Origin of the sequence: Enterobacter sp. BNK-14 (genome assembly GCF_047456095.1) — a bacterium.
Lineage (GTDB): Bacteria > Pseudomonadota > Gammaproteobacteria > Enterobacterales > Enterobacteriaceae > Enterobacter > Enterobacter kobei.
Genome location: NZ_CP179897.1, coordinates 976,741 through 1,084,754, shown reverse-complemented (window position 1 = coordinate 1,084,754; position 108,014 = coordinate 976,741). Strand labels below are relative to the sequence as shown.

Here is a 108,014-nt window from a genome sequence, read left to right as displayed (position 1 = left end):
AAGGCAGCGGGTCTGCTTCGCCGTACGGCGCAGCGCGACCAGCGCGTCACGCACGCGCGCCATCAGGCGCTCTTCACTGTCGAAACCGGCGGCGGCAAGGGCGGCAGTCACCGCAAGGGTGGAGTTCAGCAGCAGGTAGTAAGGGAAATAGCGCAGCAGCTGGCTCTCACCGAAGCGGTTTTCCACGTCAGTTTCACCCGCCTCTTTCAGCCACCCGTCGGCTCCTTCGGTCCAGGCGCTGCCCTGGCAGTCACGGTAGATAAGCCCGACGGGGAAATCCTGCTGCATCTCAACGAGGATATTTTGCTGGTGGGCGAGCAGCACCAGGCCGTAGTCCGCCTCGGCGCTGAACAGGGGGAGTAACACGCGGTCGCAATAGGCGTCCAGCCAGCAGCGTGCGGCCTGAGCGAGGGGTAAATCCAGACGCTGGCTCAGACGACGCACTGCCGCAGCCAGCAGGCTGTCACCGCCATCCGGGGCGGCCTGCGTCAGGCTGACCAGCACGTTGGTCTGCGTGTCCGGCGTGTCAAACAGCAGATTGACGCGCAGGGCCATCAGGCTCTCTTCCTGCACCACGCCGTTTTCGTCACGCAGCCCCGCCCAGCCGTCTTCCTGCATCACGCGCATCGTCGGGTAGCGTGCCTGAAGCGTTTGCCAGCGTTCCGTTTTCGCCAGGCGCGCCAGGCGCATCCCGCGCTTAACTTCTTTCACCGACAGCGTGCGCACGGAATTGGTCAGGCGCACGCTGAGGGAGAATTTAATCATGTCGCTGTTGGTTTCGCTGTACAGCGAGCGGGACGAGCTGGTGGGCAGCCACTGTGCGCCCGCTTCGCCCAGATCCTGCAATGAACCGTTTTCCACCAGACGCTGGCACCAGGCCTGACCCAGCAGATGCTCTGCCTGCCATGGGTGCATAGGCAACAGCCAGCGCGTGTCGGTGAAGTGGCCGAGCAGCTCAGGCGCGCTCTGGGCGGCGAAGCGCAGCAGACGTTCGCGCAGGGAGACGTTCAGGCTGTCACCAGCAATGCGCGTGCTCTCAACGGCAAACCAGCGCAGCGGGAAACGGGAGGCAAAATCAGGCAGATAGCGTCGCGCTTCGGTTTCGTTGAATGGCTCGTGCGACTTCGGTGCCGGGTGAAATGCGTGGCCGACCAGCAGCGCCTGTTCTGCTTCAGCAAACGTCAGCGGTTTATCACGCAGCGTGGACCAGCTGTGGCGTAGGTCGATCGCCTGCCAGGTATGCGCATGACTTTCCAGCACGCGTTGCTTAAAACGCGCCAGCGTATCGGCATCAAGAACGCCTTTTACTGATGGTTTTTCAAGAAGTAAATCAACCAGTTGGGTATATGTGACGGCGTCACCGCAGTCGCTATCGCTCTGGATAAGCGTTGCCGGGAAACAGTACTGATGGTGCTGGGTGGGGGAGAAATAGCGTACCGGAACCCGCAGGGCCTGAGCGGGAGAAAGCGGGATATGAATATGCGCCAGCTCATCCGCAGCGGCTGCGGGGAGATAGCGCCAGTCCGTCGTTTCGCGCAGCAGGGCGTTTAAAAAACACTGGGCCGCAACGTCTGTACCGGCGGAGCGGGGCAGAGTACGCATAGATGTACCTCATTCCATGATTGATAATAATTCTCGTTATGATATTCATTCTATTTACACTCGCAACCATTTTTGCAATATTTGTTTTCATAAACTTCATAATTTCCACACATTTATTGACACTATGTTCACATTCTCATGCGCGCTAATTCAGAAACGCTGACTGAAAACGTCACCTCTAAAGCCAACTGGCCGCTGGCACTCTGTGCAGGTTTATTGGGCATCGGGCAGAACGGTTTGCTGGTCATGCTCCCGCAGCTGGTGAACCTGACCGGGCTGTCGCTCTCGGTCTGGGCCGGGCTGTTAATGTTCGGCTCCATGCTTTTTTTACCGGCATCGCCCTGGTGGGGGCGTCAGAGCGAGCGACGCGGCTGTAAGGTCGTGATGGTGGCCTCGCTCAGCGGCTATCTTGCCAGCTTCGCCGTGATGGCCGTGGTGGTCTGGGCAATGGCGGCCGGGTTGCTCCAGAGCACCTGGGGGCTGGCGGGGCTGATCTTTTCGCGCCTGCTCTACGGTTTAACCGTGTCGGGGATGGTGCCTGCCGCCCAGACCTGGGCTATTCAGCGTGCGGGGCTGGACAAACGCATGGCGGCGCTGGCCACCATCAGCTCCGGCCTGAGCTGCGGCCGTCTGCTGGGGCCACCGCTGGCAGCAATGATGCTCAGCATTAACCCGGTGGCACCGCTCTGGCTCATGGCGATTGCGCCGTTTATCGCTCTGCTGCTGGTGCTGCGAGAAGTGGCCGACCCTCCGCTGCCGCCGGTGGCGCATCAGGCGACCCGTCTGCAGGTCTCTATGCTGCCGTTCCTGCTGCTGGCGATGCTGCTGGCGGCGCTGGTGAGCCTGATGCAGCTTGGCCTCACGCCGCATCTCAGCCCCTTGCTGGAGGGCAACGCCCGTGAGATCAGCCACCATGTTGCGCTCCTGCTGAGCCTGGCCGCGCTGGCCACGCTCGCGGCGCAATTTTTGATTGTTCGCCCGCAGCACTTCAGCCCGCTGACGTTGCTCTGTATGGCGGCGGTATTGATGGTGGCAGGACTTGGGTTGATGTGTATTGCCGGGCTGGCGCTGTTTTACGTGGGAATTGCTGTCACCTCGCTCGGCGCGGCGATGGCTACACCGGGCTATCAGCTACTGTTGAACGATCGGCTGACCACGGGGAAAGGCGCGGGCGCGATCGCCACCAGCCATACGTTAGGCTACGGCATCAGCGCGCTGCTGGTGCCCGTAGTCACGCGCTTTTTCGGTGAGCAGTATTTAACGATGGCGGCAGGGGGAATGGCGGTGCTGTTTTTCGTACTGAGCATCGGGGTACGGTTAACCGGGCGCACCCCTGTCGAAAAAAATTAATGTACCTGGTGAGGGGAAGGGCCGACCGCCTCATTTTGACGCAGACGCTTAAGCGGATCCTGCTGATAAAACTGGGTAAAACGCTGCCATAGCGCCGGGAAACGCGGGGCGAAGAGTTCGGGGGCGCTGAAGAAGTACTCTGAAAGCACCGCGAAGCACTCTGCGGGGTCGGTCGCCGCGTAGGCATCAATGCTGGCGGCACTTTCGCCCACGAGATCGATCTCGTCCTGGATGTTATCCATCGCCGCATGCAGATCGTGCTCCCATCCTGCGACTTCACGCAGCGGGATCAGCGGAACACCGCTGGCGCGGTCGCCGTTGCGGGTATCCAGCTTATGCGCGACTTCATGAATGATCAGATTAAAGCCTGACGCGTCGAATGAGTCCTGAATGTCGAGCCAGTTCAGGATAATCGGCCCTTGCTGCCAGCTTTGTCCGGACTGTACCACCCGCTGGTTGTGTACCAGGCCGATGTCATCCTCCCACTCATCGTCGACGATGAAGGGCGCCGGGTAGATCAGCACTTCGTGGAAGCCGTCCAGCCACTCGATACCCAGTTCAAGCACCGGCAGGCAGAAAAGCAGGGCGATACGCGCGTTTTTCAGGGGATCCAGCTCGAACCCCTGCAGAGGAACCAGGCGTTTTTGCTGCAAAAAACGATCCGCCAGCTGAACCAGTTTTGACTGTTCGTCCGGCTGGAGATTCGCCAGAACAGGGATCGCCAGCGCGTCATCCCACGGCAGCGCCATATCCCGGCCAGCCTCATTCGTTTTCCAGGGCCACTTAATCATCGCTTTGCTCGCAAACTCGTCACTTGAACAAAAATGGGAAAGTCAGGTTCAGTTAAGATGCCAGAAAATGGCTTATTTCTACACTTCCAGCCTGAATAAACTATCATTTCGTACAGAGCAGTGGGTAGCGCTTTGCAGGCATCACCTTCATTTTGTGATGTCTGTCGTAGCCTTTATCTGCAGCCCGAGTGAATAAATCAGTCCGGTATTGAAAAGATGAGTGATTTCAAAGGTAACAAGCAGAACCTGCCCAGTCGGGCGTGCGCGCACTGCCAGCGGCCTATGACGTGGCGCAAGAAGTGGGCGAAATGCTGGGATGAGGTCAAATACTGTTCTGAGCGCTGTCGCAGGAGCCACCGTTGACCGAACTACGCCTGATTCTGGGCGATCAGCTCAATCCACATCACAGCTGGTTTGATACCTGTAGCCCGAATGTCATTTACGTGATGCTGGAACTGCGGGCGGAAACCGCGTATGTCCTTCATCACGCTCAGAAAATCATCGCTATCTTCGCGGCCATGCGCGCGTTTGCCGCTGAGTTAAAAGAGAAGGGGCATCGGGTAAGGTTTGTCCGGCTCTCTGAGGGTTCAAACCGCGGCACGCTGGAAGATAATCTCAACGCGCTTATCGCACATTACCATGCTGGCAGGGTGATGTGGCAGGAGCCTGATGAATGGCGTCTTGATGCGCAGTTGCAGGCGTGGGCGAAAACGGCGACCGTCGAAACGACCTGCGTCAGCAGCGAGCATTTTTTCACCTCCCGGGAGCAGGTGAGCGCGTTCTTTGCATCGCGTAAAAGCTGGCGAATGGAATATTTTTATCGGGAAATGCGTCGTCAGCATGGCGTGCTGTTGACCCCGGAAGGCGAGCCCGAAGGGGGGAAATGGAATTTCGATGCTGAAAACCGCAAGCGCTGGTCCGGTGAACCGCCTGCTCCGGATGACTCTCGCATCTGCCACGATCGCTCAGCATTATGGGAAGAGATCCAACGCTGCGGCGTACGCACCTTTGGCGAACCGCAGGCCAACACTTTTCGCTGGCCAGTCGACCGTGCTGAAGCTAAAGCCCGGCTGGATGCGTTTATTTCGCACGTCCTGCCCCAGTTTGGTAACTGGCAGGATGCAATGCACACGGAAGAACCTTTTCTTTTCCACTCCTTAATTTCATTTGCGCTGAACACCAAAATGCTCAATCCCCGTGAAGTGGTTGCCGCCGCCGAGCAGGCATGGCGCTCGGGTGATGCGCCGTTGCCTGCTGTCGAAGGGTTCATCCGGCAAATTCTTGGCTGGCGGGAGTATGTGCGCGGGATCTACTGGTCGCAAATGCCGGGCTATCGGGAGCTGAATGCGTTAGAGCAGCACACCCCGCTGCCGGAGTGGTTCTGGACGGGCGAGACGCAAATGCGCTGCCTGGCGCACGCCATTGGACAGTCGCTCACGGAGGCTTACGCTCACCATATCCAGCGCCTGATGATTATCGGGAATTTTAGCCTGCTCGGTGGTCTCTCGCCGCAGGCGGTACATGAATGGTATCTGGGCGTGTATATTGATGCGTTTGAGTGGGTGGAATTGCCCAATACTCTCGGCATGAGCCAGTTTGGCGATGGCGGTTTACTGGCCAGTAAGCCTTATGTTTCAAGCGCGTCTTACATCCATAAGATGAGTAACTACTGTCAGGGATGTCGGTATCAACACAATCAACGCACCGGTGAGGTGGCGTGTCCCTTCAATGCGCTTTACTGGGATTTCTTTTTGCGTAACCAGGCGCGTCTGGGTCACAATCCCCGGCTGGGCATTGTTTTTAAACAGCTTGCGGACATGAAGGACGAGGAGCGGCAGGCCATTGCCGAACGCGCTGAGTACATCCGCCTTAATCTCAACGAACTCTGACCCCTGACAGGACATCCAGACACTATGCCCGTGAATTTCGACCTCAACGATCTCTATGCCTTCAGAGCGTTAGTGGAATACGGTAACTTCCGTGTCGCCGCTGAATCTATCTGCCTGTCCCAGTCAGCGCTGAGCCGCAGGATTGAAAAGCTGGAAGCCGCGCTGGGGAACCGACTCTTTGACCGAACCACACGCCGCGTCTCGCTGACGTTATACGGGCAAAACTTTGCGGAACGCTCCGCGCAGCTGCTCGATAACGTAGAGTCAATGCTGGCTGATGTCGATAAAGCCAGCGAAGAGCGGACGGGGCTGATCACGGTGGCCACGGTACCTTCCGCAGCCTGTTACTTTATGCCCGATGTGATCCGTCGCTTTCAGTCTCGCTATCCGCGCGTTCGCATTAAGCTCATCGACAGCAGCGCGGGCAACGTGATGGACGCCGTGGCCCGAAGCCAGGCGGATTTTGGTATTTGCTTCGCAGGAAACTTGTCGTCTGAAATCGAATTTTTCCCGCTGGTGGAGGATGTGTATGTTGCAGCATGCAGAAAGGATCACCCGCTGGCGCAGAAGAGCCAGCTGACGTGGCAGGCATTTTTTCAGCAGGATTACATCTCTCTCGATAAAACGTCCGGCAATCGCAACCTGCTCGATCGCCTGCTGGGGGATATCATTCCCGAGCGTCCCAGCGTCTGCGAAACGCGTCATGTCACCACGATGCTCGGTATGGTAGAGGCGGGGATCGGCATTGCTGCCGTTCCCGCCATGTCGATGCCGACGTCAGAGCACACGCTGCTGACCCCTTTGCCGCTGGTGGCGCCGGAGGTGAAGCGTACCGTGGGGCTTATCCGGCGCCGGGGGCGCATCCAGTCCTATATTGCGGCTGAGCTTGAAAAACAGATCACCGAACAGTATCGCCGGACGTAACGGGGATCATCCCCGTTACGCGGATGACTTCCCTTGAGGGCGGTGAGGCGAGATAGTTCAGCAGCGCTTTTCCCTCCGCGGGATGTTCCGCGTCACGGGTGACCGCGCCAGCGAAGCGCGTGATGTATTGCAAATTATCCGGGATTTTACCGATAAAGGTGACGCCCTGAATCGGCAGCAGCTCGCTGACCTGCTGGAACCCGACGGCGTATTTTCCTTTCGCCACTTCTGATGCGACCGGAATGCGCTCGACTTTTGTCGCTTTGCTCGTCACCTCCTTTTCAATCCCCAGCTTTTTAAACAATTCTTCGCTGACATACCTGCCGCTGGCGCTGTCTGAGTAGGCGATGGAGCGAGCCTGCAGCAGGGTATTACGCAGCGTCGTCTCGCTGCTGATATCAGGGATATCCGCACCTTTTTTCACGACCATGCCGATGGGAGAGTCCGCGAGTTCAGTCCGCGTACCCGGCCGGGTCAGACGGGCCTGTTCAAGCTTCGCCAGTGCATTGCCCACCATAATCACCACGTCGGCTTTCTCTCCGCGCGCGAGCCGGTTTGGGATTGCCTGCGGCGTAGTGCCCATTGAGGGACCGGGGATGATCACAATGTTATCCCCGGTCCGGCGTTCATACTCCGGGGCCAGCTTTTCCAGGGCGGCCTTGAATCCGCCCGAAATCATGACCTTCACGTCCTCTGCGCAGGCATTGACGCTCAGGAACATCGCCGTTAGCGCGATGGCGGTAGAGCGAGACGTACGTTTCATGCGGCCCCCTGTGACTTAACGGTGTTTTGCAGTGATGCCGCGCGGCGACGGTAGAGGTAGAGCGTTGCGAGCAACGCGCAGACCGCCGCAAAGCTCATCCAGTATCCCGGTGAGGCTTTGTCACCCGTGTATTCAATCAGCGCGGTGGACATCACCGGGGTGAAACCGCCAAAGACGGCGGTAGCCAGGCTATAAGCCAGCGAGAACCCCGCCACGCGGACTTCAGCAGGCATGATTTCCGTCAGCGCCGGGATCATCGCGCCGTTATACAGGCCGTAGAGGAAAGAGAGCCACAGCAGGACGCTCAGCATCATGGAGAAGCTGGGGGCCGCCGCCAGCATCGTCAGTGCCGGGTAGCTGGTGGCGAGCGCCAGCAGCGTCATGACAACCAGCACCGGTTTACGCCCGAAGCGGTCCGAGAGGGCTCCACCTATCGGCAGCCAGATGAAGTTAGAGACGGCCACCAGCAGCGTGACAAGCAGGCTGTCCGACGCGCTCAGCATCAGCACTTTTTTGCCGAAGGTTGGCGCGTAAACGGTGATCAGGTAGAACGCGGTAGTGGTCATCGCCACCATCAGCATACCTGCGACCACAACCTGCCAGTTTGTCAGCAGCGTTTTGAAAACCTGGCGCATCGCCAGATGATTGCGCCGTGCGTTGAACGCTTCGGTCTCCTCCAGCTTACGACGCAGGAAAAAGATGAACGGCACGATTAAACAGCCAAACAGAAACGGGATGCGCCAGCCCCACTCGCGAATGGCGCTCTCCTCCATCAGGGCATTCAGGGCAAAGCCCATCGCCGCGGCGACCATAATGGCAACCTGCTGGCTGCCGGACTGCCAGCTGGTGTAAAAACCTTTGCGGCCCGGCGTGGCGATTTCTGCCAGATAGACCGAGACGCCGCCAAGCTCCGCACCGGCGGAAAAGCCCTGCAGCAAACGGCCCGTCAGCACCAGCAGCGGTGCCCACAGCCCAATGCTCTGATACGACGGAATAAGCACAATCAGGAATGTTCCGGCAGCCATGATCGACAAGGTGACAATCAGCCCTTTACGACGACCCACTTTATCGATGTAAGCGCCGAGCACAATAGCGCCGATCGGACGCATCAAAAAGCCCGCGCCAAAGACGGCAAAGGTCATCATCAGCGAGGCAAATTCACTGCTCGCCGGGAAGAACGTATGCGCGATGTAGGTGGCATAAAAGCCGAACAGAAAGAAGTCGAATTGCTCAAGAAAGTTGCCCGAGGTGACGCGAAAAATCGCGCCCGCTTTCGCACGGACCGTTGCAGGTGAGGTTGAGGAAACCATGATTATCTCCAGTTTTTATCGTGACGTTATGCTCGTCTGTTTTTGAAAACTGGATCAGGAAACGGAAATTAATAAGCGCAAAGAGTGAATGAACTGATGCGCGTTGTGCATCAATGACAGGATGTTGACCAGGATTTACATACCTAACAATAACTTAACAATCGTGTGATTTTTTATTCACGCTAATTCGCTAAGTTGCTGATATCGCTGTTTTGTGACATCGCGCAGAGGAGACGCCAGGCAGCGCCTGGCTCTAAAAATCAGCGTAGCGCGTTCGCGATTGCGCTAAACATTAACGATGCTTCCAGCGGCTGAGCGCTGAAGGACGGTTCCGCCTGTGGCCAGGTGGACCACTGGACGATAACCAGGTTCTCTTTCTGATTCACCATAATCATCTGTCCAAAGATCCCCAGCGCCCAGAGCGACCCTTTAAGTGAATTGTCGACCTTTGGCGCGACGTGGGTGGCATTAACCGGCACTTCGTTGTTCCACCACTGATAGCCATACAACCCGTTCGGATGCGCGGCGGACACCGAACCTTTTGCCTGCGTCCAGTCTGAGGACTGTTTTACCCAGCCTTCGGGCAGGATCTGCTTCCCGCCGGGCAATGTGCCGTTATGAAGGATGAACTGACCGAAGCGGCCCCAGTCTTCCAGCGTGGCGTTAAAGCCGTGGGCGCCGACATCATGCTGGCCTTTGCTGTAGGCATGCCACACGCCGTCGCTGGCCATGCCGTAGGGTTGCCAGATGCTTTTCTCCAGATACGCCGCGAGCGTCATGCCGGTTGCGCGTTCAAGCACGTCACCCAGCAGCCACGCGCCGCCCGAGGAATAGGACCAGTTTTCGCCCGCAGGGTGCGCGCGGTGTAACCCTTTTACTAATGTCCGCACGCAGTCATAGGTGCCCGGTTTGGCTTCGCACTCTGTCAGCTTTGCGAAATCGGATCCCGGATTCGTGTAGTCCTCATTCCACGCCACGCCGGAGGTGTGGGTAATAAGCTGTCTCAGCGTCACACCGTCCCAGGCGGTGCCTTTCAAATCAGGTTCATATTGGGTAATAAGATCGTCGAGGGAGTGGATTTTTCCCTCTTTAATCGCTACCCCAACCAGCGCAGAGACCACCGATTTACCGACAGAGCGTGAGGTCCAGAGCGTGCTGTCGGTATTTCCTTCACCCAGATACTTATAGGCAACGTGGCCGTTTTTTAATACCAGCATGCCGCTGACGTTCTGGCGTTTCAGGTAATCATGGAGATCGTAGGTCTTGCCATTCACCTGATAGCGGGCATCGGTCAGCGGTTTTTCTGCGGCCAGCAACGGCGAGGCGTTGCCGTGATGGAATACGTCGCCCGCATAGTTGCGGTAGTCATTGCGGAAACCCACGACGCGGTCGGCCTGGCTCCAGGTGAGCATCGTATGTGCGTCCGGCAGTTTTGTATCAAAAGGGGCAGGACAGGTGTCGAGAACGGTACCGTTGCAGGCAGCCATGGCGGCAGGAGAGAGCAGGCTGCTGACAATCAGCGCCGCGAGCAGAGTGCGGTTTGTTTTGTTTTTCATGTTTTTCTCGTATGGCTCAGGAAGGACTTCAGTTTACGAACCCGCGGCCTATAATAAAAAACGCGTTATGGGGGAAAATCCCCCGAAAAGGTACTATGGAGGATCGCGTGGCGTCATTGATCTATTCGTTTGCCCAGCTTGAGGCGTTCACCGCCGTGGCTGAACATGGCAGCCTGGTGAAGGCGGCCACTAAACTGGGTAAAGACCGCACGACCCTGCGCGATCTGATTGATTTTCTGGAAGATGGTCTGGGTTACGCGTTGTTCCTGCGCGAGGGGCGAACCCTGCGGTTAACGCTGGAGGGGGAGCAGTTACAGCGGCAGGCGCATCTGTTGATGCGTCAGGTAAAAGCCTTTGAGGCGTTCGCCAGAGCCGTTCCGCAAAGCGCGACGCAGGATATTGCGCTCGTCTACGATCCGTTCACCCCGCGCGCTTTTTTGCAGGCGCTGATAGCAAAAATGGCGAGCCAGAATATTCGGCTGAGCCTGACCAGCACCTCGCGTGATGAAGCGGAAGCGATGCTCGCCAGCGGTGAGGCCGATGTGGGGATCTGTCAGGCACGTAATCGCAGCGTAGGCAATGAGATGGAATGGCGGGCGTTAGGGTCCATTGAGATGGATTTTTACGCCTCGAAAGCGCTGTTCCGGAATAACGCCTCTCCGGTTTCGCTACTCGATCTCTCTCTGGTGCCGCAGGTCATTATGCATGCGGCGTCTGACGAGCCGGTCGCGCGCCGTCTGCAAATCTCCGGACATACCCTTTTTACCAACGAACTTGAGATGCTGCGCGGTCTGCTGGAAAAGGGGTGCGGCTGGGGATTTTTGCCGACGCATCTTCATGCGGCGCAGTGGAAGGATGTAAAAAGGCTGCCCACCGAGGTGGGCAGCCAGGGAATAGCTCAGACGATGGTGACCATCTGGAAACCGGGTAGCGACAAGCGCGGGCTTATCAACGAAACGCTGTCGCTGTTACCGGCGTTGTGGAAGGCCTCAGCGCTGTGAGCAGCCTTTGCACTGTTGATTCTGGATCTGCTGGAAGAAATCGTTGCCTTTGTCATCCACCAGGATAAACGCCGGGAAATTTTCCACTTCAATTTTCCAGATGGCTTCCATACCCAGTTCAGGATACGCCACGCACTCCAGGCTCTTAATGCTGTTTTGCGCCAGCACCGCCGCCGGACCGCCAATGCTGCCGAGGTAGAAGCCGCCGTGCTTATGGCAGGCGTCGGTTACCTGCTGGCTGCGGTTGCCCTTCGCCAGCATGATCATGCTCGCACCGTGGGATTGCAGTAAGTCTACGTACGAGTCCATACGTCCCGCGGTGGTCGGACCGAGTGAGCCAGAGGCGTAACCTTCCGGCGTTTTTGCCGGACCTGCGTAGTAAATCGGATGATCTTTAACGTACTGCGGCAGTTCCTCGCCGTTATCCAGCAGCTCTTTCAGCTTCGCATGGGCAATATCGCGCGCCACGATGATGGTCCCGTTCAGCGACAGACGGGTAGAGACCGGGTGCGCGGAGAGCTGGGCCAGGATCTCGTTCATTGGTTTGTTCAGGTTGATGCTCACCACGTCGCCTTCACCCTGCTGACGCAGTGATTCAGGAATATACTGGCCCGGGTTGTGTTCCAGTTTTTCAATCCAGATCCCGTCGCGGTTGATTTTCGCTTTGATGTTGCGGTCTGCGGAGCAGGAAACCCCCATGCCGATCGGGCAGGACGCGCCGTGGCGCGGCAGGCGAATCACGCGGATGTCGTGGGCAAAATATTTACCGCCAAACTGTGCGCCCAGGCCGAGGTTCTGCGCTTCCTCGAGCAGTTCCTGTTCCAGCTTAACGTCGCGGAACGCCTGGCCATGTTCGTTGCCTTCGGTTGGCAGCGCGTCATAGTAGCGGGTAGAGGCCAGCTTCACGGTTTTCAGCGTGGCTTCTGCGGAGGTACCGCCGATCACAAACGCGATATGGTAAGGCGGGCAGGCGGCGGTGCCGAGCGTGCGCATCTTCTCAACCAGGTAGTTTTTCAGCTTCGCAGGGGTAATCAGCGCTTTGGTTTCCTGATAGAGATAGGTTTTATTCGCGGAACCGCCGCCTTTTGCCATGCACAGGAATTTGTACTCATCACCGTCCACGCTGTAGAGGTCAATCTGCGCGGGCAGGTTGGTGCCGGTATTCACCTCTTTATACATATCCAGCGCGGCGTTCTGGGAATAACGCAGGTTGTCTTCAATGTAGGTGTTATACACGCCCTGGCTCAGGGCGGCTTCGTCACCGCCGCCGGTCCAGACGCGCTGGCCTTTCTTGCCCATGATGATCGCGGTGCCGGTATCCTGACAGGTCGGCAGGACGCCTTTTGCGGCAATTTCAGAGTTGCGCAGGAACTGCAGGGCGACGTACTTATCGTTCTGGCTGGCTTCCGGGTCGTTAAGAATGGCGGCAACCTGTTTCTGATGAGAAGGACGCAGCATAAAGGCGGCATCGTGGAAGGCCTGCTGCGCCAGCAGCGTCAGGGCTTGCGGCTCGACTTTCAGGATTTCCTGCCCCTCGAACTCGGCAACGGAAACGTGCTCTTTGGTGAGCAGATAATATTCGGTGTCGTCATGGGAAAGAGGGAAGGGGTTCTGGTAGATAAACGGTTTGTTTGACATAGCTTGCTCCACAAAAATAAAACCGCCGGAGGAAGACCCCGGCGGTCAGAAATCAGAACATCATCGACATCCACGGATAACCAATCAGCAGCAGGGCCGCCAGGAAGATTGCACCGAAGATAGTGCCCAGGCGCCAGTAGTCTTTGGTTGGCAGGTAGCCGCTACCGTAGTAAATCGGGCTTGGGCCGGTACCGTATGGGGTGATGATCCCCATTACACCCAGCGAGGTCACCATCAGCAGGACGAACACTTCCATATTCATGCCCGGAATGGTGGAGGCGATGGTCAGCATCGCGGGCAGCAGCGCGGTGGTGTGTGCGGTGGTGCTGGCAAACAGGTAGTGCAGCAGGTAGAACGCCAGCAGCAGGACGATAGTCGCCACGCCCGGAGAGATACCGCTCATCAGCAGACCGCCTTCTTTACCTAACCAGCTGATAAAGCCGGTAGAGGAGAGGCCATCCGCCAGCGCCACCAGGGTGGCGAACCAGACGAAGGTGTTCCACGCGGCTTTGTTACCGGTGATATCGTTCCACTCCAGCACACCGGTCCACAGCATCAGACCGACAATTAACAGGGCAGCCATGGCCGGTTCAATCCACGCGGCGGCGAAGATCCACATCAGCAACGCACAGCACACGAAGACCAGCAGCAGGATCTCATTGCGCGACAGTTTGCCAAGTTTTTCCAGCTCGCGGGTCGCCCACAGCGGTACTTCGTTATTCACTTTCACTTCAGGCGGGTAGAACCAGTAGGCCAGCAGCGGCATGGTCAGAATCAACAGGATGCCCAGCGGCAGGAACGCGAGGAACCAGGTGCCCCAGGAGATATCAATCCCAACGGTGCTTTTCACCAGCGCCAGCGCCAGCAGGTTCGGCGCCAGAGCGGAGAGGAACATAGAACTGGTGATACAGGCCGCGGTGATAGCCACCCACATCAGATAAGAACCAATTTTGCGCGCGCTTGGGTCGTTGGGTTTTGAGCCGTACAGCGGCGGCAGGTTAGCGATAATCGGGTAGATGGTCCCGCCGCTGCGCGCCGTGTTGGACGGGGTAAACGGTGCCAGCAGCAGGTCTGCAAAGGTAATAGCATACCCGAGCGTCAGGCTGCGACGGCCGAGATATTTTACCAGAATCAGCGCCAGACGGCGGCCGAAGCGGGTTTTGTCATAGCCTGCGGCAAACATAAAGGCACCGAAAATCAACCAGACCGTTGAGTTACCGAACCCGCTCACCGCCCATTTGAAGGAGGCGCCTGCCAGCTTGAATTTTGGATCTGCCAGCTGGTCCGGGCTGAAGAGCACCCACTGGCTACACAGCGCAATGGCGACCACGCCGGTCAGGCCAATCACCGCGCCAGGCAGTGGTTCGAAGATCAGCCCGACGATCACGCCAACGAAGATAGCGAAGTAGTGCCACGCGTAAGGCGGTAAACCTTCCGGTACCGGAACAAACAGCAGCAGTACGGCGACGATGACGGGCAACGCCATCATCAGCAGTCGTTTCGCTTTTCCATTTGATGCCTGGTTCGCCACTGGGGGCGTTACAGCTGTTTTTGTATTCATAGTTTCACGTCTTAAGTTGTCAAAAATTCGGTAGTGCAGAAAAAACCAAATGTGTTTTTTAAGTTTCTTTGCTTTTTTTAGTTATTAAAGGTGCGGTTTGGTTTTTTCATTAATAACGATTTAACGCCTTTCTGTGTGCGTTAAATTAAAAATTGATGATGTTTTTATATTGCGCTTTTGGATGCTGCAACTATTGATCAGGATCAAAAAAACAGAAGTGCGGCGTTATTTTCGTGCTTTTATTAATAACCACTCTGGCGTATGGGGTTATTATTTATTTTTATCGTTTTCTTTATCATTCTTGTAACAATCCAAAATCTGGTATTCTTTTTATTTTTTGATTTTATTGAAGTTTTTATGGTTAAAGGAAATTGGTATGACCAATATTTATTTAACGTATTTTAAATTATTGTAAACGGGTAAATTATTATCACTAACACCATTGTGTTATTTCTGTTATCTCAGGGATTAAATAGTTTTTTAACTAACGTAATGGCTTTAGAAACTAAAAAAATCATTATATTAGTATCATGACATCGGCAAATAACAACCAATTTAAAAATTAAACCCGATAACGAATTCTTAATTTTAAAAGTTTGGAGTTTCTATTATGAGCACTAACGAACGCATTCTTAGCCCCTTCACATTACCGAATGGCACTGAACTGAAAAACCGTTTGTTAATGGCCCCGATGACCACCTGTACCGGCTACTATGACGGTACTGTCACCAGTGAGCTGGTGGAGTACTACCGGGCTCGCTCCGGCAGCATCGGTACCATCATCGTGGAGTGCTGCTTCGTTGACGATCTCGGTCTCGCCTTCCCGGGCGCCATCGGTATTGATAACGACGAGAAAATTGCCGGGCTGGCGAAAATCGCAGAGGCGATTAAATCCAAAGGTTCGAAAGCGCTGCTGCAGATCTACCACGGCGGCCGTATGGTTGACCCAAAACTGATTGGTGGCCGTACCCCGGTTGGCCCAAGCGCGGTGGCCGCACCGCGTGACGGTGCCGCAACGCCGGTTGCACTGACCGCCGAAGAAGTAGAAGGAATGATCGGCAAGTTTGGGGAAGCTGTGCGTCGCGCCATTCAGGCCGGTTTCGACGGCGTGGAAATCCACGGGGCCAACACCTACCTGATTCAGCAGTTCTACTCACCGAACTCTAACCAGCGCGATGACGAGTGGGGCGGCAGCCGCGACAACCGCGCGAAGTTCCCGCTGGCCGTGCTGGACATTACGCACAAAATGGTGCGCCAGTACGCGGATGATGCCTTCATCATTGGTTACCGCTTCTCCCCTGAAGAGCTGGAAGTCCCGGGCATCCGTTTTGAAGACACCATGTACCTGCTGGAGAAACTGGCCGCGCGCGGCGTGGATTACCTGCACTTCTCCGTCGGTGCAACCCTGCGTCCTTCGATTGTTGACACCCAGGACCCGACCCCGCTCATCGAAAAATACTGCGCGATGCGTTCAGAAACGCTGGCGCAGGTTCCGGTCATGGGCGTGGGCGGCGTGGTGAATGCTTCAGACGTGAATGACGCGCTGGACCACGGTTACGACCTGATTGCCGTTGGCCGCGCCACCATCGCTTATCCGGACTGGACAGACCGCATCGCGGCTGGCGAAAGCCTTGAGCTGTTTATGGACAGCACCAAACGCGAGGAACTGAACATCCCGGAACCGCTGTGGCGCTTCTCGCTGGTGGAAGCGATGATCCGCGACATGAGCATGGGCGAGTCTAAATTCAAACCGGGCACCTTCGTTGAGAAAGTGCAGGACGACGCTAATGAGCTGGTGATTAACGTCAGCCTGGAAACCGACCGCATTGCGGACATCGCGCTGGCCTCCGGCCCAAGCGAAGACGTTGAGTTTGTGACCAGCTTCGAAGAGATCCGTACCCGCATTCTGGATGCCAACACCCCGCACGTAGATGCCATCACCGGCGCAACCAGCCAGAGTGAAGCGGTGAAAAAAGCGGTTTCTAAAGCGATGCTGAAATCCAGTAAAGCGCTGGCGGCAGAGGAGGGCGTTGACCCGAACGAAACCCGCAGCGTTGACGTGGTTGTCGTGGGCAGCGGCGGTGCCGGTCTGGCGGCGGCGATTCAGGCGCACGACGAAGGCGCAAGCGTGCTGATTGTCGAGAAAATGCCAACCATCGGCGGTAACACCATCAAAGCGTCTGCCGGGATGAACGCCGCTGAAACTCGCTTCCAGCGCGTGAAGGGTATTCAGGACAGCAAAGAGCTGTTCTACCAGGAAAGCCTGAAAGGCGGCGGTAACAAGAACAACCCGGAACTGCTGCGTCGCTTTGTCGAGAACGCACCGGAAGCAATTGAGTGGCTGGCAACCCGCGGCATTATGCTCAACGACATCACCACCACCGGCGGGATGAGCATCGACCGTACTCACCGTCCAAAAGACGGTTCTGCAGTAGGCGGCTATCTGATCAGCGGTCTGGTGCGTAACGTCAACAAACGCAACATCGAGGTGATGCTGGATACCTCCGTCAGTGACATTATTTTCGAAAACGGCGAAGTGACCGGCGTGCGCCTGACGACCGAAGAAAATGAAACCGTCATCGTGGCAACCAAAAGCGTGATTGTGGCGACCGGCGGCTTCAGCGCCAACAGCCAGATGGTGGTGAAATACCGTCCGGACCTGGAAGGATTCGTCACCACCAACCATAAAGGGGCCACCGGCGGCGGTATCGCACTGCTGGAGCGCATCGGGGCGGGCACCGTGGATATGGGCGAAATTCAGATTCACCCCACCGTGGAGCAGAAAACCTCGTACCTGATTTCCGAATCCATCCGCGGCGGCGGGGCTATTCTGGTCAATCAGAAAGGGGAGCGCTTCTACAACGAAATGTCGACCCGCGACAAAGTCTCCGCGCAGATCATCGCGCTGCCAGAGAAATACGCTTACATCGTCTTTGATGAACACGTACGCGCCAAAAACAAAGCTGCGGATGAGTACATCGCCAAAGGGTTCGTGACCAGCGCCAGCTCACCAAAAGCCCTGGCCGAAGCGCTGGGCATGGATCATCACGCTTTCCTGGCAACGCTGGAACGCTACAACGGCTTTGTCGAGAAACAGCACGACGATGATTTTGGCCGTACCACCGCGCTGCGTGCGCCAATCAATGAAGGGCCGTTCTACGCCATTCAGATTGCGCCGGGCGTGCACCACACCATGGGCGGTGTGACCATCAACACTGAAACCTGCGTGCTGGACAGCAACCACAACGTGCTGCCAGGGGCATTTGCTGCGGGTGAAGTGGTCGGCGGGATCCACGGCGGTAACCGTATCGGCGGTAACGCGGTGGCAGACATCATTATTTTTGGTACCCTTGCCGGACATCAGGCGGCGATGCGCGCAAAAATGGCATAAAGCACCTGTGTTGTAGGCCGGATAAACGCAACGTTATCCGGCGATTTCCCCGGCGGCGCGGTGCTTGCCGGGGCTACATCTGAGGAAACATGCATGTCAGATAACCGTGTTTACAGTTACTCCGCCGTCCTGATGGGTTCCCCCATCCTCCTGAAACTCTTCTCCCATGACGAAGCCCTCGCCTCCCGCGTGTTTCGACTCATCAAACAGTATGAAGATCTGCTTACCGTCAACCGTGCCCACTCGCAGGTGATGGACATCAACCACGCGGCTGGGCAGCATCCGGTCATCGTCAGCCGACCGGTGTTCGAGCTGATCCGCTGTGCAAAAGCGGCAAGCCTGCTCAAGGACAGCGCTTTTAACCTGGCGATAGGCCCGCTGGTGAAGCGCTGGAAAATTGGTTTCCGGGGTGACAGCGTTCCGCCTGCTGATGACATTGCGGCGCTGCTGGCGATTACCCGTCCTGAGGATGTCATCCTTGATGAGGCGCAGAGCAGCGTGTTTCTGGCGAGAGCAGGCATGGAGATCGACCTGGGCGCCATCGCCAAAGGCTATATCGCTGACCGGGTGCGGGATTACCTGCACAAAGAGGGGACCGAGCGGGGACTCATCAACCTGGGGGGAAATATCCAGACGTTGGGCTCACCGGAAGGGGGCTGGAGCGTCGGGCTGAAAAAACCGTTCGTCAGCGACGCGCTGATTGGCGCGATGACGGTGGAAAACCGCTCCGTGGTGACGTCAGGAACCTACGAGCGCTTCTTTGAGCAAAACGGCAAGCGCTATCACCATATTCTCGATCCGCGCACCGGATACCCGCTGGACAACGCGCTGGACAGCGTCACCATCGTGTCAAAAGAGTCTATCGACGGCGATATCTGGACCACGCTGATGTACGGCATGGGCATAGAGAAGGGCTGTGCGGTGCTGCGCTCTCGCCCGGATATTGAAGCCATTTTTGTGACCAAAACAAAAGAAGTGGTGATCTCATCGATGCACCACTTCCGCTTTACGTTGCTGGATAATACCTACCGCGTTACTGACAGTACTGCTTAAGCAGCCCCGTCTGTTCCGGCTGGAGACGGTAACGATACACTGGCCTCCCGGTGGCACCGTAGTGAATGCTGGTGAACAGAATGTTGATTTGCGCCAGCCAGATCAGGTATTTGCGGCACGACACGCGGGAGATATTCACCGCGCTCGCCAGGTCATCGGTGGAAAACTCCATCTCCGGGTGGGCGTCAATCCACTGGCAGATCGTGCGCAGCGTCTGCGGCGTTAACCCTTTCGGCAGCTTTTTGCTGTCCGCCAGCTCCGGCGCTCCGCCGTGGATCAGGCGGTCAACGTCGGCCTGTTCATAATACGGGTGCGATTCCATCAGGTTATGCTTCGCTTTCCAGCCGTTGAGCGCCTCTTCAAAGCGCGGGAACTGGAAAGGTTTGATCAGGTAATCCACCACGCCGTAGTGGATAGAGGTCTGGATCGTGGCGGCATCGGCGGCCGAGGAGATCATAATGACATCGATCGGGCGGCCGGACGCGCGAATCACGGGCAGCAGATCCAGCCCGTTATCCTGCTGCATATAGACATCCAGTAGCACCAGATCGACCGGCTGACCGGAGTCGTTAATCATGGCCTTCGCCTGGTTGAGCGTGGAGGCGACACCGCAGCAGCTAAAGCCTTCAACACGGTTGACATACAGACGGTTGAGGTCGGCCACCATGGCGTCATCATCGACAATTAATACATTTATCACGCGATATTCCTCTCGCTATCCCAGGGGATGTGAACAAAAAATTGGGTAAAGACGCCAGGCTCAGACTCCACGGAGATCTCTCCGCCCAGGTTCTGAATCTGCTGGCGAGCAAGGAACAGCCCAACGCCGCGGTTTTCACCTTTCGTTGAGAAGCCCTTAGTAAAAATAGCCTCCAGCTGAGTGGGATCAATGCCGGGGCCATCGTCGCTGACTTCGCAACTGAGCCAGCCATTCTGATAATGCAGCAGCAGGCCGATCTCGCCTTCCTGCTGTCCTTCCATCGCGTCGAGCGCGTTTTCAATCAGGTTACCCAGCGCGGTGATCAACACCGCGACCTGCTCTTCGCTGGCGGTATCCGGTATCTGGCTTTCGTCCGCCAGCGTCAGGGTGACGCCCGCCTCTTTTGCCCGGTTGATTTTACCCAGCAGGAACCCGGCAATGACCGGCGATTTTACCTTGCTCTGGATCGTACCGATATCCGTCTGGTAATTATGCGCCGTCTGGATGATGTACTCCTCCAGCTTGTCATAGCGCTTCATATGCAGCAGGCCAAGGATCACATGCAGTTTATTCATAAACTCGTGCGTGTGGCTGCGCAGGGCGTCGACGTAGTTGACCATGCCATCAATGCGCTGCATCAGCTGGCTGATTTCCGTTTTATCGCGGAAGGTGGCGATCGCCCCGATGACCTGCTCCTGGCTTTTGACCGGCACCATGTTGCACAGCAACAGCCGACCGTTACAGCTGATCTCCTGATCCTGGCGCGCGACGCCGGTTTTTGAAATCTCACGCAGGCTGGCTAAAAGTGGTGCGCTGGCGTTTTCCGTTTGCTTGCCGGAGGGCAGGAGTAAAATTTCTCTGGCGGTGTGGTTGATCATCGTCACGCGCCCGTGAATATCGACGGCCAGTACGCCTTCGCGAAGCGACTGCAGCATTGCCTGACGTTGTTCGAAAAGGGCGGATATCTCGTAGGGTTCGAGGCCGAACAGAATGCGCTTCAGCACCCGCACCAGGCCCCAAATCGCCATCGAACTCATAAAGATACTGAATAATATCGTCCAGAGCGCATTCAGCCGCCCGCGGGCAATCTGGTCTTCCACCTTTTTGAGGGAGATACCGACCACCACCACCCCGATCTGATCGTGCTGGCTGTCATAAACCGGGGTAAAGACGCGAAGCGCTTCGGCGAGGGCGCCCCGGTTAACCGAGACGTTCTCTTTACCTTCCAGGGCGGGTTCCAGATCGTTACCAATAAAATGCAGGCCAATCAGTGCTTCGTTTGGGTGCGAGTAGCGAATACCGCGCATGTCGGTCACCACGGTGAGCAGCAGATCGTTACGTTGGGTGACCGCTTTGGCGATGGGCTGAATAATGTCGGCCTGCGGGGACTGCATCAGACCTCGCTGGATCTCCGGGCTGTCGGCCAGCGTGCGGGCGATACCCAGTGCGGTGTCTTTGACATCATCGCGGGTGGCCCGGGTGATCTGAACGGAGTAGAGCGCAAAGACCAGAAGCAGCACAGAGGCAATAATCGCGCATACCATCAACGTGACCAGCGTGTTCAGTTTCATGGGGCGCTTGCGCGTCAGAAGGAAAGGCTGCAAATCGCTCATCAATACTCCGCGATGATTAACAAAGGGGTAATTATCGCTGATGACGCGCGTTTCTTAAAGCCATGTAAAGGCGTGGATTTGGTCCTCTTTTCGTGACCCTCCTCGCAGGTCATCCATATAAAACACTTTATAGTGTGTGGGTACTCATAATAAGGAGGCTGTTTATGAGCATTATGCTTACCGGTTCGGTCAAGGAAAGACGGCACGCCAGCACGATGAATATTGATAGATTGTCCACGCTGGACATGCTGAAGGTCATTCACCAGGAAGATGCACTCATTTCCGCTGCAATATCCCCCTGTTTAACGACGATCGCCCGCGTGGTGGATAACGCCGCGGCAACTCTTAGTCACGGGGGCCGTCTGGTTATTGTTGGGGCGGGGCCGTCTGGCCGTGTCGCACAACAGGCTGCCGATGAATATGCGCCGGGCAAAACCCCTGTGATTGCCGTGACGGCACAGGAAGGGGAAGGGAGCTACGAGCGTGGCGTTGCCGATCTGCAGGCCATTAAGTTTGGTGAACACGATATGATGCTGGCGGTCACCGTTAGCGGAAAAACGCCGTGGGTCTGGGGTGCAATGCGCCATGCATGGTCGCTGGGCTCTATGGTCGCCATCATTACCGGTGATGCACAAAGTGAAGCGGCGCAGCTGGCAAGCATGGTGATTGCCCCGGTGCTGGGGGCTGATGTGGTGGCAGGCTTTAGCAATACCAAAGCGGGTATTGCGCAAAAAATGATCCTCTCGATGGTCACCACCGGGCTGTCCGTGCGGACCGGGCGCGTTTACAGCAACCTGCGGGTGGATCTGGAGGCACGCAATACCAAATGGGCCGAACGACAAATTGCCATTGTGATGGAGGCGGGGGGCTGCACCCGGGCGCAGGCAAAAGCCGCGCTTGAGAGCTGTAACCATAACTGTAAAACGGCAGTCCTGATGGTACTGACCGGGCTGGATGCATGGAAAGCCCACGAACTGCTGGCGCAGAATAACGGGTTTATTCGCGTGGCGTTGCAGGAAGCGCCGTAAATTCGGCTCTTATAAATGAAAAAAAGCCCGCGAGTGCGGGCTTTAGTATTTTTGGGGATTAGAACTGGTAAACAATACCCATCGCGAACTGATCGTCCGTCACATTACCCGTAATGGCTCCGTCTTCTTCATCCAACAAGTTAAATTTATATGCAGTATAAACATTCATGTTTTTATTGAAGTAGTACCAGGTACCAAGTTCGATGTAATTCACGCGGTCAGCGTTGACACCTTCATAACCATTAGTTGCACCGAAATCCTTGGCCTGAGAATAAACATAGCCAAGGGATGGACGCAAACCAAAGTCGAATTGATACTGAACGACTGCTTCTACGTTCTGAGTCTTATTAGCAAAACCGCGATTAGAACCTGCTTTGGTCATGTTACGCGTTTCGCCGTACATAACTGCGGCGTAAACGCTATTTGCATCATACTTAGCAGACAGTGCCCATACTTCAGCGTTGTCGCCATAGCCGTCAAGCGTTTGTAAGTCAGTACGGTCAGATTTACCGTAGACGCCGACAAAGCCAAAGCCGTCTACATTATAATTCACAGACATGCTGTAGCCATCGCCATTTGCTTTGAAGCGATCCCGGTCGTCGTTCTTACCCTGATACTGAACAGCGAAGTTCAGACCATCAACCATACCAAAGAAATCGGTATTGCGGTAAGTTGCGACACCGTTGGTACGTTGTGTCATAAAGTTATCGGTAGCGGCCCAGGAGTCTCCACCCCATTCAACCAACATATCGGTGTAAGCTGCGCCGTCATAAGCCACGCCATAGTTACGGCCATAATCGAATGAGCCGTAGTCAGACATTTTCAGACCTGAAAATGCCAGACGGGTACTTTCGTCCTGGTCACCTTCAGGTGCGCTGGCATCGATGTTGTATTCAAACTGGCCGTAACCGGTCAGTTGGTTATTGATCTGTGTTTCGCCTTTCACACCAAAACGAGCATATGACGTATCTTTGTTTTCACTGTTGCTTGTGTCAGTGTCAGACCAGATGCGTTCACCAACCATCTTGCCGTAGAAATCAACTTTGTTGCCGTTTTTATTATAAATTTCAGCCGCATTTGCTGCGCCAGCCATTAATAATGCGGGTACCAGGATTGCCAGAACTTTTCTTTTCATTATATATTCCCTTTAAAGATAATTTATATGAATATATGTAATCACCCTCCGTAATTACGATTTTGATACTATTCTATGGATTGTTATTTTGGTTCAAAAATAAATGTAATTAAATCGGTAAAAATATTGCAAAATATTTCTAAAGCTCTCATTATTTTTCATGTGAATTAATGAACTGAATACATTGCGCATAATTATTATTAAGTATTTCTCATTTCTATTTTTTAAATCATTTAATTCGGCTGTGTTATAATCCACAGCCTGTTTTCGTCACAGGAAAGAATGATGGAACTCGTACAGTGGCAGCAGCGTTTTGAATCCTGGCTTGATGAACATCACGCCAGCGATGACAGTGCGCATGATATTTCGCACTTCCGCCGCGTCTGGATGACGGCCCGAAAAATAATGATTCATCATCAGGCCGATCCGCTGGTGGTCCTGACCGCCTGCTATTTTCACGACATCGTTAGCCTGCCGAAAAATCATCCTGAACGCAGTCAGTCATCGCGTCTGGCGGCGCGCAAAACGCGGGACATTCTGCACCGCGATTTCCCGGACTTTCCGCCGGATCGCTTTGCCGCCGTGGAGCACGCCATCGAGGCGCACAGTTTCAGCGCGGGTATTGCGCCGCAAAGTATCGAGGCCAAAATTGTCCAGGATGCCGATCGTCTCGAAGCGCTGGGCGCGATTGGCCTGGCGCGCGTGTTTGCCGTCTCGGGTGGGCTGGGCGTGGCACTGTTTGACGCGGAAGATCCCTTTGCCGATGCGCGCTCGCTGGATGACCGGGCATTTGCCCTCGATCATTTTCAGACTAAGCTGCTGCGCTTGCCTGATACAATGCAAACCGACGTCGGGCGCGAGCTCGCGCAACATAACGCCGATTTTCTCGTTCACTTTATGGCGAAACTCAGTGCCGAATTACAGGGCGACTGCATCGGGCTGGATAGCCAGATTCAGCACCGCTTCTGTCGCAGTTTGCCCAACTGAACTGTGGTAATCTGTTCCCAGTCTTTATTCTCCGGTTAAAAGAATGCAGGAAAATCGATCAGTGACAGGGCCCGCGCCAGAGCAGGCTGAGAAATCAACGGCAACGGTGCAGGCATTACTGCGCCAGCTGCTGGATATTTATGATGTCAAAACGCTGGCGAACCAGCTGATAGCGCACGGTGAGAGCCACTGGAGCCCGGCCATCCTTAAGCGACTGCTGACCAGCGAGCGGGCAGGGCGCCGCCTGAGCGACGGTGAGTTTCGTTATCTGCAAAACCTGCTTCCGCGTCCGTCTGCCGCGCACCCGGACTATGCATTCCGCTTTATCGATCTGTTCGCCGGTATCGGTGGGATCCGGCACGGTTTTGAAGCCATCGGCGGTCAGTGTGTGTTTACCAGCGAGTGGAACAAACATGCGGTACGCACCTATAAAGCGAACTGGTACTGCGATCCGCACGAGCATCACTTCAACGCCGATATACGTGATGTCACCCTGAGCCATAAAAGCGGCGTCACGGATGAGCAGGCCGCCGGGCATATTCGTCAGACGATCCCGGCGCACGACGTGCTGCTGGCTGGCTTCCCCTGCCAGCCTTTCTCGCTGGCCGGCGTATCGAAAAAGAATGCCCTCGGTCGCGCCCACGGTTTCGCCTGCGATACGCAGGGAACGCTGTTTTTTGATGTGGCCCGCATCATTGACGCCCGCCGCCCGGCCATCTTTGTGCTGGAAAACGTCAAAAACTTAAAGAGCCATGACGGCGGAAAAACCTTCCGCATTATTATGCAAACCCTGGATGAGCTGGGTTACGACGTGGCCGATTCTGAGGATATGGGCGCGGATGACCCAAAAATCATTGACGGGAAACATTTCCTGCCCCAGCATCGCGAGCGCATTGTGCTGGTCGGCTTCCGCCGCGATCTCAATCTGAAGGGAGATTTTACCCTGCGGGATATCCCGTCTCTGTATCCCGAGCGTCGTCCAACCGTCGCCGACCTGCTGGAGCCTGTGGTCGACGCGAAATTTATCCTTACGCCCGTTCTGTGGAAATACCTCTACCGCTATGCCAAAAAGCATCAGGCAAAAGGCAACGGCTTCGGATTTGGCATGGTTAATCCTCACGATCCGCACAGCGTGACCCGCACCTTGTCCGCCCGTTATTATAAAGACGGCGCGGAAATCCTGATCGACAGAGGCTGGGATAAAGCGCTGGGCGAGAGGGATTTCGACGATCCGCAAAACCAGCTCCACCGTCCACGACGCCTCACGCCACGGGAATGTGCCCGGCTGATGGGCTTTGAAACGCCGCAGGGCTACAGTTTCCGTATTCCGGTGTCGGACACTCAGGCATACCGTCAGTTTGGTAACTCGGTGGTGGTGCCCGCATTTGCGGCGGTGGCAAAACTGCTGGCCTCACGTATCCGGCAGGCGGTGGCGCTCCGCCAGAGTGAGGCCGTCAATGACGGACGTTCACGATAAGGCAACGCGCAGCAAAAACATGCGTGCTATCGGCACGCGTGATACCGCCATTGAAAAGCGTCTGGCCGGGTTGTTGACGCAGGCGGGGTTTGATTTCCGCGTGCAGGATGCCGCGCTGGCGGGGCGACCGGATTTCGTCATCGACGCGTATCAGTGCATTATCTTTACCCACGGCTGTTTCTGGCATCATCACGACTGTTACCTGTTTAAAGTTCCGGCAACGCGCACCGATTTCTGGCTGGAGAAGATTGGCAAGAACGTTGCGCGCGACGCGCGTGATCTCACCACGCTTATCGCGCAGGGCTGGCGCGTGCTGATCGTCTGGGAGTGTGCGCTGAGAGGGCGGCGAAAACTGAACGATGCCGATCTGCGCGAACGGCTGGAAGAGTGGATCTGCGGCGGCGGACACACCGCGCAGATCGACACACAGGGGATCCACGCGCTTACGGTTTCTCCACCCCGCAAGGCGTAATCACGGGCTTCGCCGGCAGTAAATATTTGCCCAGCGTGACCAGCACGACGGCAAAAACAATCACCCCTAATGCTAACCACTCAACCGGAGAGAGTGTTTCCCCGCCGAGCCCGGTACCGAGCAGCACGGCCACGACCGGGTTGACGTAGGCATAGCTGGTGGCAACCGCCGGAGACACATTGCGGATCAGGAACATGTAGGCATTGATTGCAATGAGCGAACCAAACAGCGCCAGATACCCGACCGCCAGGAAGCCCGACAGATCCGGCATGGTCGTCAGCCTTTCCCCCGTCAGCATGGAGGCAATCAGAAGCACGATCCCCGCGGCAAGCATCTCAATCGCCCCCGCCATCATGCCGGTTGGCAGTTCGATACGCGAACCGTATACCGAACCAAACGCCCAGCTCATTGAGCCGATAAGAATAATGACCGCGCCCCACGGATTGCCGCTCAGGTTACCGCCGCTGTTGAGCAGAATAATGCCCGCCAGGCCGATGCCAATCCCAATCCCTAGCCATTCCAGCTTGCGGGTACGGATGCCAAAAAGACGGCTGAAGCAGAGGGTAAACAGCGGTACGGTGGCAACGACCACGGCGGCGATCCCCGACGGTACGTTCTGGTGCTCGGCAATGGTCACAAACCCATTCCCTACCGCCAATAGCAGCAGGCCAATCAGGGCGGCGTTGAGCATCGGGCGCAGCGGCGGTAGCTTATGACCGCGCAGCAGCAGAAAGGCCAGCAGCAACACGCCCGCCGAGAGGAAACGAATGCCCGCCATCATCAGCGGCGGCCAGCTTTCCACGCCGATGCGAATGACAAAGTAGGTCGAACCCCAGATGATATAAAGCGAAAAAAGTGCCCCGATGAGCGGTAGCAGTTGCCGGAAACGCATAATCCCTCACGACGAAATAAAAAGGTCGCTGATAGTAAACGCGAAAACTATCGTGCTGGCGAGCCCTTTAATTGTGTAGTTGATGTGAATTTTTTGTTGACGTGAGGTGCCTGTTTCCGCGTTTGCGCTTTTGCTCCATACTATTCACTTAATTACCAAAAAAAGAAGGATCACGATTTTGGCAGGAAGTAGCTTATTAACATTGCTGGATGATATTGCCACCTTACTGGATGATATTTCCGTGATGGGGAAACTGGCGGCGAAGAAAACCGCGGGTGTGCTGGGGGATGATTTATCGCTTAACGCTCAACAGGTGAGCGGTGTACGGGCTAACCGCGAACTGCCGGTGGTGTGGGGCGTGGCAAAAGGCTCGTTTCTGAATAAAGTGATCCTGGTGCCGCTGGCGCTGCTGATCAGTGCATTTATTCCCTGGGCTATCACGCCGTTGCTGATGATTGGCGGGGCATTTTTATGCTTTGAAGGCGTGGAGAAAGTCCTGCACTCCTTCAGCGCACGCAAGCATAACGACACGCCGGAGATGCGCCAGCAGCGTCTGGACGCGCTGGCCGCGCAGGATCCGAAAACCTTCGAGCGCGATAAAGTCAAAGGCGCCATTCGGACCGACTTTATTCTCTCGGCAGAGATCGTCGCCATTACGTTGGGTATTGTCTCCGATGCGCCGCTGCTCAATCAGGTGTTGATCCTCTCCGGCATCGCCATTCTGGTCACCGTCGGCGTGTACGGTCTGGTCGGATTGATCGTGAAGCTGGATGATATCGGCTACTGGCTGGAGGAGAAATCAAGCGCGGTGGCAAAAGGCATCGGTAAAAGCTTACTGACGCTGGCACCGTGGTTGATGAAGAGCTTGTCGGTGGTTGGCACCCTGGCGATGTTCCTGGTGGGGGGCGGTATTGTGGTCCACGGCATTGCTCCGCTGCACCATGCGATCGAACAGTTCTCCTCGGCGCAGGGGAGCGTGGTGGCCGCTATTCTGCCGACGCTGCTTAATCTTGTGCTGGGCTTTATCGTTGGCGCTATCGTGGTGGCGGCGGTGAAACTGGTCGAAAAAATGCGCGGTTCTGCGCACTAATTGTTACCTGTTGTGGTATGCAAAAAGACTATTCCTCGTCTAAATTGAAACAGTTTCACCCTGATACAGGAGGCAGGTATGGTCTTTTTGGTCAGTGATGAAGTTAAGCCTAAGAAAGGTGGCCCACGTATGATTGTCACAGGCTATTCTAGCGGAATGGTGGAGTGTCGGTGGCACGATGGCTATAGCATCAAGCGGGAAGCATTTCGTGAAGATGAGCTTCAGCCGGGCGACGGGCAGCACAAGCGGGACAAGGCTTAATCACATAACGCCCGGCTTTGCCGGGCGTTTTTATCTCATGTACCGGGTGTAAGGCAGTAATCAGGGAGTGTGTGTGCAGCGCGATACCTTTGTTGTAAAACAATATTTTCTGCAATGGCTGCATAAGCGTAGCAATCCGGGGTTAATCGTTAATCTCTGTTTTCTTGTCGTCCTTGCCTTTTCCACCCTCCTGACATGGCGTGAGGTGGTGGTCCTGGAGGAGGCGTATATCTCCAGCCAGCGTAACCATCTCGAAACGGTCGCCACGTCGCTGGACCGTCAGCTGCAGTACAGCGTGGACAAAATGCTGTTTTTTCGCACCAGCATGCATGATGCCTTACAGACCCCCCTGGGGTTTGATGTCCTGCGCGATGCGGTGTCTCGTTTTAGCGCCGTGCGGACGGATGAAACCTGGCAGCTGGCCGTTGATAAAAAACGCACCCTTCCCCTGAACGGCGTGTCAGATGCCTTCGTTGCAAAGTCCACGCTCCTTAACCGTGATAGTGAGCGTATCAGTAATGAGATTTCTGCCGCGCTGGAAGTGGGGTATTTACTGCGCCTGGCCTCGTCGGGTGTGCAAAGTGAAGAGCGGATAATCTACGTTTCCCGCGCGGGGTTTTATCTTTCGACAGACACGCCTGATATGGCTGACGATATCAACGCCCGCTATTACTTTCTGGTGACTCAACCTTGGTTTACCTTACACTCAGAACGCCACAATCGCGCGCGCGCGGTGCGCTGGTTTATTTCGGCGCCGTCGCCCTGGAGCAATGGGGAGCGCACGATAACGGCGAGCGTGCCCATCTATTTTGAGCATTACTGGTATGGCGTGGTAGCGATGGATTTCTCCATACACACCATGAAACGCCTGCTGACTGAGGCGACGCAGGACCGGACGGAGGGCGAGTATCAACTGTATGACACGCGTCTGAACATGATTGCCACGTCAGAAGTGGACGGCAGTCAGGTGAACCGCTTTGATGAGGTTGAAACGGCGCAAATTGCGCACGGGATTGAACACGACACCCGAGGCGGAATTCGCCTTGGAAGCCGTTTTATTAGCTGGGAGCGACTCGATCATTTTGACGGGGTGATCTTACGCGTTCATACGTTGCACGAAGGCGTACAGGGTGACTTTGGCAGCATCAGTATTGTGCTGGCCCTGCTGTGGGCGCTCTTTACCGCCATGCTGCTTGTTTCATGGCTGGTCATCCGCAGGATGGTCAGCAATATGTACACCCTCCAGCACTCCCTGCAGTGGCAGGCCTGGCACGATCCCCTCACGCGTCTGAATAACCGCGGCGCGCTGTTTGAGCGCGCAAAAGTGATTGCGGAGAACTGTCGACAACAGGGTCAGCCGTTTACGGTGATACAGATCGATCTTGACCATTTCAAATGCATTAATGACCAGTACGGGCATCAGGCGGGTGACAAAGTGCTGTCCCATGCCGCAGGGTTGATTGCCAGCGTGCTGCGCAAAAATGACGTTGCCGGGCGCGTGGGCGGGGAAGAGTTTTGCGTCGTCCTGCCGGGGAGCAGCCTGGAAGAGGGGAGAAGGGTCGCGGAGCGCATCCGGTCACGCATCAACAGCAGGGAGATCCTGGTGAAAAAGAGCACGACCGTTCGCATTAGCGCCTCCCTGGGCGTCGCCAGCGCGCAGGAAAAAGAGAACTATGTTTTTGAACAGCTGCAGTCTGCCGCGGACGACAGGCTGTATCAGGCCAAGCAGAGCGGGCGTAACCGGGTGTGCTGGAGCGATCAGGAGAAAAAGTGATCCATCCCTTCCCGCCAGCCTAAGGGACCGCTCTGCTGCGTGTGATAAGCCCGTTCAGGGCTATCATTCTGTAGCGTAATGCCCTGGCGGTTTATGCTTTTAATCACCACGGCGAAGTCGACGCTGTCCAGCAGCGGCGCATCGTTTGGGCCATCCCCCAGCCCCAGGGTGGTGGGGACACAATCTTCCTGCTCGCGGTACTGCGCAATCAGCCAGTTAACCGCCACGTCTTTACCGCAGCGTGCATCCAGAATGTGCCAGAAACGAGCCCCCTGTAGACATTTCAGACCCCTTTGCGCCAGCGCCTCTTCAAAGCGGACCATTGCGTCGTCGGTATCACGCCAGATGAGCGTGACAGAGGCGTCGTGTTTGCGTGCGAGCGCCGCACGGTAGCGCGTCAGCCCGGTCCATTCGCTGATGACGCGTTCGTTCACGTCATCAAACGTGACGAATTTAAAGCCTGCCTGCTGGCGGATTTGCTCAATAAGCGGATGAATTTCCCGATGCGTCATCCCTGTGATCTGGCTCTGCCCCATCTCCCAGCGCACATCAGGCTGAATGACCGCGCCGTTCTCAGCAATAAAAGGTAACCCCTCCAGGCCCAGATCCTGTTGGATATCCAGCATCTCTGCGGCACTCTTGCTGCTGCACAGAATCACCGGCACCTGATAATCCTGCAGTTTGTCCAGCCATGGCATCGCGGGTTGCCACTCGTAGGTATGAAAGTCCAGAAGCGATCCATCCAGATCGGAAAAAACCAGCAGGGGACCCTGAAGTGAAAGCATGATGACTCCTGAAAGCGCACGCGCCTCTACCTAAGAATATTCTTAAAAAAATACTGAAGGGAAAACCGTCTTTATAAGACGCGATTCAGCCAAAGCCGCATTCACCGTGCGTTATTGCTCATAACAAAAATGATTATGTTAAAAATATTATATTCGCCGTAAGAATATATGCTTGTCAGACAAAATCGTTGGGGATAGTGTGGTTTGTACATCAGATTTCCTGGTGTAACGAATTTTCAAGTGCTTCTTGCATAAGCAAGTTTTGATCCCGGCCATCCCCATGACCGGGATTTTTTTCGCGCTATCGATTGGCTTCAGACACGCTAAAGTCGTGTATATCAAGCTCGAAGGCCTCCGCCAGTTCGCGGTAGGTATGGTAATCCCTCCCGTTCACCATCACCCTCTCGGAATCATCCTCTGCACGACGTACTTCGGATTCACTGATCTCATTGATGGCGGCCAGCAGGGCATCGACATCCACTTCGACTTCGCGCTTGATGGTGTCGCTATACGCTTTGTTGGTCTTCATTACGGGGTACCTCATATAAACGTGTCCACGGTTAAGTATAGACCGCACACAAAAACGGCATTCGCATCCGTCAGCGATGTCAGCGCATGCGTTTTGTTCTACACTGGCTCAAAACCAGAGGAGGAATGTATGAAGGTCAACGATCGGGTTACCGTTAAAACGGACGGTGGGCCGCGCCGCCCGGGGGTGGTACTGGCAATTGAAGAGTTCAGTGAGGGGACAATGTACCTGGTATCACTGGAAGACTACCCGCTCGGCATCTGGTTTTTTAATGAACTGGGGCATCCGGACGGCATTTTTGTCGAAAAAGCGGAGTAACACAGCGTCGGGTGGCATTGCGGTTGCCCGACAACGCCCACATAAGCAAAAATCTCTGGCCTGGCCAGAGATCAAAGGTAGGGTGCAAAGGGGTTTAAGCCACTAACGCATGTTGACGAAAATCCCGTTCGTCACATTATCGGTCAAACGTACCACGTGATAGATCACTTGCTTATTATGCGTTTTAATTTTCCTTTTAATATTTCCTTTATGTGATGAAACGGTTTTTGCTTTAATATTCATCTGGTCAGAGATCTGAATAGTTCCTTGTCCTGCCATCCACATTCGCAGCATACTTGATTCAGTTCTGCTTAATGATAGGGTGGGTAAGTTAACCGCTCCTACATTTTTAACTTCTTTATTCAAATAATCACCCAGAATGTCATCCAGCGACTCGGGCTTAATCGACTTAGAACTGATCAATAAATTTTTACGGACCAACAAATACTCATCGAAATGGATATTCGCGATCGCCATAAAAACAATAAACAGAGTTTTTGGATGCTGATTAATGATTTGCTTAATGTGCTGACTGTTGGCTGGATCGTGAATGAAACAGTCCTCATTAATAAACACCACGCCTGGTTTTAGTTCGTCACAAGCGGCTGCGAGTTCGTCAACGGTGTGTGCATCGTTGATGTCTCTCTTTCTTACCCCTCTGCTTGCCAGGTACCCGGTTAACCCTAGCCGGGTGTAGCTGCATAAATCCATAATGATCGTTGACATGGCATACCCTCACTCAATGCGTAACGATAATTCACCATCTGCCTGAGAGCTCAAAACAGCCATACGGGATGGAAAAAATAATAAACCTGTGAGCATGACAAAGACTTTCAGGCGGACTCACTATCCCGTAAAGTTACGTATAATTTGCCAGGAATCTTCTTAAAGTAAAGTAAATATTAAGTATTGTGAGGTGGTTAGAAACAATTAAACCCCGTCAGATATATCCTGGAAGATGTTTTTCATGTTTTATTTTAGGAATATCCTCAGAAAGACAATATCAATCGTGAGGACTATTATTTACGTGGCAGCTCGCTGACAATATCTGCTAACAGATTGAATATCTCGCCGAATAAGTGTTCACAGAAGGGGGCGATAAGGGGCATCAGTAATGACATTAATAAAATTCCGACCGTCAACGTCAGCGGAAAACCGATCACAAAGATGGAGAGCTGCGGTGCCATGCGGTTCAACAGACCTAATGCCAGGTTGACGGTCAGGAGCAGGGTGATAATCGGCAACGCCAGCATCAGGCCGTTGAGGAAGATCAGCCCCGCCGCGCGGGTGAGCGCGAGAAAGGCATTGCTGTTGACCGGGTTTTCACCAATCGGCAGCGTATGGAAAGTATCCACCAGCATGGAGATAAGCCACAGATGACCGTTAAACGACAGGAACAGCAGCATGGCGAGCAGATCGATAATGCGCGCCAGCACCGGCATGTTGAGGTGGCTGCCGGGGTCAACAAACGTGGCGAACGATAAGCCCATCTGCAGGCCAATCAGCTCCCCGGCCGTGCGAACGGCGGCAAAGGCGAGCTGCATGGTAAAGCCTACGGCAACGCCAATCATCACCTGCTGTAATGCCACCCACACCGCATTCGCCGAGAACATCGGAATATCCACTGGGGGAAGGGAAGGGGCGACGATGATGGTGATGATAATGCCCAGCCCCACTTTGACACGCTTGGGGATCGATTTTTCGCTGAAAATCGGGGCGGTGGTGATCAGCGCCAGAATGCGCAGCATCGGCCAGAAATAGACGCCGAGCCACTGAACCCACTGGTCGCTGGTGAAGTGCAGCATCGTCAGGTCAGCCGATGATGTACGGCAGATTGGTAAACAGGTTGCGCATATAGTCCAGCAACAGGTTCAGCATCCACGGTCCGGCCACGATAATCGCCACGAATACGGCGATGATTTTCGGAATGAAGGACAGCGTCATTTCGTTAATCTGCGTGGCGGCCTGCAGAATACTGATAATCAGACCGGTAACCAGCGCGACAAGCAGCAGGGGAGCGGCAACGGCAATGGCGATTTTCATCGCTTCCGTGCCCATCATCATGACCGATTCGGGTGTCATTGCCGTTCCTTAACTGTAGAAACTCTGCGCCAGCGAACTGACCAGCAGCTGCCAGCCATCGACCAGTACAAAGAGCATGATCTTAAAGGGCAGGGCAATGGTTGCGGGCGGCACCATCATCATCCCAAGCGCCATCAGGACGCTGGCGATCACCAGGTCGATAATCAGGAACGGAATAAAGATGGTAAAGCCAATCTGAAACGCCGTTTTCAGCTCGCTGGTGACGTAGGCAGGCAGCAGAACTCGCATGGGTACCGCTTCCGGCCCCTGCAATTCGCCGGTATTGGACAAGCGGACAAAGAGTGCAAGATCCGCTTCGCGCGTCTGGCGCAGCATAAATTCCCGCAGCGGCTGTGCGCCTTTATCCAGCGCCTCCTGCATGGAGATTTTATCTTCGCTGAACGGCTGGTACGCGTCGGTATAAATCTTATCGATGACCGGCGACATAATGAAAAAGGTCAAAAACAGCGCCAGCCCCAGCAGCACCTGGTTTGGCGGCGCGGAAGGGGTTCCGAGCGCGTTTCGCAGCAGACCAAAGACGATAATGATGCGGGTGAAGCTGGTCATCATCAGCAGGATGGCCGGGATAAAGGTCAGCGAGGTGATGAATACCAGCGTCTGCACCGGGAGCGACCAGCTCTGACCGCCACCGGCAATGGGCGTCGAGACCAGGCCAGGAAGTTGCGCATAAACCGCGGGAGCAAACAGGCCAATGCCCGCAAGCGTAAGGGATAACAAACGGCGCATCAGGATCTCCCGGAACGCTTAAGCAAACTTTTCATGACGGACTGAAAATCCGCAGGGGCTTGTGCGCGCTCCTCAACCGTGACAGGGGCGGGCGGCAGTTTATGTAATACGTTGATGTTTGAGGCGGTGACACCCAAAACCAGACGCGCATCGTCCACCTCGACGATAACCACGCGTTCACGCGGCCCCAGCGTGGTGCTGGCGCTCACCTTCAGGCCGCGGGTTCCGGCGGTTTTACCCGCCAGACCAAAACGCTTCGCCAGCCAGGCGGCGATAAGAATAAAGGCAATAATACCGAACAACGCCCCGCTCACCTGGAGCAGCGGGGAACCGGGAACGGCAGACGGTTGCGATAGTGTTGCCTGGGTTTTCATACTTATCGGCTCAGACGACGCATACGTTCAGATGGGGTGATGATGTCCGTGATACGCACGCCGTATTTATCGGCAACCACCACTACTTCACCCTGGGCAATCAGATAACCGTTGATCAGAATATCCAGCGGCTCACCGGCCAGACCGTCAAGGGCCACGACGGAACCCTGCGTCAGGCGCAGCAGCTCTTTAATGGTCATCCGGGTGCGTCCCAGTTCAACGGTCAGCTTGACCGGGATGTCCATAATCAGGTCGATATCCTGCAGCGTGCCGCTGACGTCACCGCCGCCGAGTTGCTGGAATACCGCATCCGCTGCGCTTTTCGTTGGGGTCGCTTTTTGTTCGTTTAACGCGTCAGCCCACAGATCGTCCAGTGCTCCGCTGTTTTCATCGGACGGATTGTTCATGTCACTCATTTGGGCTGTTCCTCATTCAGCGAATTCAAAATCGGGTTGATCAAGTGCTCAACGCGTAACGCATACTGACCGTTAATCGTGCCGTACTGGCTTGTCAGCACGGGGACACCATCCACATGGGCAATAATGCGGTCGGGTTTGTCTATCGGCAAAACGTCGCCGGGTTGTAATTTCAGGATCTGGGATAACCGCATTGAGATGTCGGCAAAGTTAGCCACCAGCTCAAGCTGTGAGTGCTGGACCTGGCGAACCAGATTTTCACGCCAGTTCTGATCTTCGTTGCGTGAGTTTTCCAGCGGCGGGTTAACCAGCAGCTCGCGCAGCGGTTCAATCATGCTGAACGGCAGACAGATATTGAACTCGCCGGTCAGGTTACCGATCTCAACGTGGAACGGCGTGTTGACGACGATATCGTTCGGGGAGGTGGTGATATTGGTAAACTTCACCTGCATCTCGGAACGAACGTATTCCACTTCCAGCGGGTTAATCGCTTTCCACGCGTCGCTGTAGGACTCCAGCGCCAGCTTCAGCATGCGGTTGATGACGCGCTGTTCGGTGTGGGTGAATTCACGACCTTCTACTTTGGTCGGGAAACGCCCGTCGCCGCCGAACAGGTTATCCACCGCAATGAACACCAGGCTTGGCGAAAACACGACCAGACCGGTGCCGCGCAGCGGCTTCAGATGAATCAGGTTAAGGTTGGTTGGCACCGGCAGGTTGCGGGCAAACTCGTGATACGGCTGAATGCGGATCGCACCGACCGTGATATCCGGGCTACGACGCAACAGGTTGAACAGCCCCATACGGAACTGACGTGCAAAACGTTCGTTAATGATCTCCAGAGCCTGCAGACGTTCACGAACTACGCGGCGCTGGGTATTCGGATCATAGGGACGAATATTGTCGTCACCCGTTAGGCCCGGTTGCGGATCATCGTTTTTATCGCTGTCGCCGTTGAGCAGCGCATCGATTTCTGCCTGAGAAAGAATACTGTCGCCCATGTCGTTACCGCAGAATGAAGGCTGTATACAGAACGTCAGTGACTTCCTGCTTAGGTTGGCCGTTTACCAGCGGGGTGGCCAGCGTCTCTTTGATGGCGTCGACCAGCTTTTGCTTACCCACGTCGGTGGCCAGCGCGGAGGCGTCCTGACGAGAGAACAGCAGAAGAAGACGGCTACGCACTTCCGGAAGATAATCATTCAGGCGCGCGCGGGTGGCTTCATCCTTCAGGCGCAGCGTAATACCGACATACAGCACACGATCCGCATCACCGAGGTTAACGGTGAAGGTGTCCAGAGGGAAAAAGACCGGCGCCGGCGGCGGTGCGGGTTCGGCTTTGGCGGCAGCGGTTGAAGGTTCCTGCTGCATACGCCAGTAACTATAGCCCGCGGTAGCGCAGGCGGCGAGCGTGATCAACACCAGCAGCGGGATCCAGATGGAACGCTTACTTTTTTTGGTGATAGCGGAGTCTGTCATCTGATACGAGCTTCCTGTTTCGGTACAGCTTAATAAGGTGATTATCCCGTGTCCTGCCGTCGTCAAAGCGTGGAAAAGACGGGGATAATCACGCTACCTCTGGCGTTTAGGCGAAGATGTCTACGGCGCTGTTACCGCGCGCCGCGGATTGCAGGGCGGCAGGGGTGGGCAGTAGCTCCTCGCTCTCTTCATTAAATCCGCCGTTGTGACCGGAACGTGAAGCCTGATGCTGCTGCGATGAGGATTGCTGTTGCCCGGCAAAGCTTTCGCTGCTGACGCTGCTCTGAGAGAGCTGAATACCGTTCTCTGCCAGTGACGTCCGCAGGACAGGCAGTGCCGCTTCCAGCGCCGCGCGCACGTGGCTGTGTGCCGAGACCATCTGCAGCTGCGCCTGGTTATCATCCAGTTTAAGCGAGATTTGCACCTGGCCCAGATCTTCCGGGTGCAGGCGCAGCTCCGCAGTCTGTTGCCCCTGCTTAGTGAACAGCGTGATGTGCTGGCTCAGGGACTGCTGCCATTCGTGAGTACCCAGCGGCTGGCTTAACACCGGCGCGGTGGCAACGGTAGCGGCAGGCTGGCTGGTAGCATGACTGGACATGATCGGCGCCAGGGTAGCCGTGGGTGAGGATGATGAAGAGGAACTGGCGAATTCCTGCTTCTCTGCCGCAGCGGCCACGACCGGAGTGACTGGCGCATTGGCGGAGAGATCCGGGTCGTTGTTTTTCGCCTGACTCTGATAAGGTGCGGAAAGCTGCGCTTTATCGTGGTCTCCCGCTACCGCGTTCAGGGGGGAGTGGCCCGCTGCGTTTGGCGAAAGCGTCGCTGAACTCAACGTTGAGGTTGCGGAAACGCCGTTACTGCCCGCCGCGTGAGGCGTGCTGGTCTGCTGGTGCGGCAGCATTGCCATCAGCGCGCTTAATCCGGCCAGCTCTTCTTCGCTCAGTTCGCTTTTGCTGTCATCCTTGCTGTTGGCCGCATTGAGCGTTTTCAGGGCATCGCCCTTTGACAGCGGCACCAGCCCGGAAATCAGGGTTTCAGGCGTGGCAAGCTGCGCCGTTTCATCGCCACTCAGGGCTGGCTGACGCGCGAGCAGGTCGGCAATTTTGGCCTGCAGCGCGGTATCGCCTTTGGCGTCCTGAGCGACTTTTGACAGCTTACTGCCAGCGGCTTTCAGGTCAGCCAGGGTCAGCGGCGCATCTTTGCCCTTGCCCGTCGCGTCCGTCAGGGCACCCGTTAGCAGGGAGAGAAAGTCTTGCGCACCGTCGGTGCCTTTCCCTGTTTGCATCCCGCCCGACAGGTCGCTGTCGCTCATCAGCAGTTGTTGCAGTGTGATCATTCCGGTTTCCTCATTGATGCGCGCTGGGCAAACTCATCCATTTTTTTCTGATCCAGACGGTTTTCCGCCAGGGTCGCGGCTGCGATCTGCCGGTCCTGTAAGGTTTGCCAGGCCTGCAGCCGCTGTTTTTTCTCACGCCAGAAATTCAGCGCGGTATCGACTTTTTGGGTCCACTGGTTAAGCTGCTGGCGGTGCTGCTCTATCGCCTTCTCCAGCGTCTGGATAAACTGCTGATAGTTAATCCACCGCTGGCTTCCAATGCCCTGGGTCATATCGGTATTGAGGTTGGTGCGATACTCATGCTGATAGTCGATTAACATCTTCAACTGTTCTTCAGCCTGCTGGCACCCGCGTCGCATTGCGCCAAGCTGCAATGCGGCATCATCAACTTCTTTTTCAGCCAGATCTTTCAGCGTTGATAACGCGCTGTTTTGCGCCATGACCTTCGCCCTCCACCTGTGTTACACCTGCGGGAAAATCAGCTCCAGAGCCTGGATTGAATCTTCCCAGTCGGCACGTTCAAAAATGCCCTGTTGTAAAAACGCCTCCAGCTGCGGCCACAGGCTAATCGCTTTGTCGAGCATAGGATCGCTGCCTTTGGCATACGCCCCCACGCTGACCAGATCGCGGTTGCGCTGGAAGCTGGAGAGGAGTTGTTTAAAGTTACGCACGCGGGCGTAATGCTTCTCGGTGATCAGCGCCGTCATTGCGCGGCTGATGGATGCTTCAATATCAATCGCCGGGTAGTGTCCGGCTTCAGCCAGACGACGCGATAACACAATATGACCGTCGAGAATGGCGCGCGCGGAGTCGGCAATCGGGTCCTGCTGGTCATCGCCTTCGGTCAGTACCGTATAAAATGCAGTGATGGATCCGCCGCCGCTGATGCCGTTCCCTGCGCGTTCAACCAGCGCAGGAAGTTTGGCAAAGACCGAAGGCGGGTAGCCTTTGGTGGCCGGTGGCTCACCGATAGCCAGCGCAATTTCACGCTGTGCCATCGCGTAGCGGGTGAGGGAGTCCATGATCAGCAGCACGTGCTTGCCGCGGTCGCGGAAATCTTCGGCAATACGGGTGGCGTAGGCGGCACCCTGCATACGCAGCAGGGGGGACACATCCGCCGGGGCGGCGATTACCACTGAACGGGCCCGGCCTTCCGCACCCAGAATGTTTTCGATGAAATCTTTGACTTCACGGCCACGCTCACCGATCAGCCCAACGACGATCACGTCGGCCTGGGTATAACGCGCCATCATGCCGAGCAGGACCGATTTACCCACGCCGGAGCCGGCGAACAGACCCATACGTTGTCCGCGTCCTACCGTGAGCAGGGCGTTAATCGGCCGTACGCCGGTATCCAGCACATGCTCGATAGGGGTACGCTGCAGGGGGTTAAACGGCTGGGTGATCAACGCCCCGGTTTCGGTGGTGTCCGGCGCAGGCAGGCCATCCAGCGGTTTCCCGCTGCCGTCGAGCACGCGGCCGAGCAGGGCCGGACCAAGCGGCAGCTGTTTCCCGCTTTGCAGGCCGTCGCCGCTGATGTTTTTCGCGTAGACGCGGGCGCCGGGGAGAATACCTTCCACCTCTTCAAGCGGCATCAGGAACAGTCGCTGACCGTTAAACCCAACCACTTCGCTTTCGACTTCACGCGTTTCCTGACCATCCTGACGCTCAATCACACAGGTTGCGCCCAGCGGAAGCTGCAGGCCGGTGGCTTCCAGTACCAGACCGGTCGCGCGCGTCAGTCGTCCATAACGACGAACGGATGGCAGTTGCGCCATCTTCGTCTCAAAGTTGTCGAGCGTGTTGAGCCAGCGGGTGAGGCGTGCGGTCATCAGACGACTCCCGGTGCCGCCAGGCGGCACAGTTCCTGCCAGCGAGTGGCGACGCTGGCATCCAGGTCACCTTCGTCGGCAGAGACTTTGCAGCCGCCGTGGTGTAACGACGGATCGCCGCGCAAACGCCAGCCGTGCAGGCTGAGGGTTGCCCCCAGACTCTCTTCAATGCGCTGCAGATCGTCCGGGTGAACGCGCAGCTGCGGTTTGCCGCTGAACAGCGGCTCCTGCTGCAGAAGCCCCTGAATCTGTTTGATCAGCGCCGTGTTATCCACCACAGGCGTCTGGCCAATGACCTGACGCGCAGCTTCCAGCGCCATCTGCATCAGACGGGACGCAATCACGCTGTCCAGCGCGTCCAGCGTGTGCTGGAACTCGCTGACCAGCTGCTGCATGCGGGCGTGGATCGGCGCCTGCTGCTGACGCGCCTGGTCGATACCGTGCTCTAATCCTTTCGCCAGACCTTCCTGATAGCCCAGATCGTGACCTTTCTGGCGGCCTTCATTCAGACCGGCAGTGTAGCCCTGCTCATGCGCCTGCATTTGCAGCTGCGCCAGCATCTGCGCTTGCTTCTCCTCCTCGCTCAGCTCGGGCTGCCCGACGTCGGCGTCAGGCTCTGCGGGTGAGACCTTCGCGGGCGTGAATTCAGAAAGGGGAGGGGCCAGATCGTCTGGCGTCCAGCGCTTCCACGACAGCTCATTAGACATAGGTGTCGTCTCCGCTGCCAATCACCATCTCGCCGGTTTCCGCCAGACGACGAACAATAAGCAGGATGGCTTTCTGTTCGTTCTCCACCTGAGACAGACGAACCGGACCGCGGTTGGCAAGGTCGTCGCGCAGGATATCCGCCGCACGCTGAGACATGTTGCGCAGGAACTTCTCGCGCAGCGGCTGTTCGGCACCTTTGAGGGCGATAAGCAGCGATTCGGAGTCCACTTCCTGGAGCAGGCGCTGGATGCTGCGATCGTCCACTTCGACCAGGTTTTCGAACAGGAACATCTCGTCGATAATTTTCTGTGCCAGCTCGCCGTCGAATTCGCGAACCGCGGTAATAACCGCTTCTTCCTGCTGCGTTTTCATCAGGTTGATGATTTCCGCCGCCGTTCTCACGCCGCCCATTTTGCTGCGCTTGAGGTTCTGACCGTCGAGCAGGTTGTTCAGTACTTCGGTCAGCTCCGCCAGCGCGGCCGGCTGGACGCCACCGAAGGTTGCGATACGCAGCATCACATCGTGACGCAGACGCTCTTCGAACAGGGCCAGAATATCGGCTGCCTGACCCCGTTTGAGGTGGACAAGGATGGTGGCGATAATCTGCGGGTGCTCGTCGCGAATAAGGTCGGCGGCACTCTGCGGCTCCATAAAGTTAAGCGTTTCGATCCCGCTGGCGGTATCGCGCGTTTCCAGAATGTCTTCCAGCAAGCTGGCGGCACGCTCTTCGCCCAGCGCCTTGACCAGGACGGAGCGCAGGTAGTCGTTGGCGTTGACGTTGAGCGCGGCAAACTGTTCGGCTTCCTGCTCAAATTCCGACAGCACTTCGGTCAGCTGTTTATTGGAGATCTGACGCACGTTGGCCATGGCCGCACTGAGGATTTGCACTTCCCGCTGGGAGAGGTGCTTAAACACCTCTGCCGCGCGGTCTTCGCCAATGGTCATCAGCAGGATGACGCTTTTATCGGTGCCTGTAAGCGTATTACTCATGTTCGTTACCCATCCACTGGCGGATGACCAGCGCCACGACGCGCGGATCGTTATCTGACATTTCGCGAATGCGCTGGCTCATCACTTCGGCGCCCATGCGCTGGTTAGCCCGACGCTGCTGCATCTGCTCATCTTTGCTGAGGCGAACTTCAACCGCTTCTTCCGTTTCCTGACGCGTAGACATCTGTTCGCGAGCGGCTTTTTCTGCTTCAGCACGACGCTGGAGTTGTGGACGAACGCCCTTACGCCACAGCAGCCACGCGACAATCAGCACCAGCAGCCAGCGTCCTGCGGACATCAGCTGGTCGATAAACGCCTGTTGTTGCCAGAACGGCAGTTCACCGCCGGTCTCTTCAACCGCGTTGAACGGCGAGTTCACCACGTTAAGGGTGTCGCCACGCTTCTCGGAGTAGCCCATCGCTTCGCGGGTCAGGTTTTCAATCTGCTTCATCTGCTCAGCGGTTAACGGCAACGGTTTGCCATCCGCCAGCGTTTTGTAGTTCACCACCACCGCAACAGAGAGACGCTGAATATCGCCCACGTTGAGTTTAGTGTGGCGGATCGTCCGATCCACTTCGTAGTTCGTGGTTTCGTTACGGCTAGTGGTGCGTGGACCGGCGTTACTGGTCGTTGAGGTGGTCTGCTGATTATTTTGCTGACCGTTCTGCTGATTGGCCGGCGGCGTGGAAATCGGTGCCGTGTTTGCCGGAGCAGGCTGGTTAGAGAGCGCACCCGGCACGCCGCCAGGGTAGGCGCCGCCTACCTGTTCGCTGGAGTTGATCTGACGCGAGCGCATCACCGCCTGAGCCGGATCGCCGTTCGGGCTGTATTGCTCTTCGGTTTGTTCTTTATTAGAGAAGTCAATCTGCGCGGTCACCTGCGCATGCACGTTGCTGTTACCGACAACCGGGCCGAGGATCGCTTCAATGCGACGCTGGAGACGGTTTTCTACGTCTGCGGCATATTTCAGCTGCGCGTCGTTCAGGTCACGCCCGGCGGTATTGGATTGGGTCAGCAGGTGTCCGCTTTGATCGACCACCGTCACGTTACCCGGTGGCAGACCGGCGACGGCGCTGGAGACGAGATGCGTCACCGCGCTGATTTGCCCTTCGTCCAGCGCGCGGCCAGGTTCGAGGTTCACGGTCACGGAAGCTGAAGGGGATTTCTGTTCACGAACAAATAAAGAAGGCTTAGGCATCGCCAGATGCACACGGGCACTCTTCACCGGGCCTAACGTTTCAATGGTGCGGGCCAGCTCACCTTCCAGCGCACGCTGGTAGTTCACCTGCTCGCTGAACTGGCTGATACCGAACTTTTCCTGATCCAGCAGTTCAAAACCGACCGCACCGCCCTTCGGCAGGCCCTGCTGGGCCAGACGCAGACGCAGCTCGTGGACCTTATCAGCAGGCACCTCAAGGGCACCGCCGTTATCGGCAAAGCGATAAGGGATGTTCATCTGGGTAAGCTGGGTGACGATGGCACCGCCATCCTGATCGGAAAGGTTGCTATAGAGCGTGCGGTAATCAGGGCTTTTTGCCCATAAAACCATCGCTACAAGGATGGCAATAGCGGCAGCGCCTGCCACGATCAACGGGATTTTAGGATTCGCGCGAAGGCGGTTCATCCACTCGAGTGATTTATTTTGCGGCGCTGTCGATGCTGTTGCACTCATTGCGCACCTCTTAAATCCTGGTGGTTTACGTTATTCGTGTAGAGAAACAAAACTGACTCCCGGGTCGGCAAACACGACAAAAGTTCCATATTGATGGCCCTGCCATTATTTGATGATTCCGGATTTTCTATGCGTCAAATAACCTGGTTTTTTCACGCTATTTACCGCCATTATCTTATTGACAAGCTGTTAGTCTTGACCGCGTAAAAAACCATCCAGGGGAGAGTCATGGCTATACAGGGCATTGAAGGGGTAATCAGTCAGTTGCAGGCAACGGCGATGACGGCCCGTAATCAGAATGTGGCAGAACAACAGCCGACCATCAGCTTTGCGGGGCAACTGCATGCCGCTCTTGACCGTATCAGCGATACCCAGACCGCGGCGCGTACCCAGGCGGAGAAATTCACCCTCGGTGAGCCGGGCGTGGCGCTGAATGACGTGATGGCCGATTTGCAGAAAGCCACGGTTTCCCTGCAGATGGGAATTCAGGTGCGGAATAAACTGGTGTCGGCTTATCAGGAAGTGATGGGCATGCAGGTTTAGGTTATCTAACCTAATGATATTTATAATTAATAACCATCCGATCCCACGGCATGGGGCATGGATGGGGCAAACTCACTTAATTTCTGGTTGAGGATGAGTACCTGGTCCTGGTTATTTTCAGCCATCCAGGATCCGTACACCCGGTAAACCATTTGCGCGTCGGTGTGGCCCATTTGCTTCGCGATGAAGTTAGGGTTGGCACCGGCAGCTAACGACCAGCATGCATACGTGTGTCGGGACTGGTATGCTCTGCGATAGCGAATCCCGGCGCGTCGCATTGCCGCTTCCCACGACTGGTTAATCGACCCCACTGCGTAATGATGCCCGGCACGGCCATTACGTGATGCGATCTGCGGGTTGAACACGAACGTGCACGGATGCACATCAGTACGGCCATACTCGCGCAGTTTCACCTCAACCTGATACTGCTTGCCCAGGCGTGTTAATTCGGCCTGGCTCTTCAGCACGTCAATCGCCGGCTGAATGAGGTTAATGATGCGGTCCGTTCCTGCCTCCGTTTTCGGAAGGGTGAATTCCTTCGTTAACGTGTGGTTCCGGCGGATCATCATCGTACCCGCTTTAAGGTCGATATCTTCCCAGGCCAGCGATACGAGTTCGCCGTGGCGCACGCCGGTGTAGACGGCCAGCGACCACATGTTTTTCAGCTGCTGGTGGGCACAGGCGTTAATCATCCTGACAAACTCCTCACGCGTCAGCGGGTCAGGTTCGCAGCGCGACCGCTTAAGCATAGCGATCCCGGTGAACGGGTTCACCCTGACATACCCGCTGTCAGCAGCAAACTTAAACATCCCCCCCATTATCTTCATGTAGTTGTTGACCGTTCTGACCGAGCGGCCTTTAACCGGCGTTTTCTGCCCAGCTTTCAGGGTGTGATAACCGGTCAGCAATTCTTTCCTGATAAACAGCAGGTCTTCCTGCGTTACTGCAGATACCAGCCTGTCACCTCCGATCCTTGGCACCATGTTGCGCGCTATAGATGAATAGCGTGACATAGCGTTGGTGCTGATCTCCATGCGTTTCAGTTCCAGCCACTTATTCGCCAGCTCCAGCACGGTGATTTCCTTGCTCTCCACCCCAAACCTTTTCAGGTTCGGCGAGCCCGGGAACTGTGCGGCATAGTTGAAGTTGCCGGTCTTTATCGAAAAGCACACCGACGCGCGCAGCTCGCCAGCGACCTTTCTGTTTTTTGGTGTATCCGGCACGCCGAGGCTTTCACGCACCCGGCTACCTTTATATAGGAACCATATGCGGAGTGTCCCGCCGTGGTTCTCCACGCCTGTTGGGTATGCTGACTTAGCCATTATTCCCTCCTGACGTCCAAGAGCCCGCTAAGCATAAACGGATCCTCATTGGCGCGCACCTGGCTGTTTCTTTTTGAGGCTCTCAACCCACTGGTCGATCGCTTTGCGGTTGTACATGCACTCACTGTTTTCTTTTGGATTTCCGTCAGGTGCAACGTGAAGATATTCGCGTCCAACCATCCAGGACTTTTTACGAGCTGCCTCGATAGTTCCCGGGCGAAGTCCGGTAATCTCGACGAGCTTCTCTTGTGTTACCCAGTCGTTGGGCACAATTAAGGTCATTTCGCTCATGGTTGTCTCCAGGCAAAAAGAAACCCGCTCGATGGCGGGTTTAATATTAAGAGATTTTGATTAAGTGCTTAGTTAATTTTTAATTCGCGCTTGGCTTCTGCGACTAAATTACTAAGCAACTTTTCCGAGAGAGTGAGATCCTTTTCTGACGCTTCATAACTTTCTATAGCATCCTCATGCCAATCATCCATCATTTTCTTTCTCGCATTAACATAAGCATCGAGCAAGCTTTTAACTTTGCTTGTTAATGTGAAGTCAGCTAACTGCGCTATCCTTTCAAGCTCTTGAAGATCAAGCCAATACTCAGTTCGTAACTTATCTTCAATGTCTTTCGGATGTGGTTTGAACCGAGACTCACCAGGTTCCATTTGCGCATATTCGCAACGGAGGAAGTAGTCATTGCTCATCTTAATCCGATACGCAATATTGATGATTTCTGTGAACGCTTCCAATCGTTTTTCCCACCACTTCTCTTTGTAAAATTTATTCAAAGCAAACTTGGTAGAGAAATATGCTGCTAGCGCAGCTACAAGTAATGGAACAACAAATTTTGATAGAACATCCGTTAAATCCAGCGTTGTTTGCACAGGCATGGCGGTCATTTCATATCCTTAAATCATTAAAACTGTACTCATCATAACTTGATCATCGAATATGTTTAAGCGCATGTTCTTTTCTTTCCTGGCACTCCGCGCACGTCTGGCAGCCGGGAACGGCAGCCCACCGCGGCTCGGGAATTGGTTCGTCGCATTCTTCACAACGTTCAGCTGATACGGCGTTTCGGTTGATGCGGTGAGCGGAAAGGGCAGCGTTACGCTGAAGCTCTTCAATCTCTGCTGCGGTATCGATGATATCGGCCATGGTCAATCCTCCTGGAACTGGCGGTTAATTCGGTTGAAGGTGAACACCAGCAATAAAAAAGGTCGCGATAGCGACCTGGTGATTAGTGCCTTCATGCTGCACCGCCATCATTCTTCTCGGCTTCGACTGCCATCTGCTCAAGCCGTCGCGATAGCTCGGCGGCCAGCATCTGGAATTCTTCTTCGGTCACCACCGGGATCGGCACAAAGCGAATCCCGATGTGCGCCAGGTGGTTGGCAATTTCGAGGCTTTTCCTCAAATCAACGGGTGCGGCTCTGTTCATGCTGGTAACCCTTTCACTGCGAGGAAGGTAGCCATCGACTTATCGACCATCTTGGTGTTGTGGTATTTGGAGATCGCCCAGGTGATGGCAAAGAGTATCCAGCGGAAGTGGCTGGTGTAGGTTTTGAACGTCACCCCATCGCAGACATCCCACGCACTCCAACTTTCGGGCCAGTCAGCGTTATAAACTGCCTGATATGCTTCCCAGTCATTACTGAAATCGCTACGGCATAATTCACGGACCGCCTCACGGACCTTGGCTTTATCACTGTCTGGAGTATCGTCTTCATCATCCCAGTCTTCGTCTTCCTGCTGGTCTTCTGGGGCATCTTCCAGATACTCGCTCATTGATTCCTTCAGGCTTCGGCAAAAAGCATCATGATCGTACTCTTTCGCCAATAGCTCACACGCTGAATAGCCAGCGCCAGCCTCCAGCTTTTCGGACCAATAACCGGTGTTAATACCGTCTTGCCAGGGACCGAAAAAGTCGAACATGTCCGCGATACGGGAGAATGTCCAGGTACCCATGTCGCCGGTGACAGTCAGATATCCCGGCCAGGTGATAATGTCGAAGTAATAACAGGACGTACCGGGCTGCTTCATGCGCAGGTGGCGGTAGAGACCGTCATCACGGATTATTTCAAGTCGGTGAAAGGCGGTATCAAGCAGAAATCGGGTTGATGTATCTATCTGTCGGCGAATCATTGTTCGGCTCCAAACCGCCCGTTAAGGCGGCCAGTTTTGACGACGAACTCCAGGAGGCTAACTCCCAGAGCTTCAATTTTCTTGTGATGTTTGTTGATGATGGGAGGCACCGTTTCGTTCCAGTTAGGCTTTGGCTTCTTGCGCATGGCCTGCTGTATTTCCTCGGTGCAGCGGCGGCAGGCGGTGCGGATGGCGTTGTCTGTTTCTGGCGTCATGCGGCCTCCCTGCGGGCGAGAAGTTTCGCCCCGAAAGCCATCAGCTCGTCCCGGTCCACAGTTGCGAAGTGGCAGTGTGTGCGCGGGTAAGGTCGCCAGATGATAAGCATACTGCCTTTGTTATTTCCGCTGACCGGTTTACCGGTGACCGGGTTGATAAAAGCCAGCCGACCGGCGGTGATGAAGCGAACCTCGCTGGCGGTCTGTATCGCTTCCTTGAACCAGCCAACTGAAGTGTCCGCCGGCACCAGCATGACCGTGCCGATCTGATTGGCGCTCTCGGTTGCAGCCTTCTTAACGAACGGCGTAATGTCGCTGTAAGGTGGGTTCATCCAGACGTAGCCTGGAATGCTCAGATAATCAGCCCAGGGCGTTTCCAGCGTGTTCTGCTCGGCGGTGATGAACCTCCGGCACAACGCGTTATGCGGCGCCGCAGCGGCATCCAACTGGAAGCAGAACTCAGCATCAAGGGAAGCAAATAGGGCTGGTGGAGTGCGCCAGAGGTCGCGCTGTTCTGCCGGGGTATGGCTTCCTCCATATCCAGTGCGGATCGAAACCTGGCTTTCTTCTTCCTCGATCTCTTCAACCTCTGGCTCTGGGTTATCATCCATTTCACACGTCAGGGCTTCGCAGCTTTCAGTGCAAGAGTTAGGGTCATATCCACCGCCACCTTTTATTGTTGCTGCAATATCTTCGCGCGAACTGTCAGAGAACATTGCGATTACGCTCTCCAGAGAATTGTTGCCGCGATACATGATTTTGTTTTCCTGCTGGCGGCGTTCCACAACCCTTACTGAAGGAGCGGTAATAAGATTCCAGAACTCAGCGGCGAGCTCAGGCTCGTCGCGGGCGGCGAGGGCAACCTTGTTTATCCCTTTTTTGATACAGAAAACGCAGTTACCCAGGTGTTCTGGAATTCCGAGGTCAAACGGCTGATCCTTCCACCAGTCGAGAATGTCCTGCTTTTCGAAATCGCTAATATCTGCCAGATAGCTAACGCCTTCTCGAGGCTTTAGCCTGCGCTGCTCGTCAGCACGAATACCGATCCAAGTGTGATACTGGCCGAATGTGTCACGGCAATATCTCTCGAAAACTTCCATTTTCATGGTCCGAGTGCAGAACGCGCCGTGGACGTATGGGGTGCCGTACTTTTCGCAGACATCTTTCCATGGCTGAAGATCGGGACCGATATCATCAAGCGGTACTACCGAGTAACTGTTTGCCTTGCCCAGTTCAGGGTTAACCTTTACACGGAGGCAGATCAGGTTAATCGACCATTCGCGCGCCAACTTCTTGATGAACTCGTAGGTCCCTCTGTGCTCTGCCCCTGTGTCCATGTAGACATAGTGAACCTCTTCGCCAGCCAGTCTCCTTTGCTCCATTAAATGGACGAGATATGCCGAGGTTCTGCCGCCAGAGAAACTGACAACTTGAGGTATGCTCATGCCGCCTCCTGCCTTTCCCGATATTCCTCAGCGAGACGCTGCGCCTTTAATGGATTGCTGACCACTTCACCCCATGGCATTAGCCAGCCGTTACCAATGAAAGGAAGGCACAGTGTGCCAACCCTGATGTCGTCGTGAGCGTGAGTCATAGCGATGCCTTTTAGAAGGGAATGTCATCGTCGAACTGAGGATGTTGATTGCTCTGTGATACCTGACGGTTGGCCTGCTGCAGGCGAGACTCAGGGACCGCATTCGGATCCTGCTGATTACCACCCCATCCGCCGCCGCTATGTGATGGAGCACCCCAGCCACCGCGTGATGAATCGTGAGGCTTGCGGTCATCTTTGTCTTTCATGGTGCGCTCAAGCGTGGCGATCGCTTCTGCTGGCGTTTTGTCGGTGAACTCTTTATAGGTCAGACGACTTCCAGGCTGGAAAACATGGCGCACTTCAAACTTATAGCTGTCACTACCATCTGTTTTGGTGGTGAGGACTTTTTGCAGGAACAAGCCGACACGCTTACCTTCCAGCGCTGGTAGACACCATTCAGGACCGCTTTGCCCCTGGCGCTGTTGCGCCTGAGCGTCTTTAACCTGAGCAACCCACATAATTGCAGCAATCAGGCCCATACCGAATGTCTGGCTGCCGTCTCGACCGAGGAAGTTGATGCGCAGGAAATTTGCTTTCTGGCCGTCAGCGTCGAGCGAAAGAACAAGTGCCTGCGACTGTGATCCATCCTTGCCGAACTCATACACAGCGGAGGTGATCACGCCTTCGTATGCGCCGGTTTCAGAAATGCCAGCGGAGGATCCTGCTTTGAGTGCTGCTTCTGCCGACTTCTGGTTCCAGGTAAAGCTGATTGGTTGGTTCATCGTTATCTCTCTTATAAGTCAGTGAATTCAGAAATTGCGTTGTCGAACGCCGCCAGGTCGTTATCCATGTCAGTCACTTCCGGACCGAACAGCTCTGGAGGACATTTCACGGTGTCGTTGTCGTCGCCCTTCAACAGGAAAAGGTGTTTGCCGTCGCGCTTGATAATGCGCAGAACGATAGGGAAGTAGCCTTCAGGAGTGAGCTTTTCGTTAAGCATCTTGCCGACGGTCTTCATCCTGATTTTTCCTTCGCTCTCTTCGGTGTGAGCGAGGAAGTAGACGCGGAAGTCATCAGGTAGCTGTGTGGCCGCTTCGATGATGCGCCAGGCGTGCTCCGCCATTTCGGTAAATTTGGTGTAGCCAGTCTCGTAGGCCCGGTCCATGTTCTCGTGCTGCATGACGGCCTGAAAATCATCGATAATCAGTATTTTTCGTCCACTCATCGCAGCGTTACGGATCACGTCAAGAAGATGCCGTCCATTGCGGATATCAACCACGTTCCCGCGCTGGATGGTGTTATCAGGCAGGCGTTTACCATGAAGTTTCCAACCCGTATTGCGGAACGGTAGGGCCTTACGAATACAACGGGCGAGAATAGCGTTTTCCGGGTTAACGTTGCGGATGCTGTACGTCTTGCCATACCCGGAGTCGGCAAGGATGAGAGTCATCACCGCCATGAATTACCCCTTAAGCCAGTGTTTAATGGTGAAGAGAATGTCTTCGTCGTCGCTGTTGCTGGACAGCCAGCGGAGATAGCCAGGGTCGACCTTCGCAATCTCTTCGAACGTCAGGCCCTTATGCTTGCCAAACCTGATCGCCTTAATCAGTGATGGGCTATTTGAAATGGCGCGCATTTCGCCAAACGTCCATTTCGCCAGGCGGCCCATGTACAGAAGCAATTCAGCAGTGACGTAGCAGTCATACAGCGCACGGTGCGCATACAGACCTTCCGGCAGTTCAGGTTTCAGGCCCAGGCTGTAACGCAGGTACTGGTTACTGTGGCTTGGATGATCAGGGAGAAGAGCGCGTGCCAGCTTAGCGGTACAAATCCAGGGGGCGTCGATTTGTGGTAGCTTCGATTTATCGAACTTCGCGTTGTGAGCGACGTAAGCCTGCGCGCCAAGGTAACGACCGATAACCTCGCCAATCAACGGGGCGTCAGCGACCATATCTTCGGTGATATGGTGTATAGCCATAGCCTCGAAGCTGATCGCCTCAGTGGGCTTCACAAAGTCGCTCATGGGGTTGCAGATAACGCCGTCAACGATATCCACGCTGGCAATCTCCAGCACACTGCCTTCCAGGCTGGTAGTTTCGGTATCAATAACTCGCAACATGCTTAATCTCCGTGAGGTGGTCGTTAACTGCGTCAAATTCTGCGAGCTGGTGGGCCAGTGATTCGAGGTCTGCCGGCTGCAGGTCATACAGCAGGCAGAGCATGGCAACCATCAGCAATCCGGTTTGCTGAGTCACCATCGCGTTCTCCGTGATGTCTTGGCGCGGGAAGGGTTCTGGCGGAAGAACCTCTCAGCACAGCCTTTGTCAGTGCAGAAATGCTTTTGTGACGTCGACATGTAGGTCGATACCGTCTGAACAGTGCAATCGCTCTTATGGCGCCGCGCACCGCAGTAAGCACACATTACAGATCTGAGGTACTCGGTAGCCGAGTCGAGAATGATGCTTTCTGCAAAACTGCCGGGAACGCCACGGGAATCGACATACTCGATCATGTTCTCAGTTCTCCCGGCGCTGTTGGTGAATGACCCGCGCCCGGTAAGTTTGATAATTTGGCCGCCGAGTTTCAGTCGGGATCCTTCTGGCAAACTTGCCAGACGTTCAGAGGTTAATCGCTCGTAAGGTTGCATAAAGACTCCTTAAAAAGTGCGTGCGAAGGCCGCCCGCTTAATGCCAGGCCGATCGGTTGAATAGGGTGGTTACTGCTGCGCGATGGATTTCGCCGAGAACTCGCCGTTGCGGAGGATGCTTTCTACTGGCCAGCATTCTGCTGTTACTTTCTGCTCTGTTGCTGCCTGGCTGCATTCCTGTGGGCTGTCGTAAACGCAGAGAATGACATCCTGATAGTCACCGTTGGTCATTGCCACGGTCAGAACGAGTGCGAATAAAGTTTCCATCAGTGAAGAGTCCTCCCGATGGCGACGGCGTAAAGGCGCTTTGCTTCTTCCCACGCCGGAGCATTGCGATGGAGTACCGCGAACGACGCGAGCCGTTGGGCCTCTCTGATCTGCTGCTGGTTTACCATGATTTCCTCTTGGCCTTATCGCGGCGAACGGAACGGTTAATACAAGACTTCTGCGCTTGCAAAAAAATGTGAGGGCGGTGGATGACCGCCGATTGTCATAACTAAGCCGCCTCGGTGAAGCGACTGAGGTATGAAGGTCGTTTGATTACGCACCATTGCCGCTCTCCCTGAGCCCGCCGGGCGTCCGACGCATGGTTTACTGTCGCGCCGTTCGACTGACCGAATCTCCACTTCTCAGTTGGCTAACTTCGCTCAGCTGTCGATGTTTCGTTTCGATGTGTAAACAATACTAGCGGTATTAATATAAATCAATACTGGCGGTATTAATAATTGATGTGACGGTATTATGTTGATGAAAACTAGGAAGAAATATTTTTTGTAAGCGAGCAGAGCGGCTAGTATTGATGGGGTTTCGAACTTTATTGGAGAGGGAAAATGAGGTTACTTGTAGCTGCGGTGTTAGCTTTACCAATGGTTGCTAACGCATCGTGCTGGACTGTGAAAGATCTTAAAGGGTCAAGCTACAGTGAGAGAGAAGGGTATTCGCGGATTGACGACGCGTTTTCTGGAACGTTCACAATCGTTATTGATGGCGATAATGCGACAGTACTGTATGACGGTCTTGATGGTGGAGGGATAGTATATCGAGCTATGAGTAAAAATGTAGTCGTAGGGCTTACCACTGAACCTGGAAAGCATGCCATGGAGACTTGGGTTGTACAGCCTGATGGCGTGGTGTTGATGAGCAAAACGCTATCTGGTTTTGGAGGGATGGATTCAACGAAGGCAATGGTGGGCAGGGTCGCCGGTCAGTGCAAATAGAGGGCGCAAACGCCCCTGTTTGCAAACACCTCAAACGAGCTTTAGTTTCGTCTCAATAGCAACACCGATAATTCTGCAATTACCATTGATGGGAACGAGAGGCCACTGCGGGTTAAGGCCCTTAAGGTATTTTTGGCCTCCATCAATGATAAGTTTCTTAAATGTAGCTTCGTTTGAATCAGATAATTTAGCGATAACGAGGCTGCCATTGATTGGTTCTCGTCCGGTATCGAAAAGAACAAACGTGCCTTCTGGTATGCTTAAGCCAGCGGGCGCAGTCATTGAATCCCCTTCAACACGCAACCAGAATGCATCTCCCTGAATGTGAGCATCTGATTCCAGCCACTGATCAACATCCTTAATCGAGTATGGCTCCAATGCCTCACACCATGATCCGGCCTGTACGCTGCTAATAACCGGGTAGCGTTTACCTGGTGTATATCCAATTACATACGGAACTGATGGCTCATTAACGCTGTTTAGCCCCATTTCTGAAAGCTCTTTTGCCAGAGTCGGACTGAATTCCTCAACGCTAACTTTCAGAAGGCGAGCAAAAACTGAAGCTACGGGAAGGTTAAGGGGATTCCTTCCGTTAAGGTAATGGCCTACCGCTCCCTGAGTAATATCCAGCTCGTCAGCAATCGACTGCTGGGTAACTCCGAGTACTTTCTTCTTCGCCTCATAGATGGCTTTAAGGCGCTTTGCGTCCTCAGCCTGAGTCGGTGTGATGTCTTTTTTCTTTTCCATTTTCAGATAGTAATACCTGAGCTATTAATTTAAAAATACCGCCGGTATTGCATGTTTTAATACTTATGGTATTGTTTTTATATCAACGGTAAGGAGTCACGTTAAAAATGAAAATTTCACTCGCTGAATATGTCGACGAGGTTGGTCAGGTAAAAGCAGCTGATGCCATTGGTGTCCACCAAACGGCAATTAGCAAAGCGATCAGGGTCGGCCGTCAGATTTTCATCAACAAGCTTCCTACTGGCGAGGTTAAGGCGGTCGAGTACCGCGAATTTCCTCACAGTAAGAAGCAGGAACATCAGGAATAGCAAATGCATTCACTTGCGTATCAACACAATACCGGAATACACCCGGGAGCGATGATAAACCGCTCTCAAGCTAAAGCGACGCCGGACCACGAAAAGATCCGCGATGCAGTCCGTGCATGGTCGTCGGCGCTGGACAATCAGGACGTCGTTTCGGCGTTGATCATCAACGAATACCGGGAACAGGGCGGGAACGCCATCAGCTTTCCGGAAGACATCAGCCGGGCCCGCCAGAAACTGTTTCGATTCCTGGATAACCGTTTCGACTCCGAACAGTACCGCGAGAACGTGCGCCAGCTGACACCCGCAATCATGGCTGTCCTGCCTCTGGAGTACCGGCACCGCCTTCTTCCAGAAGACAGTTTCATGTCCCGCTTAGCTCGCCTTGAGAAGGAAACGAGCGAGGCGAAAGTGGCCGTTGCGATGAACGCCCCGCGTCATCAGAAGCTTAAGGAACTCAGTGAGGGGATTGTAGAGATGTTCCGTGTGGACCCGGACCTGACCGCGCCGTTGATGGCCATGGTCACTTCGATGTTGGGGGTTATGTGAAAACTACAGAAATGGCGAAAGCCGGTCTGCGCGAACAGAACCGACTTTCTCGTGCAAATCGTGTGTACTCATTGCAGGAGTAAGTATGTCAAACACCGCCAAAGTAATCAAATTCCCTGCGCAACAACCGGCGCAGCAGGAGAATCGCATGGCCGATCTGGAAAATGGCTATCTTCGCCTTGCTAACCAGATTCAGGATGCCCTGTGTTTCGTAGAGCTTTCGGGGCGTGAGTTCCGCGTACTGAATGCTATTGTTCGCCTGACGTATGGCTGGTCTAAAAAAGAGGACCGGATCACCAACAGCCTCATTGCAGATAAAACCAGACTGACCGTTAAGCACGTTTCTGAAGCTGTGCTCAGCTTGGCTTATCGCAACATCATCAAGATGCGCAGAATCGGGCAGACACGTTACATCGGGATTAACACGCTTCTGGATAGCTGGGCTTACACAAAGCCAAAATGTGCAAAGTGCCCGGTCAGTTTTCCGGTCGCTGAAGCTGTAACGCAGGTTATTACCATCCCTGAAATCGGGGATAGCGAAATCACCCCGCAAACCATCCCTGAAAACAGGGATAACCATCCCCAAAAACAGGGAGAGGTATCCCTGAAAACAGGGATAACCATCCCCAAAAACAGGGAGAGGTATCCCTGAAAACAGGGAACACCAAAGACATTCTTCCAAAGACAAATATAAAACCTAATACCCCCTCTAATCCCCCAAGGGGGAAGGGCAAGTTTGATCCGCTCGGTGTTGACGTTCCTGACTGGCTAAACCAAACCGCCTGGCAGGAATGGGTTGCTTACCGCAAACAGTCTGGCAAGCCGATCAAAACTGAGCTGACCGTCACGAAGGCATTCAAGCTGCTGAAAGAGTGCCTGGAAGACGGACACAATCCGGTTGACGTGATCAACACCAGTATTGCGAACGGTTATCAGGGACTGTTTAAGCCTAAGTTCGCTGTCAAACCAGCCGCTAAGCCGGATCTGGATTTCAACAACACTGACTGGGCCTACGGGGTGATCCGATGAAATCTCTTGCAGAGCAGATGCGTAACCACGACCGCGAGCAGATGAGCCGCATGGCCCATAACCTGCCAGAGCAGTACCAGGAACGCGCCCCGGTCGAGCAGGTGGCTCAGATATTCAATGGGCTGTTCAACGAACTGCGCGCCGCGTTCCCGGCCAGCATGGCTAACTTCCGCACTCAGGAAGACCTGAACGAATTCCGCCGTCAGTGGCTGCTGGCGTTTCAGGAAAACGGGATCCACTCAATGTCTCAGGTCGATGCCGGCATGCGCATTGCCCGCCGCCAGGAGCGTCCATTCCTGCCGTCGCCGGGCCAGTTCGTCGCCTGGTGCAAACAGAGCGGCGGGGTGCTGGGCGTCAACGTTGACCAGGTGATCGCCGAATACTGGGACTGGCGTAACCGTTCGTTCGAATTCACCTCCAGTGAGCATTTCCCCTGGTCGCAGCCGGTCATGTACCACATCTGCGTCGAACTGCGCCACCGCAGCACAGAGCGCCAGTTAACTCATGGTGAGCTGGCACGCGAGGCGGGCGATCTACTGGACATGTGGGAGAAGCGTGTCACCGATGGTAAGCAAGTGCCGCCGGTACGCCGGGCAATTGCTGCACCGGCTGCCGAGCACGGGCCTACTCCGATCCAGCTGCTGCTGGCGAAGTACAACCGCAACAAGTCGAACGGGATGGTGTGACATGAAAGGTAAACAGGCAATTCTGCGTTATCTCGAAACGCACCGGACATTCACAGCGAAGGAAGTGGCCGCAGAGTGCGGCATGACCATCAACTGCATCACGAAGAACGCTATCGATCTGGAGAAGACCGGCAAGATTGTGCGTGTGAGCAAGGTCTGGCGAACGGTGAATTATCGTCTGGCGACGCCGGAAGAGCAGGCTGGTACCGCGCGCAGCTGCACCAACGGAATATTTAAGGAGTTCCGCAACAGCGCGGCGATGAAGCGAGTATTGATGGTTTGGGGGAGGGTAGGGGTATGATAATAATCTAAGTGAGGATATTTTCTATTGCGATGGCTGGAATCTGAATTAGCTTATGACACGTGAAGAGCCGAAAATCTTCGGCTCTCATAGTACATAACTTAGCAGTGTGATGTGGTTAGGCGCATAACCTCAACTGATTGTTGCTTCCACAAGAAAGCTCTGTATGCGCTTTTCTGGGTGTCCGTACTTACCTGCTGGATATTGGTTATTCATAGGCGTACGTTTTGTAATGGTGATTTTAGCTCCTGTTGCGAACAAAACCTCTTTCTCATGTCCCATTGCAGTGCCTTTGTGTTTAAATATAAAAGCTTTTGTTGTGGGGTGGTCGAGTCTGAACATGATTAAATCTATGTAATCATTGTCATACGATTTTGCTCTATGTTCTGCCTCACGCATAGCAACCTGCGGGCAAAAAGTAGTCGCTAGGGGTCTTGTTGTTTTGAGATTTGAACTGAAGTTTTTCCAGTGACCACCGTGAAACAGTACTTGACCATGAGGTAATAACGCTCCGTGTGTTATGATTTCACTGTTAACAATGTTTAGGTTAATATTACCGCCCGAGTACAATCTTTGATAATTACTCAAGGCCACAGGGGTCTTACCTGGCATTTTCTTCAGCCAATTTTTAAATTCTGCACTGTTTTCTAAGTTGCGCTCTATATGATGAGCAATTTCACCATTAGCCCCCCAATAAGACATCACTTTTGATGCATCCAGGAGTGAATTTAGTGGGGATATTGGAACATTGCATGGTGACTGAGGTATACGAGCTGTGCAAGGTGGAATGAAAAAATCTATTATATTTAGTGACATAGTTTAAATCCATTTTAAATTTAATTTAAAGTAAGCAGATCAAACATTTAAAAATATGCTTTCTCTGTAAACGAACTAATCAAAATAAGCTTAGTAAGGCAAGTAAAAGATGCGTACCGTTATGAGGTTGTGGTTAAAGTTGTAATTTTATTGAAAAGTTTTGATTTCCAATAATCATCCAGCCATAATTAAGTCACCGCAGGTCTGAACACCCGGCGGTGACTTCTGCGCATTTAAGGGGACTTAAATGCGACCACAATCTGAACTCCTCACCTTGTCACAGATGCAGAAATGCACCTGCGATTTTCTGCATTCTGCGTTCACTCTCGGAGGTGGCGTATGAAGCAGCACTACTGCATCGTTAACGATACCGTCAAAGACAACCTCATAGCGTACATTCGCACCCTGCCAGTAAACCCTCGCGCGCCGATGGTGGTCGAGGCCCGGGAGGAGACCCGCACAGACAAGCAAAACCGCCTGATGTGGCCGCTGCTGAAAGACCTGTCTGACCAGGTAGTCTGGCACGGAGAAAAGCTTACCCGCGAAGAGTGGAAGGATCTCATCACCGTTCTGGTGAATCAGACTCAGGACCAGGAGCAGAAGTCCGCGCCGGGCATCAACGGCGGCCGCGTTTATTTCGGCGTCCGCACATCCAAATCCAGCAAGCGCTACATGGTCGATGTCATCGAGGCGATTTACTGGTTTGGTACCGACCGCGGCGTGAAGTTCTCCGAAGCGTCCAGTAAGCGCATTGCCTGGGCGCAAGAATGGAGGGCTTCCCGTGGGTAACCCAATGGCTCGCGTAATCACAAACGAAATCTTCCGCGTTCCGGCGCGCCGTCAGCGTAAGCCTGCGGTTAAGCCGTCAGACATCCCGACAATGAAAGACTACACCGCCCGCCTGGTGGATCAGAAATGGCTGCGTCTCGCGGCACGGAGGAGCCATGCGTAAACCATCCCGCCGTAAGTGCAAAGTATGTGGTGAATACTTCGTGCCGAAATTTCACGACATCCGGATCCGCTGGTGCTGCCCGGAGCACGGCACAATCCTCGCGATGGAAGAGCGTGAAAAGGAGAAGGTGAAAGCAGCTGCCAAGCGCATCAAGGAGCAGAAGGAAGCCGAAAAGGCCGGGCGCAAACGCCGTAAGGAGCGACTGGCAGAACTGCGGCCTGCCGGTTACTACAAGGCGCAGGCTCAGCAGGCATTTAACGCCTACATCCGGGCGCGTGATGCCGATTTGCCATGCATCAGCTGCAGTGAGACCAATCCACCTGATCTGCACGGCGGCCAGTGGGACTGCGGCCACTTCAAAACAGTCGGCGCTAACCCTGAACTGCGCTTTGAAGAGCGTAACGCCCATAAGCAATGCAAATCGTGTAATGCCGGAGCTGGCAAATACACCGCCAAAGAGGCGACGGTCGCTCAGCAATACGAGGCTGGTCTGGTCGCTCGTTACGGCCAGGAATACGTCGACTGGCTCAACGGCCCCCACGAAATGACCAACTACCGCCGTGAAGACTTCATTCGGATCCGCGATGAGTACCGCGCCAAGCTCAAAGCACTGAAACAGCAGGAGGCAGCATGAAGCCAGAAACGATCGAGATACTCCGAGCGCGCTGGCAGCGCCTCCGGATTTACCGCCGCCCGGGTTCCGTGCTGGTCGATTACCGCATTCTCCGTAACTTCGTTCGCATCTATCATCCTGCAGGAGCCGCACAATGAACAGTCAGCAACTGGAATACGTACGTCAGCAGCTCATTGTGGCGACCGCAGATCTGAGCGGGGCGACGAAAGGACAACTGGTAGCTTTCGCCGAGAACGCGCAATTCACCGCGACAGCGCGCAGCCGTGGACGGAAGAAAATCACCGATCCGGTCACCGGACGCAAAGTTAATCCGGACGGCCCGGCGATGAGCGGCAGCCAGTCCCGCGCTAAAGGCTCATCCATCGCGCTGGTTGGCCCCGTTGAGTTCGTGACCTCATCATGGCGCCGCGCCGTCCTGTCGCTGGAAGACCACCAGAAGGCATGGCTGCTCTGGAACTATAGCGAGAATATCCGATTAGAGCACCAGGTGGCGATCACCCAGTGGGCATGGGCAGAGTTCAGGGAGCAGCTCGGCGAGAAGAAGGTGGCCGGCAAGACGATGGAGCGACTGAAGAAGCTTATCTGGCTGGCGGCGCAGGACGTCAAAGCAGAGCTGGCAGGGCGTGATACGTACGAATATCAGGCGCTGGCGGATCTGGTTGGCGTAACACCAAAGAACTGGTCAGAGACCTTTACGGACCGCTGGGTAGAGATGCGCCGCATCTTCCTGCGCCTGGACAGTGGAGCTTTGTTGCAGGTTACGCGATCACGTTCACAACAAAAGGCGACAAATTTAGACTCAAGTCTTGCAAAACTGGATTGAAACGCATATATTTCATGTAAATCTGATATCGTCGCCATAGCTTCGTAGGTCGACAAAAAATTAACAGCCTCGCCATCGTGCGGGGCTTTTTCGTTTCAGGGTCAGAAGCACAGCGGTTGTGCGTTCGGCTGTTAACCGAATGGTCGAAGGTTCGAATCCTTCCTGTCCCGCCAGATTCGCCGGTCTAGTTCAGTGGCAGAACGGCAGCCTTGTAAGCTGCGCGTCAGAGGTTCGATTCCTTTGCCCGGCACCAGAACCCACTACCTGGGACCCTTAGGCCGAAGAGCCTACATTGCCACACCCTCACATTGCCAGCCTGTCGCTGGCTTTTTTTATTCCAGGCCCCGGGAACCATCATCGACATGCCTTCTTGTTAAATCGTCCCGAGGGCCTGAACCAACTACACACGGAATAAATATGTCTGAGACCTTCACTATCGTAGGCGTTGGTCTTACATCGTCATCAGTCGGTGTAACCTTTGCCACGCTGTTTCCGGAGGCGACTCCAGCAGTGATGCTCGGATCACTCGCCGGAACGGCGCTATACGTTCTGACCTCAGATCCCCATCAACTCTGGAAGCAGGCTATCTTTGCGCTGATATCGTTTATCAGTGGCGTGTTCTTCTCCGTGCCCATGGCGAAAATCATGGCCGGAATCATCAACACGCCGTTAAGCCTGATGAAGCCACCGGCCAGCATTGAAGTATCGCCAGCTGTCGGTGCAATTGTCACTGCTTCCATTTCCGTGGCAGTCCTGTTGCGCATTCTCCGCAAATCCAAAAGCGGGAAGATGCCGGGGCTGGGGGAGGAAGATAAATGACATGGCAGCTTCTTCTGATGGATGCAAACGCCATAGTTTGCCTGTTAATAATGGTCAGGCTGATGTTTTTCCGTAAAGAGGGAAAGCGTCATCGCCTGAGTGTCGCGGTGCTGGCCTATCTGGTCATCCTTGCCGCAGGATTCAACGCCTTCAACATTCTGCTCGGCCACTACGTACAGGTTAACCTCGGCGATCTGCTTCTGAACTCCGTCATCTGCATAGCGGTGTGGCTGGCACGTGGGAACCTGGCTAAGGTCGTTATAACGGAGTAGTCCATGCAAACCAGTGACAAAGGCATTGCCCTGATCAAGCAGTTCGAAGGCTGCAAGCTCGCCGCGTACCAGGACAGCGTCGGAGTGTGGACGATCGGATACGGATGGACTCAGGCAGTCGACGGCAAACCAATCCGTGCCGGGATGACGATTAAGCAGGAGACTGCAGAACGCCTGCTGAAGACAGGACTGGTCAGCTACGAAAGTGACGTGTCCCGCCTGGTTAAAGTCGGTCTGACTCAGGGGCAATTCGATGCCCTGGTGTCGTTCACGTATAACCTCGGCGCCCGGTCTTTGTCGACATCAACCCTCCTGCGAAAACTCAACGCCGGTGATTACGCTGGTGCTGCCGATGAGTTCCTGCGCTGGAATAAAGCTGGTGGCAAAGTCCTGAATGGACTCACACGTCGCCGGGAGGCAGAGCGGGCTCTGTTCCTGTCATGATTGGCGCGCTGGTTAAACGTTACTGGTTACAGCTGCTGGCGCTGGTGTTAATCGGCGTGCTGGCGCTCCTCGTGAACCACTACCGCGACAACGCCATCACCTACAAAGACCAGCGCGATAAAGCCATCAAGAATCTCAACCTGGCTAACGCCACCATCAAAGACATGCAGGTGCGCCAGCGAGATGTCGCTGCGCTGGATGCCAAGTATACGAAGGATTTAGCTGATGCGAAAAAGCAGCTTGATGATCTGCAGCGTTGTGTTCGCGATGGCAAGTGTGGGCTGCACGTCAACGCCAGATGTCCCACGAACGGAACGGCCGACGCCAGCAGCATGGGCGATGCTTCCGGCCCCCGACTTATTGACTCCGCTGAACGGGATTATTTCACCCTCAGAGAGCGAATCGTCACAGTGACGAAGCAGGTCGGCTATCTGCAGGAGTATATAAAGCATCAATGCATCAAATGACGTGGTAAATTATCTCCGGGAAAACTCCGGAGGGATTATGAATAGCGAGACTTTATCTACGGCATACCAGTTTCCCTGGGCTGCTGTAATTACCGGCTTAACCGGGCTTATAGGTGCCCTTGGTGGTGCGTTCTTGGCAAATCTATTTGCTGAAAAAAGATGGAAAAACCAAGTCGTACATGATGCAGAAAAAGAACATCGTAAATTAATGCGTGAAAAGGGAGAAGAGACATTTAGATGTCTAAAAAAGTGGGAAAAGGAGTTGTTTTTTTTCAATGCATCACGGATCGGATACATTCAAGGTGTCATAAGTGAAGAAAAGCTCAATAAAACCACTGATGAAAAGGTATCTCCTGACACGCATGTAACTTTAGATGTACTTGTCTCAATTTATTTCAACGACCTCCGCGCAGACTTAAGCCAAATACATTCACAGACCAGTAAGCTACAAGTATTGTTTCATCGGTACAGTCAAGGTATTCCCAACATGAATGGTGCTGAGCATATGAAAAAAGAAGCGGCTGTATATGAAAGACAACTTGAACATTTTCAAAGAAAATTGAGGCTGGCCCTAAAAGATTATGTTTAACCGCCTACGGGCGGTTTTTTTGTTGCCATCACCATGGGTGGTCTCATCGTAATGGCAATATCCCTTATAGCGGATAAAGAGATACTAAATGTCCGACATCTACCAAATCACCCTAACCACTCAAACAGGCGAAACCTTCACGGGCAAGATGTCACGACGTCAGCCTGAGCTGGTTAACGGCTTTGTGCCGCTGGCGACCGAGACGGGAGAGTGGCTGTACTTTGCACCTGCCGATGTGAAGCGCGTGCAGTTCACGCCAGTACCGGAAGAGCAGACAGAACAAACAACGGAGTAACCCATGGCTAACGATGACGAGCGCAGGCCATATCCGCCAGTTAACTTCATCGACTCCGAGAGCTGGCAGCCATACACCCGGCTCATACCCGCCAACGAAGTACATGAGTGGATAAATCGCCAAATCCTTAGCGACACCGGAAGCATCCATAACCCTGACCACGGACACCTGTTAGAGGCGGATATCTGCTTCATGTGGGCATCCGATTCGTTCGCGAAGAAAGGGCGCTACGTTCTCGGACAGGCTGAACAGGTAATGCTCCGTGCCGGTGGCTGGCAGAAAGCCAGAATGGAACAGCAGATGCATGAATGGTTCGGGCGAATCCCGAAGTTCATCATCACGCTGGCGGCTGATTACTGCTCACAATGCAGCGACCTCGAGTTCTGCGCACTGGTAGAGCATGAGCTTTACCACATTGCCCAGGCCACCGATGATTTCGGCGCGCCTAAGTTCAACAAAGAGACCGGGCAGCCAGTGCTCACACTCCGCGGCCACGACGTCGAAGAATTCACTGGTGTCGTACGTCGATACGGTGCCAGCAAAGAAGTGCAAGAGCTCGTTGATGCTGCCAATGCGCCAGCAGAAGTGGCTCACATCGATATAGCCAGGTCATGCGGCACATGCATGCTAAAGCTGGCCTAACAATATGACTGATTATGACAGGCAGGTAATCCATGGCGACACTGAAAGGTGAGGTCAAAGCCTTCATCGTTCAGTCTCTTGCCTGCTTCGATACTCCATCCCAGGTGGTTGAGCTGGTCAAAAAGGAATTTGGCCTGAGCATCACTCGTCAGCAGGTCGAATCCCACGACCCGACGAAAGCAAACGGCAGGGGGCTGGCGCAGAAATGGGTTGAGTTATTCCACGAAACCCGTAAGCGCTTCCAGACCGAATTAAGCGACATCCCGATCGCCAACAAAGCATATCGTCTCCGCGCGCTTGACCGGATGATGACCAAAGCAGAGAGCATGCGAAACATGGCGCTGGCTGCCTCGTTGATGGAGCAGGCCGCCAAAGAGGTTGGCGACGCGTACAGCAACAAACAGAAGGTCGAGCACACCAGCCCGGACGGAACCATGACTCCGCAGCCGACAATCATCCAGCTACTCCCCGTTGAGCCGAAAGCATGAGAGAAGCCGTTCAACTGCCGATCCCCGCTAAGCTTGCGCCACTGTTCACTGCCGTGAATAAGCGTTACCGGTGCTCGCATGGTGGTCGTGGCAGCGCTAAGACGCGCACCTTTGCTCTGATGACTGCCGTAAAGGCTTACCAGTCAATGATGAATGGTGAAAGCGGAGTGGTGCTCTGCGCGCGTGAGTTTATGAACTCGCTGGAAGAGTCGAGCATGCAGGAGGTAAAGCAGGCGATCTTGTCTGTTCCCTGGCTTGCGGCAAACTTTGATATCGGCGAGAAGTACATTCGCACTATCGACAAGAGCGTTAACTATGTCTTCTGCGGCCTGAGGCATAACCTCGACAGCATCAAGTCGAAAGCGCGCATATTGCTGTGCTGGGTGGATGAGGCTGAATCAGTCAGCGAAATAGCCTGGCAGAAGCTGAGCCCGACAGTTCGTGAAGAAGGCTCAGAGATTTGGGTGACGTGGAACCCGGAGCGCGACGGTAGCGCCACAGATAAGCGCTTCCGCAAAGAGGCTGGCGACGACTGCATCACCGTCGAGATGAACTATACGGATAACCCGTGGTTCCCCAACGTGCTTGAAGGTGAGCGCCTGAACGATGAGCGCCGACTCGACCCGGCAACATACGCATGGGTGTGGGAAGGGGCTTACCTCGAAAACTCTGATAAGCAGGTGTTGGCCGGAAAATACCGGATCGCCGAGTTCTCGGATCAACTATGGAAAGAGGCTGAACGCCTGTTCTTCGGCGCTGATTTCGGTTTCGCCAAAGACCCCAACACGCTGGTGCGCTCTTTCATCCTGCACAACCGGCTGTACATCGAGTACGAGGCATACGGCCAGCAGACTGAGCTCGACCATATGCCAGAGCTTTACGACACAATTCCCGGATCGCGTGACTGGCCCATCAAGGCCGACTCGGCACGACCCGAGACAATAAGTTATCTCAAGCGGCAGGGCTTCAACATCTCAGCCGCCGAGAAATGGCAGGGGAGTGTTGAGGACGGGATCGCACACCTTCGCGGATTCGACGAAATCATTATCCATCCTCGTTGCAAGAACGTGGCGCGTGAGGCCCGCATGTGGTCGTACAAAACGGACCGCATCACTGGCGAGGTATTGCCGAAACTCGCTGATGGTTACGAACACTGCTGGGACGGCATTCGCTACAGCCTCGACGGTCACATTAAGCGTAAGGGCCAGATGGCCGGGATGATGATTCCCAAAAGACTTAGGCAATGAGTTAGGCGATAAGACGTAAAGAACATTCTGAATGAGCCGATAATTATCTTCTCAACAACAGGAGGATAATATGGACTATTGGTTTATCTCTTATGAAATGGTAAATGCGCAAGGTCAGAGGGGCAAAGGGCATGGCTTCTTTCCAAAAAATGACGATGAAAACATTGAGGAATTCGCCAAACGCATCATGGATCAAGTTAGCAGCAATCACGGCTGCGATCCGGATAAAGTAGTTTTAATATCATTCAATCGCGTTTAATAAACAACACTATTCTAAGGTCGCCCCGGCGGCCTTTTTTATTGCCATAAATCCACCAACGGACAATCCATGACTGACCAATTAACTCTCGCCGTCAATCACGCGTTGAACGATGCGCGGATGGCGCGCGCCCGTATGGGGCTGATGGCACCGACAATGGGGCTGGACAATAAGCGCCATTCTGCGTGGTGCGAGTATGGCTTCCCTGAGCAGGTAACTTACGAAAACCTCTACGCCCTGTACCGACGTGGTGGCATAGCCCACGGTGCAGTTGAGAAACTGGTGGGCAAGTGCTGGCAGACGAACCCGGAAATCATCGAGGGTGACGATGCCGACGAGAGCAAGGATGAGACGGCTTGGGAGAAGAAGACCAAAAAGGTATTCACTAAGCGCCTCTGGCGAGCCTTTGCTGAAGCTGACCGCCGCCGCCTGGTTGGACGTTATGCCGGAATCCTGCTGCACATCAATGACTCCAGAAAGTGGGACCAGCCAGTTGTTCGAGGGAAGTCACTCAAAAAGTTAACGATCGCATGGGCTGGTTCTCTGACTGTAAGCCAGTGGGTAACTGACGAGAACTCGGCAGACTACGGGCAGCCAAAGCAATGGAAATACGTTGAGAGTCTGCCAAACGGTGGTACAAATCAGCGGTTCGTTCATCCCGATCGCGTCTTCATCCTTGGTGACTATTCTAACGATGCCATTGGCTTCCTTGAGCCGGGTTATAACGCCTGCGTCAGCCTTGAGAAGGTTGAGGGTGGTTCAGGTGAGGCATTCCTGAAGAACGCCGCTAATAAGCAGAGCATTAATTTCGACAAAGACGTTGATTTCAACAACCTTGCTTCTTTGTACGGCGTATCTGTTGATGAGCTTCAAGAGCGATATAACGATGCGGCCAGAGAGTTAAACATCGGTAATGACGTTCTTCTGATTACTCAGGGTGCCCAAGTAACGTCGATGGTGTCTGCAGTTTCAGATCCTGACCCAACCTATAACGTCAACCTGCAAACCTTTGCCGCTTCTGTCGATGAGCCGGTGAAAATTCTGGTGGGGATGCAAACTGGCGAAAGGGCTAGCACTGAAGATCAGAAGTATATGAATGCTCGCTGCCAGTCACGCCGCGGTGACCTGTCATTCGAAATTGAAGACTTCAGTGACAAGCTAATCGACCTGAAAATCATTGATGCTGTCAGCGAGAAGACGGTTATCTGGGATGACCTCAACGAACAGACTGGAACTGAGAAGCTCGCCAATGCCAAAACCATGGCAGAGATTAACCAGACGTTCCAGGGCAGCGGAGAGAATACAGCATTCAGTCGTGAAGAAATTCGCACAGCTGCCGGTTATGAAAACGTTGATGAATTCACGTTAGGAGAAGAGGATGGCGACGAAGAAGGCGAAGCCACCGATTCTTCCGCGTAACTACCAGGATCCGACCGGAGCCGATGCGCTGGAACGCCGGGCAATGAAAGACTTCGCCAGGCGGATGAATAAGATTGGCAAAGCTTACAAATCAGCACTCGACAAAATACCTTCCTCCCTCGCAGTAAACGCCAGATACGAATACCAGCTAAACCCAACGCTGCTCTCCATCATCCTGAACGATGCCAGTTACCTGGTTGATCAGGTGCTGCTTGAAGGTAGCGATTATAACCTGTGGTTTTACGAGTACATCGATCTGGCTTCGGAGAAAGGGACCGGGCAGTCGTTCTACAACCTCAGCCAGCAATCACCGGTGTACGCAGCCGGGCGTGAGTCGCTGGCGTCAATCCTCGGAAGCGACCCGTACCAGCAACGAATGGCACTGGTGCATGCGCGTGTATTTGAGGAAATGAAGGGGCTGACAGCTGACGTTAAGCGCGACATGGCGCGTGTGCTTACTGATGGTGTGGGGCGCGGGCTCAATCCGCTGGACATTGGCCGCAACCTGACAGACCAGACCGGCATCGAGAAGCGCCGGGCGAACCGGATAGCACGCACTGAAGTGACTACCGCGCTGCGCCGGGCTAAGTGGGATGAAGACCAGGAGGCGAATGACCTCTTCGGCCTGAAAACGCTGCTGGTTCACATCTCGGCACTGTCACCTACAACCCGACACACCCATGCGGTGCGCCATGCCCACCTCTACACCAATGAAGAAGTGCGTGACTGGTACAGCAAAGATGGCAACTCCATCAACTGCAAATGCAGCCAGCAATCGGTGCTGGTGGATGCGGACGGTAAACCGGAGTACCCGGACACCATCACGAAACTCAAACAGGAATATAAATCGATGCAGGCGCGCGGTTACGCCTGGGCGGAGAAATAACTATGCCTATGCAGGTCAATATCACCACGAAGGTGAACAGCCAGTCTATCCGGCGCGAAACATACAACGGCCGCGAGCATCTGGTGCTGCCGAGCTACACGCTGCCGGCGAACGTCGTCATGAATGGCGGGTTGTATACGCAAGAACAAATCGACGCCCACTATCAGGGTCTGGAAGGCACCCTGGCGCCGCTGGGCCACCCTCAGGTTAACGGTCAGTTCGTGTCTGCTTTCTCGCCAGAGGGGATTAACGCAGGCCATATCGGCGCGTGGAACCGCAACGTTAAGAAGTCCGGTAATCGCATCTACCTCGAAAAGTGGGTTGATGTGGCCCGTGCCAGCGAGTCGGAAGGTGGCAGGGAGCTTCTTGAACGTGTCGCTGCCATTGAGCGCGGTGAAGACGTTCCGCCAATTCATACCAGCGTTGCTGCATTCCTCGAACAGCTTGAACCCAACGATCAACAGCGCGCCACAGGTGCTGAGTGGGTAGCTGATATCCACGGCATGGACCACGACGCGATCCTGCTGCACGAAGTCGGAGCCGCTACTCCGGAGCAGGGCGTTGGCCTGATGGTTAACGCCGATCTGGCTCAGCCTCTTAAGGCGAACTCGGGCGCACTGGTGGGTGAATCCTACCGGGAGCGCGAACAGCGTCTCGATCGCGCTGCCAAAGCGAAGTTTGCGGCTGGAGCGGATGAATACGCCTGGATTGCTGACTTCACTGACTCGCAAGCGGTAATCATACGCAATGGGGGCACCGCAGAGGTGTTTGGCTACAAGTCTGAGGGCGGCGTTATCACCTTCGACGATACCGGCACCGCAGTTGCGCGCCAGGAGTCGTGGGTGGCAGTCGTCGCTAACAAATTCAAAGCTCTATTCACACCGCAGGAACAGCCTGCACCAAACCACAATACGGAGGGCGACATGCCTTTAACCAAAGAAGAACTGGAACAAATCGGCAGCATGATCGGCCAGGCTGTTGCGACCAACACGGAAGCGGCTATTAAGCCTCTCGCGGAGAAGGTTGATGCACTGCAGGCCAATCAGCAGCAGCTCGCTGAAACCCTGACTGCCAACTCTCGCGCCGAAGAGAAAACAAAGCGCGAAGCGGTTGCCAAGGTGCATGGCGATATCGTGGCTAACGCACTGTCAGGCGAAGCGCTGGACGCGATGTTCAAGTCACTGGGCGAAGCTGCTCCGCTGGGCACCAATAATGCACAGCAGCACAAAGAAACCGGCGCGCCTTCTGCTGCCGAATACTTCAAATAAGGAGCCGGAATAATGCCTCGTTATCGTCGCGTTAATATTGACGGTCAGTCTCTGTACAAGACCGAAACCCGAACTACGGCCGCCGCATTGCTTCCTGGCACCGCCGCAACTATCAACTCATCCGATAAATTCGCTCAGGCCACCGCACTAACCGGCCGCCTGTACATCATCGATGTCGGTTATCACCAGGGCCTGACTATCACCGAATCAATTCCTGCCGGTGATTCTGCCGTAGGCAACTACGTCGAAGAAGGGCGTGAGCTGGCGTTACGTTGCTTGCCTGGTGCTTACAAGAAAGACAGCCCGATCAAACTGGGCGCTGCAGGTCAGTTCACCCTTGCCACCTCCGACACTGATTCAGTGATCGGCTACAGCCAGGATGAATACACCATCGCGGCCAGCACCACCGATTATATTCGCGTGCGTATGCGCGTTGGCACCGTCGCCGCCGCTGGCGCGTAACAAAAGGATAAACGCATATGTACTTCTCTAAAGAGACACTGGCGACTAATGCTCGCCTTGGAGCTCACTGGAATGAGTTGTGGGCTAACCGCAACATGTGGAACGCGCAACATGACTCTATGATTGCCGTTAACCGCGCGCACATGACGCCAGAAATGTTGGCATGTAACGCTGCTGGTGGTTTCTCTCGTGATTTCTGGGCTGAAATTGATAACCAAATCCTGCAGCTACGAGATCAGGAAGATGGCATGGAAATCATCAATGACCTGATGGGCGTCCAGACAGTGCTTTCAGTTGGCAAGACGGCAAAGTTATATAACGTTGTCGGCGACATTGCTGATGATGTTTCTGTGAGCATCGACGGTCAGGCTCCGTTCTCCTTCGATCACACTGATTACGCTAATGATGGTGACCCAATTCCGGTATTCACTGCTGGCTACGGCGTAAACTGGCGTCATGCTGCAGGCCTGAATTCAGTCGGTGTGGATCTGGTGCTGGATTCTCAGATGGCTAAGCTGAAAAAGGTTAATAAACGCCGTGTAGCTTATTACCTTTCTGGCGATTCGAAAATTCAGGTACAGGGTTATCCAGCCCAGGGAATGAAAAACCATCGCAATACGAAGAAAATCAACCTTGGCTCTGGAGCAGGTGGAGCAAACATCGATCTGACAACCGCCACCACCGAGCAGATCATTGAATTCTTCGGTAAAGGAGCTTTCGGTACTACTGCTCGCGCCAACAAGGTTTCTTCATATGATGTCATGTGGGTATCTGATGAGATTTGGGCGAACCTGGCTAAGCCGTATGTAGTGAACGGCGTTATCAGTGGTAACGTTCTGCAAGCCGTCCTGCCATTTGCACCGGTTAAGGAAATTCGACCAACATTCGCGCTCTCCGGGAATGAGTTCATTGCTTATGTCCGCCGTCGCGATGTGATCTCACCACTGGTTGGCATGGCTCAGGGCGTTATTGCGCTGCCGCGTCCACTGCCTAACGTTAACTACAACTTCCAGATTATGTCTGCTGAAGGTCTGCAAATCACCGCAGACGATCAGGGCCTGTCTGGCGTTGTCTACGGCGCTAACCTGGCGTAAGGAAACAGCATGGCTAAATACGAAGTAGTGCGCCCTTGGTTTGGCGTGAAGGTAGGGCAGGTGGTGGAGTTGAAAGAGCTTCACCCGGCGCTGAAGTCCAACGTCCGCCTCATGAATGGTGAGGCAGGCGGAGAACTTACCCCGTCGACGCCTGATGCCGGTACCGGTGGGAAATCCCGCAAAGAGGTTATCCAGGCTCGTCTGACTGAGCTGGGTATTGAGTTCAAAGGCAATTTGGGCGCTGAAAAGCTCGGTGAGCTGTTGCCTGATGGGGAGCTCGAAAAGCTTTTCCCTGCTGAATAACAGCCGCCGCTAAGGCGGTTTTTTTATGCCCTCTTCGGAGGGCTTATCAGAGGCCCGCATGATTACCACAGAACAGGCCAAAGAATATCTGAAGTCAGTCGGTATCACGCTGCCTGATTTCATCTTAGAGGCGCTCGTAGAGCAGGCCAATAGCATTCAGGAATGCCTTGATGCGCACTACTCACCGGCAACCGCGCTACTGATCCAGTCCTACCTGTTGGGCATGATGGCTCTGGGCCAGGGTGACAAGTACGTATCCAGCCACACCGCGCCTAGCGGGGCGTCAGAATCATTCCGCTATCAGTCATTAGCAGATCGCTGGAAGGGCTCGTTAAACCTGCTCCGCGGTCTGGATAAATACGGATGCGCCACTGCTCTCATTCCTGCCGACCCGACCGCAGCGCCAGCGTTTGCAGGTATCTGGATCGGGAAGGGCGGCTGCATGTGCGGGGATAAGTGATGACGTACAAATCAGTTAAGCACGGGCTGCCGCGCTCATTCACCCGCGTCTGGGTGATGACCGACACCGGGCGGGAGACTACCGGCTACGTTAAGTCGGACGGCGAGTGGCATATAAACTGTGAGCGCATCCGGGCGACCGGCGCCAAGGTACTGCGCTGGAAGGAGGGCTGATGTCATCGGTAGCAAACTGGTCATACACAGCCACGGCGACCATCTGGCGAAAGCTGGAAGGCAATGACGAATACGGCGACCCGCTGGGCTATGCGGAACCTGAGCAAATCCTCTGTGACTACGAGGGCGGGCTCAGCAAGAAGTTAGCCAGCTTGGGTGCAGAAATCGTCGTTAAGAACACTGTCTGGACTGAGTTCGCGCTGGCGGCCGCGGGTGATTACCTGCTGATTGGTGTTTCGACTGAAGCCGACCCGGTTGTCGCCGGTGCCGATGAGGTGCGTCAGGTTATCCGTTACGCAGACACGTTCGAACGAGCGGCGGATGATTACGCCATCCTGACGGGAGTTTGATAAACCTGTGCAATAATGGCCCAAAACGTTAACTGGAATGATTGGTGATGGGATTTCAATATTGGCTTGCGGTATGTGGAATTTTTCTGACCGGCCCCTTTGCGTTTGTTCAGTCGATTATCTTTTTGCGACGAGGTGTCTATACAAAGACATTTAAGGGGACGACGCGAAAGGAGTACATCCATAAAGACAGCAAGCCTATTGAATACTGGTTCAGCGTTATTGCTCAAATGATTATTGGCGTTGTAATGATTGGATTTGGATTCTGGTTATTAGATGACCTGCCTGCCTTTCATAAGTGGCACACTGAAATCCGCGCAATGCTCCCTTTTTGATTCATCTTTAAATGAAATCAAACCTCGCTCAGGCGGGGTTTTTTATTGCCTGGAGACAACCATGGGTATCAAAGTGCGCGGCGTTAAGCAGTCGAAAGCCGGGCTCAACCGCATCATCAACGACGTGAAAGGGCGAAAGGTTGTCCGGGCGCTTCAGTCAGCAATGATAATCGGCAGCTCACAGGCTGCTCTTTATACGCCTATCGACACCTCAACGCTGCTTAATAGCCAGTATCGGGAGTTGATTAACAACGGCGTTCGGCTGACAGGTCGGGTGGGATACACCGCGAACTACGCTGTGTTCGTTCACGATCCGAATGTTCCTCAAACCTTCCGCCGCGCCACCGCGCAGAAAGAGTTCCTCACCAAAGGCTTTGAAGACACCCGCAGCCAGATTGATGCCGTAATGCGCAAGGAGCTTTCAGTATGACACCAGCCATGTATGAGCGCGCGCGTAACTACTTCGTTGATGCCGGGCTTACCACTGGCTTCATTGTTCAGTTGTTGGCGTGGGATGACACAAAGAAGTTAACCGACGCATTCATAGTGTTCAGACCTAATGGCGGTACCGACATCCGAAATGACCTCGGATCTGATCACTACGTGCTGGTGGATGTCATTTCTGCCAAGGATAAGCGCCGCGCAGCAGCAGAAAAGGCTCAGGAAATCATCAATTATGTCGAACAAAACGACATTACCGACGAATGCCTTGGCCTGATTCAAAACCTCGGCAATATGCCTGCGCCTATCTTGACCGAAGAGGGCCGCCTGGTCTTTCGGCTCCAGTTCATGTGCGTCTACGGCGAATAACCCCATCACCAACCCATCAGGCTGCCATCAGGCGGCCTTTTTTATTTGAGAGGTACACATGCAAGGCTGTGCTAATGATTTTGGCAAGCTGATCGGGAAAGTAGCTGTGCTACGCATGGCCTTTGGCTGCCCCGACGCAGTGCCCGCGCTTTCCGAGTGGAAGCGTCTCGGCGCTATGACGACCAAGGGCATCGACTATTCGATGAACACCATCAACTCCGAGGCAGATGATGCTAAAGGGCTGGTGGAAAACCTGGTCAACAACATGGATCTGACGATCTCCGGTGAAGGAGAGTTTCGCAAGTCCGATAAAGACAACGAGATTGGCGCGTGGCGTCTATCGAAGTATATCTTTGATGAAGTTCAGGCAGGCCGCCAGCCTAACCTGTGGGTGCGTTTTGACTTCGCGGGTGAGAACGCTGGTACTTATATCCAGGGCTACATGAACACCACTTCATGGTCTGGTGACTTCGGTACCAACGATATCTCCACCTTCTCTGGAGAGTGGAAGGTCTACGACGCCGACACCGTTGTGTTTGAAGTCGCTGATTCCATCGCGGCCACCGGCGTTGAAGTTACCCCTGCAACTGCATCTCTGGTCGTTGGCGCAACCCAGCAGCTGAGCGGTGCAGTTCAGCCAACCGATGCGACTAACAAGGCGATCACCTGGACGACTTCGGCGGCTTCTATCGCAACCGTCAGTTCAACTGGTCTGGTAACGGCCGTCGCCGCCGGAACAGCGACCATTACGGCCACAACCGCAGATGGTGACTTCACCGATACCTGCGCTGTTACCGTGACAGCCGAACCGTAATCACTACAAAGGGCGGCGTGCTGCCCTTGATACTGATTATGGAGACCGATATGACCCCTTTGAAAGAAATTGGCGAGTGCTTGATAGGCGCTGGAGAGCGGGAATATTTCTTTCGTCCGTCTTTCCGTAGCATGACGCGCATTGGCGAGCCAGACCATATCGTCAGGACGTTCTATGCGCTGTTTAATGACGACGTGGCGAAGATGCTTGAGGCGGCGCGAGAAATTCACAGCGCTATACCAGAGCATCAGCGTAAGTTCTACGCCCACTATTTCGGTGACGTCTCGGTGCCACGTTGGGCTCTTGATGCTGCAGGCTCTGCCGCTTTTGTGCGTGAGGCGCTTCTCTCGGCCATCAATGTCATTCAGTCCTGCTGCGATGAAGATGTTTCCGAGTTAACAGGCTGGAGTGAACCATCTCGCACAGGTCGTCGTACATTCGTATGGCGCCGCGGCGCGCTCCCACCAGAAAACCTGATCCTCATAGCCCAGTCTCTCATCATGCATGGCATTATCGGTCGGGCCAGGGTTCGAAAACTGCAGAAGCACGAAAGCAAAGAAACGACTCCAGAATTTCATGCGACTGAATACATCATGGCGGCGAGAAACCATTTCGGGATCAGCAGGGAAGAGGCTGAAAACCTCACTATGACCGAATTTGCCATGATGCTTAATGCCAAATACCCTGACCAGAAAGGCTTCACCAGGGAGGAGTATGACGCGGTTATGGATGATGATGATCGTCGATGGAAGGCAATGATTGAGCGCGAACGTAACCTTTTAAAAACCTGAACTGCGAATTGTAGGAGTTAATTAATTGTGTTTGAAAGATTAGAATAATCTGAACTTTCCTCCTCAGGGTTATAAAATGCTAACTCCTAAGCAAAAGGCTATCATCTGGGCTTTAGGTATCATTTTTGGCGTACCTACCAGCATTTATGGTATCCAATGGACTTTAACTAAATTCGCGAAGCAACAAGTAAATTGCCTTTCTGATGCATCACAAGCTGTCATCGAATTAACTGAAAAATCGTTAAGTGAACAAGGCGATGGGAGTCAACTTTCAAAAGACTTCACCACTTGTAGAAAGAATATTGACCCAAATAAAGGGACATTTGATTTCTTCAAGGAAGAGATTCATAGGCACAAGTCAAAAACCTGACCCGCTACGGCGGGTTTTTTTATGCCCGGAGAAAACTGATGTCTGAAAAAGCAGGCGAGATTTATTACGACATCGAGGCCGATGTTTCTGGCTTGCTGAAGGCGCAGGGAAAGGCCAATAAGTCACTCGACTCAATCGGCAACTCGGCGACGAATGCAGCCAAAAAGATGGATGAGCTGCAGACCAATATCAATCGTGTAGCCGGCGCTATTGCTGCGTCACTCATTGTTGACTGGGGTAAGGCGTTTCTCGTTGCTGCTGACAACATGAGTCAGCTTAACGCGCGAATTGAACGCCTGACAGGCAGCGCCGCTGCGGCATCACAGACAATGCAGAGCCTGATGCGTATCAGTTCGGCAACGGGTGGTTCGCTGCAGGATACAGAAAAGCTCTGGGAGACTCTCAGCACGGCGTTGCGCGATACCGGCGCGACTAACGGCCAGATAATCCAGCTCACCGAGACTCTTCAAAAAATTGGGCGTATCGGCGGATCCTCTTCCGAAGAAATGGCGAATGCTCTTCGTCAGTTCGGTCAGTCAATTTCATCAGGCACTGTACGGGCTGAAGAATTTAACTCCATCCTTGAGCAAATGCCAGAACTGGCGCGCCAGATTGCCGCCGGGATGGGTGTAAGCATTGGAGAACTTCGACAGCTGATGCTGGACGGGAAACTGACGGCAGAAGATGCTCTCAACGCTATCCAGAAGCAAACCGGATCGGTTAATGCTGAGTTCGAGAAGCTTCCGCGCACTCTTTCCCAGGCAAATACCGCACTGACTAACTCATTCCTGTCGATGATTGACTCTGTTAATCAGGCTACCGGCGCAAGTCAAGGCATGGTCGCCGTGATTGACTCGCTGACGGCTGCGCTTGACCGGCTGGTAGGGAAGGCAGTATCAGCGGATGCTCAGATATCGGATCTTAACAGTACGGCAGAGATGTTTACCCGGCGCGCGCGCACCTGGTCATGGCTTGGGCTAGACGGCTGGGAGGCACAAAACAAAGCACTGGCCGGGCTGAGCAATAAAGCTGCCATGCTGGTTGGAGATCTCGCTGCTGTAACCAAAGCTTCGCAGACTGCAGCTAACACAAAGCCGATCGAGATTAAAACCACTGGCACGGCTACTGGCAGCAAAGCGAAAGGCGGTAAATCAGAGGCCCAGAAAGAGGCGGAGCAGTACGCTAAAGTACAGGAGACTGTTAACCAAAAATTGGATGAGTTGCGGCAGAAGGCCGAGATGTCAGCTGGGAGTGTTGGTGAGTTATCGCGAGCGCAGGCTGTCCTTAATGCACAGCAGTCTCTCGGTAATACCGCCACGCAGGATCAACTCATACTTGCCGGGCAACTTGCCGGGAAAGCCTGGGATAATGCCAACGCACTGCGTGAGCAGGCAAAGGCTGAACGGGAGCGCACAGAGGCTTCCAATAAGTTCAGCGCCATTCAGGGAAAAACCAGTAAAACCGCCGGGCTGGATAGCCAGTACCAGAAAGACATTGCTGATATCCAGCAATATGCCCAGCTTTACCCGCAGAAGATAGGTGAGGCTGAGGCGGCGCGCGCTGCTATCGAACAGCAATACCGGGATCAGCGTAACGAGGCGATGTGGGAAGAGTGGGCACAGCAGAACGCGGCCACACAGGCAGCGGCGGCGGCTTTCGACTCTCTCGGTTCTGTAGCCAGTAACGCGCTGACAGGAATCATAACAGGAAGCATGTCTGCCAGCGACGCAATGCGCAGTATAGGCATGACGGTCCTGAACAGCGTGGTTAACTCATTCGTCCAGATGGGAATTGAGTGGGTTAAGTCAGCCATCATGGGTCAGGCGGCACAAACGGCGGCTATCGGCACGGTTACGGCTGTGCAGACGGCAGCAGTGGCAACACAGACTGCTACCAGCACAGCTGCGGCGGCAACGACTGCTGCGGCGTGGACCCCGGCGGCTATCCTGTCATCCATTGCCTCGATGGGTACGGCGGCGGCGATTGGTCTCGGCGCGGTTGCGGGCGTTATTGGCGCTAACCTTCTCGGTAAACGTAAGAACGGCGGACCGGTGACGGCTGGCGGTATGTACCAGGTCGGCGAAGGTGGCATGCCGGAGATTTACCAGGCCAGTACCGGTAAGCAGTACATGATACCGGGCGACAATGGCAGGGTGATCAGCAACAAGGAGATGACTGCTGGGGGCGGTGGCGGGGTGATTTTGAATATCAACAATTACTCTTCAGCGTCGGTCGATACTCAGGCTACGCAAGGCAGTGACGGTACATGGACCATCGATGCATTCATCGCTGACATGAATAATGGTGGACCAGCAAGCCAAGCCATTACCAGCAATTTGAACGTTAAGCGCACGCCAAGGGGGCAGGGCTGATGCCAATTATCGACTATCCCGACTGGCTGCCACTGGCGCAGAAGGCCAGCAAAAACATGACCCTAGATACCGGGTTCCAGACCGATCAGCCAGCGGTCGGGCCGGCTATCTTCCAGAGCCTTACTGACGACCTGAAAGCAACTTGGTCACTGACATGGATCTTCACTCTGGACCAGGAGCGCGCGTTCCAGCAATGGCTGCGCAGCCCGAACTATCTCAACCGGGGTCTTAACTGGTTCAGGATGAATATCAATCTGGGCGGCAGTGGCCTGCAGCTGCAGGAGCTTCACTTCACGCAGATGCCGGTGCAAACCAGTATCGACGGCGGGGTGGTGACCTGGACGGGTACCGTTATTGCGAACCACCTCTACAACGCCGACGATGAGTTTGACGACATCATTGTTGAGCTGCCGCCGCCGTGGGATTCGTGGCTGGATATTGTTGTCACGGGTTATCCGGAGGGACGCGATCCGGAATCACTACCGAGGGTGCCGTAATGCCAAGCTTCAGGGAATATAAGCAGCAGCGCCCGACGCGCGGTCTGTACGACACCATCACGTTCTACCATCCATCCTTTGGCTATGTTCGCCTGGTCGACAAGCAGTTCTTCCCGAAGACGCTTGGCGGCCAGACGTACACGCCCGCGCGTTTTGAAATCGAAGAGAGCCAGCAGAGCGGTACTCCGGTTATCGACGCGACGGTGAAGCTTGGGCGGCTGTCGTCGGATATCAAAGCGCTGATGAAGCAGTGGAAGGGGGCTGCTAGGTTGACGGCTATCACGGCAACAAGGCAGATCTTCGACAGCGGCGATGTGTCGGTGCCGATTAAGTCCTGGCAGTTATACGTAAAGACGGTGGACATAGACGCTGATGCCGCATCGGTAACCCTTTCTGTCACAAACCCTCTGAACAACAATATCGGTCGCCTTTATGATCCAGTCGAATATACAGGACTTCAGTACCTCTGATTTTGTTCGGAAGGTGATCGGCGTGCCGTGGGCTAACCGGGCCTGTTCGTTCGAGAAAGTCGACTGCTGGGGCTTGTGCGTATTGTATTACCGGCACGTTCTCGGAATTGAACTGCACCAGACACCGGACTACGAAGCCGGTGAGGACTTCTTCACCTGCTATCAGGGTGATGTTGTTTTCTGGCGCCAGGTCGATAAGCCGGTCGAGGGCGGGATATTCGTCGGGTACCGCGGCGCGCAACCTGCGCATGTTGGCCTGGTGCTTAACCGTCAGGCGCTGCACTCGCGCGGCGAGAACGGAAGCGTACGCATGGACTCGTTGCTGGTCATTCAGCGGGCATTTTCAAAGGTGGAGTATTTTTCGTATGGCGTTGATTGAACTCCAGCGTTTCCCGGGAACGCCAAAAGAACGCTACAGGGTGCCAAACGGCACCCTTTTTTATGACTGGCTGGCGGCCAATGACGCTACCTTTCACCGCGATCTGCTGATTGTCCGCAATGGCGTAAAACTGGGCGATGACGATGAGCTGGTGTTTGAACTGAGCGAGCTGGACCATATCCAGATTTTCGACCAGCCGAAGGGTATTGTCGGCGACATCCTCAGCCCGATCTTCAAAGTGGTTGGTCAGGTGTTTTCGTTCCTGGCACCGAAGCCGGCAATCGCGAACAGCGGTGGTAATTCCGTCGACTCACCGAACAATAGTCTGACTGGTCAGACAAACACCGCGCGCGTTTACAAGGCCAAGCCGGACATTTACGGGCAGATTCGTTCGTTCCCGGATCTGATTCAGGAGTCGGTTTTCGAATACGTACACCAGACATCTACAGACGGCGGCCTGAAGTACGTTACTGAGTGGATGTGTATCGGGATCGGTAAATACGATTACGAGTCCGTGCGCTACTCAGAATCAAGCCTTGGCTCTCTGGCTGGTGCAGAATTCCAGTTCTATCCGCCTGGTGTTGTCATCCCCCAGATCGTCGAGGGATATGGCTTTGATGACGTTGACGGGCAAGAGGTTCCAGGGCAGAACGAGGCCAGTGATTTTCCGGTAGAGAGCGCTACTGCAACAACCGTGGTCAGCGGTACGTACTCCGGCGGCCAGATAGCGATGAAAATCGTGAAGCAGGCCGAGTTCGATTACTTCATGGGGCTGGTTCTGCCGCACTCGGTTACCTTCACCATCAACGTGACGTACAGCACCGCCTCCGGCAACGTTACTACTGATGCGACATTCTCCGGTACGCTGATCTCTGCCGTTGAAACAAACGACGGAGCCGTGGTTAACCCGGTGCGCTGGTACACGTTCACGATGAACCAGTTGGAGGGTCCGCAGGACATTCCGGCGAATGCCACGATCAACACCACGAAGTTCATCCTCAACGATAACGAGGCGCTGGTGGTCGGCCCGTTCTTCTCCCCGGTCGAGTCAACGCAATTGTGGCTGCATACCCAGTCCAGCCTCGGCGGGAAGAAAGAGACCAACTGGAAAGTGGTCATCTGGAAAATTGACGATGACTACAACCAGGTGCCTGGCACGCAGCAGACGTTCACGTACCGGCAGACGACGCCGCACCAGTCGACGAGTGAGGTCTTCTACCGCACCGACAAAATCACGCCGACAGGCGGATTCGGGAAATACGCGGTCAGCTTCCAGCGCACGGATAACTCCGGCGACGCTTCCCTGCTGAAGGTCGAAGAGATCCACAGCATCAACATCCGTACGAACGTCGTTCACCCGACAGACACGCTGGTGCGCGTAAAAGTCCGGGCGACAGAGAATGCCCTGGGCAGCCGTGAGCGCAAATATAACGCGCTGGTGACGCGCCATACCATCACATACGACCTGGACACGCAGACGGTTGATTACACGCTGCGTCCGTCGCGCTCGTTCGCTGATGCGGTGGCGCACACATGGCTGATTATGGGTGAACAGCCGGTAAACAGCATTGACCTCTATGGGCTGTACTCGATTGCTGAAAGCTTGCCTGATGAGCGCCTTGGTTACTTTGACTACACGTTTGACGATGAGAATGACTCGCTGGGCGACCGTGTCCAGGCGATCTGCAATGCGGCTTCAGTGGTGGCGTACTGGGACGATGGCGTGCTGACGTTTACCCGTGATCAGAAGGTTGATTACCCGGCGGCCGTATTCAACCGGGCCAACATGAAGACGGACGAGTACAAAATGACGTACGAGGCTACTCTTCCTGGCGGCTACGACGGCGTCCAGGTGTCATACGTTCACCCAACCACGAACAACAAGACGTACATCAACTACCGGGTCCTGAATGGCTCTATCGTCGAGCAGGAAGCTGAGAACCCGAACAAGCTTGAGATTGTCGGCTTTCGCAACGAGTACCAGGCGCGGGAGCGCGCGCTGCGCGAAACTAAACGCCTGATTTACTCACGCGTGAAGATGAACGCAAAAGTGTTTGAAGACGGCATTATCCAGGTCGGTAGTGTTATCCAGATGCCAGACATCTACGACAGCAACCAGCAGCAGGGTTACATCACCGGTCGTTCCGGGAATAACTTCGATACCAGCGAGCCGATCACGTTTACTGGTTCGATGTATGTGCTGGTGACCGACAGCCTGGGTAATCCCACGCTGCGCTATTCGGCGACAGCCCGCAGCGACACGAAATACGGATTCACCGCAGCAATACCCAGCATTCAGCTCAACATATGGAACGGAGACACTGTGCAGCTCCCGTCACGCTATCTCATCGCGACAGTGGAGGAGCTGGACAGTCAGCTATGGACGGTTAACAGCATCAAACCGAACACCGATAACACGGTATCTCTGACAGTCGCGGAATACAGCGACGCCATCTATCAATAAGAACCATCCCCGACCAACCGAACCCGGCCATCGCGCCGGGTTTTTTTTATGGAATAAATATGGCTACGCAACCAACTCAAGACGCAGTACCAAGTGAATCTCCTCGCGACCTTAAGTTCAACGCAGGGAAAATTGACGAGTTCGTCACTTCGATGGGATGGACCTACACTGATCGCTTAGGCGTGAAACACTACACCATTGAAGGCATTAACTATCTGTCCCAGCAGGCCATGGCCGCCTATGGTTACGTGATTATTACCGGGAAGACCTTCACCACCGGCGCGACTATCAACAACCCAAATGAGGTGCTGCTGAACACTGCCGACGGCGAATATTACAAATGGACTGGTTCGTTTGCTTCAGGCCCGAAAGTTGTTCCGGTCAATTCAACACCAGCCAGCACTGGTGGTATTGCGCCTGGAGCGTGGATCGGAGTAGGGGATGCTTCTCTGCGTGCTGCGCTGGCGGCTACAAGTGGTGCCGGGTTGGTTGGATTGTCGGTAGGATCTGTCTATCCAGCTGGTACAGTCGGTTCTGCCATTCAATACCGCACCCCTCAGATGTATGGTATTGAACCAAGCACTACAAACATCATTGGCTCAGGTCTGGATGCTATGTTTGCTGCGGGCGGGGATATTCGTTTCGAGAAGCCGGGTACATATATCACTGATAGAACATGGGTACTTAGAAGCGGAACCAGCTTGTGGATTGGCCCAGGCGTAACAATCAAGCTTGCTAACGCTTCAAACGTACCGGTATTTAAGAATTACGCATACGCAAATTCGGCTACAAATGACTCGTTCATAGAAATTTGGGGGCCAGGCACAATCGACTATAATGGCGCAAACCAGACTGTTGTCGGCCTTGGATCTATGGCGTCAATCCTTAAAGGAATAGGCAGCCTAAGAATTGGTGGCGGTATTAAAGTTATTAATGCCAACAAATATGCTTGGCTGATATGTAACATCACCTATCTCACGGCTGATGGTCTTAATTTTGATACTATCAGCGACGGCCTACACTGCCAGCCACCAATCCGCCATGCCTACATTCGTAACCTTAAGGGTAAAACTGGCGATGATATGTTGGCATTCACTATCGGAGATTATGCTAACTATAACATTAGCGAACCAGGGGACTTTTCAAATATTGATGTTGCCGGATTATTTTGCGAAAGCTCGTTATGCGCTGTGAAAATGACGGGTGATGGCACGGGTAATTTTGTCCGCTTCCGTGTTTCAGGTATCTACGGTGACACCCTGCACTCTGTTTTTCGCATATGGGGTGATACTAACCTGACGAAAACGATGGTTAAAAACATTACTATAGAGGACATCTATGCAATCCCAGGGGCTGCGTACAGCACTGTAGAAATTGATGACAGAGGTTTTGGTGCATCAGGTTACAGTATTGAGATTGACGAAATTCATATTAAGAATGTTTACTCTACAAATTTAACTCTTGAAACGGTCAGATTTGCTGGTAGCTTCGGTTCTGTAATACATAATGCGATTCTTGATGGGTTGCCGAGGAGTGCAATTATTGCGTTTGGTGTTAATAACACAACTACTGCTGTTGACAATTTGACCGTAAAAAATGGAAATATTATTTTCCCTGATAATGCAAACGCGGCGGTTGTTGTAAATCGTGGAACAATTACGAATTTGAACATTGAAGACGTAGTGTGCAATTTTGTAAGCACAAACAATGGACAGGTCGCGAGATTGATTGCAGGTTGTACTGTGACGCGATCTAACTGGGTCAATGTATATCAACTGCGTGGTCAGCGCGGGTGGAACCACATTACATCGGCAATGACTGGTAGCACAGAGCTTAACTTAGTTAACTATACCTGCGATGGTGATGGACGGATCGCCCAGACAACTGCATCAACACTGACCATTAGGATGTCTAACTGCCGTCGCATTAATGATAGCGGTGCTCAAACTGCATTCTTCGCAAGCGGAGGATCTATCACGCTTTCTGGCAGTATTGAAACCGGTTATAACACAATAGGGTCAAACTCTGGCGGTGTAATTAAAACAACGCCAGGCGTTCACAATATCCCATGTAACGTTGATCTTCTCACATCCGTTGATGGTGCAAGCGTACATAACCTGAATGTCACTCTTTCCTGTGGGGCTGGAAGAGTATTGGTGCAAACTAAGGTATGGAAAAACCTTTTCTCTGGGGCTACATATACCAGCACGATTTGACTAAAGAGCACAAGGAAGTGCCCTATCGCCATAAAAAATAACTGATCAGTGGATTTTTGAGGGATTTCCTATATCATTCTGTAAAAAATTTTAAGGTTTGTGTCATGGCGATTACACCTACTGATTTGTTTTTGATTATTTTTTCACCAGCATGTGCAATGCTAATTGCTTATGCTCTAAGTACTTCGTCTATTAAAAAATCCCTGAATACCAATCCAGGAATTTTTGATAAAATAGAGCCTTTAAGGGGGGTTGCGGCCGCGTTGGTGGTGATTCATCATAGCTTCTATTCATATAACCTTACTTATAATGCACGATGGGCTCCGTTACATGCGGGGTTAACAGATATCCCTCAACCTCTCATAAATATCATTGCATCTTTTGGTGGTGTAGGAGTAATCATATTTTTCATGATTACAGGATTTCTTTTTGTTGACAAAGCAGTCAAGTGTGATGGGCAAATAGATTTCAAGAAATTTTACATTGGTCGTTTTTTTAGAATAGTTCCTGCATATATATTTGTCGTTATTTTTGTATTCGCGGTCGCCATATTAACTGGCGCAAGAATCTACCAAAGTTACAGTGACTATATTTCTGCTGTTTTTTCTTGGCTATTATTTGGACTGGCAAAACCATATACTATATCTAGTCATATTGATAATTATCTAATTGTGGCAGGAGTGTTTTGGACTTTAGGTGTGGAATGGAAATTTTATTTTCTATATCCTTTGATTTGTCAGTTTTCAAAAATTAAAACAGCCACAGTAGCACTTGTATTGTCAGCGGTGATGGTGTCATTTCTGATGATCATTGGTTTTTTTGAGGGAATAAATGGCGGGATATTGTTAAGCTTTATCTTTGGTGGATTGGCGGCGCTAACTTTAAGGTTTAGCATGATTATTAGATCTTACCTTAAAAATAGTCTAGTTTCTGCTTTTGGGTTCTCTATTTCATTATATTGTATTTACATTGGGATGGATGTATATTCATTATTCCCATGCCTTGGGTTGTTTATTGCATTTGTATCTATGTCTAATGGTGCTTCTGTCTTTGGAATTCTTAATTTAAAAGTGTTTCGATGGATGGGGGCAATTAGCTATTCTTTGTACTTGTCTCATGGTGTTTTCTATTTTTTGTTCAATAAAATATTAATTAATAACCATGAGTATTTAGCACCATCAGCACTTGCTGTTCTTTTTGCAGTAGCCTTCAGCGTAGTGTCTTATCACTTTGTTGAGGTTAAAGGAATTTCGTTTGGAAGAAATCTATCAAATAAAACAAAAAAGTCAGATTTGGTGAGCGAGACCACTTATTAGTCAAACCGAGTAACCCATAATAACGTTGCTTTTTCGACTGCAACCCTATCTTTGAGCACCGGCGTGATGTCTAATCACGCCAGCAGGTGCTCTTTAACATCTACTTTCTGACTCCAACCTCTGCGCCATAATAGCCTCGGTATCCAAAAGAACAATCTTGGCCTCGCGCGGCATGGCTTGCAGTGTACGGCGTAGACCTATGAAAGATTTTCTAATCGCAATCAGATAACAACCTGATTCGGCGGGTTTACATAATTGAATTTCTTGCATCTCCATCTACTTATAAAACCGTTCACTCGCTTCGATTGACCTTCATCATCAAAGAATAATACTGTATATATGAACAGTTGTTGTGAGGTGAACATGCCAGGAACAGTAGATATTTGCGCCCTCTTTGTAGCGGTCGCAGAGCCATCCCTTCCTCCTTCTGCAAGTATCGTTGAAACGCAGGAAGGCTTTGATGTCATTGATAAAGCATTGTCATTCAATCGCGGAGATACATTGCTGATCTGGTTTTGCGGCCGCCAGCAGCACGCCTATTGGGCGGGTAGCGCGCTTATCACGGATGATGGCGAAGCCATCGAAGGAGATGCGCTGGATGACGTTCGCCTGGTTGGTGTAGTTACCCATACCATTCACCGGGTGTACACAGACGAAAATCCCTTCATGTAGTATTCAAAGTGAGCAATCAGCACTTTTTCTCCGGAAATTTACAAATACCAAAAAACCAATAGCGTTACAGGGTTAGAAACGAAGCGGCCAGGAAGTAGCCACTCAGGAACAAACGGCCATCTTGATCAGTATCTCGGTTAAAACTACTGTATATAAAAACAGTATCAGAGGTATGCATCATGGAGTTCTTCAGACCGGCAGAATTACGCGAAATTATTGCTATCCCGCTGTTCAGCGATTTGGTGCAATGCGGGTTCCCCAGCCCGGCTGCTGATTACGTTGAGCAGCGCATCGATCTCAATGAGTTGCTAGTGTCCCATCCCAGTTCGACGTATTTCGTTAAGGCGGCCGGCGACTCAATGATTGAGGCCGGGATCAGCGACGGCGATCTGCTGGTGGTAGATAGCTCGCGCACAGCTGAGCATGGAGATATCGTAATCGCCGCGGTAGATGGAGAGTTCACTGTTAAGCGTCTGCAGTTACGCCCAACCGTTCAACTGATTCCCATGAACAGCGCTTACTCGCCGATTATTGTCGGTAGCGAGGACACTCTCGACGTGTTCGGCGTCGTGACTTTCATCGTTAAATCTGCGAGCTGAATATGTTTGCGCTCTGTGATGTGAATTCGTTCTACGCATCATGCGAGACGGTGTTCAGGCCAGATCTGAGAGGGCGCCCAGTTGTCGTTCTCTCGAATAACGATGGCTGTGTAATCGCACGCAGCGCCGAGGCCAAAGCCGCTGGAATTACAATGGGGGAGCCATTCTTCAAGCAAAAGGACCTATTCCGGCGCGCTGGAGTTGTTTGCTTCAGTAGCAATTACGAGCTTTACGCTGACATGTCGAACCGGGTAATGACGACGCTGGAGGAAATGAGCCCTCGCGTCGAAATCTACAGTATCGATGAAGCTTTTTGCGACCTGACTGGCGTTCGCAACTGCCGGGACCTTACAGAGTTCGGCAAAGAAATTCGCGCTACCGTTCTGAAGCGGACACACCTTACAGTTGGTGTTGGCATTGCCCAGACAAAAACACTCGCCAAGCTGGCAAACCACGCCGCCAAAAAATGGCAGCGCCAGACGGGCGGGGTAGTGGACCTGTCCAATATCGATCGCCAGCGCCGACTCCTTGCCCTGGTACCCGTTGAGGATGTGTGGGGCGTCGGCAGGCGCATCAGTAAGAAGCTCAACGCTATGGGCATTAAAACGGCTCTGGACCTCTCAGAACAAAGCACATGGATTATTAGGAAGCACTTTAACGTGGTACTCGAGCGAACGGTCCGTGAGTTGCGCGGCGAGCCATGTCTTGATCTGGAAGAGTTTGCACCGGCAAAGCAGGAAATCGTCTGCAGCCGGTCATTCGGCGAACGCGTGACCGAATACGAACAGATGCGCCAGGCAATCTGCAGCTATGCCGCGCGCGGCGCCGAGAAGCTACGCGGTGAGCATCAGTATTGCCGGTACATATCTGCGTTCGTGAAGACGTCTCCGTTTGCACTGAACGAGCGGTATTACGGCAACAGCGCATCCGTGAAGCTGCTGACTCCGACGCAGGATAGTCGCGATATCATCAACGCCGCTACCCGATGCCTGGATGTTATCTGGGAGGATGGACACCGGTACCAGAAAGCTGGGATCATGCTCGGCGACTTCTTCAGCCAGGGAGTTGCTCAGCTGAACCTGTTCGACGAGAACGCACCGCGCGAGGACAGCGCGCAGCTGATGCAGGTACTCGACCAGCTCAATGCCAAGGGTGGAAAAGGCACGCTCTATTTTGCAGGCCAGGGCGTGCAGCAGCAGTGGCAGATGAAGCGAGAAATGCTTTCGCCGCGGTATACGACCCGCTTCCAGGATTTATTAATTGTTAAATAAATGCAGGACATTATTGTTAAAATAAAGTATCTTATTCATGCACTTATAAATACTTAAATGGAATTGATATGTTAAAACCTATTCTCGCATTAGCAGTTCTTACCTTATCTGGGTGTGCAATTATCCAAGAGCCTCCAAAACATGGCACTCCTGACGCTGTATATTCGACTAAGAGCGATGCAAAAAGCGTTGCATTATGCATTGCTGATGTCTTTGCAGATTACGACCCTTTCATCAAAGCTCGCTATAAAGAAGAATTCTGGGGTTATAAAATTAATTATTCCGCCGGGCAATATGGCGAAGCTGAAATTTACAAGAAAAATAACGTTACCACTGTGAATTATTTTGGTCAGAATAATTCAGACAAGAAAATGGTAAAGCATCTTAAAGACGGCATCCAAAAATGTGTAAATAAGGTGTACGACATGTCTCCAGTGGGTGGTAAGCAGCCAGATGGAAGCGTAAAACTCTGGTAATATCTGTCAGGATATCACTGAATATTATCAATCAATTCAGCACCCTGATTTTTTGGATTACCAACGGCACGCGACACTGCGTGCCAGATAAACTTGTCGGCGGCCACTGTGCCGTCGGCAATTATTTCCTCAACTTCTTTCCCGCCTACGTCCTGACGCATCCATTCCCTTGCAGCTTCTGGCGACAGAACCAGCGGTCGGCGGTCATGTATATCGACCAGGCCTTTGTCAGCTGCTGATGTCAAAATCAGAAAACCTTCAGCTTCATCACCACGCTCGAACGGCGTGCTGCCGATCGCTGCCATGAATATGGGCTGGCCGTCAGCGCGGTGAATGAAGTAGGGCTGTTTTTTGTCGCCTTCCTTCTTCCACTCAAACCACCCATCCGCAAAACAGATCGCCCGGCCATGTTGCCATAGAGGCTTGAACATTCTGCTGGTAGCCGCAGTCTCAACGCGGGCGTTTATCAGTGGTGCTTTATCCCACCATCCTGGGGCATAGCCCCAGAGCACAGGATCGAGGTGCAGATGCTCGTCGCGTTCGCTCAGCAGCAGAACTTTGGTACCGGGAGCAACGTTGTATCGTCCAATTGGCTCAGGATCATATGCAATGTCTCGATCGCCTTCGTCGGCCAGGTAAGCCAGGTATTCTTCACGGGTTTGGGCTTGTGCAAAACGTCCACACATAGAAACCTCCAGCCTGATGTCAGACTGAAAGTATAGGGCAGGGAGAAAAAACAGGTGCGCACCGAAACTTTATGATTTTGAAGCAGGGGCATCATGATGGAAGTCAGCGAGGCGGTAAAGCGGGGCTTCGTGAAACTGGAAGGAGCTACGCAAAGTTTGGCGGTGGGGCATGGGTGGGACATAAAACAGCACTCGCTCTAAGGTGAACTTAGACGACTGACGTTTTCGACGACTCTAACCATCTGTTATTTGGTGCGCTCTTGGACGATCTTTGTCGATTATGAAAAATGTATGCTCATGTGATGGGGATGCAGGTTTAAGCCTTTTATCTTCGCTGGCAGCCGCAGCGCTTTAATGCCACAATATTTTTTTCTTCGAAAGCAGGAAAGATGATGAAAAAAATAGCAATTGCTGGCGCGCTGCTGGCACTGACCGGGTGCGTACAGGTCGATAACTATCAGGATGTGATCAAGCATCCTGTCCCGGCGCATCTGGCGGGATACTGGCAGTCAAAAGGACCGCAGAGTAGCCTGGTCAGTCCTGAAGCGATTGCCACGCTGGTGGTGACCGAAGAGGGCGATACGCTGGACTGCCGCCAGTGGCAGCGCGTGATTGCCGTGCCGGGTAAAATCATGCTGCGTTCAGACAGCTACTACAACGTTACCCGCAAGCTGGATATCTATCCGCTGGAGCGCGATGGCGCGACGCTTGAGTATGACGGGATGGAGCTGCAGAAGGTTGACCGCCCAACGGTGGAATGTGCTGATTACCTGAGCAAAAACCCGCTGGAGAGTAAACTACCGTAGCCGTTTGTTGCCGGGTGGCGGCTTCGCCTGGCCCGGCCTACAAAAGTACCGTCCCGTAAGCCGGGTAAGCGTCAGCGCCACCCGGCATTGTTTCTACAGCGCATCTTCTATTACCCAAACGCTGACACTCCCTCCATTACAGGTAAAGGTGCCTTCGCCATCTGCCGCGGTGGTGACCGTTTCTTCGCGATTGCCGAGGAAATCACGCCACGTTTTGTCGCCGTAATTTTCCCCAAGACAAATCACTTTCTCGCCGTCGTCGCCGTTCGACATCACTACCACACAGCCGGGATCGTCTTCCGTACCGCTGCGGCTGAAGGCGATGCAGTTAGGATGGTCAAAAAACAGGGTCTGCACGCCGTGGGCAAAACGCTGCCGGGCGAGGATCAGTTCATGAAGCTGCTCAATGACCGGCATGTCGATGTGGTAGGTCTCGCCATCTCCACCCGTATCGTCATAGCTCGCCCCGAAGAGATCCGGATAAAACACGCTCGGCACGCCGTTTTCCCGCAGCAGGATCAACGCATACGCCAGCGGTTTAAACCAGGCTTCTACCGGTGCTTCCAGCGCCTGCAAAGGTTGGGTGTCGTGGTTAGCGACGAGAGTGACCGCATGGAACGGATCCGCCTCCACCAGCGTACCGGTGAAAATCTGGCTCATGTCATAATCCCGTCCCTGACGAGACGCTTCGTGGAATTTCATCTGCAGGGGAGCATCAAAGAGCATGGTTTTACCGTCGACCTGGTCAATATAGGCCTGCAGCTTATCCACCTCATGGGACCAGTATTCCGCCACAATAAACAGCGGCTGGTCAGCGACGTCCTGGACGTGCTCAATCCACTCTTTATAAAACCAGGCGGGAATATGCTTGACGGCATCCAGACGAAAACCGTTGCAGCCCGTCTGTTCCATGACCCAGCGGGCCCAGTATTTGATCTCTTCGGTGACCGCGTGATTGCGAAAATCAATATTCTCGCCCATCAGATAATCGAAGTTACCCATCTCATCATCAACCTGATCGTTCCAGCCTTCGCCAGTGTAGTCGTTGACGATTTTAAAGATGCCGTTTTCATCCGGGTTTTCAATATGGTCCACGCCGCTGAAGCATTTGTAATCCCAGACGAATTGGGAATATTGCCCGGCACGGGCAGGGAAGGTATAGCGGGTCCAGGCTTCACACTCAATGATTTCATCATCAATTTGCGTGCGGTCTTGCTCGTTCACGCGCTGAACGCGGACAGGTTCTTTCTCGTCTGCCCCCATCTTGTGGTTCACCACGACGTCCAGCAGCACGGCGATATCATTGCTTTTCAGCGCCTCAATGGCCTCCAGCAGCTGCGCTTTGTCACCGTATTTCGTGGCGATACTGCCTTTCTGGTCAAATTCGCCGAGATCGAACAGATCATATGAGTCATAGCCAACCGAATACCCGCCGGACGCACCTTTATACGCGGGGGGAAGCCAGATCATATTGATGCCGATTTCATTAAGATTAGGGGCTAACGCCGTGACTTCGCGCCACAATTCACCGCCAGCAGGGTAATACCAGTGAAAACATTGTAAAAGTGTTGGGTTGCGCATGCACCATCTCCATGAGGTCGCGAGACTCAAGTATGGCGCAGGTTTGGCAGAAATGCTGGCGTACGAAACGGTTAATGCTTGTACGCCAGTAAAATGGCTAACTGATATCGCTATTACTTTGCGGAACCAGGACATGGCCGCCTTGATTACCGTAGGTGGAGAGAACGGTTTTCTGGATGGAGGATTGCCCAACCAGCTTCGCCAGCTCATCCATTCTGGCTTGCAGCAATGTTTTTACCTGGCCTTCGTTGTCCAGGATCACCCGCAGCGTCGGGCGAAGCTGCTCCTGAATCTGCATCGAAGGTTCACTTTCCTGAGTGAGACGAGCCAGTGAGTGCACCGCATTAACATAGTCGGTTTCACAGATGATCAGATCATCCCATAGCCCCTGCCGGGCCAGTCGCAACATCAACTGGCTCTGCTCAAGGAGTTGCTGATAAAGGGTATAGAGCTGCGGTGCATTACTCATTAGACGGCGTCCTGCATCAGTTGTGGGGTACCGGCAACCTCCTTCCACCCGTCAGCGATATTGCGCAGCAATGTTTCCACCTCTTCGATGGCGCTGGCGTCGTTATTCACATTGGCGTGCAGGAGGCGACGAACCATATAGGCATAAAGGGCGATCAGGTTTTGTGTGAGCTCATCACCATTACTTTCCACCAGGCCGACCTTCAGACCGTTCTCGATAATGTTGATCGCTTTCGAAATCGCGAGTCCCTTTGCCGGGATATTGCCGTCTTGCAGGAACAGACGCGCGCGAACCAGCGCGCTGAGGGCTCCATCAAATAGCATGATAACCAGCTGTTGCTGGCTGGCGCTCATTACCGCGCTTTCAACCTCTATTTTTGCGTAGGCTTGTGTACCTTTTGCGCCGTACATGTTATCCCCCTCGGGTCTGATTAGCGTTTACTACTTGTTGCTGGACGTATTTTCAAACTGCTGCGTCAGGTAGCTACTGGTGTTGTTCAATGAGGTCATCAGTACGTCCAGCTGGGTAAACTGAGCTTTATACTGTGCCACACGAGCATCAATACGATCGCTGACTGAGTTGTATTGATCCGTCAGCTTGTTCAGCGTTTTGCTGACCCCATCTTTTGCCGCCTGGATAATCCCTTTGCTGGAGAGCCAGTCAGTCAGATTGGTGGCCATGGTGGTGGTGATACCGGTGGCTTTACCGTCGCCCACAACCAGATCTTTTACGGCGGTCGGGTTATCAGTTAGCGCTTTTTTCACCTTCGTGCTGTCCAGCTCCAGTTTGCCTGAGCTTGGGTCTGAGGTAATGCCCAGTGACGACAGCGTCTTATAGGTGGTGCCGCCTACGGTGTTGCTCAGCATGGTTTTCAGCTGGGTCTGGATCGTACGCAGCGTGCTGTCACCGAGCAGGGCACCGTTGCTGGCATCCTGTGCATCTGTACCTGCATCCACCGCCGTATATTTGGTTAATGTTGCAAAGCTGTCCTGAAGGGTGTTGTAGGCATCCACCCAGGCTTTCATTGCCGTTTCCGCTTTAGACGTATCTTTGGTGATCGTCAGCGTCTGGTTGCCGGTGGTGACATCGTTCAGGTTCAGGGTGATATCTTCCAGCGCATCGCTGATGGTATTGCTGCTGTTTTCGATATCTACGTTGTTCACCTTCAGCTTCGCGTTCTGCGCGGTGACGCTTTCCGTCATCCCGTTGCTGGCGTCGGTGCTGGTGCCGTTATAACCCATAAAGGATTGCAGAGCGCTGTCGCCGCTCACGCTGATGCTGACCGCGTTGTCCGCCCCGGTTTCGGTAGAGGTGATGGACAGACGATACTGACCATTACCGACGTTAATAATACTGGCGGTGACACCGGCATCCGCTTTGTTAATGGCATCACGAATGCCGGTCAGCGAGGAGTTGGCCGCGCTGATATCTACCGTCACCGGTTTTTTACCGTTGCCTGCGGTAAAGGTAATTTTGCTATCTGTCGTGGCGATAGCGGTTTTAGTATCCGCCTGGGTATTTTTGGTGGTCAGCGTTTGCGCCTGCGCCAGCTGCGACACGCTAATGGTGTATTTCCCCGCAATCGCGCTGCCGGAGGTGGTGGCGCTGAATGCCGTGGTGCTGCTCGCCGTGCTGGTGGCCGTAAACAAGTCGGCTTTATTCAGCGCGGTGTTGGCGGTCTGAAACGCTTCCAGTGAACTCTTCAACGTGCCGTAAGCGCTAAGCTTGGCGGTATAAGATGACTGTTGTTTGGAAATCGGTGTTAGCTGCTCTTTTTCGGCCTTGGTCAGACTATCCAGAATGTCTGCTAACTGAAGACCCGAACCAATCCCCAATGATGAAATACTTGCCATATTTATTCCTTAATCTATCGACACGTAGAACGAATAGTGGGGTTATCGGCCTTAATGGGGGAAAGTTTACGGTTAATTTCTTTTTTTTAATGGCGGGAATAACGGTAATAGAGAAGAGTATTTCCGTGGCTAAAAAAATTATCGAGATCCTGAAAAAAAATCTAAAGGTTGTTTTGGACCAGACGATAACACCTTTGACGGCGATGAAGCCGAAGGGTGGAAACCCAAATCTAACCAAACAGATTTGATGAACAACAGGAATCGAAATCATGGCACAAGTCATTAATACCAACAGCCTCTCGCTGATCACTCAGAACAACATCAACAAGAACCAGTCTGCTCTGTCTTCTTCTATCGAGCGTCTGTCTTCTGGTCTGCGTATCAACAGCGCTAAAGATGATGCTGCGGGCCAGGCTATCGCTAACCGCTTCACGTCTAACATCAAAGGTCTGACTCAGGCTGCACGTAACGCTAACGACGGTATCTCTCTGGCGCAGACCACTGAAGGCGCGCTGTCTGAAATCAACAACAACCTGCAGCGTGTTCGTGAACTGACCGTTCAGGCGACCACCGGTACTAACTCTGATTCTGACCTGTCTTCAATCCAGGACGAAATCAAATCCCGTCTGTCTGAAATCGACCGCGTATCGGGTCAGACCCAGTTCAACGGCGTGAACGTACTGGCTAAAGACGGTTCCATGAAGATTCAGGTTGGTGCGAACGACGGCCAGACTATCTCCATCGACCTGCAGCAGATCGATTCTTCTACTCTGGGTCTGAACGGCTTCTCTGTTTCTAACAACGCACTGAAACTGAGCGATTCTATCACTCAGGTTGGCGCGAGCGGTTCTCTGAAAGATGTTGACCTGAGCGCAGTTGCTACCACCCTGGGTGTGGACGCGAAGAGCCTGACTCTGCACAACGTGCAGACTCCAGCTGGCGCATCTACTGCGACCTACGTGGTTTCTTCTGGTTCTGACAACTACGCTGTGTCTGTTGACGATGCAACTGGCAGCGTGAAAGTGAACACCGCTGACATCACCTATACCGATGCAAACGGTGGTACAGGTACACTGACTGGTGTTGCTGTTAAAGTTGGCGCAGACGCTGCTGGCGCGGCTGCAGGTTATGCTGAAGTTCAGGGTAAAAACTACTCCCTGACTGCAACTGCTATCGCTGATGGCGGCGCAGGCGGTACGCTGAACAACGCGCAGACTGTTACCCTGAACGCAGCTGGCGAGTTCAAAGGCGTGTCTACTGCAGATCCACTGGCTCTGCTGGACAAAGCTATCGCGTCTGTTGATAAATTCCGTTCTTCTCTGGGTGCGGTACAGAACCGTCTGAGTTCTGCGGTAACCAACCTGAACAACACCACCACCAACCTGTCTGAAGCGCAGTCCCGTATTCAGGACGCCGACTATGCGACCGAAGTGTCCAATATGTCTAAAGCGCAGATCATCCAGCAGGCCGGTAACTCCGTGCTGTCCAAAGCTAACCAGGTTCCTCAGCAGGTTCTGTCTCTGCTGCAGGGCTAATCGCCTGATAATGCTCAAACCCCGCTTCGGCGGGGTTTTTTATTTAGCGCTATTCGCATAACCCCCCAAATAACCCCTCATTTCACCCACTATTCACCCAATTGAAACCCCTGCAGAATCGGATAATCATGCCGATAACTCAATTAACGCAGGGCTGTTTATCGTGAATTCACTCTATACCGCTGAAGGTGTAATGGATAAACACTCGCTGTGGCAGCGTTATGTCCCGCTGGTGCGTCACGAAGCATTGCGCCTCCAGGTGCGCTTGCCGGCGAGCGTGGAACTTGACGATCTGCTACAGGCGGGCGGTATCGGGTTATTGAATGCAGTTGACCGATACGACGCTCTGCAAGGAACGGCATTTACGACTTACGCAGTTCAGCGTATTCGTGGTGCGATGCTGGACGAACTGCGCAGCCGTGACTGGGTGCCGCGAAGTGTTCGCCGCAACGCCCGCGAAGTGGCGCATGCGATGGGGCAGCTGGAACAGGAACTGGGACGCAACGCAACGGAAACCGAAGTGGCGGAACGTCTTGGCATTGCTGTTGAAGAGTATCGTCAGATGTTGCTCGATACCAATAATAGCCAACTCTTCTCTTATGACGAGTGGCGCGAAGAGCATGGCGATAGCATCGAGCTGGTGACGGATGAGCACCAGCAGGAAAACCCGTTACACCATTTAATGGAAGGGAATTTACGCCAGCGCGTAATGGAAGCGATTGAAGCGCTGCCTGAACGCGAACAGCTGGTGTTGACCCTTTATTACCAGGAAGAGCTTAATCTCAAAGAGATTGGCGCTGTTCTGGAGGTGGGGGAGTCTCGGGTTAGCCAGTTGCACAGCCAGGCCATTAAACGCTTACGAACCAAGCTGGGTAAGTTATAGGTGATTTTTTCACCCGAAAAATGCCGCACAACGTATTGACAACCAGGAGTTATCATGACGGTGCAGCAATCAAAAAGACGGCCTTTAAGCCGCTACCTGAAAGACTTTAAACACAGCCAGACGCATTGCGCCCACTGTAAGAAACTACTCGATCGTATCACGCTGGTTCGCCGTGGCGAGATCGTGAATAAAATCGCGATCTCTCGCCTCGACACGTTGATGGACGAAGCGGCGTGGCTCGAAGAGCAGAAAGAGTGGGTGGCGCTTTGCCGTTTCTGTGGCGATCTCCACTGCAAAGAGCAAAGCGACTTCTTCGACATTATCGGCTTCAAACAATTCCTGTTTGAACAAACGGAGATGAGCCACGGCACCGTGCGCGAATATGTGGTTCGCCTGCGCCGCCTTGGACAGCATCTGACCGTTAACAACATCTCTCGCGATCTGCTAAAAACCGGTTATCTGGATGAGAATCTGGAGCCGTGGCTGCCTGCCACCAGCACCAACAACTACCGTATTGCGCTGCGCAAGTATGCGCAATATAAGGTACAAATGCCGGGTGCGATGAAGCAGAAAGGCCACGCCGGAACAACTTCTGATATATATTAAAAAAGAATAAGATGTAGCGCAGTCGCCTTTGACGTCGCAGGCGATTTCTCTACACTACGTAAAAATTCTACGCTATCGGGGTATTTATGAAATTAGCACTTCTGGGTCGTCAGGCGTTGATGGGCGTTATGGCCGTGGCGCTGGTTGCGGGTATGAGCGTGAAAACGTTCGCTGCAGAAAATCTGCTGAACAAAGTAAAAGAGCGCGGAACGCTGCTGGTTGGGCTGGAAGGAACCTATCCTCCGTTCAGCTTCCAGGGCGACGACGGCAAACTGACCGGTTTTGAAGTGGAATTTGCCGAAGAACTGGCAAAACACCTCGGCGTGAAAGCCTCCCTGAAACCGACCAAATGGGACGGTATGCTGGCATCGCTGGATTCCAAACGCATTGACGTGGTGATTAACCAGGTGACCATTTCTGACGAGCGTAAGAAGAAGTATGACTTCTCCACGCCGTACACCGTGTCCGGTATTCAGGCGCTGGTGAAGAAAGGTAACGAAGGCACCATCAAAACCGCGGCCGACCTGAAAGGCAAAAAAGTGGGTGTCGGCCTGGGCACGAACTACGAAGAGTGGCTGCGCCAGAACGTTCAGGGCGTGGACATCCGTACCTATGATGATGACCCGACGAAATACCAGGATCTGCGCGTAGGCCGTATTGACGCCATTCTGGTTGACCGCCTGGCCGCGCTGGATCTGGTGAAGAAAACCAACAACACCCTGGCGGTTGCCGGTGATGCGTTCTCTCGTCAGGAATCCGGTGTTGCGGTCCGTAAAGGTAACGAAGACCTGGTGAAAGCGATCGACGCTGCGATTGCTGATATGCAAAAAGACGGCAGCCTGAAGGCGCTCTCCGAGAAGTGGTTCGGCGCAGACGTCACCAAATAAGTCTTTGACGTGAAAAAAAGGCGCTTTTAAAAGCGCCTTTTTTATTTCTTACGCGTCTGCGTGCATAATGAAAAATATCACATTTTGTCTGAGTTACCGGAGAACCCATGTCACTACAGAATTTAACGCGCTTTCCCCGCCTGGAGTTTATCGGCGCGCCGACTCCGCTGGAGTATCTGCCGCGATTTTCTGATTACGTAGGACGCGATATTTTCATTAAGCGCGATGACGTGACGCCGATGGCGATGGGGGGCAACAAGCTGCGTAAGCTGGAGTTTCTGGCCGCGGATGCACTGCGTGAAGGGGCAGACACGCTCATCACCGCCGGGGCAATCCAGTCCAACCACGTTCGTCAGACGGCGGCAGTCGCGGCGAAGCTTGGTCTCCATTGCGTGGCACTGCTGGAAAACCCGATTGGCACGCGGGCAGAAAATTATCTCACCAACGGTAATCGTCTGCTGCTGGATCTGTTTAATGTGCAGGTGGAGATGGTCGATGCGTTGACCGACCCGACTGCCCAGCTCGACGAACTGGCTACGCGCCTCGAAGCGCAGGGTTTCCGTCCTTATGTTATCCCTGTCGGCGGTTCGAATGCGCTGGGCGCGCTGGGTTATGTGGAAAGTGCGCTGGAGATCGCGCAGCAGTGTGAGGGGGCGGTGAGCCTCTCCTCCGTGGTTGTCGCGTCTGGCAGTGCGGGCACGCACGCTGGGCTTGCGGTGGGGCTGGAGCAGCTGATGCCCGAGGTGGAACTGATAGGCGTGACGGTGTCCCGCAGCGTTGCGGATCAGAAGCCGAAAGTATTCACGTTACAGCAGGCGGTGGCAGAGCAGCTGGCGCTTAAGGCAAAAGCCGATATTCTGCTCTGGGATGACTATTTTGCGCCGGGCTACGGCACGCCTAATGAAGAGGGGATGGAGGCGGTTAAACTGCTGGCGCGCCTTGAGGGTATACTGCTTGATCCGGTTTATACGGGTAAGGCGATGGCCGGGCTTATAGATGGCATTACGCAGAAACGCTTTAAGGATGAAGGGCCGATTTTATTTGTGCACACCGGCGGGGCGCCCGCGCTGTTTGCTTATCATCCTCATGTCTAAAAATCAGGTCGAAAAATAATAATGCAAGAAAGTATACAACTGGTTATTGATTCCCTGCCGTATCTGCTGAAAGGTGCGGTATTTACGCTCCAGCTGAGTATTGGCGGGATGTTCTTCGGCCTCGTGCTGGGCTTCGTGCTGGCCTTAATGCGTATGTCGCCCATTCTGCCGGTACGCTGGCTGGCGCGCTTCTATATCTCCGTGTTTCGCGGTACGCCACTCATTGCTCAGCTCTTTATGATCTACTACGGTTTACCGCAATTCGGTATCGAGCTGGATCCGATCCCGGCGGCGATGATTGGCCTGTCGCTCAATACGGCGGCCTATACCTCTGAAACCCTGCGCGCGGCAATCTCGTCCATTGATAAAGGTCAGTGGGAAGCGGCGGCCAGTATCGGGATGACGCCGTGGCAAACATTGCGTCGCGCTATTTTGCCGCAGGCTGCGCGTGTGGCGCTTCCGCCGCTGAGCAACAGCTTCATCAGCCTGGTCAAAGATACCTCGCTGGCCGCAACGATTCAGGTGCCTGAATTGTTCCGTCAGGCGCAGCTTATTACCTCGCGCACCCTTGAAGTCTTCACCATGTATCTGGCTGCCTCGCTGATTTACTGGGTGATGGCAACGGTGTTGTCTGCTCTGCAAAACTATTTTGAAAACCAGCTTAACCGCCAGGAGCGTGATCCAAAATGAGTGCTATCGACGTTAAAAACCTGGTGAAAAAATTCCATGGTCAAACGGTGCTCCACGGGATCGATCTGGAAGTGGAGCAGGGCGAAGTGGTGGCGATTATCGGGCCGAGCGGGTCGGGAAAAACGACGCTGCTGCGCAGTATTAACCTGCTTGAACAGCCGGAAGGGGGCACCATCCGGGTCGGGGAGATTACGATTGATACCGGTAAATCCATTAGCCAGCAGAAAGGATTGATTCGCCGTCTGCGTCAGCATGTGGGCTTTGTGTTCCAGAACTTCAATCTTTTTCCGCACCGCACGGTACTGGAAAACATTATTGAAGGGCCGGTCATCGTAAAAGGTGAGCCAAAAGAGGACGCGACGGCGCGTGCCCGCGAGCTGCTCGCTAAAGTTGGGCTGGCAGGTAAAGAGACCAGCTATCCGCGCCGCCTGTCAGGAGGCCAGCAGCAGCGCGTGGCGATAGCGCGTGCGCTGGCGATGCGCCCTGACGTGATCCTGTTTGATGAACCGACCTCCGCGCTCGACCCCGAGCTGGTGGGCGAAGTGCTGAATACCATTCGCCAGCTGGCACAGGAAAAGCGCACGATGGTCATCGTGACCCATGAAATGAGCTTTGCTCGTGACGTGGCGGACAGGGCCATTTTCATGGATCAGGGGCGGATTGTGGAGCAGGGGCCGGCGAAAAGTTTATTTGCGGATCCTCAACAGCCGCGAACCCGCCAGTTCCTTGAAAAATTCCTCATGCAGTAGCATTTTTGTCCTTATTTGCTCCGGAAATCTTTTCTGGAGCAAATTATTCTCCCTGTTGCCCCGGGCGTCTGCTTTTTTATTCCACCCGACGCAGATAAGCCTTATCAATAGTAAAGTTAATTGTGCTATTGCCGATATTTTGTGGTTAGAAATAAGTTTTATGTGTTAGGTTATATTCACCATAATAATGATTATCTTTTCAGAGGCTTCTTTTAGTAAGTATGAAGGATTCAGACTTTTTCACCTGGCGACGGGATTGCTTCCTCCGGTTTCAGGAATTGACCTGTGCCGACGAGGTATATCAGGAACTTCAGCGACAAACGCAGGCGCTTGAATTCGATTATTACGCGCTCTGCGTGCGCCATCCCGTGCCATTTACGCGACCCAAGGTCTCGCTGCAAACCACTTATCCAAAGCAGTGGATGGCGCAATATCAATCCGCGAACTATTTCGCGATTGATCCGGTTTTAAAGCCGGAGAATTTCATTCAGGGTCATCTTCCCTGGACGGACGCATTATTCGCGGATGCACAGGAGTTATGGCATAACGCACAGGATCACGGTTTACGCACGGGAATAACGCAGTGTCTGATGCTGCCTAATCACGCGCTCGGTTTCCTCTCGGTTTCCCGTACGAGTGTGCAGGATGTGCCGTACAGACAGGAAGAAATAGAACTACGGTTGCAAATGCTGGTGCAAATGGCATTAACCACGCTGTTGCGTTTTGAAGATGGGATGGTGATGCCGCCAGAGATGAAATTCAGCAAGCGTGAGCGGGAAATTCTGAAATGGACTGCGGAAGGGAAGACGTCAGCGGAAATAGCGATCATTCTCTCCATTTCAGAGAATACGGTTAACTTCCATCAGAAGAATATGCAGAAAAAATTCAATGCACCCAACAAAACCCAGATTGCTTGTTACGCGGCGGCAACGGGACTGATCTGATTAGAGAGTACGTTCTGCGTGACAGACGAGCGGACGGCTGAATGCAGTGCATCCAGCCGTTTTTTGTTACTGGCGGTACGCTTGTTTAATTTGCTTAACGGTGTTTGCAAATACAGCCGATTCCGCCTGGTCTTCCATCTGCGCGATTTGCTTTTCCATTTTAATGATCACACGACCAGCATCAGCCTGGCCCATCGCCTGCAGCATCAGCGTCAGCAGTGCTTTCAGGCAGTTTACTTCCTGTGCCAGTTCCTGGTTATTCTCCGCAGTGGCAAATTCAGGTGTGCTCATTTATTTTCCTCATTATTAAACGGCGCTAAAGCGCGACGACGAAAGTCAAGGCGGCGGAGTATACCACAAGCTGTAGCAAAAAATGCAGCGGTTGTTTTTCGTACTTTTACTGTGCTGTTTATTTGCGTAAACTCCGCCAGGCGGTAGACTGATGCCCTGGTATGACTATTAATTGTTTATGAGTGGTTTGCTTACCGTTAATTATTGTTACAAAAATCTGAAAACTGTTTTCCCCGAGGAAAAGGAGCAAGGTTTTTGTAACTTTTTGAATACGGATGCTTAAAAAAAAGCGCAAAAGCCCTGATGGCAAGGACTCTCTTTCCACGGACTGTACAGGCTAATTTCCAAAAACGAGAGCAAAATCGAATAGCCGATTTTTTAACGTTTTAATCTTGTGAGGAAAACCGTTAATATAAACCAAATTATCACTCAGTAGCGTTATCCCTATTCTGGAGACATTTCCTTTGATCAACGTCCTTCTTGTTGATGACCACGAACTGGTGCGCGCAGGGATACGACGCATTCTTGAAGATATAAAAGGGATTAAAGTTGCCGGAGAGGTGTGCTGTGGGGAAGATGCCGTAAAATGGTGCCGCACAAACTCCGCCGATGTGGTGCTGATGGATATGAACATGCCCGGCATCGGTGGCCTTGAGGCAACGCGCAAAATTGCGCGTACCTTCGTAGATACCAAAGTCATCATGCTGACCGTGCATACTGAAAATCCACTGCCTGCGAAAGTGATGCAGGCGGGTGCGGCCGGTTACCTGAGCAAAGGTGCCGCTCCGCAGGAGGTCGTCAATGCCATCCGCTCCGTGTTTGCCGGGCAGCGTTACATCGCCTCTGACATTGCGCAACAGATGGCTTTGAGCCAGATCGAACCCGAGAAAAACGAGTCCCCGTTTGCCAGTTTGTCTGAGCGCGAATTGCAGATTATGCTGATGATCACGAAAGGTCAGAAGGTAAATGAGATCTCGGAACAGCTGAACCTCAGCCCGAAAACGGTGAACAGCTATCGTTATCGAATGTTCAGTAAACTGAACATTCATGGTGATGTTGAACTGACTCATCTGGCCATCCGACATGGTTTATGTAATGCGGAGACGTTGTTAAGTCAGTGAGTGATGTGTTCGATTCAAAAGCATTTCTGAAAACGGTAACCAGCCAGCCTGGCGTCTATCGGATGTATGACGCTGGCGGTACGGTTATCTATGTGGGGAAGGCGAAAGACCTTAAAAAACGCCTTTCCAGCTATTTTCGCAGCAACCTTGCCTCCCGTAAGACTGAAGCGCTGGTCTCTCTCATTCATAATATTGATGTCACCGTCACGCATACCGAAACCGAAGCTCTGCTGCTTGAGCACAATTATATAAAGCTCTATCAGCCGCGCTATAACGTGCTGTTGCGGGACGATAAATCCTATCCCTTTATCTTCCTGAGTGGCGATACCCATCCGCGTCTGGCGATGCACCGTGGTGCAAAACACGCGAAGGGGGAATATTTTGGTCCTTTCCCGAATGGCTATGCCGTGCGGGAGACGCTCGCACTGCTGCAAAAAATCTTCCCGATTCGTCAGTGCGAAAACAGTGTCTACCGTAACCGCTCGCGTCCTTGTCTGCAGTACCAGATTGGTCGCTGCCTGGGCCCCTGTGTTGCCGGGCTGGTCAGTGAAGATGAGTATGCCCAGCAGGTGGAGTATGTACGCCTGTTCTTAGCCGGAAAAGACGATCAGGTGTTAACCCAGCTGATCGCGCGGATGGAAAAAGCCAGCGCCGCACTTGAGTTTGAAGAGGCCGCACGGATCCGTGACCAAATTCAGGCGGTGCGCCGGGTCACCGAGAAACAGTTTGTCTCGAATACCGGTGACGATCTCGACGTTATCGGCGTCTCCTTTGACGCCGGAATGGCCTGTGTTCACGTGCTGTTTATCCGCCAGGGCAAGGTACTCGGCAGCCGCAGCTATTTCCCCAAAGTGCCTGGTGGTACCGAGCTGGGGGAAGTGGTGGAAACCTTTGTCGGCCAGTTCTATCTACAGGGAAGCCAGATGCGCACGCTCCCCTCGGAGATCCTGCTCGATTTCAACCTTGACGATAAAACCCTGCTGGCCGATTCGCTTTCCGAGCTGGCGGGCCGTCGGGTCAACGTACAAACCAAACCCCGCGGCGACAGGGCGCGTTATCTTAAGCTCGCGCGGACCAACGCGGCGACGGCGCTGACCACAAAATTGTCTCAGCAATCGACGGTCAGCCAGCGGTTAACCGCGCTGGCAACGCTCCTGAAGTTGCCGGAAGTGAAACGTATGGAGTGTTTCGATATCAGCCATACGATGGGTGAGCAGACGGTAGCATCCTGCGTCGTGTTTGATGCTAATGGCCCGCTGCGCGCCGAGTATCGACGCTATAACATCACCGGCATTACGCCGGGGGACGACTATGCCGCCATGAATCAGGTGCTGCGTCGTCGTTACGGTAAAGCGATTGAAGAGAGCAAGATCCCGGATGTGATCCTGATTGACGGTGGTAAAGGCCAGCTTGGCCAGGCGAAAGCGGTATTTGAATCACTCGACGTTGAGTGGGACAAAAACCATCCGCTGCTGTTAGGTGTGGCGAAAGGGGCCGATCGTAAGGCGGGTCTGGAGACGTTGTTCTTCGAACCGGAAGGTGAGGGCTTCAGTCTGCCGCCAGACTCCCCGGCGCTGCATGTCATCCAGCATATTCGCGATGAATCGCACGACCATGCTATCAGCGGGCACCGTAAAAAACGGGCGAAGGTGAAAAATACCAGTACTCTGGAAACCATTGAGGGCGTCGGGCCAAAACGTCGCCAGATGCTGCTGAAGTATATGGGCGGATTGCAAGGATTACTCAACGCCAGCATGGAGGAAATTGCAAAAGTGCCGGGTATTTCGCAAGGGCTGGCAGAAAAGATCTACTACTCGTTGAAACATTGAGGGCTCTGTAGCAACATAGAGCTAAATTTTACTGACAACAAATAGTTACCGTCACTATGCAATATAATATCCCTACGTTGCTCACTCTCTTTCGTGTTGTACTCATTCCGTTCTTCGTGCTGGCGTTTTATCTGCCGGTTGTGTGGGCACCTTTTGCCTGCGCATTGATCTTCCTTATCGCAGCGGTAACGGACTGGTTTGATGGCTATCTGGCGCGTCGCTGGAATCAAAGCACCCGCTTCGGCGCGTTTCTCGATCCCGTAGCGGATAAGGTCATGGTTGCTATCGCGATGGTGCTGGTGGCTGAACACTATCATACCTGGTGGGTGACGCTGCCTGCGGCAACCATGATCGGCCGTGAAATCATCATTTCTGCGCTGCGTGAGTGGATGGCGGAGTTGGGTAAACGCAGCAGCGTGGCGGTCTCCTGGATCGGGAAAGTGAAAACGACCGCACAGATGGCGGCGCTGGTCTGGATGCTCTGGCGTCCAAACGCCTGGGTTGAGTGGGCGGGAATTGGTCTGCTGTGGGTAGCGGCAGTGCTGACGCTGTGGTCAATGCTGCAATATTTGAACGCTGCGCGCGGGGATTTGCTTGATCAGTGATCGTTTCGCCGTAATTTTCAGCAAACGATCCAGGGAAGCAAAAAATAACGTTGACTCATAACGTCATATCAGTAGAATGCAACGCATCGAACGGCGGCACAGCAAGCCGGACGATAATGAAATCAAGTGTTTAGAAGTTGACTTGATGACATGCGGGAATAGCTCAGTTGGTAGAGCACGACCTTGCCAAGGTCGGGGTCGCGAGTTCGAGTCTCGTTTCCCGCTCCAGATTAAAGACATGCGCAGTAGCGGGTGTCAGTTAGAAAAGTTTTACGGCGCGTTAGCAAAGCGGTTATGTAGCGGATTGCAAATCCGTCTAGTCCGGTTCGACTCCGGAACGCGCCTCCACTTTCTTCCCTGGCCGGATGGTGGAATCGGTAGACACAAGGGATTTAAAATCCCTCGGCGTTCGCGCTGTGTGGGTTCAAGTCCCACTCCGGCTACCATGGGAAACAAAGAATAATCAAAGCAATAAGCAGTGTCGTGAAACCACCGAAAGGTGGTTTTTTTGTGTTTGAAATCTATGTTACTTATTAGTAATTGTCATTTTTTCCCCGCCTGCCTACCGCACCATTTTTACTCTTCAATCATGAAGTGCTTTCTGGACTATGTCTTTTTACTTATGCCGTTACGTAAATGTGATTATGTTACTGCTGGTGAAATGATGAAAAACGGCAGGAGTCGAGGCAACACTGGTGTATCGGTAGGCTTCATAAAAAAAAGCCTACATAAAGCAGGCGATAAGAATGATGCATAGTTATTATAATGATGGTAAAGCGTAACAGTTTTCTAAAATTAGAACCGTAAAATCCGATAGTTACAAATATTTAGAGGCTGCATCAAAGATTTCCTGTGAGGCCAGTTCCCGATCAGATGCAACATAGATAACCTCATGGTCACCTGTTAAGGACGGGAAACCTGCCGACATGATCTGTAGATTGACTTCTTCTCCGTTGGGATACGCTTCACGTATTGATGTAACCCCTTTAAGTACCGAGATAGCTTTGCAAGGTTTTCCATTAAAAAAAACGATCACTTTTTTCATATATCACCTTGTATTTTGTCGTTGTTTTTCAAGCCGCAAATTTCCAATGGGGTTCTATTTATATTTTTCCACAAAGGGCCGTTTGCTTGCTAAAGGTCTCATCGTCGTCGTAGCGCAATGATAATATTACTTATCGCAGAGCATTACGTTGGCTGCCGCTGGGCCTTTATTACCGGCAATAATAGCGAATTCGACCTTTTGGCCTTCGAAAAGCGTATTGACACTTTCTTCCTGTAAGGCAGAAAAGTGAACAAATACATCTTTACTTCCATCGAGAGGGGAGATAAATCCAAAGCGCTTATCTTCGTTATACCACTTGACCAGACCTAAGATCCTGGATGACATAAAATACTCCATTTGAAGACGTTTAGAATAACAACGTTATGATAGGGAACGTATAAACGTATACGTATGAACTCAAAAGGAGGGGATATCAGAGATAGCGCCTGGTTAAGAGGACTGACTGGAAAAATACCGCATATAAAATATTGTATCGAACCAACGCGATCATTAAGGCATGGGATGGGCTAATAAGCAAATTTTATTTTTGCCCTTTGGGACCCGCTTAAGCCGACGTCACACCCCACCCAAATACGCCTTCCTCACCTCCTGATTGCCCAGCAGCTCCTCGCCGCTGCCGCTCAGGCGGATCTGCCCGTTAACCATCACATACCCGCGATCGGAAAGCTTCAGCGCGTGGTGCGCATTCTGCTCCACCAGGAAGATCGTCATCCCGTTGCGGGCCAGCTCGCGCAGCGTCTGGAAAATCTGTTTCACCACAATCGGGGCTAAGCCCAGGCTGGGCTCATCCAGCAACAGCAGCGTCGGACGGCTCATCAGCGCCCGGGCGATAGCCAGCATTTGCTGTTCTCCGCCGGACAGGGTCATCGCGCGCTGTTTACGCCGTTCTTTCAGGCGAGGGAACAGATCGAACATCGTTTGCATATCTTCGGCCGCAAACTGGTTGCCAATCGGGATGGTCCCCATCAGCAGGTTCTCTTCGACGGTCATATCCGGAAAGATACGTCTGCCTTCAGGTGCCTGCGCAATGCCGCCGGAGGCGACGTAGTGGGTGGATTTATGGCTGATGTCTTCGCCGCGATAAAGGATCTGTCCGTTGCGGATACGCGGCTGGCCAAAGATGGACATCAGTAATGTCGATTTACCCGCGCCGTTTGCGCCAATCAGCGCCACGGTTTCTCCTGTATTCACCTCAAGTGAGACCTCTTTCAGCGCCTGAATCACGCCGTAAAACACATCCACCTCGCGGAAGGCCAGCAGCGGTTCGCTCATAGGGTGACCTCGCTTTCATCCGTGCCAAGATAGGCGGCAATGACCTTTTCATCATGCTGGATCTGCGCGGGTTTCCCCCTGGCAATCACGTCACCGTGGTCGAGCACGATAATATCGTCCGAAATCTCCATCACCATCCCCATGTCATGCTCAATCAGTAATACCGTGATGTCATGATGATCCCGCAGAAAACGAATGATGCTGCTCAGCTTATGCGTTTCAACCGGGTTTAGCCCGGCGGCAGGTTCGTCGAGACAGATCATCTCCGGTCCGGTACACATTGCCCGGGCAATCTCCAGGCGCCGCTGCTGACCGTACGACATCTCCCCCGCCAGGCGATTGGCACAGTCCACCAGATCGACCACTTCCAGCCAGTAGAACGCTCTGTCGAGGGCGTCGCTTTCAGCCCGACGGTAGGCCGGGGAATTAACGATCCCGGCGAGCAGATTACGGTTAACGCGCATATGCTGTGCGACCAGCAGATTTTCCACGACCGACATCTCGCGAAACAGACGGATATTCTGGAAGGTGCGCGCCAGCCCGGCGCGGTTGACCAGGTGGGTTCCGCCAAACATTTTATAGAACAGACGCTGCCCGAACTGCGCGGGGTTAATCCAGTCACCCGGCTGAAATTTTTGCCCGAGTACCTGAATGACGTTGGTCGTCTTATTGCGGCTGGTAAATAAAATATTGCCGCCGGAGGCTCTGTAGAAGCCTGTCAGGCAGTTAAATACGGTGGTTTTTCCCGCCCCGTTTGGCCCAATCAGGGCAGTAATGGAACCACGCTGCACGTCCAGGTTGACGTCGTTTAGCGCCTTAATCCCGCCGAAGTGCATCATCAGATGTTCAACGCGCAATATCGTTTCGTTCATGGCGCGACGCCCTTACGCACGGCAAATCCGCTGCGGTTAATGCGGATCAAACCGCGTGGACGCCAGATCATCATCACCACCATCAGCATGCCAAACAGCAGGACCCGGTACTCGGCAAAACTGCGCAGCAGTTCCGGCGTGACCGTCAGCACAAAGGCGGCCAGCACCACGCCAAGCGTAGACCCCATGCCGCCCAGTACCACAATGGCGAGGATCAGCGCGGATTCAAAGAAGGTAAACGATGTCGGGTTCACGAACCCCTGATAGGTGGCGAAGAATACCCCGGCGATGCCCGCAGTCGATGCGCCCAGCGTAAAGGCCGACAGCTTGACCAGCACATGATTGAGCCCCATGGAGCGACAGGCAATTTCGTCTTCCCGCAGGGCTTCCCACGCCCGGCCGAT

General features: G+C 53.6%; 127 protein-coding genes, 5 tRNA genes and 3 pseudogenes (2 of these 135 only partly in view). 79 read left to right on the top strand and 56 right to left on the bottom strand.

The annotated features are described in order from the left end of the window. On the bottom strand, positions 1-1,602 hold the 5' portion of the coding sequence (locus ACMGGM_RS05375; RefSeq protein WP_023338509.1) for an IucA/IucC family protein. The gene continues 141 nt to the left of window position 1, outside the view; the window shows 1,602 of its 1,743 coding nt (coding positions 1-1,602); the start codon lies at positions 1,600-1,602; its stop codon lies beyond the left edge, outside the window. Positions 1,603-1,740: 138 nt separating this feature from the next. Between ACMGGM_RS05375 and ACMGGM_RS05370 the strand changes: the two genes are divergently transcribed. Next, positions 1,741-2,952 carry an MFS transporter gene (locus ACMGGM_RS05370; protein WP_047625740.1) on the top strand — a complete coding sequence of 404 codons (1,212 nt, stop codon included), beginning with the start codon at positions 1,741-1,743 and terminating at the stop codon, positions 2,950-2,952. Here the strand turns inward: ACMGGM_RS05370 and mtfA are convergent. Beyond that, a complete protein-coding gene (gene mtfA / locus ACMGGM_RS05365) occupies positions 2,949-3,743 on the bottom strand; it encodes a DgsA anti-repressor MtfA (RefSeq protein ID WP_014884426.1) in 795 nt (264 codons plus the stop codon). The genes ACMGGM_RS05370 and mtfA overlap by 4 nt on opposite strands. Positions 3,744-3,959: 216 nt before the next feature. On the opposite strand from mtfA, the gene ACMGGM_RS05360 reads away from it, so the two are divergent. Genes ACMGGM_RS05360 through ACMGGM_RS05350 form a run of 3 tightly spaced genes read left to right on the top strand, consistent with a single transcriptional unit; the run spans position 3,960 to position 6,556 of the window. Beyond that, entirely contained in the window at positions 3,960-4,106 is a 147-nt protein-coding gene (locus tag ACMGGM_RS05360; RefSeq protein ID WP_071789391.1) for a DUF2256 domain-containing protein, read from the top strand. Then, a complete protein-coding gene (locus ACMGGM_RS05355) occupies positions 4,103-5,632 on the top strand; it encodes a cryptochrome/photolyase family protein (protein WP_127341536.1) in 1,530 nt (509 codons plus the stop codon). The genes ACMGGM_RS05360 and ACMGGM_RS05355 overlap by 4 nt, the downstream gene beginning before the upstream one ends. Before the next feature lie 24 nt (positions 5,633-5,656). Next, on the top strand, positions 5,657-6,556 hold the full coding sequence (locus ACMGGM_RS05350) for a LysR family transcriptional regulator (protein WP_045134964.1): 900 nt from the start codon (positions 5,657-5,659) through the stop codon (positions 6,554-6,556). Here the strand turns inward: ACMGGM_RS05350 and ACMGGM_RS05345 are convergent. The 3 genes from ACMGGM_RS05345 to ACMGGM_RS05335 form a co-directional block, all read right to left on the bottom strand. Continuing rightward, complete coding sequence (locus ACMGGM_RS05345) at positions 6,531-7,319, bottom strand: substrate-binding domain-containing protein (protein WP_045134965.1); 789 nt, start codon at positions 7,317-7,319, stop codon at positions 6,531-6,533. The two genes, ACMGGM_RS05350 and ACMGGM_RS05345, sit on opposite strands and share 26 nt — an antisense overlap. Then, complete coding sequence (locus ACMGGM_RS05340; protein ID WP_023330831.1) at positions 7,316-8,629, bottom strand: MFS transporter; 1,314 nt, start codon at positions 8,627-8,629, stop codon at positions 7,316-7,318. The genes ACMGGM_RS05345 and ACMGGM_RS05340 overlap by 4 nt, the downstream gene beginning before the upstream one ends. A gap of 260 nt (positions 8,630-8,889) precedes the next feature. Then, positions 8,890-10,185 (bottom strand): serine hydrolase domain-containing protein, encoded by a 1,296-nt coding sequence (locus tag ACMGGM_RS05335; RefSeq protein ID WP_045134966.1) that lies wholly within the window; start codon positions 10,183-10,185, stop codon positions 8,890-8,892. Positions 10,186-10,280: 95 nt separating this feature from the next. Between ACMGGM_RS05335 and ACMGGM_RS05330 the strand changes: the two genes are divergently transcribed. After that, positions 10,281-11,186, top strand: a complete 906-nt coding sequence (locus tag ACMGGM_RS05330) for a LysR family transcriptional regulator (RefSeq protein ID WP_045134967.1) — start codon at positions 10,281-10,283, stop codon at positions 11,184-11,186. Here ACMGGM_RS05330 and fumA read toward each other — a convergent pair. Next, complete coding sequence (gene fumA / locus ACMGGM_RS05325; RefSeq protein WP_032636107.1) at positions 11,175-12,824, bottom strand: class I fumarate hydratase FumA; 1,650 nt, start codon at positions 12,822-12,824, stop codon at positions 11,175-11,177. The two genes, ACMGGM_RS05330 and fumA, sit on opposite strands and share 12 nt — an antisense overlap. 52 nt (positions 12,825-12,876) lie before the next feature. Continuing rightward, complete coding sequence (locus ACMGGM_RS05320) at positions 12,877-14,385, bottom strand: anion permease (protein ID WP_014884418.1); 1,509 nt, start codon at positions 14,383-14,385, stop codon at positions 12,877-12,879. A gap of 610 nt (positions 14,386-14,995) precedes the next feature. Here ACMGGM_RS05320 and ACMGGM_RS05315 point away from each other — a divergent pair. Together ACMGGM_RS05315 and ACMGGM_RS05310 are read left to right on the top strand one after the other, a co-directional pair. Beyond that, the gene (locus ACMGGM_RS05315) at positions 14,996-17,776 is read left to right on the top strand and encodes a flavocytochrome c (RefSeq protein WP_045135164.1); all 2,781 of its coding nucleotides are present in this window, start codon (positions 14,996-14,998) and stop codon (positions 17,774-17,776) included. Positions 17,777-17,869: 93 nt separating this feature from the next. Then, positions 17,870-18,829, top strand: a complete 960-nt coding sequence (locus tag ACMGGM_RS05310; protein WP_045135165.1) for an FAD:protein FMN transferase — start codon at positions 17,870-17,872, stop codon at positions 18,827-18,829. Here the strand turns inward: ACMGGM_RS05310 and dcuR are convergent. Both dcuR and ACMGGM_RS05300 read right to left on the bottom strand, forming a co-directional pair. After that, positions 18,810-19,529 carry a two-component system response regulator DcuR gene (gene dcuR / locus ACMGGM_RS05305; protein ID WP_045135166.1) on the bottom strand — a complete coding sequence of 240 codons (720 nt, stop codon included), beginning with the start codon at positions 19,527-19,529 and terminating at the stop codon, positions 18,810-18,812. The two genes, ACMGGM_RS05310 and dcuR, sit on opposite strands and share 20 nt — an antisense overlap. Then, positions 19,526-21,142 (bottom strand): sensor histidine kinase, encoded by a 1,617-nt coding sequence (locus ACMGGM_RS05300; protein WP_014884413.1) that lies wholly within the window; start codon positions 21,140-21,142, stop codon positions 19,526-19,528. Before ACMGGM_RS05300 ends, dcuR begins: the two co-directional genes overlap by 4 nt. 164 nt (positions 21,143-21,306) lie before the next feature. Here ACMGGM_RS05300 and ACMGGM_RS05295 point away from each other — a divergent pair, with 164 nt between their 5' ends. Then, on the top strand, positions 21,307-22,170 hold the full coding sequence (locus ACMGGM_RS05295) for an N-acetylmuramic acid 6-phosphate etherase (protein WP_063614370.1): 864 nt from the start codon (positions 21,307-21,309) through the stop codon (positions 22,168-22,170). Positions 22,171-22,228: 58 nt separating this feature from the next. On the opposite strand, the gene ACMGGM_RS05290 is transcribed toward ACMGGM_RS05295, so the two are convergent. Further along, on the bottom strand, positions 22,229-23,305 hold the full coding sequence (locus tag ACMGGM_RS05290) for a porin (RefSeq protein WP_063614369.1): 1,077 nt from the start codon (positions 23,303-23,305) through the stop codon (positions 22,229-22,231). 285 nt (positions 23,306-23,590) lie between these two features. Here ACMGGM_RS05290 and ACMGGM_RS05285 point away from each other — a divergent pair, with 285 nt between their 5' ends. From ACMGGM_RS05285 to ACMGGM_RS05275, 3 genes are all read left to right on the top strand, one after another. Further along, complete coding sequence (locus ACMGGM_RS05285) at positions 23,591-24,292, top strand: phosphohydrolase (RefSeq protein WP_063614368.1); 702 nt, start codon at positions 23,591-23,593, stop codon at positions 24,290-24,292. A gap of 61 nt (positions 24,293-24,353) precedes the next feature. Beyond that, complete coding sequence (locus ACMGGM_RS05280; protein ID WP_014884409.1) at positions 24,354-25,769, top strand: DNA cytosine methyltransferase; 1,416 nt, start codon at positions 24,354-24,356, stop codon at positions 25,767-25,769. Then, positions 25,750-26,241: a very short patch repair endonuclease gene (locus ACMGGM_RS05275; protein WP_014884408.1), complete on the top strand. Its 492-nt coding sequence runs from the start codon at positions 25,750-25,752 to the stop codon at positions 26,239-26,241. Before ACMGGM_RS05280 ends, ACMGGM_RS05275 begins: the two co-directional genes overlap by 20 nt. On the opposite strand, the gene yedA is transcribed toward ACMGGM_RS05275, so the two are convergent. After that, complete coding sequence (yedA, locus tag ACMGGM_RS05270) at positions 26,213-27,133, bottom strand: drug/metabolite exporter YedA (RefSeq protein ID WP_414149155.1); 921 nt, start codon at positions 27,131-27,133, stop codon at positions 26,213-26,215. The two genes, ACMGGM_RS05275 and yedA, sit on opposite strands and share 29 nt — an antisense overlap. 175 nt (positions 27,134-27,308) lie before the next feature. Here yedA and ACMGGM_RS05265 point away from each other — a divergent pair, with 175 nt between their 5' ends. The 3 genes from ACMGGM_RS05265 to dgcQ all read left to right on the top strand — a co-directional run bounded on the left by ACMGGM_RS05265 (position 27,309) and on the right by dgcQ (position 30,258). Next, positions 27,309-28,223 (top strand): DUF808 domain-containing protein, encoded by a 915-nt coding sequence (locus ACMGGM_RS05265; protein WP_349675177.1) that lies wholly within the window; start codon positions 27,309-27,311, stop codon positions 28,221-28,223. A 78-nt stretch (positions 28,224-28,301) separates the two neighbouring features. Next, positions 28,302-28,484 (top strand): YodC family protein, encoded by a 183-nt coding sequence (locus ACMGGM_RS05260; RefSeq protein ID WP_008500307.1) that lies wholly within the window; start codon positions 28,302-28,304, stop codon positions 28,482-28,484. Between the two features lie 73 nt (positions 28,485-28,557). Then, positions 28,558-30,258, top strand: coding sequence for a cellulose biosynthesis regulator diguanylate cyclase DgcQ (gene dgcQ, locus ACMGGM_RS05255; RefSeq protein WP_045281541.1), 1,701 nt, complete (start codon positions 28,558-28,560; stop codon positions 30,256-30,258). Here dgcQ and ACMGGM_RS05250 read toward each other — a convergent pair. Beyond that, positions 30,243-31,043 carry a mannosyl-3-phosphoglycerate phosphatase-related protein gene (locus ACMGGM_RS05250; RefSeq protein ID WP_045281540.1) on the bottom strand — a complete coding sequence of 267 codons (801 nt, stop codon included), beginning with the start codon at positions 31,041-31,043 and terminating at the stop codon, positions 30,243-30,245. The two genes, dgcQ and ACMGGM_RS05250, sit on opposite strands and share 16 nt — an antisense overlap. Before the next feature lie 301 nt (positions 31,044-31,344). Next, positions 31,345-31,572, bottom strand: coding sequence for a YodD family peroxide/acid resistance protein (gene yodD / locus ACMGGM_RS05245; RefSeq protein WP_014884403.1), 228 nt, complete (start codon positions 31,570-31,572; stop codon positions 31,345-31,347). A gap of 129 nt (positions 31,573-31,701) precedes the next feature. Here yodD and dsrB point away from each other — a divergent pair, with 129 nt between their 5' ends. After that, a complete protein-coding gene (dsrB, locus tag ACMGGM_RS05240) occupies positions 31,702-31,890 on the top strand; it encodes a protein DsrB (RefSeq protein WP_013097741.1) in 189 nt (62 codons plus the stop codon). A gap of 102 nt (positions 31,891-31,992) precedes the next feature. On the opposite strand, the gene rcsA is transcribed toward dsrB, so the two are convergent. From rcsA to fliF, 14 genes and pseudogenes are all read right to left on the bottom strand, one after another. After that, complete coding sequence (gene rcsA / locus ACMGGM_RS05235) at positions 31,993-32,616, bottom strand: transcriptional regulator RcsA (RefSeq protein ID WP_008500313.1); 624 nt, start codon at positions 32,614-32,616, stop codon at positions 31,993-31,995. A 277-nt stretch (positions 32,617-32,893) separates the two neighbouring features. Further along, positions 32,894-33,695 (bottom strand): annotated as a pseudogene (gene fliR, locus ACMGGM_RS05230) (flagellar biosynthetic protein FliR). 7 nt (positions 33,696-33,702) lie between these two features. Next, positions 33,703-33,972, bottom strand: a complete 270-nt coding sequence (fliQ, locus tag ACMGGM_RS05225; RefSeq protein WP_008500315.1) for a flagellar biosynthesis protein FliQ — start codon at positions 33,970-33,972, stop codon at positions 33,703-33,705. A gap of 9 nt (positions 33,973-33,981) precedes the next feature. Further along, complete coding sequence (gene fliP, locus ACMGGM_RS05220) at positions 33,982-34,719, bottom strand: flagellar type III secretion system pore protein FliP (RefSeq protein ID WP_014884401.1); 738 nt, start codon at positions 34,717-34,719, stop codon at positions 33,982-33,984. Next, complete coding sequence (gene fliO / locus ACMGGM_RS05215; protein WP_014884400.1) at positions 34,719-35,093, bottom strand: flagellar biosynthetic protein FliO; 375 nt, start codon at positions 35,091-35,093, stop codon at positions 34,719-34,721. Before fliO ends, fliP begins: the two co-directional genes overlap by 1 nt. 2 nt (positions 35,094-35,095) lie before the next feature. Further along, positions 35,096-35,509: a flagellar motor switch protein FliN gene (fliN, locus tag ACMGGM_RS05210; RefSeq protein WP_014884399.1), complete on the bottom strand. Its 414-nt coding sequence runs from the start codon at positions 35,507-35,509 to the stop codon at positions 35,096-35,098. Then, positions 35,506-36,510, bottom strand: coding sequence for a flagellar motor switch protein FliM (gene fliM / locus ACMGGM_RS05205; protein ID WP_014884398.1), 1,005 nt, complete (start codon positions 36,508-36,510; stop codon positions 35,506-35,508). Before fliM ends, fliN begins: the two co-directional genes overlap by 4 nt. Before the next feature lie 4 nt (positions 36,511-36,514). Next, complete coding sequence (fliL, locus tag ACMGGM_RS05200) at positions 36,515-36,985, bottom strand: flagellar basal body-associated protein FliL (RefSeq protein WP_014884397.1); 471 nt, start codon at positions 36,983-36,985, stop codon at positions 36,515-36,517. Positions 36,986-37,091: 106 nt separating this feature from the next. Then, positions 37,092-38,321 (bottom strand): flagellar hook length control protein FliK, encoded by a 1,230-nt coding sequence (gene fliK, locus ACMGGM_RS05195; protein WP_045135290.1) that lies wholly within the window; start codon positions 38,319-38,321, stop codon positions 37,092-37,094. Then, positions 38,318-38,761, bottom strand: a complete 444-nt coding sequence (fliJ, locus tag ACMGGM_RS05190; protein WP_014884395.1) for a flagellar export protein FliJ — start codon at positions 38,759-38,761, stop codon at positions 38,318-38,320. The genes fliK and fliJ overlap by 4 nt, the downstream gene beginning before the upstream one ends. Before the next feature lie 21 nt (positions 38,762-38,782). Further along, positions 38,783-40,153 carry a flagellar protein export ATPase FliI gene (gene fliI, locus ACMGGM_RS05185; RefSeq protein ID WP_014884394.1) on the bottom strand — a complete coding sequence of 457 codons (1,371 nt, stop codon included), beginning with the start codon at positions 40,151-40,153 and terminating at the stop codon, positions 38,783-38,785. Further along, the gene (gene fliH / locus ACMGGM_RS05180; RefSeq protein WP_045281538.1) at positions 40,153-40,860 is read right to left on the bottom strand and encodes a flagellar assembly protein FliH; all 708 of its coding nucleotides are present in this window, start codon (positions 40,858-40,860) and stop codon (positions 40,153-40,155) included. Before fliH ends, fliI begins: the two co-directional genes overlap by 1 nt. Further along, positions 40,853-41,851 carry a flagellar motor switch protein FliG gene (fliG, locus tag ACMGGM_RS05175; protein WP_008500327.1) on the bottom strand — a complete coding sequence of 333 codons (999 nt, stop codon included), beginning with the start codon at positions 41,849-41,851 and terminating at the stop codon, positions 40,853-40,855. The genes fliH and fliG overlap by 8 nt, the downstream gene beginning before the upstream one ends. After that, the gene (gene fliF / locus ACMGGM_RS05170) at positions 41,844-43,523 is read right to left on the bottom strand and encodes a flagellar basal-body MS-ring/collar protein FliF (protein ID WP_045281537.1); all 1,680 of its coding nucleotides are present in this window, start codon (positions 43,521-43,523) and stop codon (positions 41,844-41,846) included. The genes fliG and fliF overlap by 8 nt, the downstream gene beginning before the upstream one ends. A gap of 228 nt (positions 43,524-43,751) precedes the next feature. Between fliF and fliE the strand changes: the two genes are divergently transcribed. Next, positions 43,752-44,066 (top strand): flagellar hook-basal body complex protein FliE, encoded by a 315-nt coding sequence (fliE, locus tag ACMGGM_RS05165; protein WP_014884391.1) that lies wholly within the window; start codon positions 43,752-43,754, stop codon positions 44,064-44,066. Between the two features lie 26 nt (positions 44,067-44,092). Here fliE and ACMGGM_RS05160 read toward each other — a convergent pair whose 3' ends face one another. The 16 genes and pseudogenes from ACMGGM_RS05160 to ACMGGM_RS05085 form a co-directional block, all read right to left on the bottom strand. After that, entirely contained in the window at positions 44,093-45,388 is a 1,296-nt protein-coding gene (locus tag ACMGGM_RS05160) for a tyrosine-type recombinase/integrase (protein WP_414149154.1), read from the bottom strand. A 45-nt stretch (positions 45,389-45,433) separates the two neighbouring features. Continuing rightward, positions 45,434-45,679 carry an excisionase family protein gene (locus ACMGGM_RS05155; RefSeq protein ID WP_414149153.1) on the bottom strand — a complete coding sequence of 82 codons (246 nt, stop codon included), beginning with the start codon at positions 45,677-45,679 and terminating at the stop codon, positions 45,434-45,436. 68 nt (positions 45,680-45,747) lie between these two features. Then, positions 45,748-46,281: a hypothetical protein gene (locus tag ACMGGM_RS05150; protein WP_178328363.1), complete on the bottom strand. Its 534-nt coding sequence runs from the start codon at positions 46,279-46,281 to the stop codon at positions 45,748-45,750. Positions 46,282-46,324: 43 nt separating this feature from the next. Then, positions 46,325-46,540, bottom strand: coding sequence for a TraR/DksA family transcriptional regulator (locus ACMGGM_RS05145; protein ID WP_414149152.1), 216 nt, complete (start codon positions 46,538-46,540; stop codon positions 46,325-46,327). Between the two features lie 91 nt (positions 46,541-46,631). Then, positions 46,632-46,823, bottom strand: coding sequence for a DUF1382 family protein (locus tag ACMGGM_RS05140; RefSeq protein WP_414149151.1), 192 nt, complete (start codon positions 46,821-46,823; stop codon positions 46,632-46,634). Then, complete coding sequence (locus ACMGGM_RS05135) at positions 46,820-47,425, bottom strand: hypothetical protein (RefSeq protein ID WP_414149150.1); 606 nt, start codon at positions 47,423-47,425, stop codon at positions 46,820-46,822. Before ACMGGM_RS05135 ends, ACMGGM_RS05140 begins: the two co-directional genes overlap by 4 nt. Positions 47,426-47,523: 98 nt before the next feature. After that, the gene (locus tag ACMGGM_RS05130; RefSeq protein ID WP_111946873.1) at positions 47,524-47,742 is read right to left on the bottom strand and encodes a hypothetical protein; all 219 of its coding nucleotides are present in this window, start codon (positions 47,740-47,742) and stop codon (positions 47,524-47,526) included. Beyond that, complete coding sequence (locus tag ACMGGM_RS05125) at positions 47,739-48,293, bottom strand: phage N-6-adenine-methyltransferase (protein WP_414149175.1); 555 nt, start codon at positions 48,291-48,293, stop codon at positions 47,739-47,741. The genes ACMGGM_RS05130 and ACMGGM_RS05125 overlap by 4 nt, the downstream gene beginning before the upstream one ends. A 525-nt stretch (positions 48,294-48,818) precedes the next feature. Beyond that, positions 48,819-49,124: pseudogene (locus ACMGGM_RS05120) on the bottom strand (phage N-6-adenine-methyltransferase); the annotation flags it as partial. 59 nt (positions 49,125-49,183) lie between these two features. After that, on the bottom strand, positions 49,184-49,336 hold the full coding sequence (locus ACMGGM_RS05115; protein ID WP_006809793.1) for a DUF1317 family protein: 153 nt from the start codon (positions 49,334-49,336) through the stop codon (positions 49,184-49,186). 11 nt (positions 49,337-49,347) lie between these two features. Continuing rightward, positions 49,348-50,058, bottom strand: a complete 711-nt coding sequence (locus tag ACMGGM_RS05110; protein WP_414149149.1) for a hypothetical protein — start codon at positions 50,056-50,058, stop codon at positions 49,348-49,350. A gap of 11 nt (positions 50,059-50,069) precedes the next feature. Further along, positions 50,070-50,735 (bottom strand): ATP-binding protein, encoded by a 666-nt coding sequence (locus ACMGGM_RS05105; RefSeq protein WP_414149148.1) that lies wholly within the window; start codon positions 50,733-50,735, stop codon positions 50,070-50,072. Between the two features lie 3 nt (positions 50,736-50,738). After that, complete coding sequence (gene exoX / locus ACMGGM_RS05100) at positions 50,739-51,395, bottom strand: exodeoxyribonuclease X (protein ID WP_032628892.1); 657 nt, start codon at positions 51,393-51,395, stop codon at positions 50,739-50,741. Next, positions 51,379-51,534: a hypothetical protein gene (locus tag ACMGGM_RS05095; RefSeq protein ID WP_162876078.1), complete on the bottom strand. Its 156-nt coding sequence runs from the start codon at positions 51,532-51,534 to the stop codon at positions 51,379-51,381. Before ACMGGM_RS05095 ends, exoX begins: the two co-directional genes overlap by 17 nt. A gap of 458 nt (positions 51,535-51,992) precedes the next feature. Continuing rightward, positions 51,993-52,190: a DUF1482 family protein gene (locus ACMGGM_RS05090; RefSeq protein WP_414149147.1), complete on the bottom strand. Its 198-nt coding sequence runs from the start codon at positions 52,188-52,190 to the stop codon at positions 51,993-51,995. A gap of 980 nt (positions 52,191-53,170) precedes the next feature. Next, a complete protein-coding gene (locus ACMGGM_RS05085; protein ID WP_045908944.1) occupies positions 53,171-53,887 on the bottom strand; it encodes a LexA family protein in 717 nt (238 codons plus the stop codon). Positions 53,888-53,994: 107 nt separating this feature from the next. On the opposite strand from ACMGGM_RS05085, the gene ACMGGM_RS05080 reads away from it, so the two are divergent. The 5 genes and pseudogenes from ACMGGM_RS05080 to ACMGGM_RS05060 all read left to right on the top strand — a co-directional run bounded on the left by ACMGGM_RS05080 (position 53,995) and on the right by ACMGGM_RS05060 (position 56,757). Beyond that, positions 53,995-54,195 (top strand): Cro/CI family transcriptional regulator, encoded by a 201-nt coding sequence (locus ACMGGM_RS05080; protein WP_006176184.1) that lies wholly within the window; start codon positions 53,995-53,997, stop codon positions 54,193-54,195. Between the two features lie 3 nt (positions 54,196-54,198). After that, positions 54,199-54,741, top strand: coding sequence for a toxin YdaT domain-containing protein (locus tag ACMGGM_RS05075; RefSeq protein ID WP_108444067.1), 543 nt, complete (start codon positions 54,199-54,201; stop codon positions 54,739-54,741). 85 nt (positions 54,742-54,826) lie between these two features. Then, positions 54,827-55,770, top strand: a pseudogene (locus ACMGGM_RS05070) (replication protein). Next, on the top strand, positions 55,767-56,456 hold the full coding sequence (locus tag ACMGGM_RS05065; protein WP_414149146.1) for a replication protein P: 690 nt from the start codon (positions 55,767-55,769) through the stop codon (positions 56,454-56,456). Before ACMGGM_RS05070 ends, ACMGGM_RS05065 begins: the two are co-directional and overlap by 4 nt. A 1-nt stretch (position 56,457) precedes the next feature. After that, positions 56,458-56,757, top strand: a complete 300-nt coding sequence (locus ACMGGM_RS05060; protein WP_414149145.1) for a protein ren — start codon at positions 56,458-56,460, stop codon at positions 56,755-56,757. A gap of 132 nt (positions 56,758-56,889) precedes the next feature. Here ACMGGM_RS05060 and ACMGGM_RS05055 read toward each other — a convergent pair whose 3' ends face one another. Continuing rightward, a complete protein-coding gene (locus tag ACMGGM_RS05055) occupies positions 56,890-57,573 on the bottom strand; it encodes a hypothetical protein (protein WP_133059437.1) in 684 nt (227 codons plus the stop codon). Between the two features lie 247 nt (positions 57,574-57,820). Between ACMGGM_RS05055 and ACMGGM_RS05050 the strand changes: the two genes are divergently transcribed. The 40 genes from ACMGGM_RS05050 (at position 57,821) to ACMGGM_RS04855 (ending at position 84,753) form a co-directional block, all read left to right on the top strand. Continuing rightward, positions 57,821-57,916: a hypothetical protein gene (locus ACMGGM_RS05050; protein ID WP_414149144.1), complete on the top strand. Its 96-nt coding sequence runs from the start codon at positions 57,821-57,823 to the stop codon at positions 57,914-57,916. After that, a complete protein-coding gene (locus ACMGGM_RS05045; RefSeq protein WP_017383065.1) occupies positions 57,913-58,362 on the top strand; it encodes a recombination protein NinB in 450 nt (149 codons plus the stop codon). The genes ACMGGM_RS05050 and ACMGGM_RS05045 overlap by 4 nt, the downstream gene beginning before the upstream one ends. 4 nt (positions 58,363-58,366) lie before the next feature. Further along, positions 58,367-58,525: a NinE family protein gene (locus ACMGGM_RS05040; RefSeq protein WP_414149143.1), complete on the top strand. Its 159-nt coding sequence runs from the start codon at positions 58,367-58,369 to the stop codon at positions 58,523-58,525. Further along, complete coding sequence (locus tag ACMGGM_RS05035) at positions 58,518-59,159, top strand: recombination protein NinG (RefSeq protein ID WP_414149142.1); 642 nt, start codon at positions 58,518-58,520, stop codon at positions 59,157-59,159. The genes ACMGGM_RS05040 and ACMGGM_RS05035 overlap by 8 nt, the downstream gene beginning before the upstream one ends. After that, a complete protein-coding gene (locus ACMGGM_RS05030) occupies positions 59,156-59,296 on the top strand; it encodes a YlcG family protein (RefSeq protein ID WP_017693180.1) in 141 nt (46 codons plus the stop codon). The genes ACMGGM_RS05035 and ACMGGM_RS05030 overlap by 4 nt, the downstream gene beginning before the upstream one ends. Continuing rightward, on the top strand, positions 59,293-59,982 hold the full coding sequence (locus ACMGGM_RS05025) for a bacteriophage antitermination protein Q (RefSeq protein WP_414149141.1): 690 nt from the start codon (positions 59,293-59,295) through the stop codon (positions 59,980-59,982). Before ACMGGM_RS05030 ends, ACMGGM_RS05025 begins: the two co-directional genes overlap by 4 nt. 98 nt (positions 59,983-60,080) lie before the next feature. After that, a tRNA-Asn gene (locus tag ACMGGM_RS05020) sits at positions 60,081-60,155 on the top strand. 5 nt (positions 60,156-60,160) lie between these two features. Next, positions 60,161-60,235 (top strand) — tRNA-Thr (locus tag ACMGGM_RS05015). A 164-nt stretch (positions 60,236-60,399) separates the two neighbouring features. Beyond that, a complete protein-coding gene (locus ACMGGM_RS05010) occupies positions 60,400-60,801 on the top strand; it encodes a putative holin (protein WP_001514183.1) in 402 nt (133 codons plus the stop codon). Further along, entirely contained in the window at positions 60,798-61,073 is a 276-nt protein-coding gene (locus tag ACMGGM_RS05005) for a phage holin family protein (RefSeq protein WP_045259826.1), read from the top strand. Before ACMGGM_RS05010 ends, ACMGGM_RS05005 begins: the two co-directional genes overlap by 4 nt. A gap of 3 nt (positions 61,074-61,076) precedes the next feature. Then, positions 61,077-61,517: a lysozyme gene (locus ACMGGM_RS05000; RefSeq protein WP_248176894.1), complete on the top strand. Its 441-nt coding sequence runs from the start codon at positions 61,077-61,079 to the stop codon at positions 61,515-61,517. Further along, the gene (locus ACMGGM_RS04995) at positions 61,514-61,984 is read left to right on the top strand and encodes a lysis protein (RefSeq protein ID WP_414149140.1); all 471 of its coding nucleotides are present in this window, start codon (positions 61,514-61,516) and stop codon (positions 61,982-61,984) included. The genes ACMGGM_RS05000 and ACMGGM_RS04995 overlap by 4 nt, the downstream gene beginning before the upstream one ends. Positions 61,985-62,021: 37 nt before the next feature. Further along, positions 62,022-62,573 (top strand): hypothetical protein, encoded by a 552-nt coding sequence (locus tag ACMGGM_RS04990; RefSeq protein ID WP_414149139.1) that lies wholly within the window; start codon positions 62,022-62,024, stop codon positions 62,571-62,573. An 88-nt stretch (positions 62,574-62,661) separates the two neighbouring features. Then, entirely contained in the window at positions 62,662-62,868 is a 207-nt protein-coding gene (locus ACMGGM_RS04985) for a hypothetical protein (protein ID WP_032665707.1), read from the top strand. 3 nt (positions 62,869-62,871) lie between these two features. Beyond that, complete coding sequence (locus ACMGGM_RS04980) at positions 62,872-63,510, top strand: putative metallopeptidase (RefSeq protein ID WP_414149138.1); 639 nt, start codon at positions 62,872-62,874, stop codon at positions 63,508-63,510. A 32-nt stretch (positions 63,511-63,542) separates the two neighbouring features. After that, complete coding sequence (locus ACMGGM_RS04975) at positions 63,543-63,998, top strand: DUF2280 domain-containing protein (RefSeq protein WP_044865779.1); 456 nt, start codon at positions 63,543-63,545, stop codon at positions 63,996-63,998. Next, positions 63,995-65,245, top strand: coding sequence for a PBSX family phage terminase large subunit (locus ACMGGM_RS04970; protein ID WP_414149137.1), 1,251 nt, complete (start codon positions 63,995-63,997; stop codon positions 65,243-65,245). The genes ACMGGM_RS04975 and ACMGGM_RS04970 overlap by 4 nt, the downstream gene beginning before the upstream one ends. A 70-nt stretch (positions 65,246-65,315) precedes the next feature. Continuing rightward, positions 65,316-65,504 carry a hypothetical protein gene (locus ACMGGM_RS04965; protein ID WP_414149136.1) on the top strand — a complete coding sequence of 63 codons (189 nt, stop codon included), beginning with the start codon at positions 65,316-65,318 and terminating at the stop codon, positions 65,502-65,504. Between the two features lie 69 nt (positions 65,505-65,573). Then, positions 65,574-66,923, top strand: coding sequence for an anti-CBASS protein Acb1 family protein (locus ACMGGM_RS04960; RefSeq protein WP_414149135.1), 1,350 nt, complete (start codon positions 65,574-65,576; stop codon positions 66,921-66,923). Further along, positions 66,883-67,809 carry a phage minor head protein gene (locus ACMGGM_RS04955; RefSeq protein WP_414149134.1) on the top strand — a complete coding sequence of 309 codons (927 nt, stop codon included), beginning with the start codon at positions 66,883-66,885 and terminating at the stop codon, positions 67,807-67,809. Before ACMGGM_RS04960 ends, ACMGGM_RS04955 begins: the two co-directional genes overlap by 41 nt. Before the next feature lie 2 nt (positions 67,810-67,811). Beyond that, a complete protein-coding gene (locus ACMGGM_RS04950; protein WP_414149133.1) occupies positions 67,812-69,077 on the top strand; it encodes a hypothetical protein in 1,266 nt (421 codons plus the stop codon). A gap of 12 nt (positions 69,078-69,089) precedes the next feature. Continuing rightward, positions 69,090-69,539, top strand: a complete 450-nt coding sequence (locus tag ACMGGM_RS04945; protein ID WP_414149132.1) for a hypothetical protein — start codon at positions 69,090-69,092, stop codon at positions 69,537-69,539. A gap of 17 nt (positions 69,540-69,556) precedes the next feature. Continuing rightward, positions 69,557-70,633: a major capsid protein gene (locus ACMGGM_RS04940; RefSeq protein WP_414149131.1), complete on the top strand. Its 1,077-nt coding sequence runs from the start codon at positions 69,557-69,559 to the stop codon at positions 70,631-70,633. A gap of 9 nt (positions 70,634-70,642) precedes the next feature. After that, positions 70,643-70,936: a hypothetical protein gene (locus ACMGGM_RS04935; RefSeq protein ID WP_414149130.1), complete on the top strand. Its 294-nt coding sequence runs from the start codon at positions 70,643-70,645 to the stop codon at positions 70,934-70,936. A 58-nt stretch (positions 70,937-70,994) separates the two neighbouring features. Continuing rightward, on the top strand, positions 70,995-71,396 hold the full coding sequence (locus tag ACMGGM_RS04930; RefSeq protein WP_414149129.1) for a hypothetical protein: 402 nt from the start codon (positions 70,995-70,997) through the stop codon (positions 71,394-71,396). After that, entirely contained in the window at positions 71,396-71,569 is a 174-nt protein-coding gene (locus ACMGGM_RS04925; protein WP_023300380.1) for a hypothetical protein, read from the top strand. The genes ACMGGM_RS04930 and ACMGGM_RS04925 overlap by 1 nt, the downstream gene beginning before the upstream one ends. Continuing rightward, positions 71,569-71,919: a hypothetical protein gene (locus ACMGGM_RS04920; RefSeq protein ID WP_014883996.1), complete on the top strand. Its 351-nt coding sequence runs from the start codon at positions 71,569-71,571 to the stop codon at positions 71,917-71,919. Before ACMGGM_RS04925 ends, ACMGGM_RS04920 begins: the two co-directional genes overlap by 1 nt. 47 nt (positions 71,920-71,966) lie before the next feature. Beyond that, positions 71,967-72,254 (top strand): hypothetical protein, encoded by a 288-nt coding sequence (locus ACMGGM_RS04915; protein WP_014883995.1) that lies wholly within the window; start codon positions 71,967-71,969, stop codon positions 72,252-72,254. Positions 72,255-72,315: 61 nt separating this feature from the next. Continuing rightward, on the top strand, positions 72,316-72,684 hold the full coding sequence (locus ACMGGM_RS04910; RefSeq protein WP_014883994.1) for a hypothetical protein: 369 nt from the start codon (positions 72,316-72,318) through the stop codon (positions 72,682-72,684). Further along, positions 72,681-73,064: a hypothetical protein gene (locus tag ACMGGM_RS04905; protein WP_014883993.1), complete on the top strand. Its 384-nt coding sequence runs from the start codon at positions 72,681-72,683 to the stop codon at positions 73,062-73,064. Before ACMGGM_RS04910 ends, ACMGGM_RS04905 begins: the two co-directional genes overlap by 4 nt. Before the next feature lie 58 nt (positions 73,065-73,122). After that, positions 73,123-73,878 carry an Ig-like domain-containing protein gene (locus tag ACMGGM_RS04900; protein ID WP_414149128.1) on the top strand — a complete coding sequence of 252 codons (756 nt, stop codon included), beginning with the start codon at positions 73,123-73,125 and terminating at the stop codon, positions 73,876-73,878. Positions 73,879-73,928: 50 nt separating this feature from the next. Further along, entirely contained in the window at positions 73,929-74,669 is a 741-nt protein-coding gene (locus tag ACMGGM_RS04895) for a DUF6246 family protein (RefSeq protein ID WP_248185660.1), read from the top strand. A gap of 76 nt (positions 74,670-74,745) precedes the next feature. Further along, complete coding sequence (locus ACMGGM_RS04890) at positions 74,746-75,039, top strand: hypothetical protein (protein WP_014883990.1); 294 nt, start codon at positions 74,746-74,748, stop codon at positions 75,037-75,039. A gap of 38 nt (positions 75,040-75,077) precedes the next feature. Next, positions 75,078-77,411, top strand: a complete 2,334-nt coding sequence (locus ACMGGM_RS04885) for a tape measure protein (RefSeq protein ID WP_333086504.1) — start codon at positions 75,078-75,080, stop codon at positions 77,409-77,411. Next, positions 77,411-77,908, top strand: a complete 498-nt coding sequence (locus ACMGGM_RS04880; protein WP_333086451.1) for a hypothetical protein — start codon at positions 77,411-77,413, stop codon at positions 77,906-77,908. The genes ACMGGM_RS04885 and ACMGGM_RS04880 overlap by 1 nt, the downstream gene beginning before the upstream one ends. Then, positions 77,908-78,378 (top strand): hypothetical protein, encoded by a 471-nt coding sequence (locus ACMGGM_RS04875; RefSeq protein WP_058685234.1) that lies wholly within the window; start codon positions 77,908-77,910, stop codon positions 78,376-78,378. Before ACMGGM_RS04880 ends, ACMGGM_RS04875 begins: the two co-directional genes overlap by 1 nt. Further along, on the top strand, positions 78,341-78,757 hold the full coding sequence (locus ACMGGM_RS04870) for an NlpC/P60 family protein (RefSeq protein WP_333086449.1): 417 nt from the start codon (positions 78,341-78,343) through the stop codon (positions 78,755-78,757). Before ACMGGM_RS04875 ends, ACMGGM_RS04870 begins: the two co-directional genes overlap by 38 nt. After that, entirely contained in the window at positions 78,744-81,221 is a 2,478-nt protein-coding gene (locus ACMGGM_RS04865; RefSeq protein WP_414149127.1) for a host specificity factor TipJ family phage tail protein, read from the top strand. The genes ACMGGM_RS04870 and ACMGGM_RS04865 overlap by 14 nt, the downstream gene beginning before the upstream one ends. A 59-nt stretch (positions 81,222-81,280) precedes the next feature. Beyond that, positions 81,281-83,437, top strand: a complete 2,157-nt coding sequence (locus ACMGGM_RS04860) for a hypothetical protein (RefSeq protein WP_414149126.1) — start codon at positions 81,281-81,283, stop codon at positions 83,435-83,437. A gap of 104 nt (positions 83,438-83,541) precedes the next feature. After that, positions 83,542-84,753, top strand: a complete 1,212-nt coding sequence (locus ACMGGM_RS04855; RefSeq protein WP_014883983.1) for an acyltransferase family protein — start codon at positions 83,542-83,544, stop codon at positions 84,751-84,753. A gap of 480 nt (positions 84,754-85,233) precedes the next feature. Here the strand turns inward: ACMGGM_RS04855 and ACMGGM_RS04850 are convergent, their stop codons facing one another. Further along, positions 85,234-85,383, bottom strand: a complete 150-nt coding sequence (locus ACMGGM_RS04850) for a hypothetical protein (RefSeq protein ID WP_155404408.1) — start codon at positions 85,381-85,383, stop codon at positions 85,234-85,236. 221 nt (positions 85,384-85,604) lie between these two features. Here ACMGGM_RS04850 and ACMGGM_RS04845 point away from each other — a divergent pair, with 221 nt between their 5' ends. From ACMGGM_RS04845 to ACMGGM_RS04835, 3 genes are all read left to right on the top strand, one after another. Beyond that, positions 85,605-86,024, top strand: a complete 420-nt coding sequence (locus ACMGGM_RS04845) for a translesion error-prone DNA polymerase V autoproteolytic subunit (protein WP_047361778.1) — start codon at positions 85,605-85,607, stop codon at positions 86,022-86,024. Between the two features lie 2 nt (positions 86,025-86,026). After that, on the top strand, positions 86,027-87,295 hold the full coding sequence (locus ACMGGM_RS04840) for a Y-family DNA polymerase (protein ID WP_414149125.1): 1,269 nt from the start codon (positions 86,027-86,029) through the stop codon (positions 87,293-87,295). 68 nt (positions 87,296-87,363) lie between these two features. Further along, a complete protein-coding gene (locus tag ACMGGM_RS04835; protein ID WP_414149124.1) occupies positions 87,364-87,771 on the top strand; it encodes a hypothetical protein in 408 nt (135 codons plus the stop codon). A 14-nt stretch (positions 87,772-87,785) separates the two neighbouring features. Here ACMGGM_RS04835 and ACMGGM_RS04830 read toward each other — a convergent pair whose 3' ends face one another. Beyond that, positions 87,786-88,457, bottom strand: a complete 672-nt coding sequence (locus tag ACMGGM_RS04830) for an SOS response-associated peptidase (protein ID WP_414149123.1) — start codon at positions 88,455-88,457, stop codon at positions 87,786-87,788. A gap of 392 nt (positions 88,458-88,849) precedes the next feature. Between ACMGGM_RS04830 and yedD the strand changes: the two genes are divergently transcribed. Next, positions 88,850-89,263 carry a lipoprotein YedD gene (yedD, locus tag ACMGGM_RS04825; protein WP_045135351.1) on the top strand — a complete coding sequence of 138 codons (414 nt, stop codon included), beginning with the start codon at positions 88,850-88,852 and terminating at the stop codon, positions 89,261-89,263. A 93-nt stretch (positions 89,264-89,356) separates the two neighbouring features. Here the strand turns inward: yedD and amyA are convergent, their stop codons facing one another. The 4 genes from amyA to fliD form a co-directional block, all read right to left on the bottom strand. Further along, on the bottom strand, positions 89,357-90,844 hold the full coding sequence (gene amyA / locus ACMGGM_RS04820) for an alpha-amylase (protein ID WP_063943305.1): 1,488 nt from the start codon (positions 90,842-90,844) through the stop codon (positions 89,357-89,359). Between the two features lie 97 nt (positions 90,845-90,941). After that, positions 90,942-91,313, bottom strand: a complete 372-nt coding sequence (fliT, locus tag ACMGGM_RS04815; protein WP_014884388.1) for a flagella biosynthesis regulatory protein FliT — start codon at positions 91,311-91,313, stop codon at positions 90,942-90,944. Then, entirely contained in the window at positions 91,313-91,723 is a 411-nt protein-coding gene (fliS, locus tag ACMGGM_RS04810) for a flagellar export chaperone FliS (protein ID WP_014884387.1), read from the bottom strand. The genes fliT and fliS overlap by 1 nt, the downstream gene beginning before the upstream one ends. Before the next feature lie 30 nt (positions 91,724-91,753). Next, positions 91,754-93,166: a flagellar filament capping protein FliD gene (fliD, locus tag ACMGGM_RS04805; RefSeq protein WP_063943302.1), complete on the bottom strand. Its 1,413-nt coding sequence runs from the start codon at positions 93,164-93,166 to the stop codon at positions 91,754-91,756. Positions 93,167-93,435: 269 nt separating this feature from the next. On the opposite strand from fliD, the gene ACMGGM_RS04800 reads away from it, so the two are divergent. From ACMGGM_RS04800 to sdiA, 8 genes are all read left to right on the top strand, one after another. After that, entirely contained in the window at positions 93,436-94,701 is a 1,266-nt protein-coding gene (locus ACMGGM_RS04800) for a FliC/FljB family flagellin (RefSeq protein ID WP_048997448.1), read from the top strand. A gap of 163 nt (positions 94,702-94,864) precedes the next feature. Then, the gene (locus ACMGGM_RS04795) at positions 94,865-95,584 is read left to right on the top strand and encodes an RNA polymerase sigma factor FliA (RefSeq protein WP_014170714.1); all 720 of its coding nucleotides are present in this window, start codon (positions 94,865-94,867) and stop codon (positions 95,582-95,584) included. A gap of 54 nt (positions 95,585-95,638) precedes the next feature. After that, the gene (fliZ, locus tag ACMGGM_RS04790; protein ID WP_014884383.1) at positions 95,639-96,190 is read left to right on the top strand and encodes a flagella biosynthesis regulatory protein FliZ; all 552 of its coding nucleotides are present in this window, start codon (positions 95,639-95,641) and stop codon (positions 96,188-96,190) included. An 86-nt stretch (positions 96,191-96,276) separates the two neighbouring features. Continuing rightward, on the top strand, positions 96,277-97,077 hold the full coding sequence (gene tcyJ / locus ACMGGM_RS04785) for a cystine ABC transporter substrate-binding protein (RefSeq protein ID WP_014884382.1): 801 nt from the start codon (positions 96,277-96,279) through the stop codon (positions 97,075-97,077). Between the two features lie 107 nt (positions 97,078-97,184). After that, a complete protein-coding gene (gene dcyD, locus ACMGGM_RS04780) occupies positions 97,185-98,171 on the top strand; it encodes a D-cysteine desulfhydrase (protein WP_050862769.1) in 987 nt (328 codons plus the stop codon). 21 nt (positions 98,172-98,192) lie between these two features. Continuing rightward, the gene (gene tcyL / locus ACMGGM_RS04775) at positions 98,193-98,861 is read left to right on the top strand and encodes a cystine ABC transporter permease (protein WP_014884380.1); all 669 of its coding nucleotides are present in this window, start codon (positions 98,193-98,195) and stop codon (positions 98,859-98,861) included. Continuing rightward, positions 98,858-99,610, top strand: coding sequence for an L-cystine ABC transporter ATP-binding protein TcyN (gene tcyN / locus ACMGGM_RS04770; RefSeq protein WP_014884379.1), 753 nt, complete (start codon positions 98,858-98,860; stop codon positions 99,608-99,610). The genes tcyL and tcyN overlap by 4 nt, the downstream gene beginning before the upstream one ends. 221 nt (positions 99,611-99,831) lie before the next feature. After that, positions 99,832-100,554 (top strand): transcriptional regulator SdiA, encoded by a 723-nt coding sequence (sdiA, locus tag ACMGGM_RS04765; protein ID WP_014884378.1) that lies wholly within the window; start codon positions 99,832-99,834, stop codon positions 100,552-100,554. A gap of 66 nt (positions 100,555-100,620) precedes the next feature. Here the strand turns inward: sdiA and ACMGGM_RS04760 are convergent, their stop codons facing one another. Continuing rightward, complete coding sequence (locus ACMGGM_RS04760; RefSeq protein WP_014832453.1) at positions 100,621-100,845, bottom strand: DUF2594 family protein; 225 nt, start codon at positions 100,843-100,845, stop codon at positions 100,621-100,623. Between the two features lie 464 nt (positions 100,846-101,309). On the opposite strand from ACMGGM_RS04760, the gene uvrY reads away from it, so the two are divergent. The 6 genes from uvrY to ACMGGM_RS04730 all read left to right on the top strand — a co-directional run bounded on the left by uvrY (position 101,310) and on the right by ACMGGM_RS04730 (position 104,846). Next, a complete protein-coding gene (gene uvrY / locus ACMGGM_RS04755) occupies positions 101,310-101,966 on the top strand; it encodes a UvrY/SirA/GacA family response regulator transcription factor (RefSeq protein ID WP_023330806.1) in 657 nt (218 codons plus the stop codon). Next, entirely contained in the window at positions 101,963-103,795 is a 1,833-nt protein-coding gene (uvrC, locus tag ACMGGM_RS04750; protein WP_045135356.1) for an excinuclease ABC subunit UvrC, read from the top strand. Before uvrY ends, uvrC begins: the two co-directional genes overlap by 4 nt. Before the next feature lie 56 nt (positions 103,796-103,851). Beyond that, entirely contained in the window at positions 103,852-104,400 is a 549-nt protein-coding gene (pgsA, locus tag ACMGGM_RS04745; protein ID WP_008500348.1) for a CDP-diacylglycerol--glycerol-3-phosphate 3-phosphatidyltransferase, read from the top strand. Positions 104,401-104,552: 152 nt separating this feature from the next. Continuing rightward, positions 104,553-104,628 (top strand) — tRNA-Gly (locus ACMGGM_RS04740). A gap of 46 nt (positions 104,629-104,674) precedes the next feature. Beyond that, positions 104,675-104,748: transfer RNA gene (locus tag ACMGGM_RS04735), tRNA-Cys, on the top strand. Positions 104,749-104,759: 11 nt separating this feature from the next. Beyond that, positions 104,760-104,846: transfer RNA gene (locus tag ACMGGM_RS04730), tRNA-Leu, on the top strand. Between the two features lie 371 nt (positions 104,847-105,217). Here ACMGGM_RS04730 and ACMGGM_RS04725 read toward each other — a convergent pair. From ACMGGM_RS04725 to livM, 5 genes are all read right to left on the bottom strand, one after another. Beyond that, positions 105,218-105,445 carry a hypothetical protein gene (locus ACMGGM_RS04725; RefSeq protein ID WP_023337452.1) on the bottom strand — a complete coding sequence of 76 codons (228 nt, stop codon included), beginning with the start codon at positions 105,443-105,445 and terminating at the stop codon, positions 105,218-105,220. Between the two features lie 126 nt (positions 105,446-105,571). Next, positions 105,572-105,790: a cold shock domain-containing protein gene (locus ACMGGM_RS04720; RefSeq protein WP_023337451.1), complete on the bottom strand. Its 219-nt coding sequence runs from the start codon at positions 105,788-105,790 to the stop codon at positions 105,572-105,574. A 231-nt stretch (positions 105,791-106,021) separates the two neighbouring features. After that, positions 106,022-106,738, bottom strand: coding sequence for an ABC transporter ATP-binding protein (locus tag ACMGGM_RS04715; RefSeq protein WP_023337450.1), 717 nt, complete (start codon positions 106,736-106,738; stop codon positions 106,022-106,024). Beyond that, positions 106,735-107,610: an ATP-binding cassette domain-containing protein gene (locus tag ACMGGM_RS04710; protein WP_014884373.1), complete on the bottom strand. Its 876-nt coding sequence runs from the start codon at positions 107,608-107,610 to the stop codon at positions 106,735-106,737. Before ACMGGM_RS04710 ends, ACMGGM_RS04715 begins: the two co-directional genes overlap by 4 nt. After that, a protein-coding gene (gene livM, locus ACMGGM_RS04705; RefSeq protein ID WP_023337448.1) for a high-affinity branched-chain amino acid ABC transporter permease LivM crosses the window boundary here: on the bottom strand, positions 107,607-108,014 show its 3' end. The gene runs 867 nt beyond the window's last position; 408 of the gene's 1,275 nt are visible here — the last part of the coding sequence; its start codon lies beyond the right edge, outside the window; its stop codon occupies positions 107,607-107,609. Before livM ends, ACMGGM_RS04710 begins: the two co-directional genes overlap by 4 nt.

What these genes read in the sequence shown, in the direction of transcription:
- ACMGGM_RS05370 (WP_047625740.1), top strand. Translation starts at nt 1,741, where the DNA reads ATGCGCGCTAATTCAGAAACGCTGACTGAAAACGTCACCTCTAAAGCC.
- mtfA (WP_014884426.1), bottom strand. Translation starts at nt 3,743, where the DNA reads ATGATTAAGTGGCCCTGGAAAACGAATGAGGCTGGCCGGGATATGGCG.
- ACMGGM_RS05360 (WP_071789391.1), top strand. Translation starts at nt 3,960, where the DNA reads ATGAGTGATTTCAAAGGTAACAAGCAGAACCTGCCCAGTCGGGCGTGC.
- ACMGGM_RS05350 (WP_045134964.1), top strand. Translation starts at nt 5,657, where the DNA reads ATGCCCGTGAATTTCGACCTCAACGATCTCTATGCCTTCAGAGCGTTA.
- ACMGGM_RS05345 (WP_045134965.1), bottom strand. Translation starts at nt 7,319, where the DNA reads ATGAAACGTACGTCTCGCTCTACCGCCATCGCGCTAACGGCGATGTTC.
- ACMGGM_RS05340 (WP_023330831.1), bottom strand. Translation starts at nt 8,629, where the DNA reads ATGGTTTCCTCAACCTCACCTGCAACGGTCCGTGCGAAAGCGGGCGCG.
- ACMGGM_RS05335 (WP_045134966.1), bottom strand. Translation starts at nt 10,185, where the DNA reads ATGAAAAACAAAACAAACCGCACTCTGCTCGCGGCGCTGATTGTCAGC.
- ACMGGM_RS05330 (WP_045134967.1), top strand. Translation starts at nt 10,281, where the DNA reads ATGGAGGATCGCGTGGCGTCATTGATCTATTCGTTTGCCCAGCTTGAG.
- fumA (WP_032636107.1), bottom strand. Translation starts at nt 12,824, where the DNA reads ATGTCAAACAAACCGTTTATCTACCAGAACCCCTTCCCTCTTTCCCAT.
- ACMGGM_RS05320 (WP_014884418.1), bottom strand. Translation starts at nt 14,385, where the DNA reads ATGAATACAAAAACAGCTGTAACGCCCCCAGTGGCGAACCAGGCATCA.
- ACMGGM_RS05315 (WP_045135164.1), top strand. Translation starts at nt 14,996, where the DNA reads ATGAGCACTAACGAACGCATTCTTAGCCCCTTCACATTACCGAATGGC.
- ACMGGM_RS05310 (WP_045135165.1), top strand. Translation starts at nt 17,870, where the DNA reads ATGTCAGATAACCGTGTTTACAGTTACTCCGCCGTCCTGATGGGTTCC.
- ACMGGM_RS05300 (WP_014884413.1), bottom strand. Translation starts at nt 21,142, where the DNA reads ATGAGCGATTTGCAGCCTTTCCTTCTGACGCGCAAGCGCCCCATGAAA.
- ACMGGM_RS05295 (WP_063614370.1), top strand. Translation starts at nt 21,307, where the DNA reads ATGAGCATTATGCTTACCGGTTCGGTCAAGGAAAGACGGCACGCCAGC.
- ACMGGM_RS05290 (WP_063614369.1), bottom strand. Translation starts at nt 23,305, where the DNA reads ATGAAAAGAAAAGTTCTGGCAATCCTGGTACCCGCATTATTAATGGCT.
- ACMGGM_RS05285 (WP_063614368.1), top strand. Translation starts at nt 23,591, where the DNA reads ATGGAACTCGTACAGTGGCAGCAGCGTTTTGAATCCTGGCTTGATGAA.
- ACMGGM_RS05275 (WP_014884408.1), top strand. Translation starts at nt 25,750, where the DNA reads ATGACGGACGTTCACGATAAGGCAACGCGCAGCAAAAACATGCGTGCT.
- yedA (WP_414149155.1), bottom strand. Translation starts at nt 27,133, where the DNA reads ATGCGTTTCCGGCAACTGCTACCGCTCATCGGGGCACTTTTTTCGCTT.
- ACMGGM_RS05260 (WP_008500307.1), top strand. Translation starts at nt 28,302, where the DNA reads ATGGTCTTTTTGGTCAGTGATGAAGTTAAGCCTAAGAAAGGTGGCCCA.
- ACMGGM_RS05250 (WP_045281540.1), bottom strand. Translation starts at nt 31,043, where the DNA reads ATGCTTTCACTTCAGGGTCCCCTGCTGGTTTTTTCCGATCTGGATGGA.
- yodD (WP_014884403.1), bottom strand. Translation starts at nt 31,572, where the DNA reads ATGAAGACCAACAAAGCGTATAGCGACACCATCAAGCGCGAAGTCGAA.
- dsrB (WP_013097741.1), top strand. Translation starts at nt 31,702, where the DNA reads ATGAAGGTCAACGATCGGGTTACCGTTAAAACGGACGGTGGGCCGCGC.
- rcsA (WP_008500313.1), bottom strand. Translation starts at nt 32,616, where the DNA reads ATGTCAACGATCATTATGGATTTATGCAGCTACACCCGGCTAGGGTTA.
- fliQ (WP_008500315.1), bottom strand. Translation starts at nt 33,972, where the DNA reads ATGACACCCGAATCGGTCATGATGATGGGCACGGAAGCGATGAAAATC.
- fliP (WP_014884401.1), bottom strand. Translation starts at nt 34,719, where the DNA reads ATGCGCCGTTTGTTATCCCTTACGCTTGCGGGCATTGGCCTGTTTGCT.
- fliO (WP_014884400.1), bottom strand. Translation starts at nt 35,093, where the DNA reads ATGAAAACCCAGGCAACACTATCGCAACCGTCTGCCGTTCCCGGTTCC.
- fliN (WP_014884399.1), bottom strand. Translation starts at nt 35,509, where the DNA reads ATGAGTGACATGAACAATCCGTCCGATGAAAACAGCGGAGCACTGGAC.
- fliM (WP_014884398.1), bottom strand. Translation starts at nt 36,510, where the DNA reads ATGGGCGACAGTATTCTTTCTCAGGCAGAAATCGATGCGCTGCTCAAC.
- fliL (WP_014884397.1), bottom strand. Translation starts at nt 36,985, where the DNA reads ATGACAGACTCCGCTATCACCAAAAAAAGTAAGCGTTCCATCTGGATC.
- fliK (WP_045135290.1), bottom strand. Translation starts at nt 38,321, where the DNA reads ATGATCACACTGCAACAACTGCTGATGAGCGACAGCGACCTGTCGGGC.
- fliJ (WP_014884395.1), bottom strand. Translation starts at nt 38,761, where the DNA reads ATGGCGCAAAACAGCGCGTTATCAACGCTGAAAGATCTGGCTGAAAAA.
- fliI (WP_014884394.1), bottom strand. Translation starts at nt 40,153, where the DNA reads ATGACCGCACGCCTCACCCGCTGGCTCAACACGCTCGACAACTTTGAG.
- fliH (WP_045281538.1), bottom strand. Translation starts at nt 40,860, where the DNA reads ATGTCTAATGAGCTGTCGTGGAAGCGCTGGACGCCAGACGATCTGGCC.
- fliG (WP_008500327.1), bottom strand. Translation starts at nt 41,851, where the DNA reads ATGAGTAATACGCTTACAGGCACCGATAAAAGCGTCATCCTGCTGATG.
- fliF (WP_045281537.1), bottom strand. Translation starts at nt 43,523, where the DNA reads ATGAGTGCAACAGCATCGACAGCGCCGCAAAATAAATCACTCGAGTGG.
- fliE (WP_014884391.1), top strand. Translation starts at nt 43,752, where the DNA reads ATGGCTATACAGGGCATTGAAGGGGTAATCAGTCAGTTGCAGGCAACG.
- ACMGGM_RS05160 (WP_414149154.1), bottom strand. Translation starts at nt 45,388, where the DNA reads ATGGCTAAGTCAGCATACCCAACAGGCGTGGAGAACCACGGCGGGACA.
- ACMGGM_RS05155 (WP_414149153.1), bottom strand. Translation starts at nt 45,679, where the DNA reads ATGAGCGAAATGACCTTAATTGTGCCCAACGACTGGGTAACACAAGAG.
- ACMGGM_RS05150 (WP_178328363.1), bottom strand. Translation starts at nt 46,281, where the DNA reads ATGACCGCCATGCCTGTGCAAACAACGCTGGATTTAACGGATGTTCTA.
- ACMGGM_RS05145 (WP_414149152.1), bottom strand. Translation starts at nt 46,540, where the DNA reads ATGGCCGATATCATCGATACCGCAGCAGAGATTGAAGAGCTTCAGCGT.
- ACMGGM_RS05140 (WP_414149151.1), bottom strand. Translation starts at nt 46,823, where the DNA reads ATGAACAGAGCCGCACCCGTTGATTTGAGGAAAAGCCTCGAAATTGCC.
- ACMGGM_RS05135 (WP_414149150.1), bottom strand. Translation starts at nt 47,425, where the DNA reads ATGAAGCAGCCCGGTACGTCCTGTTATTACTTCGACATTATCACCTGG.
- ACMGGM_RS05130 (WP_111946873.1), bottom strand. Translation starts at nt 47,742, where the DNA reads ATGACGCCAGAAACAGACAACGCCATCCGCACCGCCTGCCGCCGCTGC.
- ACMGGM_RS05115 (WP_006809793.1), bottom strand. Translation starts at nt 49,336, where the DNA reads ATGACTCACGCTCACGACGACATCAGGGTTGGCACACTGTGCCTTCCT.
- ACMGGM_RS05110 (WP_414149149.1), bottom strand. Translation starts at nt 50,058, where the DNA reads ATGAACCAACCAATCAGCTTTACCTGGAACCAGAAGTCGGCAGAAGCA.
- ACMGGM_RS05105 (WP_414149148.1), bottom strand. Translation starts at nt 50,735, where the DNA reads ATGGCGGTGATGACTCTCATCCTTGCCGACTCCGGGTATGGCAAGACG.
- exoX (WP_032628892.1), bottom strand. Translation starts at nt 51,395, where the DNA reads ATGTTGCGAGTTATTGATACCGAAACTACCAGCCTGGAAGGCAGTGTG.
- ACMGGM_RS05095 (WP_162876078.1), bottom strand. Translation starts at nt 51,534, where the DNA reads ATGGTGACTCAGCAAACCGGATTGCTGATGGTTGCCATGCTCTGCCTG.
- ACMGGM_RS05090 (WP_414149147.1), bottom strand. Translation starts at nt 52,190, where the DNA reads ATGGAAACTTTATTCGCACTCGTTCTGACCGTGGCAATGACCAACGGT.
- ACMGGM_RS05085 (WP_045908944.1), bottom strand. Translation starts at nt 53,887, where the DNA reads ATGGAAAAGAAAAAAGACATCACACCGACTCAGGCTGAGGACGCAAAG.
- ACMGGM_RS05080 (WP_006176184.1), top strand. Translation starts at nt 53,995, where the DNA reads ATGAAAATTTCACTCGCTGAATATGTCGACGAGGTTGGTCAGGTAAAA.
- ACMGGM_RS05075 (WP_108444067.1), top strand. Translation starts at nt 54,199, where the DNA reads ATGCATTCACTTGCGTATCAACACAATACCGGAATACACCCGGGAGCG.
- ACMGGM_RS05065 (WP_414149146.1), top strand. Translation starts at nt 55,767, where the DNA reads ATGAAATCTCTTGCAGAGCAGATGCGTAACCACGACCGCGAGCAGATG.
- ACMGGM_RS05060 (WP_414149145.1), top strand. Translation starts at nt 56,458, where the DNA reads ATGAAAGGTAAACAGGCAATTCTGCGTTATCTCGAAACGCACCGGACA.
- ACMGGM_RS05055 (WP_133059437.1), bottom strand. Translation starts at nt 57,573, where the DNA reads ATGTCACTAAATATAATAGATTTTTTCATTCCACCTTGCACAGCTCGT.
- ACMGGM_RS05050 (WP_414149144.1), top strand. Translation starts at nt 57,821, where the DNA reads ATGCGACCACAATCTGAACTCCTCACCTTGTCACAGATGCAGAAATGC.
- ACMGGM_RS05045 (WP_017383065.1), top strand. Translation starts at nt 57,913, where the DNA reads ATGAAGCAGCACTACTGCATCGTTAACGATACCGTCAAAGACAACCTC.
- ACMGGM_RS05040 (WP_414149143.1), top strand. Translation starts at nt 58,367, where the DNA reads ATGGCTCGCGTAATCACAAACGAAATCTTCCGCGTTCCGGCGCGCCGT.
- ACMGGM_RS05035 (WP_414149142.1), top strand. Translation starts at nt 58,518, where the DNA reads ATGCGTAAACCATCCCGCCGTAAGTGCAAAGTATGTGGTGAATACTTC.
- ACMGGM_RS05030 (WP_017693180.1), top strand. Translation starts at nt 59,156, where the DNA reads ATGAAGCCAGAAACGATCGAGATACTCCGAGCGCGCTGGCAGCGCCTC.
- ACMGGM_RS05025 (WP_414149141.1), top strand. Translation starts at nt 59,293, where the DNA reads ATGAACAGTCAGCAACTGGAATACGTACGTCAGCAGCTCATTGTGGCG.
- ACMGGM_RS05010 (WP_001514183.1), top strand. Translation starts at nt 60,400, where the DNA reads ATGTCTGAGACCTTCACTATCGTAGGCGTTGGTCTTACATCGTCATCA.
- ACMGGM_RS05005 (WP_045259826.1), top strand. Translation starts at nt 60,798, where the DNA reads ATGACATGGCAGCTTCTTCTGATGGATGCAAACGCCATAGTTTGCCTG.
- ACMGGM_RS05000 (WP_248176894.1), top strand. Translation starts at nt 61,077, where the DNA reads ATGCAAACCAGTGACAAAGGCATTGCCCTGATCAAGCAGTTCGAAGGC.
- ACMGGM_RS04995 (WP_414149140.1), top strand. Translation starts at nt 61,514, where the DNA reads ATGATTGGCGCGCTGGTTAAACGTTACTGGTTACAGCTGCTGGCGCTG.
- ACMGGM_RS04990 (WP_414149139.1), top strand. Translation starts at nt 62,022, where the DNA reads ATGAATAGCGAGACTTTATCTACGGCATACCAGTTTCCCTGGGCTGCT.
- ACMGGM_RS04985 (WP_032665707.1), top strand. Translation starts at nt 62,662, where the DNA reads ATGTCCGACATCTACCAAATCACCCTAACCACTCAAACAGGCGAAACC.
- ACMGGM_RS04980 (WP_414149138.1), top strand. Translation starts at nt 62,872, where the DNA reads ATGGCTAACGATGACGAGCGCAGGCCATATCCGCCAGTTAACTTCATC.
- ACMGGM_RS04975 (WP_044865779.1), top strand. Translation starts at nt 63,543, where the DNA reads ATGGCGACACTGAAAGGTGAGGTCAAAGCCTTCATCGTTCAGTCTCTT.
- ACMGGM_RS04970 (WP_414149137.1), top strand. Translation starts at nt 63,995, where the DNA reads ATGAGAGAAGCCGTTCAACTGCCGATCCCCGCTAAGCTTGCGCCACTG.
- ACMGGM_RS04965 (WP_414149136.1), top strand. Translation starts at nt 65,316, where the DNA reads ATGGACTATTGGTTTATCTCTTATGAAATGGTAAATGCGCAAGGTCAG.
- ACMGGM_RS04960 (WP_414149135.1), top strand. Translation starts at nt 65,574, where the DNA reads ATGACTGACCAATTAACTCTCGCCGTCAATCACGCGTTGAACGATGCG.
- ACMGGM_RS04955 (WP_414149134.1), top strand. Translation starts at nt 66,883, where the DNA reads ATGGCGACGAAGAAGGCGAAGCCACCGATTCTTCCGCGTAACTACCAG.
- ACMGGM_RS04950 (WP_414149133.1), top strand. Translation starts at nt 67,812, where the DNA reads ATGCCTATGCAGGTCAATATCACCACGAAGGTGAACAGCCAGTCTATC.
- ACMGGM_RS04945 (WP_414149132.1), top strand. Translation starts at nt 69,090, where the DNA reads ATGCCTCGTTATCGTCGCGTTAATATTGACGGTCAGTCTCTGTACAAG.
- ACMGGM_RS04940 (WP_414149131.1), top strand. Translation starts at nt 69,557, where the DNA reads ATGTACTTCTCTAAAGAGACACTGGCGACTAATGCTCGCCTTGGAGCT.
- ACMGGM_RS04935 (WP_414149130.1), top strand. Translation starts at nt 70,643, where the DNA reads ATGGCTAAATACGAAGTAGTGCGCCCTTGGTTTGGCGTGAAGGTAGGG.
- ACMGGM_RS04930 (WP_414149129.1), top strand. Translation starts at nt 70,995, where the DNA reads ATGATTACCACAGAACAGGCCAAAGAATATCTGAAGTCAGTCGGTATC.
- ACMGGM_RS04925 (WP_023300380.1), top strand. Translation starts at nt 71,396, where the DNA reads ATGACGTACAAATCAGTTAAGCACGGGCTGCCGCGCTCATTCACCCGC.
- ACMGGM_RS04920 (WP_014883996.1), top strand. Translation starts at nt 71,569, where the DNA reads ATGTCATCGGTAGCAAACTGGTCATACACAGCCACGGCGACCATCTGG.
- ACMGGM_RS04915 (WP_014883995.1), top strand. Translation starts at nt 71,967, where the DNA reads ATGGGATTTCAATATTGGCTTGCGGTATGTGGAATTTTTCTGACCGGC.
- ACMGGM_RS04910 (WP_014883994.1), top strand. Translation starts at nt 72,316, where the DNA reads ATGGGTATCAAAGTGCGCGGCGTTAAGCAGTCGAAAGCCGGGCTCAAC.
- ACMGGM_RS04905 (WP_014883993.1), top strand. Translation starts at nt 72,681, where the DNA reads ATGACACCAGCCATGTATGAGCGCGCGCGTAACTACTTCGTTGATGCC.
- ACMGGM_RS04900 (WP_414149128.1), top strand. Translation starts at nt 73,123, where the DNA reads ATGCAAGGCTGTGCTAATGATTTTGGCAAGCTGATCGGGAAAGTAGCT.
- ACMGGM_RS04895 (WP_248185660.1), top strand. Translation starts at nt 73,929, where the DNA reads ATGACCCCTTTGAAAGAAATTGGCGAGTGCTTGATAGGCGCTGGAGAG.
- ACMGGM_RS04890 (WP_014883990.1), top strand. Translation starts at nt 74,746, where the DNA reads ATGCTAACTCCTAAGCAAAAGGCTATCATCTGGGCTTTAGGTATCATT.
- ACMGGM_RS04885 (WP_333086504.1), top strand. Translation starts at nt 75,078, where the DNA reads ATGTCTGAAAAAGCAGGCGAGATTTATTACGACATCGAGGCCGATGTT.
- ACMGGM_RS04880 (WP_333086451.1), top strand. Translation starts at nt 77,411, where the DNA reads ATGCCAATTATCGACTATCCCGACTGGCTGCCACTGGCGCAGAAGGCC.
- ACMGGM_RS04875 (WP_058685234.1), top strand. Translation starts at nt 77,908, where the DNA reads ATGCCAAGCTTCAGGGAATATAAGCAGCAGCGCCCGACGCGCGGTCTG.
- ACMGGM_RS04870 (WP_333086449.1), top strand. Translation starts at nt 78,341, where the DNA reads ATGATCCAGTCGAATATACAGGACTTCAGTACCTCTGATTTTGTTCGG.
- ACMGGM_RS04865 (WP_414149127.1), top strand. Translation starts at nt 78,744, where the DNA reads ATGGCGTTGATTGAACTCCAGCGTTTCCCGGGAACGCCAAAAGAACGC.
- ACMGGM_RS04860 (WP_414149126.1), top strand. Translation starts at nt 81,281, where the DNA reads ATGGCTACGCAACCAACTCAAGACGCAGTACCAAGTGAATCTCCTCGC.
- ACMGGM_RS04855 (WP_014883983.1), top strand. Translation starts at nt 83,542, where the DNA reads ATGGCGATTACACCTACTGATTTGTTTTTGATTATTTTTTCACCAGCA.
- ACMGGM_RS04850 (WP_155404408.1), bottom strand. Translation starts at nt 85,383, where the DNA reads ATGGGTAACTACACCAACCAGGCGAACGTCATCCAGCGCATCTCCTTC.
- ACMGGM_RS04845 (WP_047361778.1), top strand. Translation starts at nt 85,605, where the DNA reads ATGGAGTTCTTCAGACCGGCAGAATTACGCGAAATTATTGCTATCCCG.
- ACMGGM_RS04840 (WP_414149125.1), top strand. Translation starts at nt 86,027, where the DNA reads ATGTTTGCGCTCTGTGATGTGAATTCGTTCTACGCATCATGCGAGACG.
- ACMGGM_RS04835 (WP_414149124.1), top strand. Translation starts at nt 87,364, where the DNA reads ATGTTAAAACCTATTCTCGCATTAGCAGTTCTTACCTTATCTGGGTGT.
- ACMGGM_RS04830 (WP_414149123.1), bottom strand. Translation starts at nt 88,457, where the DNA reads ATGTGTGGACGTTTTGCACAAGCCCAAACCCGTGAAGAATACCTGGCT.
- yedD (WP_045135351.1), top strand. Translation starts at nt 88,850, where the DNA reads ATGAAAAAAATAGCAATTGCTGGCGCGCTGCTGGCACTGACCGGGTGC.
- amyA (WP_063943305.1), bottom strand. Translation starts at nt 90,844, where the DNA reads ATGCGCAACCCAACACTTTTACAATGTTTTCACTGGTATTACCCTGCT.
- fliT (WP_014884388.1), bottom strand. Translation starts at nt 91,313, where the DNA reads ATGAGTAATGCACCGCAGCTCTATACCCTTTATCAGCAACTCCTTGAG.
- fliS (WP_014884387.1), bottom strand. Translation starts at nt 91,723, where the DNA reads ATGTACGGCGCAAAAGGTACACAAGCCTACGCAAAAATAGAGGTTGAA.
- fliD (WP_063943302.1), bottom strand. Translation starts at nt 93,166, where the DNA reads ATGGCAAGTATTTCATCATTGGGGATTGGTTCGGGTCTTCAGTTAGCA.
- ACMGGM_RS04800 (WP_048997448.1), top strand. Translation starts at nt 93,436, where the DNA reads ATGGCACAAGTCATTAATACCAACAGCCTCTCGCTGATCACTCAGAAC.
- fliZ (WP_014884383.1), top strand. Translation starts at nt 95,639, where the DNA reads ATGACGGTGCAGCAATCAAAAAGACGGCCTTTAAGCCGCTACCTGAAA.
- tcyJ (WP_014884382.1), top strand. Translation starts at nt 96,277, where the DNA reads ATGAAATTAGCACTTCTGGGTCGTCAGGCGTTGATGGGCGTTATGGCC.
- dcyD (WP_050862769.1), top strand. Translation starts at nt 97,185, where the DNA reads ATGTCACTACAGAATTTAACGCGCTTTCCCCGCCTGGAGTTTATCGGC.
- tcyL (WP_014884380.1), top strand. Translation starts at nt 98,193, where the DNA reads ATGCAAGAAAGTATACAACTGGTTATTGATTCCCTGCCGTATCTGCTG.
- tcyN (WP_014884379.1), top strand. Translation starts at nt 98,858, where the DNA reads ATGAGTGCTATCGACGTTAAAAACCTGGTGAAAAAATTCCATGGTCAA.
- sdiA (WP_014884378.1), top strand. Translation starts at nt 99,832, where the DNA reads ATGAAGGATTCAGACTTTTTCACCTGGCGACGGGATTGCTTCCTCCGG.
- ACMGGM_RS04760 (WP_014832453.1), bottom strand. Translation starts at nt 100,845, where the DNA reads ATGAGCACACCTGAATTTGCCACTGCGGAGAATAACCAGGAACTGGCA.
- pgsA (WP_008500348.1), top strand. Translation starts at nt 103,852, where the DNA reads ATGCAATATAATATCCCTACGTTGCTCACTCTCTTTCGTGTTGTACTC.
- ACMGGM_RS04725 (WP_023337452.1), bottom strand. Translation starts at nt 105,445, where the DNA reads ATGAAAAAAGTGATCGTTTTTTTTAATGGAAAACCTTGCAAAGCTATC.
- ACMGGM_RS04720 (WP_023337451.1), bottom strand. Translation starts at nt 105,790, where the DNA reads ATGTCATCCAGGATCTTAGGTCTGGTCAAGTGGTATAACGAAGATAAG.
- ACMGGM_RS04715 (WP_023337450.1), bottom strand. Translation starts at nt 106,738, where the DNA reads ATGAGCGAACCGCTGCTGGCCTTCCGCGAGGTGGATGTGTTTTACGGC.
- ACMGGM_RS04710 (WP_014884373.1), bottom strand. Translation starts at nt 107,610, where the DNA reads ATGAACGAAACGATATTGCGCGTTGAACATCTGATGATGCACTTCGGC.